Source organism: Actinotalea caeni, assembly GCF_009733795.1.
GTDB lineage: Bacteria > Actinomycetota > Actinomycetes > Actinomycetales > Beutenbergiaceae > Pseudactinotalea > Pseudactinotalea caeni.
Genome location: NZ_WNXX01000006.1, coordinates 55794 through 167846 on the forward strand (window position 1 = coordinate 55794; position 112053 = coordinate 167846).

108 protein-coding genes and 3 tRNA genes (2 of these 111 running past the window's edge) are annotated in these 112053 nt (G+C 73.9%); 59 read left to right on the forward strand and 52 right to left on the reverse strand.

The genetic code is table 11. The annotated features are described in order from the left end of the window. The 3 genes in view from GPA02_RS07120 to GPA02_RS07130 are tightly spaced (at most 11 nt apart) and all read left to right on the forward strand, a layout consistent with a single transcriptional unit that may run on beyond the window. A protein-coding gene (locus GPA02_RS07120) for a TldD/PmbA family protein (protein ID WP_156199224.1) crosses the window boundary here: on the forward strand, positions 1-523 show its end. Its footprint begins 914 nt before the window's first position; 523 of the gene's 1437 nt are visible here — the last part of the coding sequence; its start codon lies beyond the left edge, outside the window; the stop codon is at positions 521-523. Then, positions 520-1887, forward strand: coding sequence for a metallopeptidase TldD-related protein (locus tag GPA02_RS07125; RefSeq protein WP_156199225.1), 1368 nt, complete (start codon positions 520-522; stop codon positions 1885-1887). The genes GPA02_RS07120 and GPA02_RS07125 overlap by 4 nt, the downstream gene beginning before the upstream one ends. 11 nt (positions 1888-1898) lie before the next feature. Continuing rightward, the gene (locus GPA02_RS07130; RefSeq protein ID WP_156199226.1) at positions 1899-2678 is read left to right on the forward strand and encodes an endonuclease/exonuclease/phosphatase family protein; all 780 of its coding nucleotides are present in this window, start codon (positions 1899-1901) and stop codon (positions 2676-2678) included. On the opposite strand, the gene GPA02_RS07135 is transcribed toward GPA02_RS07130, so the two are convergent. The 5 genes from GPA02_RS07135 to GPA02_RS07155 all read right to left on the reverse strand — a co-directional run bounded on the left by GPA02_RS07135 (position 2675) and on the right by GPA02_RS07155 (position 7616). After that, positions 2675-3781 carry a methyltransferase domain-containing protein gene (locus tag GPA02_RS07135; RefSeq protein ID WP_156199227.1) on the reverse strand — a complete coding sequence of 369 codons (1107 nt, stop codon included), beginning with the start codon at positions 3779-3781 and terminating at the stop codon, positions 2675-2677. The genes GPA02_RS07130 and GPA02_RS07135 overlap by 4 nt on opposite strands. 56 nt (positions 3782-3837) lie before the next feature. Then, positions 3838-5034: a glycine C-acetyltransferase gene (locus GPA02_RS07140; protein WP_156199228.1), complete on the reverse strand. Its 1197-nt coding sequence runs from the start codon at positions 5032-5034 to the stop codon at positions 3838-3840. Between the two features lie 34 nt (positions 5035-5068). Beyond that, positions 5069-6130 carry an L-threonine 3-dehydrogenase gene (tdh, locus tag GPA02_RS07145; protein WP_156199229.1) on the reverse strand — a complete coding sequence of 354 codons (1062 nt, stop codon included), beginning with the start codon at positions 6128-6130 and terminating at the stop codon, positions 5069-5071. Between the two features lie 90 nt (positions 6131-6220). Beyond that, complete coding sequence (locus tag GPA02_RS07150) at positions 6221-7156, reverse strand: L-lactate dehydrogenase (RefSeq protein ID WP_156199230.1); 936 nt, start codon at positions 7154-7156, stop codon at positions 6221-6223. Between the two features lie 70 nt (positions 7157-7226). Continuing rightward, entirely contained in the window at positions 7227-7616 is a 390-nt protein-coding gene (locus tag GPA02_RS07155; RefSeq protein WP_156199231.1) for a VOC family protein, read from the reverse strand. Between the two features lie 77 nt (positions 7617-7693). Between GPA02_RS07155 and GPA02_RS07160 the strand changes: the two genes are divergently transcribed. Together GPA02_RS07160 and GPA02_RS07165 are read left to right on the forward strand one after the other, a co-directional pair. Further along, positions 7694-8095 carry a VOC family protein gene (locus tag GPA02_RS07160; protein WP_156199232.1) on the forward strand — a complete coding sequence of 134 codons (402 nt, stop codon included), beginning with the start codon at positions 7694-7696 and terminating at the stop codon, positions 8093-8095. A 52-nt stretch (positions 8096-8147) separates the two neighbouring features. After that, entirely contained in the window at positions 8148-9581 is a 1434-nt protein-coding gene (locus GPA02_RS07165) for an amidase (RefSeq protein WP_156199233.1), read from the forward strand. A gap of 10 nt (positions 9582-9591) precedes the next feature. Here GPA02_RS07165 and GPA02_RS07170 read toward each other — a convergent pair whose 3' ends face one another. The 9 genes from GPA02_RS07170 to GPA02_RS07210 form a co-directional block, all read right to left on the reverse strand. Continuing rightward, positions 9592-9972, reverse strand: coding sequence for a DUF1304 domain-containing protein (locus GPA02_RS07170; RefSeq protein WP_156199234.1), 381 nt, complete (start codon positions 9970-9972; stop codon positions 9592-9594). A gap of 56 nt (positions 9973-10028) precedes the next feature. Next, on the reverse strand, positions 10029-10526 hold the full coding sequence (gene ybaK, locus GPA02_RS07175) for a Cys-tRNA(Pro) deacylase (RefSeq protein WP_156199235.1): 498 nt from the start codon (positions 10524-10526) through the stop codon (positions 10029-10031). Then, on the reverse strand, positions 10526-11401 hold the full coding sequence (locus GPA02_RS07180; RefSeq protein WP_156199236.1) for an LppM family (lipo)protein: 876 nt from the start codon (positions 11399-11401) through the stop codon (positions 10526-10528). Before GPA02_RS07180 ends, ybaK begins: the two co-directional genes overlap by 1 nt. 437 nt (positions 11402-11838) lie before the next feature. Further along, positions 11839-13683, reverse strand: a complete 1845-nt coding sequence (locus GPA02_RS07185; protein WP_156199237.1) for an ABC transporter ATP-binding protein — start codon at positions 13681-13683, stop codon at positions 11839-11841. Between the two features lie 70 nt (positions 13684-13753). Continuing rightward, positions 13754-13981 (reverse strand): helix-turn-helix domain-containing protein, encoded by a 228-nt coding sequence (locus GPA02_RS07190; RefSeq protein ID WP_156199238.1) that lies wholly within the window; start codon positions 13979-13981, stop codon positions 13754-13756. 152 nt (positions 13982-14133) lie between these two features. After that, on the reverse strand, positions 14134-16662 hold the full coding sequence (locus GPA02_RS07195; RefSeq protein WP_156199239.1) for a glycoside hydrolase family 65 protein: 2529 nt from the start codon (positions 16660-16662) through the stop codon (positions 14134-14136). Between the two features lie 7 nt (positions 16663-16669). Continuing rightward, positions 16670-17440, reverse strand: coding sequence for an HAD family hydrolase (locus tag GPA02_RS07200; RefSeq protein WP_156199240.1), 771 nt, complete (start codon positions 17438-17440; stop codon positions 16670-16672). Between the two features lie 40 nt (positions 17441-17480). Beyond that, on the reverse strand, positions 17481-18941 hold the full coding sequence (locus GPA02_RS07205; protein ID WP_240133934.1) for an amidohydrolase: 1461 nt from the start codon (positions 18939-18941) through the stop codon (positions 17481-17483). Positions 18942-18950: 9 nt separating this feature from the next. Continuing rightward, the gene (locus GPA02_RS07210) at positions 18951-19865 is read right to left on the reverse strand and encodes a LysR family transcriptional regulator (RefSeq protein ID WP_156199241.1); all 915 of its coding nucleotides are present in this window, start codon (positions 19863-19865) and stop codon (positions 18951-18953) included. Positions 19866-19956: 91 nt separating this feature from the next. On the opposite strand from GPA02_RS07210, the gene GPA02_RS07215 reads away from it, so the two are divergent. Then, the gene (locus tag GPA02_RS07215) at positions 19957-20868 is read left to right on the forward strand and encodes a DMT family transporter (protein ID WP_156199242.1); all 912 of its coding nucleotides are present in this window, start codon (positions 19957-19959) and stop codon (positions 20866-20868) included. A gap of 45 nt (positions 20869-20913) precedes the next feature. Here GPA02_RS07215 and GPA02_RS07220 read toward each other — a convergent pair whose 3' ends face one another. Further along, on the reverse strand, positions 20914-21093 hold the full coding sequence (locus GPA02_RS07220; protein ID WP_156199243.1) for an antitoxin: 180 nt from the start codon (positions 21091-21093) through the stop codon (positions 20914-20916). Between the two features lie 212 nt (positions 21094-21305). Between GPA02_RS07220 and clpB the strand changes: the two genes are divergently transcribed. Then, positions 21306-23933 carry an ATP-dependent chaperone ClpB gene (gene clpB / locus GPA02_RS07225; RefSeq protein WP_156199244.1) on the forward strand — a complete coding sequence of 876 codons (2628 nt, stop codon included), beginning with the start codon at positions 21306-21308 and terminating at the stop codon, positions 23931-23933. 83 nt (positions 23934-24016) lie between these two features. Here the strand turns inward: clpB and GPA02_RS07230 are convergent, their stop codons facing one another. Together GPA02_RS07230 and GPA02_RS07235 are read right to left on the reverse strand one after the other, a co-directional pair. Further along, complete coding sequence (locus tag GPA02_RS07230) at positions 24017-24940, reverse strand: septum formation family protein (RefSeq protein WP_156199245.1); 924 nt, start codon at positions 24938-24940, stop codon at positions 24017-24019. A 13-nt stretch (positions 24941-24953) separates the two neighbouring features. Beyond that, positions 24954-26084 carry a DUF4190 domain-containing protein gene (locus GPA02_RS07235; RefSeq protein ID WP_156199246.1) on the reverse strand — a complete coding sequence of 377 codons (1131 nt, stop codon included), beginning with the start codon at positions 26082-26084 and terminating at the stop codon, positions 24954-24956. Between the two features lie 285 nt (positions 26085-26369). On the opposite strand from GPA02_RS07235, the gene GPA02_RS07240 reads away from it, so the two are divergent. From GPA02_RS07240 to fbaA, 7 genes are all read left to right on the forward strand, one after another. Then, a complete protein-coding gene (locus tag GPA02_RS07240) occupies positions 26370-28190 on the forward strand; it encodes a metallophosphoesterase family protein (RefSeq protein ID WP_156199247.1) in 1821 nt (606 codons plus the stop codon). 119 nt (positions 28191-28309) lie between these two features. Beyond that, positions 28310-28891 carry an orotate phosphoribosyltransferase gene (pyrE, locus tag GPA02_RS07245; protein WP_156199248.1) on the forward strand — a complete coding sequence of 194 codons (582 nt, stop codon included), beginning with the start codon at positions 28310-28312 and terminating at the stop codon, positions 28889-28891. An 81-nt stretch (positions 28892-28972) separates the two neighbouring features. Then, the gene (locus GPA02_RS07250) at positions 28973-29764 is read left to right on the forward strand and encodes a LemA family protein (RefSeq protein ID WP_156199249.1); all 792 of its coding nucleotides are present in this window, start codon (positions 28973-28975) and stop codon (positions 29762-29764) included. A gap of 10 nt (positions 29765-29774) precedes the next feature. Further along, a complete protein-coding gene (locus GPA02_RS07255) occupies positions 29775-30230 on the forward strand; it encodes a hypothetical protein (protein ID WP_156199250.1) in 456 nt (151 codons plus the stop codon). 209 nt (positions 30231-30439) lie between these two features. Next, on the forward strand, positions 30440-30958 hold the full coding sequence (locus GPA02_RS07260; protein ID WP_156199251.1) for a hypothetical protein: 519 nt from the start codon (positions 30440-30442) through the stop codon (positions 30956-30958). After that, on the forward strand, positions 30955-31560 hold the full coding sequence (locus tag GPA02_RS07265) for a TrmH family RNA methyltransferase (RefSeq protein WP_156199252.1): 606 nt from the start codon (positions 30955-30957) through the stop codon (positions 31558-31560). Before GPA02_RS07260 ends, GPA02_RS07265 begins: the two co-directional genes overlap by 4 nt. Positions 31561-31808: 248 nt before the next feature. After that, complete coding sequence (gene fbaA, locus GPA02_RS07270) at positions 31809-32828, forward strand: class II fructose-bisphosphate aldolase (protein ID WP_156199253.1); 1020 nt, start codon at positions 31809-31811, stop codon at positions 32826-32828. Between the two features lie 74 nt (positions 32829-32902). On the opposite strand, the gene GPA02_RS07275 is transcribed toward fbaA, so the two are convergent. Next, positions 32903-33343 (reverse strand): DoxX family protein, encoded by a 441-nt coding sequence (locus tag GPA02_RS07275; RefSeq protein ID WP_156199254.1) that lies wholly within the window; start codon positions 33341-33343, stop codon positions 32903-32905. A gap of 84 nt (positions 33344-33427) precedes the next feature. Between GPA02_RS07275 and GPA02_RS07280 the strand changes: the two genes are divergently transcribed. The 6 genes from GPA02_RS07280 (at position 33428) to GPA02_RS07305 (ending at position 37987) form a co-directional block, all read left to right on the forward strand. Beyond that, positions 33428-33979, forward strand: coding sequence for a TetR/AcrR family transcriptional regulator (locus tag GPA02_RS07280; protein ID WP_156199255.1), 552 nt, complete (start codon positions 33428-33430; stop codon positions 33977-33979). A 74-nt stretch (positions 33980-34053) separates the two neighbouring features. Continuing rightward, the gene (locus GPA02_RS07285) at positions 34054-34464 is read left to right on the forward strand and encodes a DUF3151 domain-containing protein (protein WP_156199256.1); all 411 of its coding nucleotides are present in this window, start codon (positions 34054-34056) and stop codon (positions 34462-34464) included. Positions 34465-34598: 134 nt separating this feature from the next. After that, entirely contained in the window at positions 34599-35885 is a 1287-nt protein-coding gene (locus GPA02_RS07290; RefSeq protein ID WP_156199257.1) for an adenylosuccinate synthase, read from the forward strand. 38 nt (positions 35886-35923) lie between these two features. Beyond that, on the forward strand, positions 35924-36568 hold the full coding sequence (locus GPA02_RS07295) for a LysE family translocator (RefSeq protein WP_156199258.1): 645 nt from the start codon (positions 35924-35926) through the stop codon (positions 36566-36568). A gap of 114 nt (positions 36569-36682) precedes the next feature. Continuing rightward, positions 36683-36874, forward strand: coding sequence for a hypothetical protein (locus GPA02_RS07300; protein WP_156199259.1), 192 nt, complete (start codon positions 36683-36685; stop codon positions 36872-36874). Positions 36875-36886: 12 nt separating this feature from the next. Further along, complete coding sequence (locus GPA02_RS07305; RefSeq protein ID WP_156199260.1) at positions 36887-37987, forward strand: hypothetical protein; 1101 nt, start codon at positions 36887-36889, stop codon at positions 37985-37987. 1 nt (position 37988) lies between these two features. Here the strand turns inward: GPA02_RS07305 and GPA02_RS07310 are convergent, their stop codons facing one another. Further along, positions 37989-38642, reverse strand: a complete 654-nt coding sequence (locus GPA02_RS07310) for a DsbA family oxidoreductase (RefSeq protein WP_156199261.1) — start codon at positions 38640-38642, stop codon at positions 37989-37991. Positions 38643-38716: 74 nt separating this feature from the next. Between GPA02_RS07310 and GPA02_RS07315 the strand changes: the two genes are divergently transcribed. Further along, positions 38717-39142, forward strand: coding sequence for a PPOX class F420-dependent oxidoreductase (locus tag GPA02_RS07315; RefSeq protein ID WP_156199262.1), 426 nt, complete (start codon positions 38717-38719; stop codon positions 39140-39142). Here GPA02_RS07315 and GPA02_RS07320 read toward each other — a convergent pair. After that, a complete protein-coding gene (locus tag GPA02_RS07320; protein WP_156199263.1) occupies positions 39127-40593 on the reverse strand; it encodes an XRE family transcriptional regulator in 1467 nt (488 codons plus the stop codon). The genes GPA02_RS07315 and GPA02_RS07320 overlap by 16 nt on opposite strands. Positions 40594-40670: 77 nt before the next feature. Here GPA02_RS07320 and aceA point away from each other — a divergent pair, with 77 nt between their 5' ends. Genes aceA through purD form a run of 3 tightly spaced genes read left to right on the forward strand, consistent with a single transcriptional unit; the run spans position 40671 to position 44834 of the window. Beyond that, a complete protein-coding gene (aceA, locus tag GPA02_RS07325; protein WP_156199264.1) occupies positions 40671-42014 on the forward strand; it encodes an isocitrate lyase in 1344 nt (447 codons plus the stop codon). Then, entirely contained in the window at positions 42014-43555 is a 1542-nt protein-coding gene (locus GPA02_RS07330; RefSeq protein WP_156199265.1) for a malate synthase, read from the forward strand. The genes aceA and GPA02_RS07330 overlap by 1 nt, the downstream gene beginning before the upstream one ends. Before the next feature lie 25 nt (positions 43556-43580). Beyond that, positions 43581-44834 carry a phosphoribosylamine--glycine ligase gene (gene purD, locus GPA02_RS07335; RefSeq protein WP_156199266.1) on the forward strand — a complete coding sequence of 418 codons (1254 nt, stop codon included), beginning with the start codon at positions 43581-43583 and terminating at the stop codon, positions 44832-44834. Between the two features lie 31 nt (positions 44835-44865). On the opposite strand, the gene GPA02_RS07340 is transcribed toward purD, so the two are convergent. Together GPA02_RS07340 and GPA02_RS07345 are read right to left on the reverse strand one after the other, a co-directional pair. After that, a complete protein-coding gene (locus tag GPA02_RS07340; protein WP_156199267.1) occupies positions 44866-45807 on the reverse strand; it encodes a GNAT family N-acetyltransferase in 942 nt (313 codons plus the stop codon). A 399-nt stretch (positions 45808-46206) separates the two neighbouring features. After that, positions 46207-47220: a helix-turn-helix domain-containing protein gene (locus GPA02_RS07345; RefSeq protein ID WP_156199268.1), complete on the reverse strand. Its 1014-nt coding sequence runs from the start codon at positions 47218-47220 to the stop codon at positions 46207-46209. Positions 47221-47306: 86 nt separating this feature from the next. Here GPA02_RS07345 and GPA02_RS07350 point away from each other — a divergent pair, with 86 nt between their 5' ends. Further along, positions 47307-47513 (forward strand): hypothetical protein, encoded by a 207-nt coding sequence (locus tag GPA02_RS07350; protein ID WP_156199269.1) that lies wholly within the window; start codon positions 47307-47309, stop codon positions 47511-47513. A 69-nt stretch (positions 47514-47582) separates the two neighbouring features. On the opposite strand, the gene GPA02_RS07355 is transcribed toward GPA02_RS07350, so the two are convergent. The 6 genes from GPA02_RS07355 to GPA02_RS07380 all read right to left on the reverse strand — a co-directional run bounded on the left by GPA02_RS07355 (position 47583) and on the right by GPA02_RS07380 (position 54021). Beyond that, the gene (locus tag GPA02_RS07355; RefSeq protein WP_240133936.1) at positions 47583-48491 is read right to left on the reverse strand and encodes a carbohydrate ABC transporter permease; all 909 of its coding nucleotides are present in this window, start codon (positions 48489-48491) and stop codon (positions 47583-47585) included. Next, positions 48488-49534: a carbohydrate ABC transporter permease gene (locus GPA02_RS07360; RefSeq protein WP_240133937.1), complete on the reverse strand. Its 1047-nt coding sequence runs from the start codon at positions 49532-49534 to the stop codon at positions 48488-48490. The genes GPA02_RS07355 and GPA02_RS07360 overlap by 4 nt, the downstream gene beginning before the upstream one ends. Positions 49535-49599: 65 nt before the next feature. Next, the gene (locus GPA02_RS07365) at positions 49600-50988 is read right to left on the reverse strand and encodes an ABC transporter substrate-binding protein (RefSeq protein WP_156199271.1); all 1389 of its coding nucleotides are present in this window, start codon (positions 50986-50988) and stop codon (positions 49600-49602) included. 211 nt (positions 50989-51199) lie between these two features. Then, on the reverse strand, positions 51200-52630 hold the full coding sequence (locus GPA02_RS07370; RefSeq protein ID WP_156199272.1) for an AAA family ATPase: 1431 nt from the start codon (positions 52628-52630) through the stop codon (positions 51200-51202). 22 nt (positions 52631-52652) lie between these two features. Continuing rightward, positions 52653-53777 (reverse strand): TNT domain-containing protein, encoded by a 1125-nt coding sequence (locus GPA02_RS07375; RefSeq protein WP_156199273.1) that lies wholly within the window; start codon positions 53775-53777, stop codon positions 52653-52655. A 61-nt stretch (positions 53778-53838) separates the two neighbouring features. Continuing rightward, positions 53839-54021, reverse strand: a complete 183-nt coding sequence (locus GPA02_RS07380; protein ID WP_156199274.1) for a YegP family protein — start codon at positions 54019-54021, stop codon at positions 53839-53841. 101 nt (positions 54022-54122) lie between these two features. Here GPA02_RS07380 and GPA02_RS07385 point away from each other — a divergent pair, with 101 nt between their 5' ends. The 5 genes from GPA02_RS07385 (at position 54123) to GPA02_RS07405 (ending at position 57629) form a co-directional block, all read left to right on the forward strand. After that, positions 54123-55010, forward strand: coding sequence for a phosphoribosylaminoimidazolesuccinocarboxamide synthase (locus GPA02_RS07385; RefSeq protein WP_156199275.1), 888 nt, complete (start codon positions 54123-54125; stop codon positions 55008-55010). 111 nt (positions 55011-55121) lie between these two features. Continuing rightward, positions 55122-55379 (forward strand): phosphoribosylformylglycinamidine synthase subunit PurS, encoded by a 258-nt coding sequence (gene purS / locus GPA02_RS07390; protein WP_156199276.1) that lies wholly within the window; start codon positions 55122-55124, stop codon positions 55377-55379. Then, positions 55376-56056 carry a phosphoribosylformylglycinamidine synthase subunit PurQ gene (purQ, locus tag GPA02_RS07395; RefSeq protein ID WP_156199277.1) on the forward strand — a complete coding sequence of 227 codons (681 nt, stop codon included), beginning with the start codon at positions 55376-55378 and terminating at the stop codon, positions 56054-56056. The genes purS and purQ overlap by 4 nt, the downstream gene beginning before the upstream one ends. Positions 56057-56112: 56 nt before the next feature. Next, positions 56113-56535 carry a ribonuclease HI gene (gene rnhA / locus GPA02_RS07400; protein ID WP_156199366.1) on the forward strand — a complete coding sequence of 141 codons (423 nt, stop codon included), beginning with the start codon at positions 56113-56115 and terminating at the stop codon, positions 56533-56535. Next, complete coding sequence (locus GPA02_RS07405; RefSeq protein WP_156199278.1) at positions 56532-57629, forward strand: hypothetical protein; 1098 nt, start codon at positions 56532-56534, stop codon at positions 57627-57629. Before rnhA ends, GPA02_RS07405 begins: the two co-directional genes overlap by 4 nt. Position 57630: 1 nt before the next feature. Here the strand turns inward: GPA02_RS07405 and GPA02_RS07410 are convergent, their stop codons facing one another. The 6 genes from GPA02_RS07410 to GPA02_RS07435 all read right to left on the reverse strand — a co-directional run bounded on the left by GPA02_RS07410 (position 57631) and on the right by GPA02_RS07435 (position 63191). Beyond that, positions 57631-57972, reverse strand: coding sequence for an ArsR/SmtB family transcription factor (locus tag GPA02_RS07410; RefSeq protein ID WP_156199279.1), 342 nt, complete (start codon positions 57970-57972; stop codon positions 57631-57633). Continuing rightward, complete coding sequence (locus GPA02_RS07415; protein WP_156199280.1) at positions 57969-58895, reverse strand: SRPBCC domain-containing protein; 927 nt, start codon at positions 58893-58895, stop codon at positions 57969-57971. The genes GPA02_RS07410 and GPA02_RS07415 overlap by 4 nt, the downstream gene beginning before the upstream one ends. A gap of 99 nt (positions 58896-58994) precedes the next feature. After that, complete coding sequence (locus GPA02_RS07420; protein ID WP_156199281.1) at positions 58995-59537, reverse strand: HEAT repeat domain-containing protein; 543 nt, start codon at positions 59535-59537, stop codon at positions 58995-58997. 60 nt (positions 59538-59597) lie between these two features. Beyond that, entirely contained in the window at positions 59598-60485 is an 888-nt protein-coding gene (locus tag GPA02_RS07425) for a MaoC/PaaZ C-terminal domain-containing protein (RefSeq protein WP_156199282.1), read from the reverse strand. Then, the gene (locus GPA02_RS07430; protein WP_156199283.1) at positions 60482-61831 is read right to left on the reverse strand and encodes a 3-oxoacyl-ACP reductase; all 1350 of its coding nucleotides are present in this window, start codon (positions 61829-61831) and stop codon (positions 60482-60484) included. Before GPA02_RS07430 ends, GPA02_RS07425 begins: the two co-directional genes overlap by 4 nt. Before the next feature lie 40 nt (positions 61832-61871). Continuing rightward, positions 61872-63191 carry an acetyl-CoA C-acetyltransferase gene (locus tag GPA02_RS07435; protein ID WP_156199284.1) on the reverse strand — a complete coding sequence of 440 codons (1320 nt, stop codon included), beginning with the start codon at positions 63189-63191 and terminating at the stop codon, positions 61872-61874. An 89-nt stretch (positions 63192-63280) separates the two neighbouring features. On the opposite strand from GPA02_RS07435, the gene GPA02_RS07440 reads away from it, so the two are divergent. The 4 genes from GPA02_RS07440 to GPA02_RS07455 all read left to right on the forward strand — a co-directional run bounded on the left by GPA02_RS07440 (position 63281) and on the right by GPA02_RS07455 (position 67883). Then, positions 63281-63931: a TetR/AcrR family transcriptional regulator gene (locus tag GPA02_RS07440; protein WP_156199285.1), complete on the forward strand. Its 651-nt coding sequence runs from the start codon at positions 63281-63283 to the stop codon at positions 63929-63931. Then, positions 63928-66003: an acyl-CoA dehydrogenase family protein gene (locus GPA02_RS07445; RefSeq protein WP_156199286.1), complete on the forward strand. Its 2076-nt coding sequence runs from the start codon at positions 63928-63930 to the stop codon at positions 66001-66003. Before GPA02_RS07440 ends, GPA02_RS07445 begins: the two co-directional genes overlap by 4 nt. A gap of 73 nt (positions 66004-66076) precedes the next feature. After that, positions 66077-66664: a TetR/AcrR family transcriptional regulator gene (locus GPA02_RS07450; RefSeq protein WP_193567840.1), complete on the forward strand. Its 588-nt coding sequence runs from the start codon at positions 66077-66079 to the stop codon at positions 66662-66664. A 49-nt stretch (positions 66665-66713) separates the two neighbouring features. Then, on the forward strand, positions 66714-67883 hold the full coding sequence (locus GPA02_RS07455; protein ID WP_420809356.1) for a pyridoxal phosphate-dependent aminotransferase: 1170 nt from the start codon (positions 66714-66716) through the stop codon (positions 67881-67883). A 46-nt stretch (positions 67884-67929) separates the two neighbouring features. Here GPA02_RS07455 and GPA02_RS07460 read toward each other — a convergent pair whose 3' ends face one another. After that, positions 67930-68115 carry a DUF1918 domain-containing protein gene (locus GPA02_RS07460; RefSeq protein WP_156199287.1) on the reverse strand — a complete coding sequence of 62 codons (186 nt, stop codon included), beginning with the start codon at positions 68113-68115 and terminating at the stop codon, positions 67930-67932. Positions 68116-68256: 141 nt separating this feature from the next. On the opposite strand from GPA02_RS07460, the gene GPA02_RS07465 reads away from it, so the two are divergent. Next, a complete protein-coding gene (locus GPA02_RS07465) occupies positions 68257-69057 on the forward strand; it encodes an HAD-IIA family hydrolase (RefSeq protein ID WP_156199288.1) in 801 nt (266 codons plus the stop codon). A gap of 19 nt (positions 69058-69076) precedes the next feature. Here GPA02_RS07465 and GPA02_RS07470 read toward each other — a convergent pair whose 3' ends face one another. Continuing rightward, a complete protein-coding gene (locus GPA02_RS07470; protein WP_156199289.1) occupies positions 69077-70981 on the reverse strand; it encodes a beta-propeller domain-containing protein in 1905 nt (634 codons plus the stop codon). A gap of 151 nt (positions 70982-71132) precedes the next feature. Here GPA02_RS07470 and purL point away from each other — a divergent pair, with 151 nt between their 5' ends. The 4 genes from purL to rsgA all read left to right on the forward strand — a co-directional run bounded on the left by purL (position 71133) and on the right by rsgA (position 77419). After that, positions 71133-73472, forward strand: coding sequence for a phosphoribosylformylglycinamidine synthase subunit PurL (gene purL / locus GPA02_RS07475; RefSeq protein ID WP_240133938.1), 2340 nt, complete (start codon positions 71133-71135; stop codon positions 73470-73472). Between the two features lie 526 nt (positions 73473-73998). Further along, positions 73999-75030 (forward strand): type IV toxin-antitoxin system AbiEi family antitoxin, encoded by a 1032-nt coding sequence (locus GPA02_RS07480; RefSeq protein WP_156199291.1) that lies wholly within the window; start codon positions 73999-74001, stop codon positions 75028-75030. A 334-nt stretch (positions 75031-75364) separates the two neighbouring features. Then, entirely contained in the window at positions 75365-76348 is a 984-nt protein-coding gene (locus GPA02_RS07485; RefSeq protein ID WP_156199292.1) for a Rossmann-fold NAD(P)-binding domain-containing protein, read from the forward strand. A 69-nt stretch (positions 76349-76417) separates the two neighbouring features. Continuing rightward, positions 76418-77419, forward strand: coding sequence for a ribosome small subunit-dependent GTPase A (gene rsgA, locus GPA02_RS07490; protein WP_156199369.1), 1002 nt, complete (start codon positions 76418-76420; stop codon positions 77417-77419). A 13-nt stretch (positions 77420-77432) separates the two neighbouring features. Here rsgA and GPA02_RS07495 read toward each other — a convergent pair whose 3' ends face one another. Continuing rightward, positions 77433-77849, reverse strand: coding sequence for a GNAT family N-acetyltransferase (locus tag GPA02_RS07495; protein ID WP_338027514.1), 417 nt, complete (start codon positions 77847-77849; stop codon positions 77433-77435). 13 nt (positions 77850-77862) lie between these two features. Continuing rightward, on the reverse strand, positions 77863-78645 hold the full coding sequence (locus GPA02_RS07500) for an alpha/beta hydrolase family protein (RefSeq protein ID WP_240133939.1): 783 nt from the start codon (positions 78643-78645) through the stop codon (positions 77863-77865). A gap of 153 nt (positions 78646-78798) precedes the next feature. On the opposite strand from GPA02_RS07500, the gene GPA02_RS07505 reads away from it, so the two are divergent. Beyond that, a complete protein-coding gene (locus tag GPA02_RS07505; protein WP_162457721.1) occupies positions 78799-83826 on the forward strand; it encodes an ExeM/NucH family extracellular endonuclease in 5028 nt (1675 codons plus the stop codon). A 208-nt stretch (positions 83827-84034) separates the two neighbouring features. Here the strand turns inward: GPA02_RS07505 and GPA02_RS07510 are convergent, their stop codons facing one another. Both GPA02_RS07510 and treS read right to left on the reverse strand, forming a co-directional pair. After that, positions 84035-85519, reverse strand: coding sequence for a maltokinase N-terminal cap-like domain-containing protein (locus GPA02_RS07510; protein WP_156199295.1), 1485 nt, complete (start codon positions 85517-85519; stop codon positions 84035-84037). Continuing rightward, a complete protein-coding gene (treS, locus tag GPA02_RS07515) occupies positions 85516-87243 on the reverse strand; it encodes a maltose alpha-D-glucosyltransferase (RefSeq protein WP_204986532.1) in 1728 nt (575 codons plus the stop codon). Before treS ends, GPA02_RS07510 begins: the two co-directional genes overlap by 4 nt. Positions 87244-87345: 102 nt before the next feature. On the opposite strand from treS, the gene GPA02_RS07520 reads away from it, so the two are divergent. The 5 genes from GPA02_RS07520 to purM all read left to right on the forward strand — a co-directional run bounded on the left by GPA02_RS07520 (position 87346) and on the right by purM (position 92491). Next, positions 87346-87702 carry a sterol carrier family protein gene (locus GPA02_RS07520; RefSeq protein ID WP_156199297.1) on the forward strand — a complete coding sequence of 119 codons (357 nt, stop codon included), beginning with the start codon at positions 87346-87348 and terminating at the stop codon, positions 87700-87702. 10 nt (positions 87703-87712) lie between these two features. Continuing rightward, a complete protein-coding gene (locus tag GPA02_RS07525) occupies positions 87713-88273 on the forward strand; it encodes a hypothetical protein (protein ID WP_156199298.1) in 561 nt (186 codons plus the stop codon). Next, positions 88273-89721, forward strand: coding sequence for an RNB domain-containing ribonuclease (locus tag GPA02_RS07530; RefSeq protein ID WP_156199299.1), 1449 nt, complete (start codon positions 88273-88275; stop codon positions 89719-89721). The genes GPA02_RS07525 and GPA02_RS07530 overlap by 1 nt, the downstream gene beginning before the upstream one ends. A gap of 72 nt (positions 89722-89793) precedes the next feature. Then, positions 89794-91335: an amidophosphoribosyltransferase gene (purF, locus tag GPA02_RS07535; RefSeq protein WP_156199300.1), complete on the forward strand. Its 1542-nt coding sequence runs from the start codon at positions 89794-89796 to the stop codon at positions 91333-91335. Between the two features lie 43 nt (positions 91336-91378). Continuing rightward, complete coding sequence (gene purM, locus GPA02_RS07540; RefSeq protein ID WP_156199301.1) at positions 91379-92491, forward strand: phosphoribosylformylglycinamidine cyclo-ligase; 1113 nt, start codon at positions 91379-91381, stop codon at positions 92489-92491. Between the two features lie 105 nt (positions 92492-92596). Here the strand turns inward: purM and GPA02_RS07545 are convergent, their stop codons facing one another. From GPA02_RS07545 to GPA02_RS07555, 3 genes are all read right to left on the reverse strand, one after another. After that, a complete protein-coding gene (locus tag GPA02_RS07545) occupies positions 92597-92785 on the reverse strand; it encodes a DUF3073 domain-containing protein (RefSeq protein WP_156199302.1) in 189 nt (62 codons plus the stop codon). A 178-nt stretch (positions 92786-92963) separates the two neighbouring features. Next, positions 92964-93230, reverse strand: a complete 267-nt coding sequence (locus GPA02_RS07550; protein ID WP_156199303.1) for a DUF3618 domain-containing protein — start codon at positions 93228-93230, stop codon at positions 92964-92966. Beyond that, on the reverse strand, positions 93227-93628 hold the full coding sequence (locus GPA02_RS07555; RefSeq protein WP_240133940.1) for a phage holin family protein: 402 nt from the start codon (positions 93626-93628) through the stop codon (positions 93227-93229). The genes GPA02_RS07550 and GPA02_RS07555 overlap by 4 nt, the downstream gene beginning before the upstream one ends. A 333-nt stretch (positions 93629-93961) precedes the next feature. Between GPA02_RS07555 and GPA02_RS07560 the strand changes: the two genes are divergently transcribed. From GPA02_RS07560 to GPA02_RS07570, 3 genes are read left to right on the forward strand one after another with little or no spacing between them, the layout of a single operon-like run. Next, a complete protein-coding gene (locus tag GPA02_RS07560; protein ID WP_156199304.1) occupies positions 93962-95020 on the forward strand; it encodes an acyltransferase in 1059 nt (352 codons plus the stop codon). Positions 95021-95043: 23 nt separating this feature from the next. Beyond that, a complete protein-coding gene (locus tag GPA02_RS07565) occupies positions 95044-95511 on the forward strand; it encodes a helix-turn-helix domain-containing protein (protein WP_156199305.1) in 468 nt (155 codons plus the stop codon). A gap of 9 nt (positions 95512-95520) precedes the next feature. Beyond that, positions 95521-95988 carry a VOC family protein gene (locus tag GPA02_RS07570; RefSeq protein WP_156199306.1) on the forward strand — a complete coding sequence of 156 codons (468 nt, stop codon included), beginning with the start codon at positions 95521-95523 and terminating at the stop codon, positions 95986-95988. Here GPA02_RS07570 and GPA02_RS07575 read toward each other — a convergent pair. The 7 genes from GPA02_RS07575 to GPA02_RS07605 all read right to left on the reverse strand — a co-directional run bounded on the left by GPA02_RS07575 (position 95985) and on the right by GPA02_RS07605 (position 99526). Then, on the reverse strand, positions 95985-97445 hold the full coding sequence (locus GPA02_RS07575) for a UDP-N-acetylmuramoyl-L-alanyl-D-glutamate--2,6-diaminopimelate ligase (protein ID WP_156199307.1): 1461 nt from the start codon (positions 97443-97445) through the stop codon (positions 95985-95987). The genes GPA02_RS07570 and GPA02_RS07575 overlap by 4 nt on opposite strands. Before the next feature lie 27 nt (positions 97446-97472). After that, a complete protein-coding gene (locus GPA02_RS07580; protein WP_156199308.1) occupies positions 97473-98132 on the reverse strand; it encodes a DUF5701 family protein in 660 nt (219 codons plus the stop codon). A 66-nt stretch (positions 98133-98198) separates the two neighbouring features. Next, the gene (locus GPA02_RS07585; RefSeq protein WP_156199309.1) at positions 98199-98654 is read right to left on the reverse strand and encodes a hypothetical protein; all 456 of its coding nucleotides are present in this window, start codon (positions 98652-98654) and stop codon (positions 98199-98201) included. Then, on the reverse strand, positions 98647-99132 hold the full coding sequence (locus GPA02_RS07590) for a hypothetical protein (RefSeq protein ID WP_156199310.1): 486 nt from the start codon (positions 99130-99132) through the stop codon (positions 98647-98649). The genes GPA02_RS07585 and GPA02_RS07590 overlap by 8 nt, the downstream gene beginning before the upstream one ends. A 97-nt stretch (positions 99133-99229) precedes the next feature. Then, positions 99230-99302: transfer RNA gene (locus GPA02_RS07595), tRNA-Phe, on the reverse strand. A 50-nt stretch (positions 99303-99352) separates the two neighbouring features. Then, positions 99353-99426: transfer RNA gene (locus GPA02_RS07600), tRNA-Asp, on the reverse strand. 27 nt (positions 99427-99453) lie between these two features. Then, positions 99454-99526 (reverse strand) — tRNA-Glu (locus GPA02_RS07605). A 167-nt stretch (positions 99527-99693) separates the two neighbouring features. Between GPA02_RS07605 and GPA02_RS07610 the strand changes: the two genes are divergently transcribed. The 6 genes from GPA02_RS07610 to nagB all read left to right on the forward strand — a co-directional run bounded on the left by GPA02_RS07610 (position 99694) and on the right by nagB (position 103459). Continuing rightward, the gene (locus GPA02_RS07610; protein ID WP_156199372.1) at positions 99694-100044 is read left to right on the forward strand and encodes a metallopeptidase family protein; all 351 of its coding nucleotides are present in this window, start codon (positions 99694-99696) and stop codon (positions 100042-100044) included. Positions 100045-100082: 38 nt separating this feature from the next. Next, complete coding sequence (gene msrB / locus GPA02_RS07615; RefSeq protein WP_156199311.1) at positions 100083-100481, forward strand: peptide-methionine (R)-S-oxide reductase MsrB; 399 nt, start codon at positions 100083-100085, stop codon at positions 100479-100481. Further along, complete coding sequence (locus GPA02_RS07620) at positions 100478-101236, forward strand: endonuclease/exonuclease/phosphatase family protein (protein ID WP_156199312.1); 759 nt, start codon at positions 100478-100480, stop codon at positions 101234-101236. The genes msrB and GPA02_RS07620 overlap by 4 nt, the downstream gene beginning before the upstream one ends. Further along, entirely contained in the window at positions 101233-102144 is a 912-nt protein-coding gene (locus GPA02_RS07625; RefSeq protein ID WP_240133941.1) for an EamA family transporter, read from the forward strand. Before GPA02_RS07620 ends, GPA02_RS07625 begins: the two co-directional genes overlap by 4 nt. A gap of 121 nt (positions 102145-102265) precedes the next feature. Continuing rightward, positions 102266-102550: a GlsB/YeaQ/YmgE family stress response membrane protein gene (locus GPA02_RS07630; protein WP_156199313.1), complete on the forward strand. Its 285-nt coding sequence runs from the start codon at positions 102266-102268 to the stop codon at positions 102548-102550. 123 nt (positions 102551-102673) lie between these two features. Continuing rightward, positions 102674-103459: a glucosamine-6-phosphate deaminase gene (gene nagB / locus GPA02_RS07635; protein ID WP_156199314.1), complete on the forward strand. Its 786-nt coding sequence runs from the start codon at positions 102674-102676 to the stop codon at positions 103457-103459. Between the two features lie 70 nt (positions 103460-103529). Here nagB and GPA02_RS07640 read toward each other — a convergent pair whose 3' ends face one another. Both GPA02_RS07640 and GPA02_RS07645 read right to left on the reverse strand, forming a co-directional pair. Then, complete coding sequence (locus GPA02_RS07640; RefSeq protein WP_156199315.1) at positions 103530-104369, reverse strand: fumarylacetoacetate hydrolase family protein; 840 nt, start codon at positions 104367-104369, stop codon at positions 103530-103532. Between the two features lie 328 nt (positions 104370-104697). Continuing rightward, the gene (locus GPA02_RS07645; protein ID WP_156199316.1) at positions 104698-105714 is read right to left on the reverse strand and encodes a LacI family DNA-binding transcriptional regulator; all 1017 of its coding nucleotides are present in this window, start codon (positions 105712-105714) and stop codon (positions 104698-104700) included. A gap of 187 nt (positions 105715-105901) precedes the next feature. On the opposite strand from GPA02_RS07645, the gene GPA02_RS07650 reads away from it, so the two are divergent. From GPA02_RS07650 to GPA02_RS07670, 5 genes are all read left to right on the forward strand, one after another. After that, positions 105902-108277, forward strand: a complete 2376-nt coding sequence (locus GPA02_RS07650) for a beta-xylosidase/alpha-l-arabinosidase (RefSeq protein ID WP_156199317.1) — start codon at positions 105902-105904, stop codon at positions 108275-108277. A gap of 2 nt (positions 108278-108279) precedes the next feature. Then, positions 108280-109254: an ABC transporter permease gene (locus GPA02_RS07655; RefSeq protein WP_156199374.1), complete on the forward strand. Its 975-nt coding sequence runs from the start codon at positions 108280-108282 to the stop codon at positions 109252-109254. Next, complete coding sequence (locus tag GPA02_RS07660; protein WP_414635367.1) at positions 109248-110183, forward strand: carbohydrate ABC transporter permease; 936 nt, start codon at positions 109248-109250, stop codon at positions 110181-110183. Before GPA02_RS07655 ends, GPA02_RS07660 begins: the two co-directional genes overlap by 7 nt. Before the next feature lie 69 nt (positions 110184-110252). After that, positions 110253-111920 carry an ABC transporter substrate-binding protein gene (locus tag GPA02_RS07665; protein ID WP_156199319.1) on the forward strand — a complete coding sequence of 556 codons (1668 nt, stop codon included), beginning with the start codon at positions 110253-110255 and terminating at the stop codon, positions 111918-111920. A gap of 66 nt (positions 111921-111986) precedes the next feature. Continuing rightward, positions 111987-112053, forward strand: the start of a protein-coding gene (locus GPA02_RS07670) for a YesL family protein (protein WP_156199320.1). It continues 656 nt past the right edge of the window; 67 of the gene's 723 nt are visible here — the first part of the coding sequence; its start codon is at positions 111987-111989; its stop codon lies beyond the right edge, outside the window.

Below are 112053 nucleotides of genomic sequence, written 5' to 3' on the forward strand. Positions count from 1 at the left end.
CGGGTACGACGACGAGGGCACCCCCGCCGCGAAGCGGATGGCGGTCGACGCCGGCACCTGGGTGGGCGTGCTCGCCGGGCGCGACTCGGCCGCCCTCGCGGGCCTCGACTACGCCGGCAGCGTCCGCTCCGACGGCTGGCGACGGCTGCCGATGGTCCGCATGACCAACGTGGGCCTCGAGCCCGGGCCGCACACCCTGGAGGAGATCGTCGCGGCGACCGACGACGGCATCTACATGGAGACCAACCGCTCCTGGTCGATCGACGACCGCCGGCTCAACTTCCAGTTCGGCTGCGAGATCGCCTACGAGATCAAGAACGGGAAGCGGGGCCGCATGCTCAAGAACCCCACCTACACCGGCATCGGGCCGCGGTTCTGGCAGTCGATGGACATGCTCTCCTCGGAGATCGTGCCGTGGGGCCTCGGCAACTGCGGCAAGGGGCAGCCGGGCCAGGTCGGGCACACCGCTCACCCCGCGGCGCCCGCCCGGTTCCGCGACGTGCGGGTGGGGGTGCGGGCATGAGCGCGATCGCCGACGCCGCGGCACGCGCCGTCGAGGCGGTGACCGACCGGCTCCCCGGGGCCGAGGTCGTCGTCGAGGTCGAGCGCGCCGAGGACCATCTCACGCGGTTCGCGGACTCCGCGATCCACCAGAACGTCGCCGACGACACCTGGTCGGTCGGCGTGACGGCGCACCACGAGGGCCGCACCCTCACGGTCACCTCCGACCTCGCCGGCGCCGGCGACGGGGAGTCGCTCACGGCGCTCGCCGAGCGGCTGGTGTCGTCGCTGCCGCTCGCCCCGCGCGACCCGCGCTGGCCCGGCGTCGCGGAGCGCGCCGAGGTCCCGGCACCCGCCGAGCAGCCCGGCACCTCGCCGGTCGAGCGGGCCGACGCCGTCGCGGCGTTCGTCGACGGCGCGGGCGGGCTGCCCGCGTTCGGGTACGTCCGCACCGAGCGCGCACACGTCGCGGTCGCCACGAGCGGCGGCCAGCTCGCGACGATGCTCACGTGCGCCACCGCGATCGACGGCATCGCGAGCCTCGACGGGGTCGACGGCGTCTTCCGCCGCCGCGCGCACACGCTCGCCGAGCTCGACCCCCACGCCGCCGGTGCGCTCGCCGCCGCCAAGGCGCGGGCGGCCCAGGACGCCGTCGAGCTGGAGCCGGGGCGCTACGAGGTGGTGCTGGAGCCGACCGCGGCCGCCAACATCGTCTCGACGCTCGCGCTGTACGGGTTCAACGGGCGCATGGCGCTCGACGGCGCGTCGTTCGTCGAGGTGGGCGCCGAGCAGCTCGACCCGGCGATCACCGTGGTCGACGACGCTCCCGGATGGGGCGTCACGATCGACGGCGAGGGCACACCGACGCAGCGTCACGTGCTCGTCGACGCCGGCCGCAGCACGATGCTCGCGCACGACCGACGTACCGCTGCCGAGGCGGGCGCCCGGTCCACCGGGCACGGCTTCGGCATCGGCATGCCGGTGCCGGCGCACACCCGCATCGAGGCCGGTCCGCAGGCGCCCGCCCCCGCGGCGGCGCCGGCGCACGTCAACCCCGCCGCGGCGCCGCTGCTGCCGGGGGCCGGTGCGTCCTCGCGCGCGCTGCTGGTCTCCGACTTCTGGTACACCCGCGTGCTCGACCCCCGCCAGGTGACGGTGACCGGGCTGACGCGCAACGGCGTCTGGCTGGTCGAGGGCGGTGAGATCGTGGGCGCGGTCGCCAACGTCCGGTTCACGCAGTCCTACCCCGGCGCGCTCGCGCCGGGTCAGGTGCTGGGTGTCGGGCCCGTCGCGGTGACCGACCCGAGCTCGTGGTCGGCGACCGCCTACGGCGCGCCCGCGCTGCACCTCGCGTCGTGGAACGTCACGGGCAACGCCTCCGGCTGAGGGCGCGCGCCGTGACGTCGCTGATGTTCTGGAACCTCTGGACCGTCTCGCACGAGCTCCGGGCCGGGGACGAGACCCGTTGGCGGCAGCAGGTCGCCGTCGTGCGGCGGCACGCGCCCGACGTCCTGTGCGTCACCGAGGGGTGGGGCTGGGACCTCGACGACCGCGCGCTCTTCGAGCGCGCGAAGGCCGACCTGGGCTACCCGCACGGCGTCCTCCACGAGGCCAAGACGGGCTGCCACATGGCGGTCCTCTGGCGCGCCGGGATCACGCTGCTCGCCGAGCACCACCAGCCGCACGCCGAGTCCTGGTGGCACGGCTACTACCGGGTGGTCCTCGAGGTGCCGGACCAGCCGCGACCGCTCGCCGTGGTCGGCACCCACCTCAACCCGTTCGACCCGACGCTGCGCCGCATCGAGTCGTCGTGGCTGCGGGTCGCGCTGCCCGCGTCCGACCACGGGGTGCTGGTCATGGACGCCAACACCGTCGCACCGGGCGACCCCGAGCCCGAGCCGGGGCCCTCGACGCACCAGCTCGGCAGCGAGACCGCCGACCGCACCCCGCTGGCCGCGCTGGCGGCCGCGGGGCTGGTCGACGTCGGCGCCGCGCTCGGCGACCGCAGCCCGACCACCGGTCACCTCGTCAGCGACGAGCGCGGCGTCGTCGACCGCGCGATGCGGCTCGACCAGGCGTGGGTGACACCGTCGGTGCAGGTGCGCGGGTACGCCGTCGTGCGCGACCCGGAGACCGAGACCGCCTCCGACCACCGGCCGATCCTGCTGGAGCTCTAGACGCCGGACCGTTCCAGCAGCACCAGCACCTCGGCGTGGTGGTTCTGCGGGAACATGTCGAACAGCTGCGCGCGCACGGGCCGCAGGCTCGGCATCGCCGCGAGGTCGCGCGCGAGCGTGCTCGGGTTGCAGCTGGAGTACAGCACCAGCCGGGCCGCCGAGGCCTCCAACCGCGGTGCGAGCGCGCCGATGCCCCGCCGCGGCGGGTTGACGACGACGAGGTCGGCGCCGAGGTCGCCGGCCGCCGTCGCGTCGCCCACCTCGAACCGCGCGGTGCTGCCGCGCCGCCGCGCGGCGAGCCGCGCGCCGTCGACCGCCTCGGCGCTGGTCTCGACGCCGACGACCTCGCGCCCCGGGCGGGCGAGGTGCAGCGCGAACCCGCCGACGCCGCAGTAGAGGTCGGTCACCGAGCCCGGTGCGGCGTCGTCCACCCACGCGGCGGCGGTGCGGTACAGCCCGGCGGCGACGGCGCTGTTGGTCTGGAAGAAGCCGCCCGGCCGCAGCAGCAGGTCGACGTCGTTCATCCGCATCGTGAGCAGCTGGTTCTCGGTGAGCGGGACCTCCTCGCGGCCCTCGGTCAGCGCCGCGTGCTGGGGCAGCAGGTTCGCCGAGACCACGACGGCGTGCGGCAGCCGCTCCCGCAGCCACGGCAGGTGCTTGCGCAGCCGCGGCAGCGCCTCGGTCGAGCGCAGCACGAACCGCACCATCAGCTCCCCGGCGGGCGAGGCCGTCACCAGCACGTGCTTGAGCTCGCCGCGGCGCTCGGGCACCGAGTACGGCGTCAGCCGTGCGCGCGTGACCAGCTCGCGCAGCACCGGCAGCGCCGCCGCCACCGGGGCCTCGTGCAGCGGGCAGCCGACGAGGTCGACGCCCAGCCCCGCGCCGTCGAGGATCCCCAGCGAGGGGGCCTCGACCGTGCCCGCGACGACCATCTTCGCCTTGTTGCGGAACCCCGCCTCCGCGCTGCGGAACGGCTCCTCCCACGCGGTCGGCCCGACGGCGTCCCGCGCCACCGCCTGCTTGCTCACCAGCTGCTGGGGGTAGCCGATCTCCAGCAGCGTGCACGAGCGGCACCTGCCGGCCGCGTAGTAGGAGCAGTCCATCGGCCCCCAGCCTCGCACGCCCGGGGGCCGACGGACGGCACCGCCGGCGCCCGGGCTCAGCCGAGGCTGCGGCGTGCCTCCACGAACGCCGCCACGCAGGCCTCGACGTCCTCGCTCGTGTGCGCGGCCGAGAGCTGCACCCGGATCCGCGCCTTGCCGCGCGGCACCACCGGGTAGGAGAACGCGGTGACGAAGACGCCGAGGTCGAGCATCCGCGCCGCGACGTCCACGGCGAGCACCGCGTCGCCGAACATCACCGGCACGATCGCGTGCTCGCCGTCGAGCAGGTCGAAGCCCTCCTCGGTCATCCGGCGACGGAACAGCGCGGCGTTGGCGAACAGCCGCTCGCGCAGCTCGCCGGCGCCCGTGACCAGGTCGAGCGCGGTGAGGGTGGCGGCGACGATCGCGGGCGCGACCGAGTTCGAGAACAGGTAGGGGCGGCCGCGCTGGCGCAGCAGGTCGACGATCTCCCGGCGGCCGCTCACGTACCCGCCCGAGGCGCCGCCCAGCGCCTTGCCGAACGTGCCGGTCCAGATGTCGACGCGGTCGGTGACGCCGAAGTGCTCCGGGGTGCCGGCACCGGTGGCGCCCATGAACCCGACGGCGTGGGAGTCGTCGACCATGACGAGCGCGCCGTGCTCCTCGGCCGCGTCGCAGATCTCCGGCAGCGGCGCGAGGTAGCCGTCCATCGAGAACACGCCGTCGGTGACGACGACGACGCGGCGGGCGCCGCCGTCGCGCGCCGCGCGCAGCTGGGCACGGAGGTCGTCGACGTCGCGGTTGCGGTAGCGGAACCGCGCCGCCTTGCTGAGCCGGACGCCGTCGATGATCGAGGCGTGGTTGAGCTCGTCGGAGACGATCGCGTCCCCGGCGCCGAACAGCGGCTCGAACACCGCGCCGTTGGCGTCGAAGCACGAGGAGAACAGGATCGTGGCCTCGGTGCCGAGGAACACCGACAGCCGCCGCTCCAGCTCCAGGTGGGTGTCCTGGGTGCCGCAGATGAACCGCACCGACGCCATCCCGAAGCCCCGCTCGTCCAGCGCCCGCTTGGCGGCGGCGACCAGGTCGGGGTGGTCGGCCAGGCCCAGGTAGTTGTTGGCGCAGAAGTTGAGCACCTCGCGCTGCGGCTGCCCCGCCAGCGCCGCCTGGATGCGCGCGCCCTGCGGCGTCGTGATCTCGCGCTCGGGCTTCTCCAGGCCGGAGGAGCGGATCTCGGCCAGCTCGGCGGCGAGGTCGTCCTTGATCGCGTACATGGGGCCTCCTCGGGCGTGGGCGGTGGTGCGGCGGCTACAGGCGGGTCCAGTCGAGCACGACCTTGCCGCTGCTGGCGCTGCCGGTGAGCTCGAAGGCGCGCCGCCAGTCCCGGGCCGGCAGCACGTCGGTGATGACGCCGGTGATCGCCTCCCGCAGCCGGGGGCTGCTGGAGATCATCGCGGTCATGGCGTTCCAGGTCTCGAACATCTCGCGGCCGTAGATGCCCTGCAGCGTGAGCATGTGCGTGACGACGACGGCCCAGTCGATGTCGATCGGGGCGCTCGGCAGCCCCAGCAGCGCGATCCGGCCGCCGTGGTTCATGTTGCGGATCACCTCGGGCAGCGCGCTCGGGTGACCCGACATCTCCAGCGCGACGTCGAAGCCCTCCTTGAGCCCGAGCTCGCGCTGGGCGTCGGCGATCGTCTGGGCGCTGACGTCGAGCGCGAGGTCGACGGCGCCCATCCTCTCGGCCAGGTCGAGCCGAGGGCGCGACACGTCGGTGATCGCGACGTAGCGCGCGCCCGCGTGGCGAACCACCGCCGCGGCCATGAGGCCGATCGGGCCCGCGCCGGTGATGAGCACGTCCTCGCCGATCACCGGGAACTTCAGCGCGGTGTGCACCGCGTTGCCGAACGGGTCGAAGATCGCGCCGAGCTCGGGGGAGACCAAGGAGGTGTCGCCGTCGTGCCCGTGCACCCACACGTTCTCCTGCGGGATGACCACCCGCTCGGCGAACGCGCCGTCGCGGTTGACGCCGACCCCGCTGGTGTGGATGCACATGTGACGCCGCCCGGCGCGGCAGTTGCGGCAGATGCCGCACACGACGTGACCCTCGCCGGAGACCCGGTCGCCGACGCGGACGTCGCGCACGTCGCTCCCGACGGCGACGACCTCGCCGTAGAACTCGTGGCCGGGCACGACCGGCGGGCTCAGCGTCGCCGCCGCCCACGCGTCCCAGCGCTCGATGTGCAGGTCTGTGCCGCAGATGCCGGTCGTGAGGACCTGCACGGTGACGTCGGTCGGCCCCGCGGCGGGCTCGGGGACCTCGGTGAGCTCGAGGCCCGGGTGCGGCCCGGTCTTGAGGAGCGCCTTCACGGGGTCGACGCTACCCGGTCCGTCCGAGTGGTGAGACACGCGGGCGGCGCCGGTCCACGCGCGACGCGGGTCTCGCCGTCGACCGGGTGCTCAGAAGCCGAGGTCGCGTGCGACGCGCCGGATCTCCTCGGCGCTCGCGCGCAGGCCCGCGACCTCCGCCTCGGTCATCGGCACGTCGAGGCGGCGCTCGATGCCGCTGCGGCCGACCACCGACGGTACCGACAGGCAGACGTCGTCGATGCCGTGGTAGCCCTCGAGCATCGAGGAGACCGGCAGCACGCTGTGCTCGTCGCGCAGCACCGCCTCGATGATCCGGCTCCCGGAGACGCCGATCGCGTAGTTGGTGGCGCCCTTGCCGCTGATGATCTCGTAGGCGGCGTGCACGACGTCGTGCGCCATCCGGTCGCGCTCCTCGGCCGGCACGAGGTCGGTCACCGGGACGGCGCCGACGGTCGCGGTGCTCCAGAGCGGGATCTCGCTGTCGCCGTGCTCGCCGACGATGTAGGCGTGCACGTTCTGCACCGCCACACCGCAGCGGGAGGCGAGCAGGCCGCGCAGCCGCGCGGTGTCGAGCACGGTCCCGGAGCCGAACAGCCGCTCCGGCGCCGCGCCGGTGAGCTTCTGGGCGACGTAGGTGATGACGTCGACCGGGTTCGTCACCATGACGATGATCGCCTCGGGCGCGACCTCGACCAGCTGCGGCATCAGGGTCCGCATGAGGTTCGTCGTCGAGGCGGCGAGGTCCAGCCGGGTCTGGCCGGGCTGCTGCTTGGCCCCGGCGGTCACGGCGATGATGTCGGCGTCCGCGCAGGCCTGGATGTCGTCGGAGCCCTCGACGTGCGCGGCCGGCACGAACTGCAGCCCCTGCCGCAGGTCGAGCGCCTCGGCACGCACCTTCGCCGCGTCGATGTCGTAGAGCACCACCGAGCGCGCGAGGCCCTGCATGAGGCTCGCGTAGGCGAGCGTGGACCCGACCGACCCGGCGCCGACGACGGCCAGCTTCGTTCCCGTGCTGCTCTCGATCACCGGTCCATGCTGTCAGCCGCGCGCCGTCCGTGTCGCGTGCTCGGCGCGACGACCTGCGGTCGTCGTGCCGTCAGGGCCAGGTGGTCGCGTGACGGTCGAAGTCCTCGCCGGTCTGCACCGGCACCACGCAGAACACGTGACCGCCCGGGTCCTGGAGGATCGCGTAGGACTCGTGGCGTTCCACGACCTCCGCGCCCAGGCCGACGACGCGCGCGATCTCGGCGTCGACGTCGTCGGTCTCGATGTCCAGGTGCACGCGCGGTGCGGTGCCGGACCCGGTGCGCTGCAGCGCGAGCTGGACACCGCCCTCGAAGGGGCGCAGCTCCTCGTAGGGGTGCTCCGCCGTCGCGCGCTTCTCCTGCCGTGGGGTGCCCTGCGCCGCGGCCCAGAAGTCCGCGGCTGCGTCGAACCGCTCGGCCGGGTGGTCGATGAGGACGACGCCGATCCTGCTCCGATGCATGCCCGCCACGCTAGGCGGGCGGGCGGCCGTCGGCAATCCCGTTGCGTCGCGGGTGCGGGTCCGCGAAGACTGCCGTGATGACCTCGCGCATCTCGCACACGAGCATCGACTGCCGCAACGCCTACGAGCTGTCGGAGTGGTGGCGGCAGCTGCTGGACTACGTCGACGTGGCGGACGACCCGAACGAGCCGGGCCACGAGGAGTGCATGATCCTCGCTCGCGACGGCAGCCACCACGTGCTGTTCATCGAGGTGCCCGAGGCCAAGACGGTCAAGAACCGCCTGCACTTCGACCTGCGCCCCACGGACCGCACCCAGCAGGAGGAGGTCGACCGGCTGGTCGGCGTCGGCGCCACCGTGCTCGCCGACTGCCGCGGCCAGTACGGCCCGGGCACCGGCTGGGTGACGATGGCCGACCCGGAGGGCAACGAGTTCTGCGTGCTCCGGGGCGACGGCGAGCTCGCGGCGACACCGGGCTGACCGCCGCCGCCGGGACGGCGGCCGCGCCGGCTCGCCGCCTAGGGTGGTCGGCGTGACCGAGATCCACGAGCTCAGCGCACGCGCCCTCGCCGGCGCGATCCGGTCCGGCGAGACCACCCCGCAGGAGGTGCTCGCCCACACGCTCGAGCGGGCCGAACGGCTCGGGCCGGGGGTCGGCGCGTTCGCGCGGCTGACCCCCGACCTCGCTCGTCGGCAGGCCGACGACGCGGCCGCCCGGCTCGCCGACGGCGACCCCGCGCCCCTGCTGGGCGTGCCGCTGCCGATCAAGGACCTCACCATGGTCGCCGGGGTCGAGATGACGGCCGGCAGCGCCGCGATGCGGGGCTTCGTGCCGGAGGTCGACGACGGCGTCGTCACCCGGCTGCGGGAGGCCGGCACGGTCATGCTCGGCAAGACCTCGACGCCGGAGCTCGGGCTGCCGCCCTACACCGAGCCGGACATCGGCCCGCCCGCCCGCAGCCCGTGGGACCCGACCCGGTCGGCCGGCGGCTCGTCCGGGGGAGCGGCGGCCGCCGTGGCGGCGGGGATCGTCCCGGTCGCGCACGGCAGCGACGGCGGCGGTTCGATCCGCATCCCGGCGGCGGCGTGCGGGCTGGTCGGCCTCAAGCCGAGCCGGGGCCGCATCAGCACCGGCCCGTACGGCGTCGACGGCGCGGCGCTCGCCACCCACGGCGTGCTCACCCGCGACGTCCGCGACACCGCGCTCGCGCTCGACGTGCTCGCGCAGGGGTGGCCGGGCGACGACCGGGTGCTGCCGCCCCCGGCCGCCGGGTCGTTCCTGGCGGCCGCCGACGCCGACGTGACGCCGCTGCGGGTCGGGGTGCTGACGACCCCGATCATCACGCCGGACGCGCCCGTGCACGCCGAGGCGCTGGCCGCCGTCGAGCGGGCGGTCGGGCTGCTCGCGGCGATGGGGCACGAGGTCACCGAGGTGCCGCCGCCGTTCCCGGCGGAGAAGTGGCTGCCGTTCCTCGACGTGTGGTCGGTGATGGCGGCGAGCGCGCCGCTTCCGCCGGAGGTCGAGCCGCTGCTGGTGCCGTTGACGCGGTGGATGCGCGAGCGCGGCCGCGGCGTGGCCGCGGTGACCTACGCCGACGCGATCGCCGCGGGGCAGCGGCTGCAGCGCGAAGCGGCGCAGACCTGGGCGGGCGTCGACGTCGTCCTCAGCCCCACGCTCGCCCAGCCGGCGCCGCGCATCGGCGAGATGCGCGACGACGACGACCCCGAGGCCGACTTCTGGGCGCAGTGCGCGTTCACGCCGTGGACCTCGACCTGGAACATCCTCGGCGCCCCGGCGATCTCGCTGCCGCTCCACCACGCCCCCGCGGAGCAGGGCGGCCCGGTGCTGCCGTGGGGCGTCATGCTCGGCGCCCGCACCGGCCGCGAGGACCTGCTCCTCGGCCTCGCCGCCGCCCTCGAGGCCGCCGCGCCCTGGCCGCTGGTGCCGGGGAGCGGGGTGAGCTGAGGACGGCTGCTCAGAGCGTCGACGCCGCCAGCGCGAGGAGCGCGAGCAGCGGCAGCGTGCCCTGCACGGCGGCGGGGCGGACCTTGGTCCGGTCGGTGACCACGAGCACGAGCGCGGCGGCGAGCATCGAGCCGGTGCCCGCGCACAGCAGCGCCACCGACACCGGCCGGCTCGAGCCGGCCGCGACGATCCCGGCGATCGTCACCAGCGCGAGGAACAGGTTGTAGAAGCCCTGGTTGAGCGCGAGCTGCTTCGTCGCACGCGCCTGCTCGGCCGACAGCCCGAAGACGCGGCGGGTCGCCGGTGCCTCCCACCGCAGCGACTCCAGCACCCAGATGTAGACGTGCAGCAGCGCGGCGAGCCCGGCGAGCGCGAGTGCGACGGCGACCATGCGGGCATCCTCCTCCGGCGCGGCGCCGTCGGCCAGGAATCGATGGGTCGGCCCGGTCAGCGGGCGATCGTGGCGAGCACACCGCCGGTGACGGCGAGCAGGTCCTCGGGCGCGAGCTCGAGGTCGAGCCCGCGACGGCCGCCGGAGACGAGCACGGTCTCGTGGGCCGCGGCGGCGTCGTCGAGCACGGTCGGCAGCCTGCGCTTCTGTCCGATCGGACTGATGCCGCCGACCACGTAGCCGGTCAGTCGCTCCGCCGCCCGCGGCTCGGCCATGCCTGCGCGCTTGGCACCCAGCGCGGCGGCGATCGCCTTGAGGTCGAGCTGCCGGTCGACCGGCACGATCCCGACCGCGCACCCGCCCGGCCCGCCCTCGAGGTCGACGAGCAGCGTCTTGAAGACCCGCCCCGGCTCGACCCCCAGCGCCTCGGCGGCCTCCATCCCGTACGACGCGGCGGCGGGGTCGTGCTCGTAGGCGTGCAGCACGTAGCGCACGTCCGCGGCGTCGAGCGCGACGGTGGCCGGTGTGCCACCGCCGCCGTGACGGCGTGCCATCAGCGGCGCCTCCCGCGCGGTGCCCCGCCACGGCCGGCGGGGCGTCCCTTGCCGCGGCGCTCGTCCTTGGCGGCGGCGAGCATGTCGTCGAGCTTCGACGTCGAGCCGCCGCGTGCCGCGGCCTGCCGGGCGCGGAAGCCGCCGTCGGCGGGTGACCGGTCTTGGGCGGGCCGTCGGCGGCTCAGCCGCCACGCGACGACGGCGCCGATGCCTGCCACGACGACGAGCACGAGCAGCGGCACCGGCACCCGCGACCACCACGGCACCGGACCCACGGAGGAGACCGCGAGCATCGTCGGGTCGGTGCTCTCGTCGAGCTCCCAGGTCACGGTGCGCCCCTCGAGGCGGCCGTCGTGCTCGATCACGTCCTCGGGCATCGTCACCGACAGCCGCACGGTCCACGGCGGCCGCTCGGCGTCGGGGTCCTGGTCCTCGCCCGCGCCCAGCACGGACAGGTCGCCGCGCAGCACGTAGCTGTCGCCCTCGCGCGTGATCGTGAGCGCGCCGTCGCTCGCGTCGGCCAGACGGTCGGCGGGGACGTCGTCGAGCGTCAGCGTGACGCCGGTGAAGCCGTCCTCGGCGAAGGGCTCCCCGGTGACGCCGTCGCCGGCGTTGGTGGCGAGCTCCTCGACGATCACGTCGCCCAGGCGGGCCGGGTCCTGGCCCTGCGAGACCGCCCACTCGTCGGAGACCGCCACCAGCACGGTGCCGGAGACGGTGCCCGCCGCGTCCCCGGCCGTCCCGTGGAGCGTGAGGTCGCCGTCGACGCGCACGCAGCCCGCGAGCACCAGCAGCCCCAGGACGGCGGCCAGCACCAGTCGTGCCGCCCGCCCCGCGGGGCGCGCGCCGGGCCCGTGCGTCCTGTGCTCGCTCACCCGAGCACCTTACGCACCCACCCCACCCCCGGTTTCAACCCACTTCTGCCCCCCGGGGGGAACCCGTCCTCGCGAGCGGCAACGAACTCGTACGTCCGCGCCCAGCTCGTACGGTGCACGCTACGAGCTCGGCACGTCGCTACGAGCTCGCGAGCTGTGAGGAGCAGCAAGAGATGCTGGATAGCGCGGTGCGGGTGGGCAGGGCAGGGGCGGAGGTGGGTTGAAACCTCGTGCGGGGGCAAGACTGGGTTGAAACCGGGTTGGGCGCCCAACTCGTACAGCCGCGCCCACCTCGTACGGTGCACGCTACGAGTTTGGTACGGCGCTACGAGTTCGCCGGCTGGCGGCTGGCGGCTGGGGGCTGGCGTCCGGCGTCCGGCGTCCGGCGTCCGGCGTTCGGCGTCGTGACGGTCGCGGGGTGCGCGTCGCCGAGCCCGCTACTCCGTGGTGAGGAGCTGGTGGTGGGCGAGCTCGCGGTACAGCGGCGAGGAGTCGAGGAGCTCGGTGTGCGTGCCGGTCGCGACCACGCGGCCGCCGTCGAGCACGACGATCTGGTCGCTGTCCACGACGGTCGAGAGCCGGTGCGCGATCACCAGCAGGGTGCGGCCGGTCGCGACCTCGTCGATCGCGGCGCGGAGCTGGGCCTCGTTGCGGCTGTCGAGGCTCGAGGTGGACTCGTCGAGCAGCAGCAGCGCGGGGGCCGCGAGCAGCGCCCGCGCGATCGCGAGCCGCTGCCGCTCGCCGCCCGAGAGCATGACGCCGTGCTCGCCCACCGGGGCGTCGAGGCCGAGCGGGGAGCGCGTGAGCACCTCGGCGAGGTTCGCCCGCTCGAGGACGGCGCGCATCTCCGCCTCGGTGGCGTCCGGCGCCCCGAGCCGGAGGTTGTCGGCGAGGGAGCCCGCGAGCACCGGGGCGTCCTGCTCGACGTAGCCGATGCCGGCACGCAGCTGCGCGCGGGGGATCTCCCGGAGGTCGACGCCGTCGGCCAGCACCCGACCCGCGACCGGGTCGTAGAACCGCTCGACCAGGGCGAAGACCGTCGACTTGCCCGCTCCCGACGGCCCGACCAGCGCGGTGCGGGACCCGCGGGGGACGGTGAACGTGACGTCGTCGAGCACGTCCGGGGCGCCGTCCTCGGTCGTCGGGTACCGGAAGGACACACCCTCGAAGGCGACCGCCGCCGCGTCCTGGCGGCGCGGCGCGGTGCCGACGACGTCGCCGTCGGTCTCGATCGGCAGCCGCACCACCTCCTGGATGCGGCCGAGCGCCCCGAGCGCCTGGCTGGTCGCCGACATCGCCCCGATCATCTGGCCGAGCGGCATGACGAGCAGGAACAGGAACATGAGGAAGCCGACCAGCTCCGAGATCGACAGCGACCCCGCCGCCACGCGCGCGCCGCCGACGCCGAGCACGACGAGGAACGCCAGCTGCAGCGCCACGCCCGCGATCGGCACGACCATCGCCGACACCCGCGCCACCTTGAGGCCCGCCTGGTAGGCGCCCTCGGTGCGCTCGTCGAGGACGGTGATCTCACGGTCGGTGGCGTTGGCGGCCCGGATGGTCCGCACGCCGGAGATCGCGCGCTCCAGTGACGCCGACAGCGCCCCGACCTGCTCCTGCGCCTGCGCGCTCGCGCGGGTGAGCATCGGCATCACCGCACCGGCGGCGCCGATCGCGAGGACGACGACGCCCAGCGTCAGCCCGAACAGCAGCGGGTCGATGACGATCATCGCCACGACGGCGCCCACGAAGGTCAGCAGCCCGCCGACCGACTCGACCAGCCCTTGCGTGAGCACGGAACGCAGCAGCGTGGTGTCGCTGCCGACCCGGCTCACCAGGTCACCCGTGCGACGGGTGTCGAACGCGGCCACCGGCAGGTGCAGGATCCGTGCCACCAGCCTGCGCCGGCTCAGCCGGACCACCTGCTCGCCGAGCACCTGCAGCAGGAAGTGCTGCACCCCGGCGACGAGCGCGTCGGCGACGACGAGCGCGACGAGCAGCCACGGCAGCCAGCCGAGCGGGTTCGTGGTCTGCACCCGGTCGATGAGCTGCTGGACGAGCAGCGGCTGGGCGAGGCTGGTCGCGGCGCCGACGACCGACAGCAGCACCGCGGCGGTGATGAGCGTGCGGTTGACCGCGAGGTAGGGGAGCAGCTCGCGCAGCGACGCGCGCGGGCCGTCGTCGGCGGTGCGACGGCCGCCGAAGAGGCCGCGGGGGCGGCGGCCGGCCGGCGACGGCACGGTCGTGGAGGTGTCGGTCTGCGGTGCGGTCGAGGTGCTCATGTGCGGTCAGCCGTTCGTGCGTGGGTTGCGGTGGTGGGCCGGGGGTGCGGGGCGCTCCCGGTGTCGCCCCTCACCGTCGGCCGTACTTCTTGTGCACGGCCTGCTTGGAGATGTCGAGCGCGCTCGCGATCTGCTGCCACGAGTGGCCCTGCTGGCGGGCGTGCCGGACCAGCTCGGCCTCGCGTCGCTCGATCGCCGCGAGCTGGTGCCGTCGCTGCTTGGTCAGCTCGATGAGCTCTCCGATCACCTCGGCGGCCCCCTCGCCGCCGCCAGCCTCACCCACTGCTGTCCTGGTCATGTCGTCAATGTAGGTTGACGCGACCGCAGTGTCAACCATGATTGACGTTCGCCTCGGCCTCGCGCCTCCTGCCGAGCTCGCAGCACGGTGCGCGCTCGGCCGGCCGCGCCCGGGGACCGGTCACAGCCGTGCCGGTGCAGCTGGGCGGCTCGTCAAGCCGAACCGTTGCGCGCGGCGGCGGCCTTCTTGCGACGGTCCGGGTCGGGGACGCCGGCGGTGTAGACCATGTGGTGCTCCTCGCTCGACCCGATGAGCGGCATGCTGCCGAGCGTGCGCGTGATGACCGGGCCCTGGTCGGCCAGCGGCACCACCACCGGCTCCCCGGCGCTCACCTCGTAGGACGTGCCGCGCACCGCGAGCGGCGCCGGGTCGCCCTCGACGAGCGTGAACGTGATCCGCTCCCGCTCCAGCAGCACCCGCAGCCGCGACCCGCGGTACTGCAGCGGGAACTCGATCGAGGTCCACGTGACCGGCAGCCGCGGGTCGAACGTGAGGTCGCCGTCGTAGTCCCGCATGCCCGCGAAGCCGTACACCAGCGCGCTCCAGACGCCGCCGGTCGAGGCGACGTGGACGCCGTCGGAGGCGTTGCCGTGCAGGTTCGCGAGGTCGACGTACAGGCCGGCGTAGAAGTAGCGCAGCGCGAGGTCGGCGTAGCCGACCTCGGCCGCCACGATCGCCTGCACCACGGCCGACAGCGTCGAGTCGCCGGTCGTGATCGGGTCGTAGTACTCGAAGTCCGCGCGCTTGTCCTCGAGCGTGAACTCGTCGCCGTGCAGGAACAGCGCCGCGATGACGTCCGCCTGCTTGATGACCTGGAACCGGTAGATGACCAGCGGGTGGTAGTGCAGCAGCAGCGGGCGCTTCTCCATGGGCGTCGCCGCCAGATCCCACACCTCCCGCTCGAGGAAGTGCTGGTCCTGCGGGTGGACCTTCAGCCCCTCGTCGTAGGGGATGTACATGTTCTCCGCGCAGCGGGCCCACTCCGCGATCTCCGCCTCCTCGAGCTCGAGGTGGCGCACGAGGCGCTCGTAGGCGTCGGGCCGCTGCTCCCGCACCCGGCGGCACCACCATGCGGCCTGGCGCAGGTTGTCACGCGCCATCACGTTGGTGAAGAGGTTGTTGTTGACGACGGTGTTGTACTCGTCGGGGCCGGTGACGCCGTGGATGTGGAACCTCGGGTCGTCGCGGCCCAGCCAGAACCCGAGGTCCTCCCACATGCGGGCGGTCTCGACGAGGATCTCGATGCCCTCGCGGACCATGAAGTCCTCGTCGCCGGTGGCGTTGACGTACTTGCACAGCGCGAAGGCGATGTCGGCGTTGATGTGGTACTGCGCCGTGCCGGCCGCGTAGTAGGCGGACGCCTCCTCGCCGGAGATGGTGCGCCACGGGAACAGCGCCCCGGTCTGGGACAGCTCGCGGGCGCGGCGCCGCGCCGCCGGCAGCATCTGGTGCCGGAACCTCAGCGCGCCGCGTGCCACCCACGGCGAGGTGTAGGTGAGGAACGGCAGCACGTAGATCTCGGAGTCCCAGAAGTAGTGGCCCTCGTAGCCCGATCCCGAGACCCCCTTCGCGGCGATGCCCGCGGTCTCGACCCGCAGCGAGGCGTGCGCCACCTGCAGCAGGTTCCACCGGATCGCCTGCTGCACGGCCGGGTGGCCGGCGACGACGACGTCGGAGGTCTCCCAGAACCGCTCCATGTGGCGGCGCTGCGAGGCGAAGCACTCCTCGACGCCGTCCTCGCGGACCCGGTCCAGGGTGCGGCGGCAGCGGTCGACGAGCTCGCGGGTGGGCACCCCGCGCGAGCTGTGGTACGCCGCGACCTTGGTGATGCGGATCGGCTTCCCCTGCTCGGCGCGCACCCGGTAGACCTTCTTCGCGAGGTCGTCCTCGGCGTGCGTGAGCTCCTCGTAGGTGTTCTCGGTCTCGATGGTGTGGTCGACGCCGACGGCGAGCGTCATGCGGGAGTTCTTGCAGCGCCAGCTCAGCACCATGCGCCGGTCGCCGGCCCAGTGGCTCTGCGGCACCAGCACCCGCTCGGTGAGCGCGCTCGCCTTGCGCGGGTCGAACGTGGCGTTGCCGTCGACGCCGGCGCCCAGCGACTGCGTCGCGTACTCGTCGAGACCGTCCTGCCGGTTGAGCAGCTGGGAGGAGATCGCGACCGGTGCGTCGCCGTCGAGCATCGTGACGTCGAAGGTCATGACGGCGAGGTGGCGGTGCTCGAGCGACGTCATCCGGCGCGACTCCACCCGCACCCGCTTGCCCGCGGCCGTGCGCCAGATCAGCGACCGGCGCAGCACGCCGTCGCGGTAGTCGAGCGTGCGCTCGTACTCCTCCAGGTCGGCGACGCTCAGCAGCAGCGGCTCGTCGTCGACGTAGAGCTTGATCGTCTTGACGTCGGGGGCGTTGACGATCGTCTGGCCCGTGCGCGCGAACCCGAACGCCTCCTCGGCGTGCCGGATCTGCCAGGTCTCGTGGAACCCGTTGACGAACGTGCCGTGCGCGTGGGTCTCGCGCCCCTCCTCGGGGTTGCCGCGCATGCCGAGGTACCCGTTGCCGACGGCGAACAGGGTCTCGGTGACGCCCAGGTCGTCCGCGGAGTACCAGGTCTCGCGCAGCGCCCACTCGTCGATGGGGTAGCGGGTCCGGTCGAGGGGGTCCTCGTCGCCGCCGCGTGCGTGCATCTCGTCCTCAGCTCTCGGTGGTCCGGGTGGTCCCGGTGGGATCGGTCGACGGCGTGGTGGCCCGGTCGGGCACCAGCTCGGCCAGGTCGGTCACGACGAGGTCGGCGCCGCCGGCGGTCAGGGCGTCCGCACCGGCTCCGCGGTCGACGCCGACCACGAGGCCGAAGCCGCCGTCCCGCCCGGCCTGCACGCCCGAGATCGCGTCCTCGAGCACGACCGACCGTGCGGGCACGGTGCCGAGCAGCTCGGCGGCGCGCACGAAGGTCTCCGGTGACGGCTTGCCGGCAAGGCCCTCGGCCGCGGCGACGGACCCGTCGACGACGACGGTGAACCGGTCCGCCAGCCCGGCGGCCGCCAGCACCGCGGGTGCGTTGCGCGAGGAGGAGACGACGGCGACGGCGACACCCAGCGGCGCCAGCGCGTCCAGCAGCGCCACCGACCCGGGGTAGGGCCGCACGCCCTCGGTCTCGAGGATCTGCGCGAAGACGGCGTTCTTGCGGTTGCCCAGCCCGCACACGGTCTCGGCGTCGGCCGGGTCGCTCGGGTCGCCCTCGGGCAGCACGATGCCGCGCGAGGCGAGGAACGCACGCACCCCGTCGTAGCGGGGCTTGCCGTCGACGTGATCGAAGTAGTCGCGGCTCGTGTAGGGCGGCTGGTCGCCGCGCTGCGCCAGGTAGGCGTTGAACATCGCGTCCCACGCGTGCATGTGCACGTCCGCGGTCGGCGTCAGCACGCCGTCGAGATCGAACAGCGCGGCGTCGAAGTCGTCCCAGTTCACGGTGACGAGACTACGAGCGCGGGCAAGGTCCACCGCACCCTCACAGCGTCGCGTGCGTCACGTTCCCGGCGCAGATCGTGGCGGCGACGCCGATGCCGGGCAGCCGGGCGGCGTCGAGCGCCAGCGGGTCGTCGTCGAGCAGCACGAGATCCGCGGGCGCCCCGGGGGCCACGCCCGTCACGCCGCCCCACGACGAGCGCAGCGCGAGGGTGACGTCGATGCGCTGCTCGGGGTGCCAGGCGGGTCGCTCGTCACCGGTGCGCAGCACGGCCGCGGCGATCGTCAGCCACGGGTCGAGCGGGGCGACCGGGGCGTCGGAGCCCAGCCGCAGCTCGACGCCCGCGCGGGCCATGTCCGCATAGGCGTACGCGCGGTCGGTCCGCCCGCGCCACAGCACCTCCGCGACGTCGCGGTCGTCGACGAGGTGCCGCGGCTGCACGCTGGCGGCCAGCCCGAGGGCCGCCATCCGCGCGACGTCCTCGGGCGTGGCGAGCTGCGCGTGCTCGACCGTGCCGCGTGCGCCGGAGCGCTCGAACGCGTCGAGCACCTGGGTGAGGGCGGCGTCGCCGATCGCGTGGATCGCGGCGTCGATGCCGCCGGTCGCCGCGCGTGTCATCGCCGCGGTGAGCGTCGCGTCGTCGATGTTCATCGCGCCGACGCTGCCGTCGGGGAACGGGTGGCGGCAGTGCGCGGTGCCGGTGTTGAGCGAGCCGTCGGCGATCACCTTGAACGGGCCCATCGTCACCAGCGGCCCCGCGCCGGGCACCGGGTCGCCGGTGCGCAGACCGGCCGCGAGCGCGTCGTCGAGGTGGTCCAGCCAGACCCCCGCGCGCACCCGGTGCGCAGCGAAGCCGGCGGCCACCCGCCGTCGCCACGCGGCGTGGGTGTCGTGCGGGTCGAGGTCGACGATCCCCACCACGCCGCGCGCGGCCGCGCGGCGCCCGGCCTCGACGACCCAGCGGTCCCGGGTGGCGTCGTCGGCGGTGCCGATGGTGGGCATGACGGCGAACCACGCCGCCTCGGTGACCCAGCCGTCGTCGTCGGCGTCGGCCGCCAGGCCGTACCGCGCGAGCGCGGCGCCGTTCATGACGGCGGAGTGGGAGTCGCCCGAGAGCAGGGCCACGGGGACGTCGAAGCGGTCGAGGTCGGCGCGCACCGGCCGGGTGGGCCAGCCGGCGCACCAGAGGCCGGTCGCGACCACCTCCTCGCCGGGCCGCTCGGCGAGCCGGGCGGCGACGGCCTCGAGGCACGCGGCCACGGTGCCCGCGTGGCGGAGGTCGAGGCGGTGGCCGACGGCGGCCCAGTCGGTCGGGTGCACGTGCTGGTCCCACAGCCCGGGCATCAGCCAGCGGCCGTCGGCCGCCAGGTCCGCAGCCTCACCGCCGGACGGGCGGGTGCTCGCGGGCCGGACGTCGACGACGACGCCCTCGGTCGTCGCGACGTCGACCGGGTCGCCACCGCCCCCGACGAGCCGCGCACCACGGATGAGCAGGTCGGCCACCGCGCGAGCCTACGACGCCGCGCGCTCGTGGTCGGCCCGCGCGGCGCAGGCCAGCAGCAGCTCGCGAGCGCGCTCGACGCCGGGGTGGCCGCGCAGCGCGCGCCGCGCGCAGAGCACGATCGTCCGCGTCGGCGTGGGCGCGGAGATCGGCACGACCACGACGTCGGGCGGCACGTTCCGCACGCCCAGCTCCGGCAGCACGGTCACGCCGGTGCCGGTGCCCACGAAGGCGAGCGCGGAGGCGTAGTCGTGGGTCTCGATCGCGAACCGGGGCACGACGCCGGCCGCCCGGCACGCCTCGAGCAGCGCGGCGCGGCACGGGCCGCGTGTGACGTCGTTGTCGATCCACCGCTCGTCCTGCAGGTCGGTGAGCGCGACGTGGGCGCGACGGGCGAACGGGTGGTCGGCGTGGACGGCGACGACGTAGGGCTCGGTCAGCAGGTGCGTCACGTCGTACCGGGCGGGGTCGGGCGGCTCACCGCCCGGCTGCAGCACGAGGATCTCCAGGTCGGGCTCCGCGGCGGTGTCGGAGGCGAGCTCGGACAGCCGCAGCTGCCACGACAGCCCGGGCAGCTCCTCGGTGAGGCGCGCGATGACACCGGGCACCCAGGCGTGGCCCGCCGAGGCGAAGTAGCGCAGCGTCAGCGACCCCGTGCGGCCCTCGCGCAGGTCGCGCGCCAGGCGTTCGAGCGACGCCAGGCCGCCGAGCACACCCGCGGACTCGGCGGCGAGCCGCAGCCCGGCCGGGGTGGCGACGACGCCGCGCCCGCGACGCTCCAGGAGCGTCAGCCCGGTCTCGCGCTGCAGCGCCGCGACGTGCTGGCTCACCGCGGACGGCGTGTAGCCGAGAGCCGCGGCCGCGGCCTGCATCGACCCGGTGTCCACGACGGCGCGGAACACCTTGAGGCGCGTGACGTCGAGCATGCCAGCAGGCTAACCGACGCATCAGTGATACTGAAGCGAACATGACAAGTCATCGCTTGTGCTGAACGGTCCTGCCCGGGAGGATCGACGCATGACGAGCGCGACCGCCCCGGTGGCCACGAGCGCCCCGGCCACCGACGCGCCGCGCTGGCTGCCGGCCGCGGTGCTGACGGTGCTGGTGCTGTGGGCCTCGGCCTTCATCGCGATCCGCGCGGTCGCCGACGGCCTGGAGCCGGGGCCGCTCGCGCTGGGACGGCTGCTCGTCGGCACGGTCGTGCTCGCACCGCTCGCGCTGCGGCGCCGGCTGCGGCTGCCGCGCGGTCGCGGGCTCGCGCTCGTCGCGGTGTACGGCGTGCTCTGGTTCGCGGGCTACACGGTCGTCCTCAACGCGGCCGAGCACCACCTGGACGCGGGCACCGCCGCGATGCTCGTCAACGTCGCCCCGTTGCTGGTCGCGGCGGTGGCCGGGCTCGCGCTCCGCGAGGGCTACCCGCGCGCCCTGCTCGTCGGCCTCGCCGTCGGCTTCGGCGGCGTCGTCCTCATCGCGGTCTCGACGAGCAGCGGCGGCACGAGCCCGCTCGGCATCGGGCTCGGCCTGCTCGCTGCGGTGCTGTACGCGGCGGGCGTGCTCACGCAGAAGGCGGCGCTGCGCACGGTGGGCGCCGTCACCGCGACCTGGCTGGGGTGCCTCGTGGGCGCGCTCGTGCTGCTGCCGTACGCGCCGCAGCTGGTGGCGCAGGCCGGCGAGGCCAGCGCGGGCGCGCTCGGCGCCGTCGTCTACCTCGGCGCGTTCCCCACCGCGGTCGCGTTCCTGCTCTGGGCGGCGGTGCTGCGCCGGGCGGGGGCGGGTCGCACGGCCTCCGCCACGCTCGCGGTCCCCGCGATCGTCGTCGTGATGTCGTGGGCGCTGCTGGGCGAGGTGCCCGGCCTCCTGACGATGGTCGGCGGTGCGCTCGCGCTGCTCGGCGTCGCGATCAGCCGGCGGGCGCCGCGCCGGCCATGACGAAGGCCGGCCCGCGGCGGGACCGGCCTTCGGGTGCGGAGCGGCTCAGGCGCGCTCGTCGCCGACCTTGCCGTCGAGGAAGTCGCGGCCCTGCTGCACCTTGTCGGCGTGCTGGCCGCCCGTCTTCTCGTCGATGAAGCCGGCCGCCTTGTCGAGCGCGTCGTCGGTCTGCTTCTCGTCCTTGAGGACGTCGTTCACCTTGTCCTTGAACGCGTCGAACCCCATGCTGCTCTCCCCAACCTCGGTGCGGCCGGCGTGCCGGCCCGGACGCCGTCAGTCTTGCACCGCGTCTCGTGCGACGAGGTGCCTTTCGTCCCGGGTGTCGAGGGCGCCCGACGGGGCATGATGGATACCGGGACCAAGGTTGAGCGGAATAGACTCAACTCTCGCGCAGTTGCTCCAGGTGGACATCACACGCACGACATCCGGAGGTCTGGTTGGACAGCAAGCTCACGACGAAGTCGCAGGAGGCGATGGCGGCGGCCCTGCAGGCCGCAGCGGCTGCGGGCAACCCGCAGCTCGAGCCGGCGCACCTGCTCGCTGCGCTGCTCGCGCAGCAGGGAGGCGTGGCGAACGCGCTCCTCGACGGCGTCGGTGTCGACCGGCGGTCGATGGGCCAGCACGTGCAGGGAGCGCTGGCGGCGCTGCCGTCGGCGTCCGGCGCGAGCGTGAGCCAGCCGTCGGCCTCGAGGGGCACGCTCGGCGTGCTCAACGCCGCAGGCCAGGAGGCCTCCGCGCTGGGTGACGAGTACGTCTCCACCGAGCACCTGCTGCTCGGGCTCGCGAAGGACGCCGGTGCGGCCGGCCAGATCCTGCGGGCCGCGGGCGCCGACCGCGAGACGCTCCTCGAGCGGCTGCCGGCGGTGCGCGGCGCGGGCAAGGTCACCTCGCCCGACCCCGAGGGCACCTTCCAGGCGCTGGAGAAGTACGGCACCGACCTCACCGCCCGCGCCCGCGACGGCAAGATCGACCCGGTCATCGGCCGGGACGACGAGATCCGGCGCGTCGTGCAGGTGCTGTCGCGGCGCACGAAGAACAACCCGGTGCTGATCGGCGAGCCGGGCGTGGGCAAGACCGCCGTCGTCGAGGGGCTGGCGCAGCGCGTCGTCGACGGCGACGTGCCCGAGTCCCTCGCGGGCAAGCGGCTGATCGCGCTCGACCTGGGCGCGATGGTCGCGGGCGCCAAGTACCGCGGCGAGTTCGAGGAGCGCCTCAAGGCGGTGCTCGACGAGATCAAGGGCTCCGACGGCGAGATCATCACCTTCATCGACGAGCTGCACACCGTCGTCGGCGCGGGCGCCGGTGGCGACTCCGCGATGGACGCCGGCAACATGCTCAAGCCGATGCTGGCGCGCGGCGAGCTGCGGATGATCGGTGCCACGACGCTGGACGAGTACCGCGAGCACATCGAGAAGGACCCGGCGCTGGAGCGGCGCTTCCAGCAGGTCTACGTCGGCGAGCCCTCGGTCGAGGACACCGTCGCGATCCTGCGCGGCATCGCCCCGAAGTACGAGGCGCACCACAACGTCACGATCTCCGACGGCGCGCTCGTCGCGGCGGCGACGCTGTCCGACCGCTACATCACCGGCCGGCAGCTGCCCGACAAGGCGATCGACCTGGTCGACGAGGCCGCGTCGCGGCTGCGGATGGAGCTGGACTCCTCGCCGGTCGAGATCGACCAGCTGCGGCGCGAGGTGGACCGGCTCAAGATGGAGGAGGCCTACCTCTCCGAGAGCGGCACCGACGAGCCCGGTTCCCAGCAGCGGCTGGAGAAGCTGCGCGCCGACCTGGCCGACCGCACCGAGGAGCTGACCGCGCTGACCGCCCGCTGGGAGGCCGAGCGCGCCGGGCTCAACCAGATCGGTGAGGCCCGCAAGCGGCTCGACATGCTGCGCACCGAGGCGGACAAGGCCCAGCGCGAGGGCGACCTCGAGAAGGCCTCGCGGATCCTGTACGGCGAGATCCCCGCCGTCGAGCGCGAGATCGCCGAGGCCGAGCGCGCCGAGGCGGAGGCCGGCAGCGGGTCGCGGCCGGCGCCGATGGTCGCCGAGTACGTCGGGCCGGAGGAGGTCGCCGAGGTGGTCGCGGCCTGGACGGGCATCCCGACCGGGCGGCTGCTGCAGGGCGAGACCGAGAAGCTCCTGCACATGGAGGACGTCATCGGCCGCCGCCTGATCGGTCAGACGAACGCCGTGCGTGCTGTCTCCGACGCCGTGCGGCGCTCGCGGGCAGGGGTCGCCGACCCCGACCGGCCGATGGGGTCGTTCCTGTTCCTCGGCCCCACCGGCGTCGGCAAGACCGAGCTCGCCAAGTCGCTCGCGGACTTCCTGTTCGACGACGAGCGCGCGATCGTGCGCATCGACATGAGCGAGTACTCCGAGAAGCACTCGGTCGCGCGGCTCGTCGGTGCTCCGCCCGGCTACGTCGGGTACGAGGAGGGCGGCCAGCTGACCGAGGCGGTGCGGCGTCGGCCCTACTCGGTGGTGCTGCTCGACGAGGTCGAGAAGGCCCACCCCGAGGTCTTCGACATCCTGCTGCAGGTGCTCGACGACGGCCGACTCACCGACGGCCAGGGTCGCACGGTCGACTTCCGCAACGTCATCCTCGTGCTGACGTCGAACCTCGGCTCGCACTTCCTCGTCGACGCCTCGATGGACGGCGACGCCAAGAACGAGGCGGTCATGAACCTCGTGCGGGCCTCGTTCAAGCCGGAGTTCCTCAACCGGCTCGACGAGATCGTGCTGTTCGACCCGCTGAGCATCACCGAGCTCGGCAGCATCGTCGACCTGCAGGTCGCGCGGCTGGCGGACCGGCTGTCGGACCGGCGGCTCGAGCTCGAGGTCACCCCGGCCGCGCGCGAGTGGCTGGCGCTGGAGGGCTACGACCCCAGCTACGGCGCCCGCCCGCTGCGGCGGCTCATCCAGCGCGAGATCGGCGACAAGCTCGCCCGGCTGCTGCTCGCCGGCGAGGTGGCCGACGGCGGTCGCATCCTCGTCGACAGGCCCGAGGACCTGGACACCCCGGGCCTGGTGGTGCGGCCCGCCGAGACGGTGCAGCCCGCCTGAGCCACCGCGCACCCGAGCCCACGCACGCGAACGGCCCCACCCGAGACCGGGTGGGGCCGTTCGCTCGTCAGGCGTGGGCGGCGTCAGCCGACCGTGATGTCGCCCTCCACGAAGCTGCCGGTGAAGGTGGCGCCGTCGATGGCCACCATCAGGCACGTGTACTTGCGGTCGCCGAAGTCCCAGGTGTTCTGGGTCGGCCACATGTTGTAGTAGGTGACGTTCGTGCCGTCGATCATCGCGAAGAACTCCTCCACGGCGTCCTCGCAGAACGCGCCGGACTCCTCCTGGAGGACGTCCTCACCGGGGAAGTCGTCGTAGTCGGCCGTGTCCTCGGCGACGATCTCCACCTCGTGCGCGGTGCCGCAGTCGACCTTCTGCATGACGCCGTTCTCCTCGTAGTAGGAGAGCGAGAGGATGCAGTCACCGGGCACCACCTCGGTGTCCGCGATCTCGACGGGCTCGTCGCCCGTGTCGTCGGTCGGCTCGTCCGTGGGCTCGTCCGTGGGCTCGTCGGTCGGCGTGTCGACGGTCGTCGGGTCTGCGGTCGGGTCGTCGCCGCCACCGCTCGTGAGGGCGCGGATGGCGAAGAAGATGCCGACGATGACCAGCACGCCGACGATGACCCCGATGACGATCGGGACGGCGCTCTTCTTGGGCTTCGGGGCGCCGGGGCCGCCGTAACCGCCTCCGAACTGCTGCCCGTAGCCCGGCTGCGAGCTCTGACCGAAGCCCGGCGCCTGACCGGGCTGGCCCGGCTGGCCGTACGCGGGCTGCTGGGGCTGGCCGTAGCCGGGCTGGGAGCCCTGCCCGAAGCTGGGCTGCTGGGGCTGCTGCGGCTGGCCGTAGCCCGGCTGGGAGCCCTGCCCGAAGCTGGGCTGCTGCGGCGGCTGCTGGCCGTAGCCCGGCTGCTGCTGCGGCGGCTGCTGACCGTAGCCCGGCTGCTGGGGCTGGCCCGGCTGCTGTGGGTTCTGGGGGTCCTGACCGGACGGGTTCCATGGCGTGCTCATCTGATCCCCTTTCCTAGCTGTTGACGAGATCGACGTGAAGGGGGCCCGCATCGCCACGGAGCAGGCAGACCACCTGGGTGTTCCCCTGTTCCCAGCCCGCAGCTGACGGAACCAGGTACCAGGGAACGATAGACGCATCACCGTCGTCGACCTCGGCGACGTCGGTGGTGCACGTGGAGACCGCCTGGTCGGCGAGCGCCGCGTCGCCCGGGAAGTCCCCCGAGAGATCGTGCAGCGTCACCACCTGGGCGATGTGCTCCTCGGCGCACGGCACCAGCCGCACCTCGCCGACCTGCTGCGCAGGCGGGAGGGTGGCGATGCAGTTGCCGACGGCAAGGTTGGCGGCGGCGATCGTGCGGGCCTCGGCGACGTCGCCCTCCTGGGGTCGCTCGAGCGCGCGGTCGATCGTGCCGTTCATCGTCAGCGCGGTGCCGACCAGCGCCCAGACGACGGTGAACAGCGCGCCGAGCGCCACACCGGTCCAGGCCAGCCCCATGCTGCGGCGGCGCGTGCGCCGCACGCGACCGCGCGCGAGCAGCCCGAGGACGATGCCCACCGGGCCGAGCGGCGACGTCGCGACGCCCGCGACCGCGAGCGGCTCGAGCGGCTGCCGCGGCGCGACCGGGAACGTGAACTGCCCGTACCCGCCCTGCGGCTGCTGGGGCTCGGGCCGGACGCCGTACATGCTCCTGCCCGTCGGTACCGGGGCCGGCTGCTGCTGCGTCGGGGGAGCGGGCGGCACCGGCGGCACCCCGGGCTGCCCCTGCGGCGCCGGCTGGCCGCCGGTGCCGGGCTGCGCCCAGCCGTGCTGCTGCCACTGCTCGGTCGCGGCCTGGGTCGGAGCGCCGGGGCCGGGTGCGCCGGGGCCCGGCCACGGCCCGGTCGAGGCGGGCTGCTGCCAACCCTGCGCAGCTGCCTGCTGCCAGCCCTGAGGGTTCGTGGGCTGCTGCCAGCCGCCGTCGGGGTGGGGCTGCTGCCACTGCTGGTCGGGCGCGGGCCACTGCGGCGCCTCGGCGACCGGCTCCTGCGAGGCCGGCGCGGCCGTCTCGGGCACGCCGGGGGAGGTCGCTGCCTCGTCGTCGTCGGGGCCGGCCCCGGGCGCGACGGGGCCAGGCCCCGAGCTCGCTTCCGGCGGCTGACCCATGTGCGAAACCCTAGCGGCCACGGTGCGGACGGCGTCGAGGCGACCGGGGCCAGAGGTACCCATGCGCGCCGGCATCGCCGCCGCGTGACGTCGTCGGGCGGCCGGTGCCGAGGACGGCCGAACCGGCACGGGCGTCGGAGCACGCCGCTAGCGTCGGGAAACCGGCCCTCCGACGGCGGCACGCCCGACCGGCGTCACCGCCCGGGCCGCCGGCCCGCCGTGACCCGGCGTGCTGCACCGGCGCAGCCGGTGCGTCCCTCGCTCCCCGACGACCAGAGGACGACCATGACCGAGACACGCCTCCCCGACGTCCGGATCAGCCGCCGCGCGGTGCTCGGCGGCTTGACGACCGCCGCCGTGGTGCCCGCCGCGCTGGCCTCGCTGCCGGCCGCGCCGGCCGCGGCCCACGGCATGCGCGACCTGCGCGTGCTGCCCTACCTGCAGAACCCGTCCAGCACCTCGATGACCGTGGCCTGGGTCAGCTACGCCGAGGTGCCCGGCACCCTCACGGTCACCGGGCCGGGGCTGCGGGGCCGCGCGCGGTGGACCAGCACGCCCGAGCCGATGCCGGTCCTCGGCTACACCGACGCCGAGCGCGCCGAGCAGATCCCCGGCCTCGAGGACGGCTCCTGGTTGCTGCCCGACGGCAACGTCAAGCACGTCGTCGAGGTGACCGGGCTGCGCGCCGACTCGCACTACACCTACGTCGTCGAGCAGGGGCGCGACAGCTATCGCGGGTCGTTCCGCACCGCTCCCACCGCGTCGGACTGGAAGCGCATCACCTTCATCGCGATGTCCGACCACGAGACCGAGCCGCGCGGCCGGGTCACCCGGCGCGAGTGGGCGCCCGGCGAGGTGGCCGGGCTGCCCCGCCCCGACGCCGTCCCCGGCTCGCCGTGGGACCTCGCCTTCGGCATCACGACGCTGGCGGGCCAGCAGGTGCTGTGCTACCCGCTCACCGAGGACGAGGGGTACCGCGCCAACCTCGCCGTCGCCGACAAGAGCCGCCCCGACTTCTTCCTGTTCCCGGGCGACCTCGTGCAGGGCGGTGGCTACCAGCCGGGCTGGGACGAGTGGTTCGGGTACAACGCCGGCCCCGAGGGCGACCGGCTCGGACGCACGCCCGTGCTGCCCGCCCTCGGCAACTGGGAGAGCTTCGGCGGCAACGTCAACGGCGGCTACGGGTCGCCGGAGGACCGCTCGATCGTCGTCCGCTCCCGGGCGAAGTACCACGCCTACTTCGACGGCCCGGACAACGGCACCCCCGAGCACCGCGACAACTACTACCGGATCGACTACGGCCCGGTCACCGTCATCACGCTCGACTCCAACAACGGCGAGCCCGACGACGACACCGAGAACTACGAGGGCGACCAGGCCGTCGGTCGCGAGTACCGCGGGCCCGGCACCGACACGCAGAACAACTTCACGGCCGCGGAGTACGCCGCCGCGGGCGGCACCGACCTGTCGGACTTCAACCCCGGCAGCACGCAGTGGAGCTGGTGCGAGGAGCAGCTGCGCGACGCCCGCAGCAAGGGCCAGATCATCTTCATGCAGTGGCACCACTCGCCCTTCAGCAGCGGCGAGCACGGCCTGCCGATGTACCACGCCGACACCTCGGGGCAGGGCGGCACCCCGATGCGGCAGTACCACGAGCTGGCCGAGCGGTACGGCGTCGCGGCGATCATCTGCGGTCACAGCGAGCTGTTCGAGCGCAGCTTCGTCGACACCGACGGCGACGGCGTCGGCGTGCACTACTACGACGTCGGTGTCGCCGGTGACGGGCTGCGCGGCGAGCGCCGGGTCGCCGGCCCCGACTCCGAGCGGCTCGGCTACAACCCGTACCGGCAGTGGACCGCCGACCGGGACGAGCCCGAGGTCTGGGAGGACGTCGACGGCGTCCGCGTGCTGACCGCAGGCGGCAAGCACTACGGCCACCTGCACGTCGAGGTCACGCGCCGCAAGGACGGCGCGCGGGTGACGCTCACGCCCGTCCACGTGTTCCCCGTCGTGGACAAGCACTACCGCGTGCGGCGCACCGAGCGCCGCACATACGGCGACGTCGTCGAGCTCGAGATCGGCCCGGACGGTCGCGTCCGGGCCTGACGGCGTCCCGCGCCGGCGCCCGAGCGGCCCGGCGCCGTGGACGGTCAACCCCGTCCGCGGCGCCGGACCGCGGCCGCCCGGCGGCGCGCAGCGGCGCCCGGGCGCTCTACCCTGGCGCGGTGACGACCCCGACCGAGCCCACGCCCAAGGACCGCCTCGCCCAGCTGATCAGCGAGCTCGCCGTCGTGCACGGCCGCGTGACGCTGTCCAGCGGCCGCGAGGCCGACTACTACGTCGACATGCGCCGCCTCACGCTGCACCACGAGGGCGCGCCGCTCATCGGGCACCTCATGCTCGACATGCTCGAGGAGCACGGCATGGGCGTCGGCGAGATCGACGCCGTCGGCGGGCCCACGATGGGTGCCGACCCGGTCGTGTGCGCCATCCAGCACGCGGCCGCGAGCCGCGGTCTGGACCTCGACGCGTTCCTCGTGCGCAAGGAGGCCAAGGGTCACGGCATGCGCCGCCAGGTGGAGGGCCCCGACATCGCCGGGCGTCGCGTCGTGATCGTGGAGGACACGACGACCACGGGTGGCAGCCCCATGCTCGCCGTCGAGGCGGCGCGCGCCGTCGGCGCCGAGGTGCTGGGCGTCGCGACGATCCTCGACCGCGAGACCGAGGCCACCGAGGTGTTCGCGAGGGCAGAACTGCCCTACGTCTCGCTGCTCTCCAGCAGCGACCTGGGTCTGGGCCGCCAGTAGCATCGAGGACGTCGGGCGGTCCCGCCCGGTTGCCGTGACCCTCGAGGCCCTGCCTCGACCGTCTTCGCGAAGGAGGGCCGCATGGAGACCGGAGTCGTCATCCTCGTCGCCGTCGGCGTCCTCGTCCTCATCATCCTGATCTGGGCGATCTCGACCTACAACGGCTTCGTCCGTCTGCGCAACCTCGTGCAGGAGGCGTGGCGCCAGATCGACGTCGAGCTGCACCGCCGCTACGACCTCATCCCGAACCTCATCGAGACCGTCAAGGGTTTCGCCGCGCACGAGCGCGCGGTGTTCGACGAGGTGACCCGCGCCCGGGCCGCCGCCGCCACGCCGGGGTCCAGCCCCGCTGAGCAGGCCCGCCAGGAGGACGCGCTGAGCGGCGCCCTCACCCGGCTCTTCGCGGTCGCCGAGGCCTACCCGCAGCTGCGGTCGGTCGAGAGCTTCGTGGCTCTCCAGAACGAGCTCACCAACACCGAGGACCGCATCGCGGCCGGCCGGCGGTTCTACAACGCCAACGTCCGCGAGCTCAACACCCGCGTCGAGACGTTCCCGCCGAACATCATCGCCGGCATGTTCAACTTCACGCGCGCCGAGTACTTCGAGAGCAACGACCCGGTCGTGCGCGCGGCGCCGCAGGTCTCGTTCCAGGACACCAGCGGCCAGGTGGGCAGCTACGGCACCCCGCCGCCCCCGCAGCCGCACGTGACCGACGCGCCCGGGCCGAGCCACGGCGGTCAGCCGGGCGGCTTCCCGCCCGGTCAGGGCGGCGGCCAGCCCGGCGGGTTCCAGCCCGGTCAGGGCGGCGGCCAGCCCGGCGGGTTCCAGCCCGGTCAGGGCGGCGGCCAGCCCGGCTACCCGCCCCAGGGCTGAGCAGGCGCGCATGACGTCGACGACGCGGGGCGCCGGCGGGCGCCGCCGCGTCGTCGTGCGCGACGTCGAAGTACGCACCCGGCCCGCTGCCCGGATGGCAGGCGTGCCGCTGGTGCTGGCAGGCGTCGCCGCGGGCCAGACGGGGCTCCTCAGCCGGCCGGTCGGGCTCGTGCTGACCGCGGCCGCGGCGGTGCTCGCCCTCGTGGTCGCCGTCGTGCGCAGCCGTGCGTGCGTCGAGATCCACCGCGACGTCCTGCGCTACCGGGTGCTCTGGCAGCTGCGCGAGGTCCCGGTCTCCGAGGTCGGGTTCCCCGAGCAGCGTCGCCGCACCATCGACGACCTGCTCGTCGTCCGCGTCGCCGGCCGACGCCCGATCCGACTGTCGTCCACCCTGTGGGAGCCCGATGCCATGGAGCAGCTCGCGCGCGAGCTGACGCTGCGCGGCTCCGCCGCGCGTCGCGCGTGACGGCCCGGCCGCCGCGCGCCGGTCGGCCCGACGGCGCCTCACCACCCGGAGACGAGGGGTACCGGGCACCCTCGCCCTACGCGGTCACCAGGGGTCTCGGGCGCGCGCCCCGGCAGCGGCCCGACCGCCGTGCGCGACGCCGGCCGCGCCCGCTGCCGGCGTGGCGACGTCGTCTCGCTCGCGGTGGCGACCTCGAGATCCGACCCGGCGTGCGCGGTGCCGTGGTCCTGCTCGTGGTCGGCCTGGTCGTGGCGGTCGTGCTCGCGCTCGCCGCCCAGCCGCGCGCCACGGTCCTCCTCGGCCTCGCGATGCTGCCGGCGGCACTGGTGTGGGCGGCGCACGCGCTCGTGGGGCGCGTCCGGCTCGACGGCGACGCCCTGCACGTGCGCACGCTCGTCCGCCGGCTCGTCGTGCCGCTCGAGGAGCTCGACACGCCCGTGCTCACCCGCAGCCAGATCGGCACCCATCTGCACCTGCGCCGTCACGGCGGGCGGCACGTGGCCACGCTGTCGTCGACCGGATGGGGTGCAGCGCGGGTCGAGCTGCTCGCCGAACGGCTGGCAGCGGTGCCGCTGGCGTTGCGCCCGGGCCCCGTGCTCGAGATGCGCTACCCCGGCAGCCTGTCGTGGTGGGGACGCCACCCGCTGCTGGCGCGCGTCGTGGCACGGGTGGGCTTCGTGGCGGTGCTGACGCTCGCTGCGCTCGCGGTCGGGGAGGCGCTGCGGTGACCGGCGTCGACGGGCCCGGCGTGGGCCCGCACCCGCAGCCCTGGCCGGACGACGAGCGCCTCGACCCCGAGCTGCTCGCGCACGGCGACCACCGCAACGTCGCCGACCGCTACCGCTACTGGACCGTCGAGGCGATCGTCGCCGACCTCGACTCCCGGCGCCACCCGCTGCACGTCGCGATCGAGAACTGGGGCCGCGACTTCAACATCGGGTCGGTCGTGCGCACCGCCAACGCGTTCAACGTCGCCGGTGTGCACGTGATCGGGCGGCGGCGCTGGAACCGGCGCGGCGCGATGGTCACCGACCGCTACCTGCACGTCCACCACCACGACGACGTCGAGGCCTTCGCCGCCTGGGCTGCCGGCGAGGGCCTGCCGGTGCTCGGCATCGACAACGTGCCGGGGTCGGTGCCGCTCGAGCACCGGCCGCTGCCCCGCGCGTGCGCGCTGCTCTTCGGCGAGGAGTCGACCGGGCTGACGCCGGCCGCGCAGGCGGCCTGCGAGGCGGTCCTGCACATCACCCAGCACGGCTCGACCCGGTCGATCAACGCCGGCGCGGCGGCCGCCGTCGCCATGTGGGCCTGGGCGATCCAGCACACCTAGCTGCCCGCCCGACCGCTGTCGACCCGCTCTCGCCCCCACGTGCGGTCTCGACCCACTTCTGCCGGCGTCTCGAGGTGCGAGAGCGCGCCGGGCGCCGGATCGTCCACGTCGCGGGAAGGGGGCGGACGTGGGTCGGAAGCAGTGACCCGGGTCACGGCCGACGCCCACCTGGTGGGTGCGGGACGCAGGTCCCGGGTGGGCGGTGCCAGACTGGTGCCGACATCCCGCCGTCTGTCACGGAGACATCGATGCCCATCGCAACCCCTGAGGCCTACGCCGACATGCTCGACCGGGCGAAGGCCGGCTCCTTCGCCTACCCCGCCATCAACATCACCTCGTCGCAGACGATCACCGCGGCCCTGCAGGGCTTCGCGGAGGCCGAGAGCGACGGCATCCTGCAGGTGTCGGTCGGCGGCGGCGAGTACGCCTCCGGCTCGACCATCAAGGACCGCGTCACCGGCACGCTCGCGCTCGCCGCGTACGCGCACGAGGTCGCCAAGAACTACCCGGTGCAGATCGCGCTGCACACCGACCACTGCGTCAAGAGCAACCTCGACTCGTGGGTCCGCCCGCTGCTGGCCATCGAGGCCGAGCAGGTCAAGAACGGCGGCCTGCCCACCTTCCAGTCGCACATGTACGACGGCTCCGACGTGCCGCTGGAGGAGAACCTCCAGATCGCCGCCGAGCTGCTCGAGCTCTCGCAGGCCGCGCGCACGATCCTCGAGATCGAGGTCGGCGTCGTCGGTGGCGAGGAGGACGGCCACGAGGCCGAGATCAACGAGAAGCTCTACACGACCGTCGAGGACGGTCTCGCCACCGTCGAGGCGCTCGGCGCCGGCGAGAAGGGCCGCTACCTGACCGCGCTGACCTTCGGCAACGTGCACGGCGTGTACAAGCCCGGCGCCGTCAAGCTGCGCCCGGAGATCCTCAAGCAGATCCAGGACGAGGTCGGCGCCAAGATCGGCAAGGAGAAGCCGTTCGACCTGGTCTTCCACGGCGGCTCCGGCTCGACCGCGCAGGAGATCTCCGACGCCGTCGACTACGGCGTCATCAAGATGAACATCGACACCGACACCCAGTACGCGTTCACGCGCCCGGTGGCCGGCCACATGTTCACCAACTACGACGGCGTCCTCAAGATCGACGGCGAGGTGGGCAACAAGAAGGCCTACGACCCGCGCGCCTGGGGCAAGCTCGCGGAGGCCGGCATGGCCGCCCGCGTCGTCGAGGCCTGCCAGCAGCTGCGCTCGGCCGGCAACAAGGGCTGACGCCCACCGGCACCGCACCGCTCACGACGGCGGCCCTCACCTGCTGAGGGCCGCCGTCGTCGTCCCCGGGATCCTCACGCGAGCGCGACGAGCCCGGCCGCGGCGACGAACAGCACCTGCATGAGCGCTCGCGGCAGCAGCGGCGTGCGTGGCGCCGCGGGGTGCGTGACGCCGCGCGCGGCGCGGACGTTGGCCGGGAACATCACGAGGAGCAGCGCGGCCAGGCAGACGGCCGCCGCCACCCGCGTCGCCGGCACGAGCAGCCCGACGGCGCCCGCCACCTCCAGCACCCCGGTCGCCGTGACCAGCAGGTCGGGGCGGGGGAGCGACGGCGGCACGATCGCGATCAGCCCGTCGCGGCGGGGCTGGGTCCAGTGCGCCGAGGCGGTCAGCAGGAACATCGCCGCGAGGCCGACCGCGACGGCGTCGGGCCAGGTCGCCACGTAGCCGACGCCGAGGGCGCCGACACCGCGGGCGAGGAGGGTCACGAGCAGCAGGGTGAGCAGCGGAGCCATGGGCGTTCCAATCTAGACAGTGACTAGATTATGCCCGCTCCGTGGACAACTAGTCAATGCCTAGATCGGAGGTAGGGTCGTGCCATGGCGGGCACCTACCACCACGGCGACCTCCGCGCGCACGTCCTCGCGGCGGCCGCGGCCGAGATCGCCCGCAGCGGCCCCGACGGCGTCTCGCTCCGCGCCCTCGCCCGCGACGCGGGCGTCAGCCACGGCGCGCCCGCGCACCACTTCGGCGACCGGCGTGGGCTGTTCACGGCGCTCGCGGCCGAGGGGTTCGGGCTGCTGGCCGACGCGCTCGCGACGTCGGTCGCGGCGGGCGACTTCGCGCGCACCGCGGTCGACTACGTCACCTTCGCCGTCGAGCACCCCGGCCACTACGCGGTGATGTTCCGCGCCGACCTGATCGACCCCGAGGACTCGGAGCTGCAGCGCCAGGAGGGTCGTGCCCGCGACGCGCTGCGCGACGGCGTCGCGACGCTGCCGCCCGAGCGGCTGGCCGTCCCGGCCGAGCAGGCCCGCCAAGCGGCGTGGGCGCTCGTGCACGGGATCGCCTCGCTGCACCTCGACGGCGCGCTGCCGCGGACCGACCCCGCCGACCTCGCCCGGGCGGCGGCCCGCCAGCTGTTCGGGTGACCGCGCGCGGGTCGCCGGTGGGCCGCGACCGGCCCGGCGCGCCCCCGCCGCCGCCGGCGGTCCACAATGGGTGCGTGACGAACCTCCTCGGCCCTGAGCCCACCCTGCTGCCCGACGACCACCCGGACGTCCCCGCCCGCGCGGCGCTCGACGCCGGGGAGAGCCTGCGCGACGTCGCCGCCCGGTTCCCCGCCGCGTCCTACGCGTGGGGGCGGCTGGCGCAGGAGGCGCTCGCGGCGGGCGAGCCGGTCGCGGCCTACGCGTTCGCGCGCACCGGCTACCACCGCGGTCTCGACGCGCTGCGGCGCGCGGGCTGGCGCGGCGCCGGTCCGGTGCCGGCCGCGCACGTGCCGAACCAGGGGTTCCTCGTCAGCCTGCTCGCGCTCGGTGCCGCCGCCGAGGCGATCGGCGAGGACGAGGAGGCGGTGCGCTGCCGCACGTTCGCCCAGGACTGCGACCCGGCCGCGGCCGAGCTGCTGGGCTGACCGGGCCGACCGGCCACCGGCCTGCGGGCCCACGGGTCTGCAGGGCCGGACAGGGGTAGCACCGGCGCACGACGTGCGTCGCAGTCGATAGTGTGGCGTCCCGGACGCGGGCGCCGATGGAAAGGGCAGTGGTCATGCCGGCAGTAGTGGTGCTCGGAGCGCAGTGGGGCGACGAGGGCAAGGGCAAGGCGACCGACCAGCTCGGCTCGCGCGTGGACTACGTCGTCAAGTTCAACGGCGGCAACAACGCCGGTCACACGGTGGTCGTCGGCGACGAGAAGTACGCGCTGCACCTGCTGCCCTCGGGCATCCTCTCGCCCGGGTGCGTCCCGGTCATCGGCAACGGCGTCGTCGTCGACCTCGAGGTGCTGTTCCAGGAGATCGAGGGCCTGGAGGCGCGCGGCGTCGACACCTCCCGGCTGCTGGTGTCCAGCTCGGCGCACGTGATCCCCTCCTACAACCGCACGCTCGACAAGGTCACCGAGCGGTTCCTCGGCAAGCGTCAGATCGGCACCACCGGCCGCGGCATCGGCCCGACCTACGCCGACAAGATGAACCGCGTCGGCATCCGCATCTCCGACCTCTTCGACGAGGGCGTGCTGCGCGACAAGGTCGAGGGCGCCCTCACCCAGAAGAACCAGATCCTCACGAAGATCTACAACCGCCGCGGCGCCGACGTCGACGCGGTCGTCGCCGAGCTGCGCTCCTACGCCGACCGCGTCGCGCCGATGGTCGCCGACACCGGACTGGTGCTCAACCGTGCGCTCGACGAGGGCAAGACGGTCGTCTTCGAGGCCGGGCAGGCGACGATGCTCGACGTCGACCACGGCACCTACCCGTTCGTCACCTCCTCCTCGGCGACCGCGGGCGGCGCCGTCACCGGCTCCGGCATCGGGCCCACCCGCATCGACCGCGTCGTGGGAGTCATCAAGGCCTACACGACTCGCGTCGGCGAGGGCCCGTTCCCCACCGAGCTGCACGACGACGTCGGCGAGCGGCTGCGCAAGACCGGCGGCGAGTACGGCGTCACCACCGGCCGGCCCCGCCGCTGCGGCTGGTACGACGCCGTCGTCGCCCGCTACGCCGGTCGCGTCAACGGCCTCACCGACCTCGTGCTCACCAAGCTCGACGTGCTCACCGGCTTCGAGAAGGTCCCGGTGTGCGTCGCCTACGACGTCGACGGCGTCCGGCACGACGAGATGCCGATCGACCAGACCGCGTTCGGCAAGGCGACGCCGATCTACGAGGAGCTCGACGGCTGGTGGGAGGACATCTCCCAGGTGCGCAGCTGGGACGAGCTCCCGGTCAACGCGCGCCGCTACGTCGAGGCGCTCGAGGAGATGAGCGGCACCCGGATCTCATCAGTCGGTGTGGGCCCCGACCGGGAGGCGACGATCGTCCGGCACGACCTGCTCGGCTGACCTTCCCGGCGTCCGACGGCGGCGCTAGCGTGGCGGACGTGCCACCCGCCGACGCGATGCTCGCCTTCTTCGTCACGGCCGTCGTCATCATCGTCGTGCCCGGCCCGAGCGTGCTGTTCGTCGTGGGCCGGGCGCTCGCGCACGGCCGCAGCGCCGCGCTCGCCAGCGTGGTCGGCAACGCGATCGGCTGCGTCGTCGTGCTGGTGCTGGTCGCGCTCGGGCTGGGTGCGGTCGTGCAGTCCTCGCAGCTGGCCTTCACGGCGCTCAAGGTCGTCGGTGCGCTGTACCTGGTGTGGCTCGGCGTGCAGGCGATCCGGCACCGCGACGCGCTCGACCCGGGCGCGCTCGCGCAGGCGGGCGAGACGGGGCCGCTGTCCCCGGTGCAGGCGGGTCGGCAGGGCCTGGTGGTCGGGCTGACCAACCCGAAGGTGTACGTGATGTTCGCGGCCCTGCTGCCGCAGTTCGTCGCGCCCGAGGCCGGCTCCGTGCGCGTGCAGATCCTCGTGCTCGGCGCGGTCATGGTGCTGTTCGGGCTGGTCTCCGACGGCGTGTGGGCCGTCGCCGCCGCCCGGCTGCGGGCGGTGCTCACCCGGACGCCCCGCCGCAGCCGCGCCGTCATCGCGACCGGTGGCGCCACGATGATCGGGCTCGGCGCCTGGCTCGCGGTGGGCGAGCGGGCCTGAGCAGACGGCGACCGCGCGGCCGGCCCGCGGGCCGGACACGCCGCCTCGCGTCCGCGGCGGGGGCGCGCGCGGCGGTTACCGTGAGTCGACCCCTGACCCGTCTGGAGCCACGTCATGTCCACTGGAGTCGTCGCCCTGCTGCTGGGCATCGGCATGGTGCTCGCGCTGCGCTCGAAGATGACCGGCCTCGGGGTGTTCCTCGGTGTCATCTTCGGGTTCGTGCTCGCGCTCACGCCGCTCGGCGGGCCCGTCAACGATGCCCTGAACGCTCTCGGGGAAGCGATCGCGGTCCTCGTCACCGAGTAGCGCGCCCCTCCCATGACCGGTCGCGCCGCAGCCGTCCGGAACCGACTGCTGGTCGCCGTCGCCGCGATCCTGCTGGCGTGGCTGTTCGGCTGGACCTCCGACGAGGGCCTCGTCGCCCTGCTGGTCGCTCTCGTGGCGCTGGCGCTTGCCGCCGTGCAGGCGTGGTGCGGCGGGCTCGGGGTGGTGTCCCAGTGGCTCCTGCGGTACCGGCACAGCGGCATCGGGGTGCGCGCCCTCGGCGACATCATCGGCGAGCACCACGACGACATGGTGCGCGCCGGGCTCGTCGTGCCGCGACCGCGCAGGTTCCACCAGGCCTGGGTGTCCTGGCGCCGCCGGCGGCCGCCGCGGCCGCTGCCGGACCTGGTGCCGCGGCTGCGGCACCGCCCGGTCGACGGCGGCATCCTCGTCAGCCTCGAGGCCGTCCGCGCGGGCATGTCGCAGGACGACATCGTGCGCGCGGTGCCGCGGCTGCGCTCGGCCTGGGGCGTCGACGTCATCCGGGCGCGACCGCTGCCGGGCGGCCGCGTCGTCGACCTCTGGATCCCGCTGACCGACGAGGCGCGGGCGGACGCCGAGCACGACGACGCCGACGGGCTGGGCGATCTCGACGACCTCGGCGACCTCGACGACCTCGCACCGACCTCGCCGCGGGTGGGTCGCGACCGGCCCGCGGTGCGGCGACCGGCCACCCGGGACCCGCAGCGTCGCCTGCCGCCGATCTCGCCGGCCCGGCCGCCGGACGCGCCGACGATCGTCGTCGCGGGCCGCGGCGAGCGGCAGCCACGTCGCGAGCCGGACGCCCCGCCGCGCTTCCAGCCTCGGCTGGAGCCCGACGAGCGGGGCCGCTACGAGCTGACCGTGCTGCCGCCCGACGCCGCGCGCACGTTCGAGCCGCGGCCGCTCGAGGACCCGCGCAGCGTCGAGGCCTCGCCGCGCACGGACGAGATCCCGGTCGTCGAGGCGCCGACCAGCCTCCCCGCACGGGTGCCGCCCCCGCCGCAGACCAGCCGGCGGCCCGAGCTCAACGGCGGCGACCGGGTCAACCCGACCGACGTCGACGAGAGGCACCTGCGGCTCGGACCCCACTGGCGGGTGGGCAAGGAGCGCTGACTCAGGCCGGGGCGCGCTCGCCCCAGGCGCGTGCGAGCACGTCCGTGAAGAGCTCGGTCGGCTGCGCGCCGGAGATCCCGTAGCGGGAGTCGACGACGAAGAACGGCACCCCCGTCGCGCCGTAGGCCCGCGCCTGCGCGACGTCGGCTGCGACGGCGGCGGCGAGCTCGTCGCCCTCGAGGACCTCGGCGACGCGCTGCGCGTCGATGCCGACGGCGGCGCCCAGCTCGGCGAGCACGGCGTGGTCGGCGATGTCGCGCCCCTCGACGAAGTACGCGGACAGCAGCCGCTCCTCGAGGTCGCCCTGCGCACCCGGGGCGCCCTCGGCGCGGGCGAGGTGCAGCAGCCGGTGCGCGTCGCGGCTGCTCGTGTGCAGCGCCCGGGTCTGGTCGAGGACGAGACCCTCGCCGCGGGCGATCTCGTCGACCTGGGCGATCATGCGCAGGCCGGCCTCCTCGCCGCCGCCGTAGCGGCGGCCGAGCATCTGGGGGACGGTCTCGGTCCCGTGCCGTGGCGCGTCGGGGTCGAGCTCGAAGGAGTGCCACACGACCTCGACCTCGTCGCGGTGCTCGAAGGACGCGAGCGCGGACTCCAGGCGACGCTTGCCGATGTAGCACCACGGGCACACGACGTCGGCCCAGATGTCGATCCTCATGCCTGCGCCAACAGCGGGTGCGGTGCCGGTGTTCCCGCGGGAATGAGCCGCCGCGGCGCGCGGTTCGCACGGGCATGACCGCACCTGCCGAGCCCGCGCTCCTCGACGTCGTCGCCCGCCACCACCTCGGGGTCCTCGCCACCCTCAAGCGCGACGGCCGGCCGCAGCTGTCCGACGTCACGTACGTCTTCGACCCGCAGGCGCGCACGATCCGGGTGTCGGTCACCGACACGCGCGCCAAGACCCGCAACATCCGCCGCGACCCCCGGGTCAGCCTGCACGTGCGACCGCAAGGGTGGGGCTACGCCGTCGTCGAGGGCGCCGGGCGGCTCAGCGAGGTGACCCGCGCCGTCGACGACGCGACCGCCGAGGAGCTCGTGCGGCTGTACCGCGACATCCGCGGTGAGCACCCCGACTGGGACGAGTACCGCGCGGCGATGGTCGAGCAGGAGCGGCTGGTCCTCACGATCGACGTCGAGCGCGTCTACGGCGCGCTCTGAGGGGCCCGCTCGGGCGGCGGGGTGCGCGGCGCGTGGGCGTCGAGGAACGCGTAGACCTCGGCGTCGTCGACCCCGGGGAACCGGCCGGACGGCAGCGCGCCGAAGATATGGGTGTGGACCTTGGCGCTCGGCCACGCCGCGTCCGACCAGCGGCGTGCCAGCCGCGGGTCCGGCTGCTTGCAGCAGGTCGGGTCCGGGCAGCGTGACACCGAGCGGTTCGTCGTCTCGCGGCCGCGGAACCAGCGCGACTCGACGTACGGGACGCCGATCGTGATCGAGAAGTCGCCGTCGGTGCCCGAGCCGGTCTGCGCCGAGCACCAGTAGGTGCCGGTGACCGTGTCGGTGTAGCAGTGGAACTCCCCGACGAGGTCGTCGACGTCGAACACCGCGCGCGAGGTCCAGTGCCGGCACACGGTCTGGCCCTCGATCGCGCCGGTGACGTCCTGCGGGAAGGCCACGCCGTCGTTCTCGTACCCCTTGAGCAGGGTGCCGTCGCGCGTGACGCGTGCGAAGTGGCAGCGGATGCCCAGGTGCGAGGTCGCGAGGTTCGTGAACCGGTGGGCGGCGCTCTCGTGGGTGACGCCGAACGCGTCGCGGAAGTCCTCGATCGCGAGGTCCCGGTTCTTCTTCGCCTCGCTCAGCAGCTCGACGGCGGTGCGCTCGGGCATGAGGCACGCCGCCGCGAAGTACGTGATCTCCAGGCGCTGCCGCAGGAAGTCGAGGTAGGTCGCCGGCTGCGCGTGCCCGAGCACGCGGTGCGCGACCGCCTGCAGTGCGAGCGAGCGCAGCCCGTGCCCGCCCGGTATCGAGGCCGGCGGCAGGTAGATGCGCCGGTTCTCCAGGTCGGTGACCGAGCGCGCCGAGCTCGGCAGGTCGCGCGCGTGGTGCAGCGTGAAGCCGAGCCGTTCGACGATCGCCTCGACCATCCGGTGCGTGAGCGGCCCGCCGCGGTAGCCGACGGGCTCCAGCACCTCGGCGGCCGCGCGCTCGACGTCGGGCAGGTGGTTGTCGACGGCGCGCATCTCGTTGCGCAGCCGCGTGTTCGCCCGCCGTGCCTCCTCGGGGGTGGCGCTGGCCTCGCTGGCGCGCCGGGCGAGCTCGCCGTGCAGCCCGACCAGCGCCTCGAGCACCTCGAGCGGGAGCTTGCGGCTCGTGCGGACCTCGGGCAGCCGGAGCTCGCGGTAGAGCGGGCCGCGCTGCGCCTCGGCGAGAGCGATCTCGAGCTCGTCGCGGCGGCTGGGCGGCTCGGCGGAGAGCAGCGCGGCGACCTCGACGCCGAGCGCCTGCGCGATCGCCTGCAGCAGGCCCAGACGCGGCTCGCGCTTGCCGTTCTCGATCAGCGACAGCTGCGAGGGCGCGGCGCCGACCTGGGCGCCCAGGTGCTCGAGGGTCAGACCGGCAGCGGTGCGCAGGTGGCGGATCTGCCGTCCGACGGCGAGCGGGGTGGTCATCGCTTCACGCTAGCGAAAGATCGGCCGATCTTTCCGGCGATCAGAGATGGAATGTGGCTTGCGCTGCAGCGACAGTGATGCCACCGGCACCGCCGGGCGAAAGGAGCACTGCCGTGACCACCACCACCGACCGCCCCACCGCGACGACCACCCGCCTCGACCCCGCCGACGACCTGCGTCGCCGCTGGGCCACCGAGGAGCGCTGGGCCGGCGTCCGACGCAGCTACAGCGCCGAGGACGTCGTCCGGCTGCGGGGCCGCGTCGTCGAGGAGCACACGCTCGCCCGCCGTGGCGCCGAGCGCCTCTGGGAGCTCATGGGCACCCGGCCGTACGTCAACGCGCTCGGCGCGCTGACCGGTGGCCAGGCCGTGCAGATGGTCAAGGCCGGACTCGAGGCGATCTACCTCTCCGGGTGGCAGGTGGCCGCCGACGCGAACCTCGCCGGCCAGACCTACCCGGACCAGAGCCTCTACCCGGCGAACTCGGTGCCCGCCGTCGTCCGCCGCATCAACAACGCGCTGCTGCGGGCCGACCAGATCTCGTGGTCCGAGACCGGCGACCCGGGGGTCGAGATGCTGGCGCCGATCGTCGCCGACGCCGAGGCCGGCTTCGGCGGCCCGCTCAACGCGTTCGAGCTGATGAAGGCCATGATCGCGGCCGGCGCCGCGGGCGTGCACTTCGAGGACCAGCTCGCGAGCGAGAAGAAGTGCGGGCACATGGGCGGCAAGGTGCTCGTCCCCACCGCGCAGCACGTCCGCACCCTCAACGCGGCCCGGCTCGCGGCTGACGTCCTCGACGTGCCGTCCGTCGTCATCGCCCGCACCGACGCGCTCGGCGCGAACCTGCTCACGACCGACGTCGACGAGCGAGACGCCCGGTTCACGACCGGCGAGCGCACGGCCGAGGGCTTCTACCGGGTCACGCCCGGCCCCGAGGCCGCCATCGCCCGTGGGCTCGCGTACGCGCCCTACTGCGACCTCATCTGGGTCGAGACCAGCACCCCCGACCTAGGCTTCGCGCGCCGGTTCGCCGAGGCGATCCATGCCGAGCACCCCGGCAAGCGGCTCGCCTACAACTGCTCACCCAGCTTCAACTGGGCGGCGGCGCTCGAGCGCGAGGTCATCGCCCGCTTCCAGCGCGAGCTCGGTGCGATGGGCTACGCGTTCCAGTTCATCACGCTGGCCGGTTTCCACGCCCTCAACCACTCGATGTTCGAGCTCGCGCACGGCTACGCCCGCACCGGGATGACCGCCTACGTCGCGCTCCAGCAGGCCGAGCTCGCGGCCGCAGAGCGCGGCTACACCGCCGCGCGCCACCAGGCCGAGGTCGGCACGGGCTACTTCGACCAGGTCGCGACGGCGCTCAACCCGACGTCGGACACCCTCGCCCTCGTGGGCAGCACCGAGCAGGAGCAGTTCTGATGACCGCGACCCTCGTCCCTCCCACCACCGCGACGGCGCCCGCGCCGCCGCGGCCGGACCTGCTCGAGCCGGCGGCGCTCGCCGTCGTCGAGCGGCTGCACCGCACCTTCGAGGACCGGCGCCGGGCCGTGCTCGCCGAGACGGACCGCCGTCGCGCGGCCGGCCCGCCGCAGCCCGAGCTCGACCCGAGCCCGGTCGCGCTCGATCCCGACTGGCAGGTCGCCCCGCCGCCGGCGGCGCTGCGCCGCCGGCACGTCGAGCTCACCTCGCCGCTGACCCGCCGCTACGCGACCAGCGCGATGCGCTCCGGCGCCGACGTCTGGCTCGCCGACCTCGAGGACTCGCTCTCGCCGACCTGGGACAACGTGCGGGAGGCGCACGAGGTGCTGGCCGACGTCGTCGACGGGCGGATCGCGCCCGACGAGGGCACGCCCGCCCCGACGCTCATGGTGCGGCCGCGGGCGCTGCACCTGCACGAGCGTCACCTGCAGGTCGACGGCGAGCCGGTCGCGGCCTCGTTCGCCGACGTCGGGCTGCTGGTGCACCACCACGGTCGCACGCTCGCGGCGCGCGGGCTCGGGCCGTTCCTCTACCTGCCGAAGATCTCCTCGGTCGCCGAGGCGGAGCTCTGGCGCGACGTGCTGGAGCACCTCGAGCGGGAGGTGGGGCTGCCCACCGCGACGATCCGCACCACGGTGCTCATCGAGACGCTGCCCGCCGCGCTGCGGATGGAGGAGATCCTCCACGTGCTGCGCGACCGGGCCGCGGGCCTCAACGCGGGCCGCTGGGACTACCTGTTCTCCGTCCTGAAGGAGGTCCCCGACGCCCCGCTGCCCGACCGGCACGAGGTGACGATGACGTCGTCGTTCATGCGCGCGTTCACCGAGCGGCTCGTCGCCACCTGTCACCGCCGCGGCACCCACGCGATCGCCGGGCCGGCCTCGGTGCTGCCGCGCGGTGCGGGCTGGCGCGCCGCAGGGCTCGCGCTCGCCCGGGTCCGTGCCGACGCCGACACGTTCGCGCAGGACGGCTTCGACGGCTCCTGGGTGGCGCACCCGGACCTGGTCTCGACCGTCCGCGGCGTGTACCGGGCCGTCGCGTGCGGCCGCGACCACCAGATCGGGCGCACCCGCCCCGACCGCATCGACGACGTCGAGCTGCTCGACTTCGCCTCCGCGGGCGGCGCGCGCACGATCGAGGGCCTGCGCGCCAACGTGCGGGCGTGCCTGCGCTACCTCGCGTCGTGGCTGACCGGCACCGGTGCGATCGCGGTCGACGGCGAGATGGAGGACGCCGCGACCGCCGAGATCGCCCGCATGCAGGTGCGGCAGTGGCTGCGGCAGCGCACCGTGCTCGACGAGGGCATCCAGGTGACGCCCGCGCTCGTGCACCGGGTGCTGGCGGACGAGCGGCAGCGGGCCGAGAGCGGCGGCGACGTGCCGCTCGCGCGGCTGGGCGACGCCGTCGCGCTCGTGCTCGAGCTGGTCGAGGGCGCCGACGTGGAGTTCCTCACCGAGGTGGCCTACCCGCGGCTGGGGTGACAGCGGCTCGATAGGGTCGGGGTCCGTGAGGATCCTCGTCATCGGTTCCGGCGCGCGCGAGCACGCCATCGCCCGGGCTCTGGCCCTCGACCCGGCGACCTCCGCGGTCGTCGTCGCCCCCGGCAACCCCGGCACCGCGACGCTGCCGGGCGCGGAGAACGCCGCCGTCGACCCGCTCGACCCGGCGGCGGTGACCGCGCTGGCGCAGCGGCTCGAGGCCGACCTCGTCGTCGTCGGGCCGGAGGCGCCGCTGGTCGCGGGGGTGGCCGACGCCGTGCGCGCGGCTGGCATCCCGGTGTTCGGCCCGGACGCCGCCGCGGCGCGGCTCGAGGGGTCGAAGGCGTTCGCCAAGGACGTCATGGCCGCCGCCGCGGTGCCGACCGCGATGGCGCACGTGTGCTCCTCGCTCGCCGAGGTCGAGGCCGCGCTCGACGCGTTCGGGGCGCCCTACGTCGTCAAGGACGACGGGCTCGCCGCCGGCAAGGGCGTCGTCGTGACCGACGACCGCGCCGCCGCGCTCGCGCACGCGGCGAGCTGCCTGGAGCACGCCCAGGTCGTCGTCGAGGAGTACCTCGACGGCCCCGAGGTCTCGCTGTTCTGCCTGTCCGACGGCGAGACGGTCGTCCCGCTCGCGCCCGCGCAGGACTACAAGCGGCTGCTCGACGACGACGCCGGTCCCAACACCGGCGGCATGGGCGCCTACTCGCCGCTGACCTGGGCGCCGGCCGGGCTCACGGACGAGGTCGTCGAGCGGGTCGCGCTGCCCGCGGTGCGGGAGCTCGCCCGCCGCGGCACCCCGTTCGTCGGGCTGCTCTACTGCGGGCTGGCGCTCACCTCGCGGGGGCTGCGCGTCGTCGAGTTCAACGCACGCTTCGGCGACCCCGAGACGCAGGTGGTCCTGGCCCGGTTGCGGTCCTCGCTCGCGACCGCGCTGCACGCGGCGGCGACCGGTGCGCTCGCGAGCCTGCCGCCGCTGCGCTGGTCCGACGAGGCCGCCGTCACCGTCGTCGTCTCCGCGCACGGCTACCCCGAGGCGCCGCGCAAGGGCGACCCGATCACCGGCGTCGAGGCAGCCGAGGCGCTCGACGGCGTGCACGTGCTGCACGCGGGCACCGCGGCCGACGACGCTGGCCGGCTGGTGACCGCGGGCGGCCGCGTGCTCTCGGTCGTCGGGACCGGTGCCGACGTCGCCGCCGCGCGGGCCGCCGCCTACGCGGGCGTCGCCGAGATCGCGATCGACGGCGCGCACCACCGCACGGACATCGCCGCCGGCCGCTGACGGCGCCCCCGCCGCGGCGGTCGTCAGGTGGTCAGGTGGTCGCGACGCGCTTGGTGAACGTCGCCACCGTGCGGACCGGGCGGAACCCGGCCGAGGCGTAGAGACCGCCCGCGCCGGTCGGGTTGTCGGAGTCGACCGAGAGGTCGACGACGTCGTAGCGGCCGGACGCCGCGGCGTCCGCGACCGTGGTCACGAGAGCGGCGCGCCCCAGCCCCTGGCCGCGCGCCTCGGGCCGCGTGCCGACGAGGCTGATGTAGAGCTCCCGCTCGACCCACTGGCCGCACAGCACGTACGCGAGCACGACGCCGTCGTCGACGAGCACGCGCGAGTCGGCGGCGCGGAACGAGCGTGCCGAGACCATCTCGTCCCACGCCTCGCGGGTGCGGGCCGTCGAGCCCCAGTGCCCCGCGAACGCCTCGTTGTGCGCGAGCCGGGTCGCCTCGGACACGTCGTCGCCGAACGGCCGGATGCGGGGGTCGGGGACGGCGGCGACGGCGGGTCCGGGCAGCGGACGCGCCATGTCGGTGAACCAGCGGGCGGGTGCGTAGCCGGCGTCGGTGAGGAGCGGGCGCGCGTCGCTGCCCTCCTTGCCGCCGGAGGCGCGCATCAGCAGCGGCGCACCCGGGTGGCGCTCGCGGGCGACCGCGAGCGCGCGCGGCTCCATGCGGGCCAGCAGCGCGGTGCCGATGCCGCGCCCGCGCCAGTCCGGGTGGACGCCGCCGGTGAGGTCGGCGCGCGCCTCGCCGTCGGCGGTGAGCTGCAGGCTGACGCGCAGCTGGCCGAAGGCGACCATCACCTCGCCGTCCCACACCGCCCAGGAGTCCTGCGCGGCGTCGAACCCGTGCTCCTCGAGCTCCTCGGCGAGGTCCTCGGCGTCGTAGTACTCGTCGGTGTCGTCGACCTTCGCGAGCAGGTTGGTGAGGTCGGCCCACTGCGGCGTCGTCTCGGCGGTGAGCGCGGTCCAGGTCAGCACCGCGCCATCCTCCCCGCCCCGCCCGCTCCCCGCCACCGCAATACCCCGCACCCCACCCCCACTTTCACCGCACTTTGCAACAGCCCCCACTTTCACCGCACTTTGGAGCAGTCCTACTTCACCGCACTTCCTGCCGCGGCCCGGTTTCACCGCACTTCCTGCTGCCTCTGCCGGATGGTGGTCAGGCGGGTCTGCCCCTGGCGGCCGCCGACAGGAGCCTGGACGCGGTCGTCGCAGCACGACGGCGAGGTGAGACGGCGCCGCTGTCGCACCCGAGCCGGACGGTGCCATCGGCAGAAGTGCGGTGAAGCCAAGGGGCGGCAGAAAGTGCGGTGTAAGCGGAGCCTGTTGCAAAGTGCGGTGAAACCGCAGGGTGTTGCACAGTGCGGTGAAAGTGGGTCAGGCGGGCGCTGTGGTTGTGGTGGGGGTGGGGGTGGGGGTGGGGGTGGGGATCGGGGCCTGGGTGGGGGAGAAGGCGCGGCGGTAGCGCTGGGGTGAGGTGCCGAGGACGGTCTGGAAGTGGGCGCGGAGGACGGCGGCGGAGCCGAAGCCGACCTCGCGGGCGATCGTCTCGACCGAGGAGTCGGTGGCCTCCAGCAGCTCGCGGGCGCGGAGCACGCGCTGCTGCAGCAGCCACTTGTGGGGCGTCGTGCCGGTCTCGGCGACGAAGCGGCGCGCGAAGGTGCGCTCGGACATCAGCGCCCGCTTGGCGAGCGTGGGGACCGTGTGGGGCTCGTGGAGAGTCGCGAGCACCTCGTCCAGCAGCGGCTGCAGGCTCTCGGCCTGGCACTCCGGCACCGGGGTCGCGACGTACTGGCGCTGGCCGCCGTCGCGCTGCGGCGGCACCACCATGCGGCGCGCGATCGTCGTCGCCACCGAGGCGCCGTGCTCCCGGCGCACCAGGTGCAGGCAGGCGTCGATCCCGGCGCTCGTGCCCGCGCTGGTGATGAGGCTGCCGTTGTCGACGAACAGCACGTCCATCGTGACGTCGACCTGCGGGAACCGCTCCTTGAACTGCTGCAGGTAGCGCCAGTGCGTCGTCGCGCGCTTGCCGTCGAGCAGGCCGGTCGCGGCGAGCACGAACGAGCCGCTGCAGATCGACAGGACCGTCGCGCCGCGTGCGTGCGCCTCGCGGACGACGTCGAGCAGCTCGTCGGGGTAGTCCTCACGGATGCCGGACGCCGGCAGCACGACCAGGTCGGCCGTCGCCGCCTCGGACCAGTCGTGCGTCGGCAGGAAGCCCCCGCCCGTCATCACCTGCACCGGCTGCCCCGCGACGGGGCCGGCGCTGATGAACTCGAAGTCGGGGACGCCTTCCTCGGTGCGGTCCATGCCGAACACCTCGGACGCGACCGCGTGCTCGAAGGGCGCCATCGGCTCGGTCAGGAGGGCGACCACCCGCTGCAGTGCCATGCACCCACCGTACGTGGCAGGAATCCTGCGTGCAATGGCATCTCGGCCACTCGTGGCAGAAACCGTGCGAGCGCAGGATGGATGCCATGGACATCCTGCTGATCGCCCTCGTGATCCTCGGCCTGATCTACCTGCTGCACCGCGACGACGAGACGGTGCTGATGGTCCCCTACACGCTGGTCGACCGCGACGTCGAGCGCGTGCAGGCCGACCTCCGCGCCGGCGCCGACCGGCTCGCCCGCGACGCCTACCCCAGCGCCGTGCTCAGCGACGCCTGGGAGCGCCGCGCATGACACCCGCCCACCACGCACGACGGCGGCCGGTCACCACGAGGGTGACCGGCCGCCGTCGCGTCGGGCGGCTCAGCCCTTGACGGCCCCCGACGTGAGACCGCGGACGAAGAACCGCTGCAGGAACACGAACACCACGATCGGCAGCGCCATCGAGATGAAGGCGCCGGCCGTCAGCAGCTCCGCGCCCTGACCCTGGGTGCCGAGCAGCTGCTGCAGCTGCACGATCACCGTCGCGTTGGTCGGGAGCAGGAACAGCTTGGCGATCAGCAGGTCGTTCCAGACCCAGAGGAACTGCAGCGTCGCGAACGCCGCCATCGCCGGGATCGACATCGGCGCCACCAGTCGCCAGAACGTCTGGTAGTGGCTGGCGCCGTCGATCTTGGCCGACTCCACGACCGAGTACGGCAGCGTCGCCATGTAGTTGCGCAGCGTGTAGAGGCACAGCGGCATGCCGAACCCGGTGTGCAGCAGCCAGATCGCCACGAACTGCCCGGAGATGCCGATCCCGTAGGGGCCGAGCAGGTACAGCATCGGCTGCAGGGCGACCTGGATCGGCACCACCATGACGGCGACGATCACCACGAACAGGATCTCCTTGCCGGGGAACTCCATGAACGTGAAGGCGTAGGCCGCGAACGCGGCGAACATGATCGGCAGGATCGTCGCGGGGATCGACACCACGAGGGTGTTGAGGAACCCCATCGCCATGTTCGAGCCCTCGAGCACGCCCGCGTAGTTGTCGAGCGTCCAGCCCTGCTCGACCGGGTTGAACAGCGCGGTCCACCAGCCCGAGGTGGAGACCGCCTCGCGGCTGCGGAACGAGCTGACCAGCAGGCCCAGGGTCGGCACCGACCACAGGAAGGCCAGCACGACCATCACGATGATCGAGGTCCAGCTCCGGGGCCGGCCGTCCTTCATGTACGACGGCTGCCGCTTGGACTTCTTCGCGACCCGGGGGGCGTCGGCGACGGCGCTCATCGGCCCTGCTCCTTCCGGAAGTGGCGCACCTGGTAGATGAGGATCGGCGTCACCAGGATCAGCAGGATCACGACGATCGCCGAGGCGCGTCCCGCGCGGCCCTGCGTGAACAGCTCCTGGAAGAACATCAGCGCGATCACGTTGGTGCGGTAGTTGCCGTTCGTGAGCACGTAGACGATGTCGAAGACCTTCAGCACCAGGATCACGACCGTGATGAAGACCGTGATGATCGTGCCCTTGATCTGCGGGATGATCACCTTGAAGAAGACCTGACGCTCGTTGGCGCCGTCGATCCGGGCGGCCTCCAGGGTCTCGTCCGGCACGGCCTTGATCGCGCCGGAGAGCAGCACCATCGCGAACCCGGACTGCATCCAGATGAGGATGAGCATCATCAGCAGCGAGTTGAGCCGCGCGGTGTCCTGCTGGATCCAGTCGATCGAGGTCCCGAGGATCGCGTTGAGGATGCCGATGTTGGGGTTGGCGCTGTAGATCAGCACGCCCCAGATCGTCGAGGCACCGACGAACGAGACCGCCATCGGCAGGAAGATCAGGCTCTTGGCGACGTTCTCGCCCTTGGCGGAGAGCCGGTCGGCGAACAGCGCCACCGCGATGCCGATGACCACCGTCAGCGCCGGCACGATGATCAGCCACAGCGCGTTGTTCGTCAGCGCCAGCCAGAACGCGGAGTCGGCGAAGATCGACCGGTAGTTGTCGAGGCCGACGTATCTGGTGCTGTCGTTGTTGGCGAAGCTGTAGTTGATCGTCTGGATCGTCGGGTACAGCAGCATCAGCCCGATGAGCCCGAACGCCGGCAGCACGAACGCGTAGGGGATCAGCCCCTGCGACAACCGCTGCGGCAGCGACTCGATCGTGACGTTGATGAAGTAGAACAGCAGCGCGGCCCCGCCGAGCCCGGCGACCATGCCGACCAGCGCCATGAGGACGCGGTTGTGGAAGTACCACCCGGGGTAGTACGCCAGCGACAGGAACACGTTGGCGGTCAGCCACGCGACCACGCACACCCCGAGGATCCCCACGAGCATCCGCAGGGGTCGAGCGGGTGAACCACCTCGCCTGACGGTGGTCGGAGGTGTCTGGGCGACGGCGGTCATGACTCCGACTCGTCCTCGGCCTCGTCGTCGGTGGGCCACGTCCGCTCGATCTCGGCCGTGACCTCCTCCGCCGTCTTGTCGCCGCGCAGCCACTCGACCATGCCGGTCCAGAAGGTGCCGCCGCCGACGGCGTTGGGCATGAGGTCGGAGCCGTCGAACCGGAACACGTCCGCCGCGGCGACGATCTCCGCCGTCTGGCGGGTGATCTCGTCCGCGTACTGGCTGGCGTCGAAGGTCGTGTGCGGGGACAGCCAGCCGCCGGCCGACGCCCACTCGCCGCCGAACTGGTCGGAGGTGATGAACTCCATGACGGCGATCGCGTCGGGGTCGTTGCCGTTCATCAGTGCCGCGATGTCACCGCCGCCCATGATCGGCTGGCCGTCGTACTCGGAGTCCGCGGCCCGCGGGAACACGAACAGCCCGACCTGGTTGTCGAGGTCGGCCTGCACGTCGTCGGGCAGGAAGCCCGTGACGAAGTTGCCCTGCCGCTCCAGCATGCACTTCGGCGGGTCGTCGAACGCCGGGAGCATCGCGTCGCTGAACGGTGTCGAGAGCACCCCGGACGGGCCGCCGAGCACGTTGCCCTCGGTCTGCAGCAGCTCGCCGTAGGCGTCGAAGGCGGCGACGACGCGCTCGTCGTCGAACGGGATCTCGTGCGAGGTCCACTGGTCGTACACGTCCGGCCCCCAGAGCCGGAGCATGTACTCCTCGATCCAGTCGGTGCCGACCCAGCCGGTCGCCTGGTCCGAGCCCCAGCCCATGCACCAGGGTGTGATGCCGTCGGCCTTGATCTCCTCGGCCACCGCGTCGAGCTCGTCGAGGTCCGCCGGCTCGGTGTTGTAGCCGCCGGCCTCGTACGCCTCGGCCGGGTACCAGACGATCGACTTGACCGCCATCCGCATCGGCGCGCCGTACACGCGGCCGTTCATGCGGGCCGACTCCAGGAAGCCCGGCACCAGCGTGCGGTCGAGCGCGTCGAAGTCGAGGTAGGTGTCGATCGGCTGGATGTAGCCGTCCTCGGCGAGCTCGAGCAGACCGCCCGGCTGCGGGAAGATCGCGATGTCCGGGGCCTGGCCGGAGTTGGTGCGGAGCCGGATCGTGTTCGTGAAGTCCTGGTCGGCCGTGTACTGGATCGTGATGCCGCTCTCGGCCTCGAACTCCTCCAGCGACGCGAGGAAGCCTTCCTGCTCCTGGCCTCCGAACGCGCCCAGGATCGTCACGACGCCGTCGCCGTCGGCCTCGGCGTTGTCGGCGATGCCCTCGCCACCGCCGCCGGGTGCGCCACCGCCGCCCTGGTTCGGGTTGTTCAGACAGCCGGTCAGGATCATCGCCCCGGCTGTGGCGGTGCACGCCAGCGCCACCAGGCGCCGCCTGAGTCCTCGCATCGCGACTCCCTCGTCCGTGTGTGCGAAAGGGGTCGCCGACAGCCACCCCCCGATCGGCACGGTACAACCGGACAACTACCGGTGTGGGGGAGTACCGGGGCCGCCGGGCGCTGTTATCGAACTGAGACCTCGCCGGGCGCAGTGCTCGACGGCGTCTCGCCGGTGCCCGAGGTGCCCGACGGCGCCCGGTCGCCCGGTGGTCGAGCGCGCGCTAGGCGTACCCTCCGCCGGACTCCGCCCAGTCGCCGCCGCCGAGCAGGGCGCGGGTGATCGCGGAGGAGTCGGCGGTCATCTCGGCGAGCGCGTCGCGCAGGTGCTGGTCGCCGAGCTCCTCCTCGGCGACCGCGGCGAGCAGCACCGCCCGCCGCACCAGCTCCTTGGCGAACGAGGCGGTGGTGCCGTCGGAGTCGCGCGCGACCTCGTCGAGCACGTCGGCGCTGAACGGCAGCCCGCGCCCGTAGAGCGCGAGCAGCGCGCGCCGGGCCGCCCGGTCGGGCCGCGGGATCTCGACCGCCAGGTCGACGCGGCCGGGACGCTGGGCGAGCGCCGGCTCGAGCACGTCGACGCGGTTGGTGGTGAGCAGGAACGTGACGTCGGAGTCGGAGGCGAGGCCGTCGAGGGCGTCCAGCACCTCGAACAGCAGCGGCGAGGAGTGGAAGTGGTCGCGCTGCTCGGCGACGAGGTCGCAGTCCTCGAGCACGACGATCGCGGGCTGCAGCGCCCGTGCGGTCTGGGTCGCGAGCGAGACGAGCTGCAGCGCCATCCCGGAGAGCATGATGACCGTCGCGTCCTCGGCCATGCCGAGCAGGTGCCGGACCGTCAGCGTCTTGCCGGTGCCGGGCGGGCCGAACAGCAGCACGCCGCGCTTGAGGTGCTGGCCGGCGCTCGCGAGCCGGTCCCGGTGCGCGCCGATGCCGAGCACGTGCCGCTCGATCCGGGCGAGCGTGCCGGCGGGCAGCACGATGTCGGAGGCGGCGACCTGCGGTCGCGGCTGGAACGTCACCTGCCCCTGGCTCGGCATCCCCAGGCTCGCCTCGAACTCCGAGCCGCCGAACGTGACGACCTGGCCCCGCAGCACGCTGTGGGCGTTCATCAGCTCGTGCACACGGCCGAGCAGCGCGGCGGCCACGCCGTCGGCGGCCGCGATGACCTCCAGCCGCGGCGTCGCGCCGTACTGCGGCCGCGCACCGCGGATCGCGACCGCGACCGGGTGCTCGGCGCCGTCGTGCCGCCACCGCAGCAGGTAGATGCCGAAGGAGACGGCGGAGCGCTCGCTGTCTGGACCGGTCGCGACCTTCGCGTAGTCGACCGGCCCGACCGGCAGCTCGACGTAGGTGGTGTTGAGCATCTCCGACAGGCTCGAGTGCCAGCGCTGCTCGCCGCCGCCCACCCCGATCAGCTCGGCGCCGTCGGTCTCGCGCGCGACCAGCTCCAGCGCGAGGTCGACGTCGGCGAACCGGAACGGGCTGACCTCGTCGGTCAGTACCGGCAGCGCGGAGGGGTCCTCGCCGAGATGGGCGCCGAGCCGCTCGACCAGGCGCTGCCGGTCGCCCAGCCGCTCGCGGGCCGCGTACCCGCTCGCGGCCTCGGCGAGCCGGCCGAACTGGGACAGGAACCGGCCGAGGTCGTCGGGTGCGCTCACGGTGAGATCCAACACCACGCCGTCAAGGGACGACGTCGACGACGGCCAGCACCTGGTCCCGGACCAGGTCGCGCACCGCGTGACCGCCCTCGACGTGGAAGCGGATGCCGCCGCCGGGCTGCCCGAACCACGGCGCGACGATCTCGGCCTGCACCTCGACCGGCCGCAGCGCCACGAAGGTGACGACCCGGGCGCCGGGCGCGTTCGCCGTCGGCGGCAGCGACCGCATCTCCCAGGGCGTGCCCCAGGCGAAGAAGTACAGGCCGTCGAGGCCGCCGAGGCGGTCGTAGGGGACGCCGGTCGCGAGGTTGGTGATGAGCCCGCCCTGGCCGACGTTGCGCAGCCGGTCCGCGAGGTGCTGGTAGGACTCCTGCGCCTGCGCGGCGCGGGCGGCGACCTCGTGCGAGGTGAGCCGCACCGGCGCAGGCAGCGGCGCCGTCAGGTACTGCCACACCGCGAAGCAGGCGTCCCGCTCGCTGCGGAACTCGCCGAGCAGGTGGTGCTGGCCGTAGTCGGTGATGCGCAGCGCCAGGTGGGCGGGGGAGTAGCGCACCACCTCGAGCGCGCCCTCGAACGCGGGCCCGGCCGGCTCGCCCGGGAGCACGACGGCGGCCCGCGGCACCCCGAGCCCGTCGAGGGCCGCGCGCAGCTCGGCCACCGCCTCGCCCTCGACGGCGTCCGGCGCGAGCCAGTCCGGCAGGTGCGCGCGGTCGCGGGGGTGCCGTCGGAGATCGGCGAGCCAGCGCTCCTCCGACGGGACCGGCGGTGCGGGTGGTGCCCCGTCCGGCCCGGCGGCGGGCGTCTCGAGCATCGACAGCCCCGGCGCGTCCCAGTCGGGCCGGCGGTCGTAGTTCGGCATCAGCACGACCTCGCCACCGTCGAGGACGGCACGCGCGGAGAACCACGCCCCGGTCGTCGGGGTCGCCATCTGGGTGCGCAGCCCGGCGAACGCCGCCACCGCGGCGTCCGGCAGCAGCACCCGGCGGGGACCGTCCGGCTCGAACCGGAACGCGCGCCCGCTGTGCTGCGTGCCCGTCTGCGACCACTCGGCCTCGACGCGCACCGGCGGCTCGCCCGCGAGCGCGGCCAGCGCGTCGCGCAGCGCGCGCAGCAGGCCGGGGTCCGGCGCGGGGGCGGCCTGCTGCATGGTGGCTCAGGCTAGCCGCAGCGGCCCGGCCCGCGGGGCGGCGGGCGGTGCGAGGTCGGCGTCAGCCCTCGATCTCGACGACCGGCGCGTCCGGGGCGTTCCTCTTGATCGACTCGATGCCGTTCTGTGCCGCGCTCTTGCTCTCGTAGGCCTCGCCGGTGGCGATGACCTGGCCGTTGCCCGCCTTGAGGCGGAAGCGCCACTTGCCCGCCCTGTCCTTGTACAGCTCGAGCTTGCCCGCCATCGCGCGTCTCCCGAGTCCGTGAGGGTCCGTGCCGGGGAGCAGAGGGGCGGCGACGTGCCCGCGGGGGCGGAACGGTGCCGTGGCCCTGGAAGGATGCAGCCATGGCTGCTGAGATCCCAGGCTGGACGCACGTCTACTCGGGCAAGGTCCGTGACCTGTACGAACCCGCGGGGCCGGAGGCCGGTCACCCCGGCGACGTCGTGCTGGTGGTCGCGAGCGACCGCATCAGCGCCTACGACCACGTGCTCCCGACGCCGATCCCGGACAAGGGCGCGGTGCTCACGGCACTGAGCCTGTGGTGGTTCGAGACGCTGGGCGTGCCGCACCACGTGGTCTCGACCGACGTGCCGGACGCGGTCGCCGGCCGGGCGATGGTCTGCCGCCGGCTGGCGATGTTCCCGATCGAGTGCGTCGCGCGCGGCTACCTCACCGGCTCCGGGCTGGTCGAGTACCGCGAGAGCGGCGAGGTGTGCGGTGTCCCGCTCCCCGACGGGCTGGAGGACGGCAGCCGGCTGCCGCGGCCGATCTTCACCCCGGCACGCAAGGCGGACCTCGGCGAGCACGACGAGAACATCACGTTCGAGAAGGCGGCGGCCGCCGTCGGCGAGGACGACGCGACCCGGCTGCGCGACCTCACGCTCGAGCTCTACACGCGCGCCGCGGAGATCGCGCTGGAGCGCGGCGTCATCCTCGCCGACACGAAGTTCGAGTTCGGGCGCGTGCCCGGCACCGACGAGATCGTGCTGGGCGACGAGGTGCTGACGCCGGACTCCTCGCGCTACTGGCCGGCCGACCAGTGGCAGCCCGGGCGCCCGCAGCCCAGCTTCGACAAGCAGTTCGTGCGCGACTGGCTGACGTCGCCGGCATCGGGGTGGGACCGGCACGGCGACGTCCCGCCGCCGCCGCTCCCGGACGACGTCGTCGAGCGCACCCGTGCGCGCTACGTCGAGGCCTACGAGCGGCTGACCGGGCGCACCTTCGCGTCCTGACGCCCGGCGCACGGCCGCGGGGCGGGCGCCCGGCCGGCGCGGCACGGAGCGTGTCGCACGCGCGGATAGGCTGGGCCCTGCCCAGGTGCCGTCAGTCAGGAGTTGCCAGCCGTGGCCACAGTGATCGTCGAGGTCATGCCGAAACCGGAGATCCTGGACCCCCAGGGCAAGGCGGTCGCCGGTGCGCTGCCGCGGCTCGGGTTCACCGGGTTCGCGTCGGTGCGGCAGGGCAAGCGCTTCGAGCTCGAGGTCGAGGGCGAGGTCACCGAGGAGGTGCTCGAGCAGGCCCGGCGCGCCGCGGCGGAGGTGCTGAGCAACCCCGTGATCGAGGACGTCGTGTCCGTGCACGTGCTCGGGGAGCAGGCGTGACCGCCCGCATCGGCGTCGTCACGTTCCCAGGGTCGCTCGACGACCGCGACGCCGCCCGTGCCGTCCGGCTCGCCGGCGCCGAGCCGGTGCGGTTGTGGCACGCCGACGACGACCTCGCCGGCGTCGACGCGGTCGTGCTGCCCGGCGGGTTCTCCTACGGCGACTACCTGCGCGCCGGCGCGATCTCCCGCTTCGCGCCGGTGATGGGTGCCGTCGTCGACGCCGCGAACGGCGGCATGCCGGTGCTCGGCATCTGCAACGGCTTCCAGATCCTGTGCGAGTCGCACCTGCTCGCTGGCGCGATGGTCAAGAACGACCACCTGCACTTCGTGTGCCGCGACCAGACGCTGCGCGTGGAGAACGCGAGCACCGCCTGGACGAACGCGTTCGAGGCGGGCGAGGAGATCGTCATCCCGCTGAAGAACCAGGACGGCCAGTTCATCGCCGACGAGCGCACCCTCGACGAGCTCGAGGGCGAGGGCCGGGTGGTCTTCCGCTACACCGGGGTCAACCCCAACGGCTCGCGCCGCGACATCGCCGGCATCACCAACGCCCGCGGCAACGTCGTCGGTCTGATGCCGCACCCCGAGCACGCGACCGAGCCCGGCTTCGGTCCCGGCACCGACGGGCTGCGGTTCTTCACCTCGGCGATCACCGCGGCGCTCGCCACCGCGTGACCACGACCCAGCCGGGCGCGCCGGCGGCCGGGGGCGACGCCGTCGACCACGTCGAGATGTGGACCGACGGCGCCTGCAAGGGCAACCCCGGCCCGGGCGGCTGGGGCGTGCTGATCCGGTGGGACGGTGTCGTCAAGGAGCTCTACGGCGGCGAGGCCAGCACGACCAACAACCGCATGGAGCTGATGGCGGTCATCGAGGGCCTGCGCGCCCTCAAGCGCCCGTGCGCGGTGCGGCTGCACGTGGACTCGGTCTACGTCATGAACGGCATGCAGTCGTGGATCCACGGCTGGAAGCGCAACGGCTGGCGCACCGCGGGCAAGAAGCCGGTGAAGAACGCCGAGCTGTGGCGCGAGCTCGACACCGAGGTGAGCCGCCACAGCATCACCTGGGTATGGGTCAAGGGGCACGCGGGCGACCCCGGCAACGAGCGCGCCGACGAGCTCGCGAACCTCGGGGTGGCGTCGGTCCGGTCATGACCGGACGGCGGGCGCGTGCAGGGGGTCTGCTCGCGCTCGCGCTGCTCGCGGGCCTGCTCGGGTGCGGCCGCCCGGAGCCCGAGCTCGCCTGGTCGCGCGTCGAGGTGCCCGACGGCGTGACGCCGCTGCTCCTGGTCGCGGTCGCCGACGACCTGCTCGTCGCCGGGGCGGCCGAGGACCTGCCGACCCCGCGCGTGCTGCGGCTCGACGGGGACGGCGGCCTGGACCCGGTGCCGGTGACCGCGGACAGCTACTACGGGGTGCGCGCGCTGTGGTTCGACGCCGCGGTCCGGGGCGAGGAGGTCGTCGCGATCGGGCGGCAGTCGGGAGGCGCGCACGGCAACCCGCGGTGGACGACCTGGGAGGGCGGCGCGGCGGGCGTGGTCGAGCAGCCCGAGCAGCCGCTGTCGGTGTTCGGCGGCTGGGGCGCCGGCGGCCTGGCCGGGATCACGCTCACGGCCGACGGCCCGGTGATCGTCGGCACCCGCACCGGCGAGGTGCCCGGGCTCGACATCCGGCTGTGGCTGCCGGACGGCGACGACTGGGTCGAGCAGCCCTCGGCCGGCACCGCGCTCGCGGCCAGCGACGACGTGCGCCCGGTCGCGACCGATGTCGTCGTCGACGGCGACGCCCTGCTGATCACGGGGCTCGTGCAGTCCGACGACGGCCGGGTGGCCGCGGCCGTGTGGCGTGCGCCCGGGCCGGCCGGGCCGTGGCAGCGCGTCGACCTCCCCGCCGAGGGGCGCGTGGTGTCTGCGCAGGACGCGCTGTGCGACGCCGGCCGCTGCCTCGTGGTCGGTCGTGCCGACGGCGCGGTCGCGGCCTGGTGGGTCGAGGGCGCCGAGGTCTCGCCCACGACGCTCCCGGAGGTGCCGCCGGGCCGGACGACCGACGACGTGCCGGCGCCGGTGCTGTGGCAGGGCACGTTCGCCGTCGTGCTCCCGGACGGCGAGGACGGCCTGGTCGCGGTGTCCGAGGACGACGGCTGGCGCACGCTGCCCGGTCCGCCGGGCCGGCCGGTGGCGGCCGCGGCCGCCCACGGGGCGCTGCACGTCGTCACCGAGGACGGCGGTGTGTGGTCGGCGCAGCGGTGACTCAGCGCGCGGTGCCCGCCTCGGCCTCGGCGATCGCCTTGAGGCGCTCCAGGCGAGCGTCCCAGCCGCGCCCGATCGCGTCCAGCTGCTGCGCCAGCAGGCTCAGCCGGGCGCCGATCGCGCGGTAGCGCAGCTGCTTGCCGGCCCGCTCGGGCTCCACGAGCCCGGCCGCGGCCAGCACGCCGAGGTGGCGCGCGATCGCCTGCCGGCTGACGGGCAGCCGCTCGGCGAGCTCGCTGGCCGAGAGCGCCTCGGTGCCGACGAGCTGGAGCACCTGCCAGCGGGTGTCGTCGGCGAGCGCGCCGCACACCTCGACCACCCCGGGCGCGGGCGACGCGCTCATCGCGCCCGCCCCTCGACGTGCGCGACGAGGGCGTCGAGCACGGCGTCCCAGCCGCCGGTGTTCTGCTCCATCGCGGCGCGACGCTCGGCCGCGGGCGTGCGGTCGAACCCGCTCTCGACGACGGTCACCAGCGTCGCCTCGCCGGCCTCGACGAGGTCGAACCGGACGTGCGTGCTGCGCGGTCCGGGCTCGGTCTCGCCGAGGTCGCCCCAGGTGAACGTGAACAGGCTGGGCTCCTCGACGCGTTCGAGCAGCACCGGGAACAGGCCGTGCCCGACCAGCTCGAAGGTGCCGAGCGAGCCCGGGCGGACGCCGTCGGGGAAGGACGCGGGGTGCCCCCACCACGCCTCGATCGCGGCCGGGGTGGTGAGGGCGCGCCACACGGTCGGGCGGTCGGCACCGACGAGCACGGTCCGGGTGATCGTGCCGGCGTCGAGGTCGGCGACGGCGCCGCCGCCACGGCGCAGCGTCGTCACGTGCGCGACGAGCTCGTCGAGCTCGCGCTCCCAGCCCTCGGCGTGGTCGGCCATCGCGGCGCGGTGGGCGGCGACGTCGCCGCGCAAGGTGTCGAACCCGGTCTCGACGACGGTGAGCTGCGTGCCGTCGCCGTCCGGGGTCAGCGTGAAGGTGGCGGTGGTGGCGTTGTCCGGGCGGAGCTCCTCGCCGGGCGTGCCCCAGGTGAACGCGAACCGGTGCGGGGGCTCGTGGACGTCGACGCGGACCGGGTGGTCGCCGGCGTCGGTCCAGCCGAACGTGCCGGTGGCGCCGGCGTGGACGCCGTCGGGGAAGGTCGCGCTCTGACCGAACCACTGCGCGATCTGGTCGGGGGAGGTGAGGACCGCCCACACGAGCGACGGCGGCGCGTCGATGCGCAGCGTGCGGCTGACGGTGGCGGTGTCCAGGTCGACCTGCGAGGTGGTCATGACGGCTCCGATCTGCAACTGATATGTTGCATCAAGGTAACGCCCCACGGGCGCTCGCGCAACCCCTGTGTTGCAGATCGTTCGGCGACGTCGACGCGATCAGAGGTCGAGGCGCTCCGACAACCGCGCGAGCGCGCGCCGAGCGGCCTCGGCGACCGCGGCGTCGGGGTCGTCGAGCGCGTCGTGCACCGGCCCCAGGTGCTCGTGCTCGCCGACCGCGCCGATGGCGCGTGCGGCTGCAGCGCGCACGCGCGGGACGTCGTCGCCGAGCAGCGGGAGCAGCGCCTCCGCGGCGGCGCCGACCTCGCGCACGGCCACGACCGCCGCGCTCGTCTCGCGGACGCGCCAGTGCGCATCGTGCAGGCCTGCGACGAGCGCGCGCTGGGCGGCCAGGCCGGCCTCGCAGCCCTCGCACCACACGTACCGCATCGCGCGCGCCGCCCACGAGCGCGGCAGCCAGCGGACGTCGGACTCCCGGACCAGCCGGGCGCCACCGGGTCCGCCGAGCAGGTCGAGGTCGATCTCGACGTCGTCGGGGTCGCGGCCGCCGAGCAGCGCGGCGCACAGACCCAGCACCGTCTCCTCGCCGTACCGGGCGCACGCCTGCGCGACCCAGTCCCTCGGGTGTCCCCGCGCGGCCATGCGGCCATGATGGCGCGGCGGGCGCCGCGTGGTGCCGGTTGCCGCCCGCCCGGCGACGGGTCAGAGCGGGGTGACGGCCCCGGTGAGGTACCGCTTGCCGCTGCGGGCGTCCCAGCCGGCGTAGTCGTGCCCGCCCGTGGCGCGCGCACCCAGGCCGAACGTCACGGTCCCCGGCAGCAGCACCGGCTTGCCGAACTCCACGGTCCAGCGGAACGCGTCGCCACGCGCCACGCCGACCGTCGCGAGCGCCCGCGCGGCCGTGTACATGCCGTGCGCGATCGCGCGGGGGAAGCCGAACAGCTTCGCGCCCAGCGCGCTGGTGTGGATCGGGTTGCGGTCGCCCGAGACGGCGGCGTAGCGGCGCCCGACGTCGGGGCGCAGCCGCCACTGGCCGGCCACGGGCGGCAGCGCCGGCACGTCGCGCTCGCCGGGCTCGGCCGCGGCGGCGCCCGCGACCGTCCTGCCCTTGGCGAGGTAGGTGCTGACGCCGCGCCACACCGTCTCGCCGTCGCGGTCCACCTCGGTGACGAGGTCGACCTGGGTACCGGCGCGGTGCAGCCTCAGGTCCTCGGCCCAGGCCCGCACGGCCAGGCGGTCGCCCAGGCGCAGGGGTGCCCGCTGCTCGACGTCGTTCGCCAGGTGGACCATGCCGAGCAGCGGCAGCGGGAAGTCGGCGCGCGCCATCACCGCGACCGCGACCGGGAAAGCCAGCACGTGCACGTAGCCGGCCGGCAGCACGTCGGTGCCGGGCTCGCCCAGCAGGTGCTGGTACTCCGCGAGCTGGTCGCGGTCGGCTGCGACGTCGTCGACGGCGTAGCGCACCGCGGGCAGCGTCGTCGGCTGCCGGGTGGTCATCACGGTCTGCGCCATCCGGCCCAGCGCCTGCGCGTAGAGCGAGCCGAGCGTCGGCACCTCCGCCAGCCGGACCTCGCGCATCTCGGCGGTCATCGGCCCACCATGTTCTGGCCGCACACGCGCAGCACCTGGCCGTTGACGCCGGCCGCCTGCGGCGAGGCGAGGAACGAGATCGCCTCCGCGACGTCGACCGGCTGGCCGCCCTGCTGCAGCGAGTTCAGCCGGCGCGCGACCTGCCGCGTGACGGCGGGGATGCGCGCGGTCATCTCGGTCTCGATGAACCCGGGCGCGACGGCGTTCGCGGTGCCGCCCGCGCGGGCGAGCCGCGGCGCGAGCGCCTGCGTGGCGCCGATGACGGCGGCCTTGCTGTACCCGTAGTTGGTCTGACCGCGGTTGCCCGCGATGCCCGACGTCGACGCGAGCGAGACGATCCGCAGCCCGTCGGGCGCCAGGTCCTCGGCGGCGAGCAACGCCTCGTTCATCCGCAGCTGCGCCGCGATGTTAACCGCGATCACCGAGTCCCAGCGCTCGGGCGTCATGTTCGCGAGCAGCTTGTCCCGCGTGATGCCGGCGTTGTGCACGACGAGGTCGAGACGACCGAAGCGGGCACGGGCGACCTCGATCACCCGCTCGGCGGCGTCGTCGGCCGTGATGTCGAGCTGCAGCGCGACGCCGCGCACCTCGTTCATGACGGCGCTCAGCGAGTCGCCGGCCGCCGGCACGTCGACGCCGATCACGCGCGCCCCGTCGCGCGTGAGGACGCGGGCGATCGCCGCCCCGATGCCGCGCGCGGCACCGGTCACGACGGCGACCCGGCCCTCGAGCGGGCGGGTCCAGTCCTGCGGCGCGGCACCCGCGCCGTCGACGGGGAGCAGCTGGCCGTCCACGAACGCGCTGCGCGCGGAGAGGAAGAACCGCAGCGCACCGAGCACGGCGGGCACCTCGAGCGCGACGCCGTCGGCGACGACGAGACCGTTCGCGGTGGCGCCCGCGCGGAGCTCCTTGCCGAGCGAGCGGGTCAGGCCCTCGACGCCGGCGCGGGCGGCCGCGACGGCCGGATCGTCCTCGGCGGACGCCGCGCGCGACAGCGTGACGACGCGGCCGCTGGGCGCGAGGTCGCGCAGCATCCCGGCGGTCGCCAGCACGCGCTGGCTCGCCTGGGTCGGGTCGACGATGTCGGTGAGCACGAGCACGATCGCGCCCACCCTGGTGCCCACGGCGACCGTGCGTCGCACGTCGAGGTCCCAGGCGAGCAGCCCGGTAGCGACCGCGTCGGCGTCCGGCCCCTCGCCGACGACGACGACGGGTCCGGGGACCAGCGGGTCGTCGACGCGGCGGGGGTCGGTGCGGCGCAGCCGCGCCGGGCGTGGCAGCCCCAGCTTCTTCGCGATCTGTTTGGTGAACCCGGAGTTGACGAGCTCGAGATAGGTGTCGTTCATGGCGCCCTTGGGGTCGACGGTGCGGGGGAACGGTCGGTGCTCAGGCCTCGAGGATCATCGCGACGGCCTGGCCGCCCGCCGCGCAGACCGAGATGAGGCCGCGCACGGGCGCGCCGTCGGCCGCGCTCGCCTTGCGCTCGGCGAGCAGCTTGGCGAGGGTGCCGACGATCCGGGCGCCGGTGGCGGCGAACGGGTGCCCGGCCGCGAGCGAGGAGCCGACGACGTTGAGACGGGCAGGGTCGACCTGGCCGATCGCCGGGAGCCCGACCTTGCGGCGCGACCAGTCGTCGTCCGCCCACGCGGCGGTGGTCGTGAGCACGGTCGAGGCGAACGCCTCGTGGATCTCGACGAACGCGAAGTCGTCGAGGCCGAGGCCGGTGCGCGCGAGCAGGCGCGGCACGGCGTAGGCGCCGGCCATGAGGAGGCCGTCCTCGCCGCGCACGAAGTCGACCGCGGCCGCTTCGGCGTCGACGACGTGCGCGAGCACCGGCAGGCCGCGCTCGGCCGCCCACTCGTCGGAGGCGAGCAGGACCGCGGCGGCGCCGTCGGACAGCGGGGTCGAGTTGCCGGCGGTCATGCTCGGCGACTCGCCCTTGAGCCCGAACACCGGCTTGAGCTTCGCGAGCTTCTCCGCGGAGGTGTCGGGGCGCAGCGCCTCGTCGCGGGTGAGGCCGCGGTAGGGCGTCATGAGGTCGTCGAAGAACCCGCGCTCGTAGGCTGCTGCGAGGTTGTGGTGGCTCGCGAGCGCCACCGCGTCCTGCGCCTCGCGCGTGATGCCCCACTCGCGCGTGGTCAGCGCCTGGTGCTCGCCCATCGACAGCCCCGTGCGGGGCTCGGCGGTGTCCGGTGCCACGGGCACGAGGTCACCCGGGCGCAGCCCGGCGAGCAGCTGCAGCCGCTGCGGGACGGTCTTGGCCCGGGAGAGCTTGAGCAGCGTGCGGCGCAGCCGGTCGCTGACGACGATCGGTGCGTCGGAGGTGGAGTCGACGCCCGCGGCGATGCCGGACTCGATCTGGCCGAGGGCGATCTTGTTCGCGACGTCCCACGTGGCCTCGAGGCTCGTGGCGCACGCTCGCTGCAGGTCCGCGGCGGGTGTCTGGGGCGAGAGGCTGGCACCGAGCACGGCCTCGCGGGTCAGGTTGAAGTCGCGCGAGTGCTTGAGCACCGCACCGGCCATGACGTCGCCCAGGCGCTCGCCGGCCAGCCCGTGGCGGGCGACGAGACCGGACAGGGCCGCCGTCAGCATGTCGAGGTTGGAGGCCGCGGCGTAGGCGCCGCCGGCCTTGCCGAACGGGATCCGGTTGGCGCCGACGACGGCGGCGCGGCGGGTGGTGGACGCGGGCTTGCTGGGCTTGGGCATTCGGACCTCACCTGTCGGGGTCGGCTGGGCCGACGGCCGCGGCCGCCGTCAAACTGTCTAGAACCTACAGTACCTGATACTGTGAGTTCGTGACCTCGGACACACCCGATCTCCTCGGCGACGCGGACGGGCGGTCGACGCGCTGGGACGCGCACCGCCAGCGGCGCCGCGCCCAGCTGTGCACCGCCGCGCGCAAGGCGGTGCACCGGCTCGGTCCCGACCTGTCGATGGACGAGATGGCCGCCGCGATGGGCACGAGCAAGTCGATCGTCTACCGCTACTTCACCGACAAGTCCGGCCTGCAGGCCGCCGTCGGCCAGGCCGTGCTCGACGAGATCGCCGACGCGCTCGCGCAGGCCTCGCGGCAGCAGGGTCCGGCGCAGGACCGCATGCGCGCCATGATCGAGATCTACGTCAGCACGCTCGCGCAGTCGCCCAACGTCTACCGCTTCGTCATCGCCCAGCAGGGCGCCTCGATGTCGAGCTTCCTCTCCACGGTCGCCGAGGCGGTCGCGGTGCCGCTGCGCGAGATCCTCGGCGACGCCGACCCCGACGGTCGGCTCGCCGCGCTATGGGCCAACGGGATGGTCGGCTTCGTGCGCGGCGCGAGCGAGGACTGGATCGACACACCACCCGCCCACAGGCTCAGCACGACCGAGATGGTCGAGCTGCTCGCCGGCTGGCTGTGGCGCGGGGCCACAGCCGTCTCCCGCATCCGGACCACAGGAGCCACCTCATGACCAGCACCACCGCCACGCCGGACACCGCCGTCGAGCCGCGTGTCGACCGCGACGTCGTCAACGCCGCCCTCGACGGTCGCTGGGCGGAGCTGCGGCGCCAGAGCCGTGACCTGTTCCTCGACCCCGACCTGCGGCGCGAGCCCGGGCTGAGCATGGAGGAGCACCGTGAGCGCGTGCTGGGCCAGCTGCGCAAGATGGTCGAGCTGGGCGCCGTGCAGCGGGCCTTCCCCGAGAGCGTCGGCGGCCAGAACGACCACGGCGGCAGCCTCGCACGCTTCGAGGAGGTCGCCGTCGGCGACCCGTCGCTGCAGATCAAGGCGGGCGTCCAGTGGGGACTGTTCGCCTCCGCGATCATGCACCTCGGCACCGAGCACCACCACCGCACCTTCCTGCCCGGCGCCGTCGACCTCAGCGTGCCCGGCGCGTTCGCGATGACTGAGATCGGGCACGGCTCCGACGTCGCCTCGATCGGGACGACCGCGACGTACGACCCCGAGACCGAGGAGTTCGTCCTCCACACCCCGTTCCGCGCGGCGTGGAAGGACTACCTCGGCAACGCGGCGCTGCACGGCGTCGCGGCGGTCGTCTTCGCGCAGCTGATCACCCAGGGCGTCAACCACGGCGTGCACGCGTTCTACACGCCGATCCGCGAGGTCGGCCCGGACGGTCGCGCGGGTGCGCTGCTGCCCGGCGTCGCCAGCGAGGACGACGGCCTCAAGGGCGGCCTCAACGGCATCGACAACGGTCGGCTCGCCTTCGACCACGTGCGGATCCCCCGGACCAACCTGCTCAACAAGTACGGCGACGTCGCCCCGGACGGCACCTACTCCTCGCCGATCGCGAGCCCCGGACGCCGCTTCTTCACGATGCTCGGCACGCTGGTGCAGGGTCGGGTCTCGCTGTCCGGCGCCGCGGCCGTCGTCTCCAAGATGGCGCTCGCGACCGCGATCCGGTACGGCTCCGAGCGGCGCCAGTTCACCGCGGCCGACCCGCACACCGAGGTCACGCTGCTCGACTACCAGCGCCACCAGCGCCGGCTGCTGCCGCTGCTCGCGCGCACCTACGCGGCGCAGTTCATGCACAACGACCTGCTGCAGCGGTTCCACCAGGTGTTCGCCGGCGAGACCGACACCGACGCCGACCGCGAGGACCTCGAGACACTGGCCGCCGCGTCCAAGCCGCTGGCCACCTGGCTGGCGCTGGAGACCGTGCAGGAGTGCCGCGAGGCTTGCGGCGGGGCCGGCTTCATGGCCGAGAACAAGCTGACCGGCTGGCACAGCGACCTCGACGTCTACACGACCTTCGAGGGTGACAACAACGTGCTGCTGCAGCTGGTCGGCAAGCGGCTGCTGACCGACTACGGCCGCTCGATCGCGCGCATGGACGTCGCCGGCACCGTGCGCTACGTCGCCGACCGCGCCGTCGACATGACGATGCACCGCACCCCGCTGCGCCGCGCCGCGCAGTCGATCGCCGACTTCGGCTCCGCGGCCCGCTCCGCCCTGGAGATCCGCGACCCCGCCGTGCAGCGCGAGCTGCTCGAGGAGCGCGTGGAGTCGATGGTCGCCGAGATCGCCGAGCGGCTCCGGCCGGCCCGGACCGCCTCGCCCGAGGAGGCCGCGCGCCTGTTCAACGAGAACCAGAACGACCTCATCGAGGCGGCGCGCGCGCACGGCGACCTGCTGCAGTGGGAGGCGTTCACCGAGGCCCTCGCCACGATCAAGGACGCCGACACCCGCCGCGTGCTCACCTGGCTGCGCGACCTGTTCGGGCTGGTCACCATCGAGCGCAACCTCGCCTGGTACCTCATCCACGGCCGTATCTCGAACCAGCGCGCGCGCACCGTGACCTCCTACGTCAACCGGCTGCTGACGCGCCTGCGGCCGCACGCCCTCGACCTCGTCGAGGCCTTCGGCTACTCGCCCGAGCACATCGGCGCGACGATCGGCACCGGCGTCGAGGCGCAGCGGCAGGAGGAGGCGCGCGCCTACTACCGCCGGCTGCGCGCCAGCGGCGAGGAGCCGGTGAGCGAGAAGGCGTTGCGCGACGCCGAGAAGGCCGCCTCCCGCTGACGCCAGGCCTCTCGGTCCCGCTGTCGCGCGCATCGGCCTGCCCGCCGCGCCGCCCGGCCACTAGCCTGTGGACATGGCGGCGCGGGGGGCCTACCGCAAGGGCATCGAGAAGCGTGAGGAGATCCTCCGCCTCGCCCTCGAGGTCCTCGCGCGCGAGGGGTACCGCGGCACGACGGTCCGGGACCTCGCCGACGCCGTCGGGCTGAGCCAGACCGGGCTGCTGCACTACTTCGGCAGCAAGGACGAGCTGCTGACCGCGGTGCTGCGCCGTCGCGACGAGATCGACAGCGAGGACGAGGAGGGGCTGTCGGTCGCCGAGCGCCTCATCCGGACGCTGCGCCACAACGCGACCGTGCCGGGCCTCGTGATGCTCTACGCCCAGCTCTCGGTCGAGGCGGCGGCGCCCGAGCACCCCGCCCACGAGTACTTCCAGGAGCGGTTCGCCACCCTGCGGCGCGAGATCGCCGACCTGATCCGTGCCGGCCAGGGCGACGGCAGCATGCCCGCGACGCTCGACCCCGAGCGCACCGCCACGATGGCGCTCGCGCTCTCCGACGGCCTGCAGGTGCAGTGGCTCTACGAGCCCGGCCTCGACATGGCCGCGCACGTCGAGCACCTGTGGGAGCTGATCGTCGCCTCGGCGCCCGGCGCGACGTCCTGACGGCGTCCGGCCGGCACCGCGCGACGCACCGGGCTGGGAGGATCGGAGGGTGCCGACCCGACCCAGCGCCCGCGCCCAGGTGCCGCCGTTCCAGGTGATGACCGTGCTCGACGAGGTCGAGCGGATGCGTGCCGCCGGGCGCGACGTGGTGTCGCTGTGCGCGGGCGAGCCGTCCGGCGGCGCGCCCGCCGCGGTGCACGAGCGCGCCGCCGAGCTGCACGGCGACCGGGCCGCGCTCGGCTACAGCCCGGCGCTGGGGATCACGCCGCTGCGGGAGGCGATCGCCGGGCACTACCGGCGCTGGTACGGCCTCGAGGTGGCGGCCGACGACGTCGCCGTGACCACCGGGTCCTCGGGCGCCTTCGTGCTGGCGTTCCTCGCGGCGTTCTCGCCCGGCGACCGCGTCGGGCTCACCCGCCCCGGCTACCCGGCGTACCGCAACACGCTCGCCGCGCTGGGCTGCGAGGTCGTCGAGATCGCGGTCGGGCCGACCACCGGCTTCCAGCCGACGCCCGCGCTGCTGGAGGCCGCGGGGCCGCTCGCGGGGCTGGTGCTCGCCTCGCCCGCGAACCCGACCGGGTCGATGACGTCGCGCGCCGAGCTGACCGCGCTCGCCACCTGGTGCGCCGAGCACGGCACCCTGCTCGTGTCCGACGAGATCTACCACGGCCTCGCCTACGCCCCCGAGGACGCCCCCGGCACGTGCGCGTGGGAGATCGACCGGGACAACGCCGTCGTGGTCTCGTCGTTCTCGAAGTACTGGGGGATGACCGGGTGGCGGCTCGGCTGGGCGCTGCTGCCGCCGGCGCTGCGGGGATCGGTCGACGCGCTCGCCGGCAACCTCGCGCTGTGCCCGCCGGTGCCCGCGCAGCACGCCGCGCTCGCGGCCTTCGAGGAGCGCTCCTACGACGAGGCGCAGCAGCGGCTCGCCGCGCTCGCCGCGGCCCGCGAGGTCGCGCTCGACGGCGCCCGTCGGCTCGGGTGGGGACCCGTCGCACCCGCCGACGGCGCGTTCTACCTCTACGCGGGCGTCCCGCTCGGCGAGCACCCCGACTCGGTGTCGTGGTGCCGTGCGCTGCTCGCGCAGCAGGGCGTCGCGCTCGTGCCGGGCGTCGACTTCGACGCGGTCGACGGCGTGGCGTTCGTGCGGCTGTCGTTCGCCGCCGGTGCCGACGCGGTCGCCGAGGCGTTCCGGCGGATCGAGGCGTTCCAGGGCTGAGCGGTCCCGCCCGCGCCGCGCGGGCGGGACCGGGACCCGGTGAGGGTCAGGCGGGGGTCAGGACGCGGCAGTCGGTGCCCGGGTAGGTCAGGCCCTCGTGGCCGTCGTCCCAGCGCACCAGGTACGGCGGCTCGCCGTCGCGGCCACGCACCTCGAGGATCTCGCCCTCGCGGCGCGGCTCGGTGACCTTGCGACCCTCGACGACGATCCGGTCGCCCACCTTCGCGCGCATGCCATCACCTCCTTCGCGGTGCTGACGTCACCCGGTGGACAGCATTATCGGCCTTCGCGCCGCGCGGCGGGCGCGGTCGGCGGAGGGGTGCCCTGCGGACCCCGAGGTGGTGACGTCGGCGGGCCTCGGTAGCCTGGCGCGGTGCCCCCGGCCAGCTACGACGCCTACGTCTTCGACCTCGACGGCACCATCTACCTCGGCGAGCACGCCCTGCCGGGCGCGGTCGAGACCATCGCGGAGCTGCGCCGTCGCGGCGCGGTGGTGAGGTTCATCTCGAACAACGTCACCCGCTCGCCCGAGCAGTACGTCACCAAGCTGCGCGACCTCGTCATCGCGACCGACCTGAGCGAGGTCGTCACGCCGACCGTCACGACCGTGCGGTGGCTGCTCGCGCACGCCCCGGACGCCGTCGTCTTCCCGATCGCGCCGCCGCCGGTGGTGGCGGCGCTGACCGAGGCGGGGATCGCCGTCGGGCAGGACCCCGAGCGCATCGACGTCGTGCTCGCCTCCTACGACCGCACGTTCGACTACGCCAAGCTGCAGATCGCCTTCGACGCGATCTGGTTCCACCGGCGCGCCCGGCTGATGAGCACCAACCCGGACCGGTTCTGCCCCTACCCGGGCGGCCGGGGCGAACCGGACGCCGCCGCCGTCGTCGCGGCGATCGAGGCGAGCACCGGCACGACGTGCGAGCGGACCTTCGGCAAGCCCGACCCGGTCGTGCTCGAGCTCGCGCTCGCCGGCGTCGACGTCGCGCCCGACCAGGTCGTCATGGTCGGCGACCGGCTGGCCACCGACATCGCGATGGGCGCCGCGGCCGGCACCGCGACCGCGCTCGTGCTCACGGGGGACTCCACGGCCGCCGAGGCCGCCGCGCTGCCGCCGGAGCAGCGACCCACCTACGTGCTCGACGGCGTCGGGGGCCTCCTCGACGCGGTCTGAGGTCGGAGCAGCCGCGGTTTCACAGGACCGCGACCGGGCCGCCCTCCAGCGTCGTCAGGTCGAACCGGAACAGGTCGGTCCAGCCGACCGCCCACAGGTCCTCGCCCGCGACCAGCACCCGGATCACGCCGCCCGCCCACGGGTCGCCCTGCCCGGTCGTGTCGACGCGGGGACCCTCGGTGATCGTGCCGTCGGCGACGTCGACGGTGACGAGCCCGACCCGCGGGCCCTTGGCGTCGAGGTCCTCGGCGTCCCAGTCGTAGGTCTCGGCCGGCAGGTACACCCGGCCGTCCCAGAGCAGGAACGCCCGGTGGTCCCACTCGGCCGCCGAGCCGGTGTCGGGCCAGCCGAGCTGGCCGACGCGCTCGGGCGCCGTCACGTCGGAGACGTCGAACAGCGAGACCTGCAGGCCCGTGGTGCGACCGTCGTCGGTCGCGTCCTGGCCGACGCCGAGCAGCAGGTCGTCGCCGAGGGGGTGCAGGTACGCGGAGTAGCCGGGGATCTTCAGCTCGCCGACCGCGACCGGGTGCGCGGGGTCGCTGGTGTCGAGGAGGTACAGCGGGTCGGTCTGCCGGAACGTCACGACGGCCGCCAGGTCCGGGCCCAGGTAGCGCACCGCGTAGATCTGCTCGGTGAGCCCCAGCCCGTCGACGCGACCGACCTCGGCGAGGTCGTCGCCGTCCTCGCGCAGGATCACCAGCGACGACGAGGTCGGGTCGCCCGAGGACGGCGGGGTGAGCGTCGTCGCGACCCGCACGACGCCGTCGGCCTCGTCGATCGAGAACTGGTCGAGCAGCCAGCCGTCGACCCGACCGGAGGCCACGTAGCGGGTGGCGTCGGGGTCGCTGATGTCGAACGTGTGCAGGTCGGTGTGGCTCGTCGAGGCGTCGGACCCGCCGTCGCTCGACCACGACCACCACGGGCTGGTCGCGACCACGACCCGCTCGGTCGAGGCGTAGACGGTGCCGCCCGCGGCGAGCACCCCGGCGGCCGAGGACGGCGTGGCGTCGCCGTCGACCGGCAGCGTGACGACCGAGACGGTCGAGAAGCCGCTCACCTCCGACGGCGTCCCGATCGCCGTGCAGTCGAGCAGCAGCTCGGGCGTGCCGCCGGTGCCGGCGGCGTCGACCGGCTGCCGGTGCGGCAGCCAGTCGTCGATCGTCGACTCCTCGACGACGCGGCGGTTCGCCTCGAGCGCGTCGGCCTCGGCCGCCATCGAGCCGTCCTCGGGGTAGCTGAACACCAGCCCCGCGGGGGCGCTCGTCAGCACCAGCCGCACGGTGCCGTCGATCAGCCGGGCCGAGCTGTAGGTGCCCTCGACCCGCGTGGTCCCGACCACCTGCGGGTCGGCGGGGTCGGCGAGGTCGACCCGGACGATCGAGGTGCGCTCGCTGCCGGTGCCGTGCGGGCCGTAGCCGTACCACTGCGTCGCGAGCACGACCAGCCGGTCGCCGTCGAGCAGCAGCTCGGCGCTGCCCTCCTCCAGACCCGGCACGTCGACGGTGGCGAGCACCTCCGCCGTCGCGACGTCGACGACGCGGACCCGGCCGCTGACCGAGGTGACGATCACCTCGCCGTTGGTCTTGACGACGTCGGCCTCGTCGACGCCCTCCACCTGGTTGTTGGTGCCCGAGTGGCTCGACCCGTCGGCGCCGCCGGCGGCGGTCGTCTCGGCGCCACCCGCGGAGTCCTCGACAGCGAACGGCATCGGCCATCCGGCCCAGCCGTCGAGACCCCACGCGGTCACCCGCTCGGCGGCCTCGGCCTTGAGGTGCGCGAGCAGGTCGTCGCAGGAGCCGAACGTCTCCAGACCGACCGGCCCCGGCCCGGCGGCCTGCGGCGGGCCGAACTGGGTGGTGCACGCCGTGGCGAGCAGCAGCGAGCCGAGCGCCGCGGCGGCGAGGGTAGGACGGGTCGCTCTCATGACCGACCTGTGTCGGCCGGGGCGGCGCCGTTGCGGCCGTGACCCGATCGTGACCCAGGCCCGGCGGCGGACGGGGGCGGGCGGCGGCGTCCAGGGGCTCCGCGGCTGGGTAGATTGGCCACGCCTGCCCGCGCTCGAAGGAACACACCACGTGACGACCACCGCTGCCGCCGACACCGTCGAGAACGCCGCCGCGACCCCGGACCTGGAGCAGCCGTACCGGGAGCTGGGGCTCAAGGACGACGAGTACGCGCGCATCCGCGAGATCCTCGGGCGCCGGCCCACCAACGCCGAGCTCGCGATGTACTCGGTGATGTGGTCGGAGCACTGCTCCTACAAGTCGTCGAAGAAGCACCTGTCGCAGTTCGGCGAGAAGACCACCGAGGAGATGCGGCGGCACCTGCTGGTCGGCATCGGGCAGAACGCGGGCGTCGTCGACATCGGCGACGGCTGGGCGGTGACGTTCAAGGTCGAGTCGCACAACCACCCGAGCTTCGTCGAGCCCTACCAGGGCGCCGCGACCGGCGTCGGCGGCATCGTGCGCGACATCATCTCGATGGGCGCGCGCCCGGTGGCGGTGATGGACCAGCTGCGATTCGGCGCGATCGACCACCCGGACACCGCGCGCGTCGTGCACGGCGTCGTCTCCGGGATCGGTGGCTACGGCAACTGCCTCGGGCTGCCGAACATCGGCGGCGAGACCGAGTTCGACCCCTCCTACCAGCGCAACCCGCTCGTCAACGCCCTCTGCGTCGGGGTGCTGCGGCACGACGACATCCACCTCGCCAACGCCTCCGGCACCGGCAACAAGGTGGTGCTGTTCGGCGCCCGCACCGGCGGCGACGGCATCGGCGGCGCCTCGATCCTGGCGTCGGAGACCTTCGACGACGCCAAGCCCACCAAGCGCCCCAGCGTGCAGGTCGGCGACCCGTTCATGGAGAAGGTGCTCATCGAGTGCTGCCTCGAGCTGTACGCGGCGGGCGTCGTCGAGGGCATCCAGGACCTCGGGGCCGCGGGCATCTCCTGCGCTACCTCGGAGCTGGCGAGCAACGGCGACGGCGGCATGCACGTCGACCTCGAGAAGGTGCTGCTGCGCGACCCCACGCTGACCGCAGGCGAGATCCTCATGTCGGAGTCGCAGGAACGCATGATGGCGGTCGTCGCGCCCGACAAGCTGGAGGAGTTCCTCGCGATCACCGGCCGCTGGGACGTCGAGACCACCGTCATCGGCGAGGTCACCGGCACCGGCCGGCTGACGATCGACCACCACGGCCAGCGCATCGTCGACGTCGACCCGCGCACGGTCGCGCACGACGGCCCGGTCTACGACCGGCCCTACGCGGTGCCGGCGTGGCAGGAGTCGCTCAACGCCGACGCCGCCGAGGCGCTGCCGCGCGCGACGTCGGCAGACGAGCTGCGCGGTCAGGTGCTCGCGCTCGTCGGGTCGCCGAACCTCGCCAGCAAGTCGTGGGTCACCGACCAGTACGACCGCTACGTGCAGGGCAACACCGCGCTCGCGCAGCCCGACGACGCGGGCGTGGTCCGCGTCGACGAGAGCACCGGGCTCGGGGTCGCGATCTCGACCGACGCGAACGGCCGCTTCAGCAAGCTCGACCCGTACGTCGGCGCGCAGCTCGCGCTCGCCGAGGCCTACCGCAACGTCGCGACCGTCGGCGCCCGCCCGCTCGCGGTCACCGACTGCCTCAACATGGGCTCGCCCGAGGACCCGGACGCGATGTGGCAGCTGGTGCAGACGATCACCGGGCTGGCCGACGCGTGCGCCGAGCTCGGGGTGCCGGTGACCGGCGGCAACGTGTCGCTGTACAACTCGACGCTCGCGGGCGAGGTCGGCGTCGGGCACATCGACGCCTCGATCCACCCCACCCCGGTCGTCGGCGTCCTCGGGGTCGTCGACGACGTCGCGACCGTCAACCCGTCCGGCTGGCGCGCCGAGGGGCTGGGCCTGTACCTGCTCGGCACCACGCGCGAGGAGCTGTCCGGGTCGGTCTGGGCCGGCGTCGTGCACGACCACCTCGGCGGCCGCCCGCCGGTGGCGGACCTCGCCGCCGAGCGGAGGCTGGCCGAGGTGCTGGGTCAGGCGACCCGCGACGGCCTGCTCGCCGCCTCGCACGACCTGTCCGCGGGTGGGCTGGTGCAGACGCTCGTCGACGGCGTGCTGCGGTTCGGCACCGGCGCGAGCGTCACGCTCACCGAGCTGTGCCTGCGCGACGGCGTCGACGCCACGACCGCCCTGTTCAGCGAGTCCGGCGGCCGGGTCCTCGTCGCGGTGCCGGCCGAGGCGGTCGACCGCCTCACCGCCCTGGCCGAGGAGCACGGCGTCCCGCTGCTCCGGGTGGGCACGACGGGCGGCGACACCCTCGACGTCACGGTCCCCTCGCCGTCGGGCGCCCCCGAGGCCGCGACCCTCTCGCTCCCGCTCGCCGAGCTCCGCGAGACCAGCGAGGCCACCCTCCCCGCCCACTTCGCGTAACCGCCCCCGGCGCGCCACGGGCGGCAGTCCCGCGCGGCCACGGGCGGCAGGCCCACCCGCGACGCGTGCGGCCTGTCTACCCAAGGCGCGCGGGCCAGCAGCCCACTCCACCCGTCGGCCAACTCGTACATGGGTGCCCAGCTCGTACGGTGCACGGTACGAGCCGGGCACGGCGGTACGAGTTGGCGCGGGATGTGCGGCGGCTGGGTCGCGGTGGCGGGCCCGTCCGTTCTCGCACCCCTCTCGCGCACCCGCACCTTGCCGCCGCGCCCGCGCCCGCACCCCGCCCCCGCGCCGCCCCCCATCCCGTCCTCGCGAGCAAACTCGTACCTGGGTGCCGAACTCGTAGCGTGCACCGTACGAGCTCGGCACCCAGGTACGAGTTGGCGTTCGGGGACGGCGAGGGTGTGGCTGTGGCTGGTGCCCGGTGTGGGTGTCTGTCCACAGGTACGGCGTCGTGCGTTCTTGTCCACAGCAGGTGGTGGCGGGCTGCGCGGTGCCGGGGCGGCGTGACCACTCTGGTGGGGTGACACCCACTCCGCCCCCAGTCCTCACCACCCGCGAGCACGGGTTCGCCGCGCTGCGGCCGGCGATCCGCTCTGGGGAGCTGACGCGGCTGCGGCGCGGGGCCTACGTCTGGCGGGCCGCCGAGCGTGAGCCGTGGCAGGAGCGGCAGGACGCCATCCTCGCTCGCTGCGCCGCCGTCGCCGCGCGCTTCACGACGCGATACGCCTTCAGCCACGAGACGGCGGCGCTCCTGCACGGCTGGCCCGTCACCACGCTCGACGACCGGATCCGCGTCACCCAGACCGTCAACCCTGGCGGCAGCAGCACGCCCGACGTGCTCAGGCACGTCCGCGCCGACCTGCCCGACGGCGACCTCACCACCGTCGCTGGGCTGCTGGTCACGACGCCGGATCGCACCGTGCTGGACTGCGCCCGGTACCTCCCGCCCGACCGCGGCCTGGTGGTGGTCGACGGCGCGCTGCGGAGCCTGGCACGGATGTCGCCGCACCGTCGCGCGGAGTCGGAGGCGCGGCAGGAGGCGACCCGCTCCCGGTTGCTCGGACAGCTCGCGACGATCGGACCGGCGCGCGGCACCGCGCGTGCCCGTGCCGTGCTCGCCGTCGCCACCGGGTTCGCGGCGACGCCGCCGGAGAGCCGGTTGCGATGGGCGGCCCTCGCGGCAGGTCTGCCGGAGCCGGTCGCGCAGCTCCCGATCGAGATCGGGAGCCGGCTCTTCTTCGCCGACCTCGCCTGGGTGGGGGACGACGGCGGCTGGTTGCTCGTCGTCGAGTTCGACGGCGCCGTCAAGTACATCGGTGACGAGACCGACCCGGCGCAGGCGGCCCGCGTCGTCGCGGCGGAGAAGGAGCGCGAAGACCTCATCCGCCGGCACGCGGCGCCGCTCGTACGGTTCGAGCGGTTCACGACCGCGGACCTGAGCGACCCCACCGCGGTCGCTCGCCGTCTCCGCGCGGCGCTCCCCGGCCCTGTCCGGCTGAGCCCGCGACCGGCGCTGCGTCCCTCACCGACCCGACGAGCTCGTAGCTGGTGACCGAACTCGGCGCGTGCACCGTACGAGTTCGGTACGCGGGTACGAGTTCGCTGCCCGGGGCGCGGGGGCGCGGGGCGCGGGGCGCGGGGCGCGGCGTGGGGCGAGGGGCCGACGCCTCACCCTCACGCGTCGCCGCGAACTCGTAGCGCCGTGCCGAACTCGGCGCGTGCACCGTACGAGTTCGGCACCCGGGTACGAGTTCGCTGCCGGGGGATCGCGACGGGCGCCGGGGGGATCGCGACGGGCGCCGGGGGAGGGCGTGGGGGTGGTGGGGCCGCCGCACCCGCGGGGCTGGGGTGCGGTCGTCGCAGCCACCACGTGGCAGGGTGGGTGGATGGACGTGCTGCTGCTCGGTGGGACCGGATGGCTCGGTGGCGAGGTGGCGCGCGCCGCGGTGGCGCGGGGGCACGCGGTCACCGCGCTGACGCGCGGCGCGGGGGTGCCCGACGGCGTCGCCCACGTCCGCGGGGACCGCACCGAGGACGGTGCGTACGACGCGGTCGCGGGTCGGGACTGGGACCTCGTGCTCGACGTCGTGCACCAGCCGGGGCTGGTGCGCTCCGCGGTGCAGGCGCTCGGGGATCGCGCCCGGCGCTGGGTGTACGTCTCCTCCGGCTCGGTCTACCGCGCCACCGACGACCCGGCCGGCGACGAGACCGACCCGCTGCACGACCCGTTGACCTCCGACCACGCCGGGCCGGAGGACTACGCCGGCGCCAAGGTGGCGTGCGAGAACCTCGTGCTCGAGGCGCTCGGCGACCGCGCCGTCGTCGCCCGCGCCGGGCTGATCGGCGGTCGTGGCGACCGGTCCGACCGCTTCGGCTACTACCCTGCCGCGTTCGCGCGGGCCGGCAGCGAGGCCGTGCTGCTGCCCGCCGTCGGGGAGACGACCGTCCAGACCGTGAGCGCCGCCGACCTCGCCGCCTGGCTCGTCGCCGCCGGGGAGGGCGACGCCAGCGGCGTCTACGACACCTACGGCGAGCCGATCGCCTTCGCCGACCTCGTCGCGCTCGCGCGTGCCGCGGCCGGCCACCAGGGTCCCGTGCACGAGGCCGACCCGGACTGGCTCGTCGCGCACGGCGTCGGCTACTTCATGGGGCCGCGCTCGCTGCCGTTCTGGCTCCCGGCCGGGCACGAGCTCACCGTCACCCGCCCCTCCGCGCGCGCTCGCGCCGCAGGGCTGAGCTGGCGCCCCTACCGGCGGCTGGTCGACGAGGCGCTCACCGACGAGCGCACGCTCGGGTTCGACCGCGAGCGCCGCGCCGGTCTCACCCGCGCCGAGGAGCTCGAGCTGCTGGCCGCGCTCGCGGGCGACTGACCCGCCCGTCGCCCGTCACCCAGGGGTAATCGCCTTGCCGGGCTGCCTACCGTTCTTGGCGTGACATCGATGTGGCGCGTCTCGCGCGTCGACAAGGGCGTCGTCAGGCTGGTTCCCGACGGCGACGTCGACGCGCCCGACGGCGGCACGACCGTCGCCACCGCCCGGGACGGGACCCTGCCGATGACCGTCGGCGACCCCGTGGTCCCGGCGGTCGGGGACCGCGTGGTGCTGGACGGCGACCGCGCGCTGGTCACGCCCCGCACCTCCGAGCTGGTGCGCGACACCGTCGGCAAGACCTCGCTCGTGCAGGTGATCGCCGCCAATGTCGACGTCGTCGTCGTGGTCGAGCACCTCGAGCCCGAGCCCGCCCTCGGCCGGCTGGAGCGCATGGTGACGATCGCCTGGCGCGCCGAGGCGACACCGCTGATCGTGCTCACCAAGTCCGACCTCGTCGACGACACCGACCACTGGGTCGCGCAGGCGCGTGCCGTCGCTCCCGGGGTCGACGTCGTCGCCGTGTCCGCGACCACCGGCGAGGGCCTCGACGCCCTCCACGCCGCGCTGGGGGAGGCCCGCACGCTCGTGCTCGTCGGCCCCTCGGGCGCCGGCAAGTCCACGCTCGTCAACGCGCTCGCGGGCCACGAGGTCATGAGGACGGGCGACGTCCGTGGCGACGGCCGCGGCATGCACACCACCACCCACCGCGAGCTCGTCCGGCTGCCGGGCGGCCGGTGGCTCATCGACACGCCGGGTGTCCGCTCGGTCGGGCTGGTCGCGACCGAGGAGTCGGTCGCGGCGACGTTCGCCGACGTCGAGGAGCTCGCGCAAAGCTGCCGGTTCCGGGACTGCACCCACACGACCGAGCCGGGCTGCGCCGTCGTCGCCGCGGTCGAGGCGGGCGAGCTGCCGGAGCGGCGGCTGGAGTCCTGGCACACGCTGCGCCGCGAGGCGGCGCGGCAGGCGATGCGCGCCGACGCGCGCCTCGCCGCGGCCCGCACCCGGCAGGCGAAGACGTTCTCGCGGACCGTGCGGGCGATGAAGGCCGCCGGCCAGATCCACAGCCGCTGACGGCGCCGCCGCCTCAGCCGAGCCGCACGAACGCCCGCAGCGGCCCGCCCTCGACCTCGTCGGCCCGCTCGAGGCCGCACGCCCGGTAGAACGCGTGCACGTGCGGCTCGTCCTCGGTCAGCAGCACCACCTGGCGCACCGTGAGCCGGTCGAGCAGCCGCGTGAGCAGCGCCCGGCCGATGCCCGCGTGCTGCCGGTCGGGGCGCACCAGCACGTCCTGGACGTACCCGATCGTCTCGCCGTCGCCGACGGCGCGCGCGAGGCCGACGAGCACGTCGCCGTCGTGCGCGCTCACCCAGCAGCGCGACCCGGCGAGCGCGCGCACCAGCCGGTCCGGGTCGCGCGTGTAGGCCGTCCAGCCGACCGAGCCGTAGAGGTCGAGGAGGTCCTCGCGGCCGATCGGTGCGTCGTCTCGCAGGTCGATGCTCACGCCACCCACCGTGTCATGCCGGCAGGTGGTCCAGCCAGTGCAGCGTCGCCGCCCAGGCCGGCCCGTCGGGGTCGATGACGGCGTAGTGGTCGCCTCCGGCCTCGACGACCTCGACGGCGTCACCCGCCGCACGTGCCCGCGCGACGAAGTCGTGGGTCTGGCTCATCGGCACGTCGTCGTCGGCGTCGGCGTGCACGCACAGCACCGGCACGCCCAGCGGCAGGGATGCCGTCGGGTCGGCGACCTCGTACCGCTCGGGCACCTGCTCGGCGGTGCCGCCGAGGAAGCGCTCGACGGCGCCGCCGCCGAGCCCCTCGTGGGCCGCCCGGCGCAGGTCGAGCACGCCCGCCTGGGCGACGACGGCGTCGACCCGCACGCGTGGCCGGGCGCCCGGCGCGCCGTCGGGCAGCCGCGGCCGGGCCGCGAGCCACGCGGCGAGCTGACCACCGGCCGAGTGGCCGACCGCCACGACCGGCCCGACGTCGAGCCCGGTGAGGAGGTCGACCGCCGCCGCCACGTCCTCGAGCGTGGCCGGGTAGCCGCCGTCGTGGCCGACCCGCCGGTACTCGACCACCAGGGTCGCCCAGCCGCGCGCCTGCAGGCTCGGCGCCAGCGGCCGTGCGTACTCCGCGCCGTAGGCGGCCTTCCAGAAGCCGCCGTGCACCAGCACGGCGACCGGTGCCGGCCCGTCGGGAGGCACCGTGAGCTCGGCCCACTGGTCGGGGTGGTCGCCGTAGCGGAGCAGCCTGGTCCGCGCCGCGCCCGCGTGGCCCGTGATGCCGCCGTCGGAGGTCACCGGCGTGCCCCGTGGGGGTGCGGCGACAGGTAAGCGCATCCCTCGCGCGGGCGTCTCATGTCGGACATCCAATCGTCGCCCACGTGTCATCGACCTCCGCTACCGTGCCTGGGCATCCCGTGTCCTGGATCACACCCCCGAAGGGCCGCTCCCATGTCTACAAGACTGTCCTCAGCACGCCGACGAGGACGACTCCTCGCCGCGACCACCGCGCTGTCCGTCGCCGGGTTCGGCCTCGCCTCCCCGGCGCTCGCCGACACCGAGGCGCCCGAGGAGACCGCGTCGCAGAGCGACGCCGCTGCGGTCGCCACCACCTCCGAGCCGGCCGCGGACGACGACGTCCAGCCGCTGGTCGTCACCGACGGCGACATCTTCATCAGCGAGATCCACTACGACAACGCCGGCACCGACGAGGGCGAGGCGATCGAGGTCGAGGCGCCCGTCGGCACCGATCTGACGGGATGGACGCTGGTCCTCTACAACGGCAGCAACGGCGCCAGCTACGACACCGACCCGCTGCCGACACCGGTCGGCGACGCGGGTGTCGTCGTAGTCGAGTACCCCGCGAACGGGATCCAGAACGGGGCGCCCGACGGCGTCGCGCTCGTCGACGACGCGGGCACCGTCGTCGAGCTCCTCTCCTACGAGGGCACCTTCACCGCGACCAACGGCCCGGCGGCCGGGCTGACCAGCACCGACATCGGCGTCATGCAGAGCGGCAGCGGTCCGGTGGGCGAGTCGCTGCAGCGGGTCGACGGCACCTGGACCGGCCCGGCCCCCGCGAGCTTCGGGACGCGCAACACAGCGGGCGATGACCCCGACCCGGACCCTGACCCCGACCCCGACCCCGAGACCGTCACGATCGCCGAGATCCAGGGCTCCGGTGCCGAGTCGCCGCTGGCGGGCCAGACCGTGACGACGACCGGCGTGGTCACCGCCGTCTACCCGACCGGCGGCTTCAACGGCTACTACATCCAGACCGCGGGCACGGGCGGCGACGAGGACCCGAGCACCCGCACCACCTCCGACGGCCTCTTCGTGTTCTCGAGCGCGACCGTCGGCAGCGTGTCGATCGGTGACCACGTCCAGGTCACCGGTGTGGTCTCGGAGTACAACGGGCTCACCGAGCTGACCGTCGCAGCGGGCGGGCTCACGCAGCTCACCGAGCCGTTCGACCCGGTCGAGCCGATCACGGACTTCGTGCTCCCGGCCACCGACGCCGAGCGCGAGCCCTTCGAGGGCATGCTCGTGCTGCCCGCCGACCGCTACGTCGTGTCCGACACCTACGCGCTGGGCGGCTTCGGGACGACGGCGTTCGGGTCGATCGGCCTCGGCCTCGACGGCCCGCTGGTCCAGGAGACCGAGCTGGCGCTGCCCGGCACGGCGGAGTTCGACGCCGTCGCCGCCGACAACGCGGCCCGTGCCGTCACGCTCGACGACGGCCAGTCGGCCCGGACCCCGACCTCGGCGAGCGTCCCGTACCTCACCGGCAACCCGGACGTCCGCACGGGCGCCGAGCTGTCGTTCGCCGCACCCGTCGTCGTCGACTACCGGTTCCAGTGGAACTTCCAGCCGACCTCGCCGGTCACGGGCGACGGCTCCGACGTCGTCACGGTCGCCGGCGGCAACACGCAGGACGCGAACGCCACGCCGGCGGACGTCGGCGGCGACCTGACGGTCGCGAGCTTCAACGTGCTCAACTACTTCACGACGCTCGGCACCGACCTGCCCGGCTGCACGGCCTACACCGACCGGGACGGCAACCCGATCACGGTCTCGGGCGGCTGCGACGCCCGCGGCGCGTGGGACGAGGAGAACCTGCAGCGGCAGCAGGACAAGATCGTCGCTGCCATCAACGGGCTCGGCGCCGACGTCGTCGGCCTCGAGGAGATCGAGAACTCCGCGAAGTTCGGCAAGGACCGCGACACCGCGCTCGCCGCGCTGGTCGACGCCCTCAACGCCGACGCGGGCGCGGGCACCTGGGCGTACGCGCCGTCGCCGGCCACGCTGCCGGACCTCGCCGAGCAGGACGTCATCCGCAACGCCTTCATCTACCGGCCCGCGAGCGTGAGCCTGGCGGGCGAGTCGGTGGTGCTGGTGGGTGACAGCGTCTTCGACAACGCGCGCGAGCCGCTCGCGCAGGTGTTCACGTCGGTGGCCAACCCGGACTACTCGTTCCTCGCGGTCACCAACCACTTCAAGAGCAAGAGCGGTGACTGCGGCGACCTGCCGGAGGGCTGCTTCGACGCCGATCGGGTCGCGCAGGCCGAGTCGCTGACGGCGTTCGCGCAGGCGACCGCCGACGCCGCCGGTGTCGAGGACGTCCTGCTGCTCGGCGACTTCAACTCCTACACCGCCGAGAACCCGGCGGTCGCGATCGAGGAGGCCGGCTACACCAACGTCAACAGCGCGCTCGCGCAGGAGACGACGTACGTCTTCGACGGCAAGGTCGGTTCGCTCGACCACGTGTTCGCCAACGACGCGGCGATGGAGCGGGTCACCGGTGCCGACGTCTGGCGGATCAACGCCGACGAGTCGGTGCTGGCGGAGTACTCGCGCTGGAACTACTTCGCGAGCGAGCACGTGCAGCTCGGCACCCAGTACCGGGCGTCGGACCACAACCCGATCCTCGTGGGGCTGGACGTGCCCGCGACGGCGGGGGAGACGCTGATCGACATCCTGTCGATCAACGACTTCCACGGTCGCATCCAGGCCGACGGTCAGTCGGCCGGTGCGGCGGTGCTCGCGTGCGCCGTCGACACCTACCGCGACGCCAACCCGAACACGATCCTCGTGTCGGCCGGTGACAACATCGGCGCCTCGACCTTCGTGTCCGCGGTCGCGCAGGACCAGCCGACGATCGACGTGCTCAACGCGATCGGGCTGGACGTCTCGGCGTTCGGCAACCACGAGTTCGACAAGGGCCAGGAGGACGTGAACGACCGCGTCCTGCCGGCCGTCGACTGGCCGTACCTCGCGGCGAACATCTACGACGAGGCGGGCGACCCGGTCTACGACCAGTACGCCGTCGTCGACGCCGGAGGTGTCGCGGTCGGGTTCATCGGCGCGATGACGGAGGAGCTGCCCACGCTGGTCTCCCCGGCCGGCATCGAGGGTCTCGTCATCGGTGACATGACCGAGGCGGTCAACGCCGTCGCGGCCGACCTCACCGACGGCGACGCCGCCAACGGCGAGGCCGACGTGCTGGTCGTGCTCGTCCACGACGGCGCGCCGTCGCCGGACCTGTCGTCGGCCGACGGGACGCCCTACGGCGACCTGATCGCCAACGTCGACGACGACGTCTCGGCCATCATCTCCGGGCACACCCACCAGCCGTACGCGGTGCAGGTCGGCGAGGTGTGGGTGACCCAGACCGGTCAGTACGGCGAGCAGCTGGGGCACCTGCAGATCCAGGTGGGCGAGGACGGCGAGCCGACGGTGACGCTGGCGGAGAACGTCGACCTCGTGACCGCCGACGGGCCGATCTGCGAGGGCGACCCCGACGTGCAGGCGATCGTCGACGCGGCCGTCGAGGAGGCCGAGGAGCTCGGCCGGGTGCCGGTGGGCGAGGTCACCGACGACCTGCGGCGGGCGGTCCAGAGCGACGGCACCGAGAACCGCGGGGGCGAGTCGACGATCGGCAACTTCGTCGCCGACGTCCAGCTGTGGGCCGGGCAGCAGTCCGGCGCGCAGATCGCCTTCATGAACCCCGGCGGCATCCGGCAGGACATCCTGTACGCCGCCGCCGGCGACGAGGGCGACGGCGTCGTGACCTACCAGGAGGCGGCGATCGTGCAGCCGTTCGCCAACACCCTGGTGGCGATGGACCTCACCGGCGAGCAGATCTTCCAGGTGCTGGAGCAGCAGTGGCAGCCCGCGGGCGCGTCACGGCCGTTCCTGCGGCTCGGGGTCTCCGAGGGCTTCCAGTACGTGTACGACCCGGACGCCCCTGCGGGTGAGCGGATCGTCTCGGCCACCCTCAACGGGGACCCGGTGACGGCCGACGAGACCTACCGGGTGATCGTGAACTCGTTCCTCGCCAGCGGCGGCGACGCGTTCGCGGCGTTCACGGGCGGGGTCAACGTGGCCGACACCGGGCGCGTCGACCTCGACGCGATGGTCGACTACTTCGCCGCCCGCACCGAGCCGGTGAGCCCGGACCTGGAGCAGCGAGCGATTGGTGTCTCGTGGGTCAGCGACCCGACGGCGCCGTTCGCGCCGGGTGACGAGATCGCGCTCGACCTCTCGTCGCTGGCGTTCAGCAACGACGAGCCCAAGCCGACCGAGGTCACCGCGACCCTGGGCGGTGTCGAGCTCGGCAGCTACGCCGTCGACACCTCGATCGTCGACACGACCGACGAGGCCGGCCGGGCCTCCGTGGTCGCGACCGTGCCCGACGGGCTCGGCGGCGAGGTCGAGCTGGTCGTCAGCGACGACGTCAACGGCGTCGTCTACACGACCACGCTCGTCGTCGAGGACGAGGCGCCGGACACCACGCGGCCGGAGACCACCCTGGTGGCGCCGACCTCGGCCGGGCCGTTCCGGACGCTGACGATCCAGGTGGACGCCACCGACGACGTCGGACTGGCTCGGATCGTGGCGAACGTCTACAGCGGCTCCACCCTGGTCCGCAGCACGCAGACCGCGGTGGACGGCGCCACGGCGGCGACGCACACGGCGACCGTCAGCGGTCTGCCGGACGGCGTCTACACGATCCGGTACAACGCCCACGACCTGGCGGGCAACGTGTCGCGGACGCAGACGTTCGACGTGACGATCGACGTGACGCGGCCGACGGTCACGCTGGTGTCCCCGACGTCGTCGGGCCCGTTCCAGCAGCTGTCGATCCAGGTCGACGCCGCGGACGCGAACGGGCTGGCCCGGATCGTGGCGAACGTCTATCAGGGCAGCACGCTCGTGCGGAGCACGCAGACCGCGGCGAACGGCGCCACGGCGGCGACGCACACCGCGACCGTGGAGCTGCCGGACGGCAGCTACACGATCCGGTACAACGCCCACGACCTCGCGGGCAACGTCTCGGCGACCGGCACGTTCGACGTCACCGTCGACACCACGCCGGAGCCCGAGCCCGAGCCCGACCCGTGGGAGCCGTGGCGGGAGTTCGCCCGGTGGCTGTGGAGCCTCCTCAAGCTGCTGTTCCCGTGGTGGCCGTGGCCGTGAGGTGAGGCGACGCCGGGCCTGAGCCGCTGAGCGGCTCGGGCCCGGCCCGGCGGACGGGCGGGTGGCGCGAGCCCCCGCCCGTCCGGCGTCTCCGGCCGCGATCGCGCCGGCAGCAGGGCGCGGCGGGGCCGTCGGCGACCTCGTGACGACCGCCGCCGTCGCGACGACGGCCGACGGCGCGGTGACGACCCCGGCGCGCCGTCGCCGGCTACAGCGCCGCGAGGGCGGCGAGCGGGATCCGCAGCCAGCCGGGCCGGTTGCGCGCCTCGTAGACCGCCTCGTACACGGCCTTGTCCGCGACGTAGGCCGCGAGCAGCGCCTGCTCGTCGGCGGTGAGGTCGCGGTCGCCGGTGTAGCCGGCGAGGAAGGCGGTGGCGTTGCGCTGCGCCCACGCGACCGCTCGGTCGCGCCGGTGCTCGCCCTCCTCCGGGTCGAGGCTGGGGGTCGCGAGCACGACCGCGTGCGCGGCGTAGTCGAAGGAGCGGAGCATGCCGGCGACGTCGCGCCACGGGGAGTCGGGCTCGCGCCGGTCGGCGAGCGGCTTGGCCGGCTCGCCCTCGAAGTCGACGATCTTCCAGTTGACGACCGTGCGCAGCGTCTGACCGAGGTGCAGGTCGCCGTGGACGCGCTGCACGAGCGCTCCCGGCAGCCGGGCGAGCGCCGCGTAGGTGGCGGTCAGCCGGTCGGTGTGCTCCGCGAGCTCCGGCACGACGGCGGTCGCGTCCCGCAGCCGGTCCGTCATCGTGCGCGCGAGCGCGCCGAGCGCGTCGGTGTCGCGCCGCCCGGTCGGGAAGTGGTGTCGCAGCGCCTCGTGCACGTCGGCGAGCGAGGCGCCGAGACGGTACGCCTCGTCGGCGAAGTCGCCGCCCGCCTCGTCGGCGGGCAGCTCGCCGTCGGCGGACGCCTCGGCGTCGGCCAGCAGCCCCCGCACCGACGCGAGCGCGAGCTCGAACCCGTCGGAGGCGGTCTTGAGGAACTGCTGCAGCATCGCCAGCTGCAGCGGGCCCTCGTCCGAAGGCACCTCGAGCCACCCGTACAGCGCCGCGACGTGCTCCGACCCGGCCCGGGTGAGCGCGTCGTGGATCTCGACGTCCGGGTTGACGCCGGGCGTCACCTTGCGGAACACCTTCATGAGCGCGTCGTCGCCGAACATCACCGACGAGTTGGACTGCTCGCCCGAGAAGGGCGTCGAGGTCGCGTCGACGGCGAGCTCGTGCCCGGCGAGCCGGTGGAAGAGCAGCGGGTCGCCGGCCGCACCGCCGCGGTCCTCGCCGGCGCTGTCGCCGTCGTCGGGCTCGGCCGCCGCGAACGCCGCCAGCCACACGGCCATCGCCTCCCGGTCGTGGACCGCGTCGTAGGCGTGCACCCAGTGCTCGGTGCCGTCGGTGCCGTCGGTGCCGGGGCCCTCGTCGTGCCAGCTGATGAACGCGTGGCTGAGCCGTTCCTGCGGGTGCTCGTACAGCGCGAGCGGCAGCTGGTAGAGCTCGTGCGCCGGCTCCGCGCCGTCGTCGTAGCGGACCTCGACGAGGTCGACGACGACGCGCGGCTCGGGCGGGCCGCCCGGGATCTCACCGAGGCGCGTGACGCCGGTGACGGTGAACTCGCGCCCCTTGCCGCCGAACCAGCGGGCCGCGGCGAGGTGGGCGGGCAGGGTGTCGACGGGCAGCGGGCTCGTCGAGCCGGGCGTCGTCATGCGTGTGCCTCCGCGGGGTCGATGGTCAGACGGAACCAGTAGAACCCGTACGAGCCGAGCGTGAGCAGGTAGGGCAGCTCGCCGATCTTCGGGAACGGCACGCCGCCCACGAGCTCGACGGGGACCCGCCCCTCCCACTGGCGCAGGTCGAGCTCGACCGGCTGCGGGAACCGCGAGAGGTTGTTGACGCACAGGATGACGTCGTCCGTCGGGTGACCGTCCTCGCCGTCGTGGCGCAGCTCGCGCACGTAGGACAGCACGGAGGGGTTGGACCCGCCGAGGTCGGTGAAGGTGCCGAGCCCGAAGGCGGGGTGGCTCTTGCGGATGTGGATCATCCGCCGCGTCCAGTGCAGCAGCGACGACGGGTTCTCCGTCTGCGCCTCGACGTTGACGCTCTGGTAGCCGTACACCGGGTCCTGGATGACCGGCAGGTGCAGCCGGCCCGGTGTCACGCGCGAGAAGCCGCCGTTGCGGTCGCTGGTCCACTGCATCGGCGTGCGGACGCCGTCGCGGTCGCCGAGCCAGATGTTGTCGCCCATCCCGATCTCGTCGCCGTAGTAGAGCACCGGCGACCCGGGCAGCGACAGCAGCAGCGCGTGGAACAGCTCCATCCGGTTGATGTCGTTGTCGAGCAGCGGCGCGAGCCGGCGGCGGATGCCGATGTTGGCCTTCATGCGGGGGTCCTTGGCGTACTCCGCCCACATGTAGTCACGGTCCTCGTCGGTGACCATCTCGAGCGTCAGCTCGTCGTGGTTGCGCAGGAAGATGCCCCACTGGCAGCCGCTGGGGATCTCCGGCGTCTGCGCCATGATCTCCGAGATCGGGTAGCGCGACTCGCGCCGCACCGACATGAACAGGCGCGGCATGACGGGGAAGTGGAACGCCATGTGGCACTCGTCGCCGCCGACCTCGGGGTCGCCGAAGTACTCGACGACGTCGGCCGGCCACTGGTTGGCCTCGCACAGCAGCACCGTGCCCGGGTACTTCTCGTCGACGAAGCGCCGCACCTTCTTGAGGATCTCGTGCGTCTCGGGGAGGTTCTCGCCGTTGGTGCCCTCGCGCTCGACCAGGTAGGGCACGGCGTCGAGCCGGAACCCGTCCAGGCCCATCGCGAGCCAGAAGTCCATCGCCTCGAGCATCGCCTCGAGCACGGCGGGGTTGTCGAAGTTGAGGTCGGGCTGGTGGGAGAAGAAGCGGTGCCAGTAGTACTGCTGCCGCACCGGGTCCCACGTCCAGTTCGACGGCTCGGTGTCGACGAAGATGATCCGCGCCTCGGAGTACAGCTCGTCGGTGTCGGACCACACGTAGAAGTCGCCGTAGGGCCCGTCGGGGTCGGAGCGGGACGCCTGGAACCAGGGGTGCTGGTCCGACGTGTGGTTCATGACGAAGTCGATGATCACGCGGATGCCGCGCTCGTGCGCCGCGGCGACGAACTCGCGGAAGTCCTCGACCGTGCCGATGTCGGGGAGGATCGCGGTGTAGTCGGAGACGTCGTAGCCGCCGTCACGCAGCGGCGAGGCGAAGAACGGCGGCACCCACAGGCAGTCGACGCCGAGCCACGCCAGGTAGTCGAGCTTGGAGGTCAGGCCCTTGAAGTCACCGGTGCCGTTGCCGTCGGAGTCGTAGAAGGCCCGGACGAGGACCTCGTAGAACACGGCGGTCTTGAACCACGCCGTCTCCCCGCTCGGGTTCAGCAGCTCGCCGGAGGGCCGCGCAGGTCGCAGGTCGGTCACCGACCCACCTTCCCGCCTTCGCACAGGCGTCGCAACCGATCCGGGGACCCTCGCGTGACGGCGACCGCCGCGGGCGTCGGTAGATTTCCCGGCATGGCACGACGGCGGATCTCACGCGCCCAGGGCGAGGCCGCCCTGGCCGCCTGGCGCGCGGGCGAGGCCGACCGGCCGACCGCCGTGCGCGCGGTCCGGTACCTGCTGGAGGAGCTGGCCGAGCGCGCGCCCGGGCACTCGGTCGAGGTGCGCGTGCCGCCCGCGGGCGTGGTGCAGGTGATCGAGGGGCCGCGGCACACGCGCGGCACCCCGCCCGGCGTCGTCGAGACCTCGATGGAGACGTGGCTGCGGCTCGGCACCGGTGCGCTCACCTGGGACGCGGCGGTCGCGGCGGGCGAGGTGTCGGCCTCGGGGCTGCGCGCCGACCTGTCCGACCTGCTGCCGCTCGTGGGCTAACGTCGCGGGGGTGAGCACGCTGGAGCGAGGAGACGACCCGGGCGAGCCGCACGACGACGGCGGTGCACCGACCTCCGCCGGCGCTGCCGACCAGCCCGACGCCGTGACGGCGCCCGAGCAGGCGGCCGCGAGCGGTGCCGACGCCGAGGCCGAGCCCGCCGCACCCGGCACCGCCGACGACGGCGCGAGCACGCTCGAGCGCAGCGAGGACTTCGACGGCCCGCGCGCCGAGGCCGGCGAGCCCGACGGGTCCGACGGGTCCGACGGGTCCGGCACGTCCGGCGAGCCCGTCGACGCGCTGGACGCACCCGAGATCAGGGTCGACCGCACGCGGGTGCGCCGTGCACCGCGCTACGGGCGGTTCGCGCTCGTCGGCGGGGTGCTGGGGATCGTCGTCGCCTTCCTGCTCACGCCGCTCGCCCGGTTCGAGAACCTCGACGTGCCCTGGCACTTCGACCCGTGGGGCCTGGCGCTGGTGATGGCCGCGATCCTCGCGCCGGTCGGCATCCTGCTCGGCTGCGTCGTCGCGCTCGTGGCCGACCGCCGCTCCCGCCGCGGGATGCGTCCCTGATGCCGGTCCGCAGCCTCACGCTCGCCGGCGACGCCGTCGCCGACGTCGCGCCCGCGCTCGAGCGGCTGCGCGAGGAGCTGGACGTCCCGGGCGAGTTCCCGCCCGCTGCGCTCGCGGAGGCTCACGAGGCGGCGGCCGCGCCGCCCGCGCACCCGGTCGACGCGACCGACGTCGAACTGGTGACGATCGACCCGCCCGACGCCATGGACCTGGACCAGGCGCTGCACCTGCAGCGCGCCGGCTCCGGCTACCTCGTGCAGTACGCGATCGCCGACCCGGCGTCCTTCGTCGCCCCGGGCGGCGACCTCGACCGCGCCGTCCACGAGCGCGGCATGACGTTCTACGGGCCGGACGGCCGGATCGGGCTGCACCCGGACGTGCTCGCCGAGGACGCCGCGAGCCTGCTGCCCGACCAGGTGCGGGCCGCCTGCCTGTGGCGGATCCGGCTGGACGCCGACGGCGAGATCACCGACGTCGAGGTCGTCCGCGCCCAGGTCCGCAGCCGCGCCAAGCTGAGCTACGAGCAGGTGCAGCGGCACCTCGACGGCGAGGCCGGCGGCGCGGTGCCGCCGATGCTGGAGCTGCTCCGCGACGTCGGCACCCTGCGCCAGGAGCGTGAGGCCGACCGCGGCGGCGCGTCGCTGCCGATCCCCGAGCAGGAGGTCGCCGAGGAGGACGGCCGCTACCAGCTGCGCTACCGCGCGGCGCTCGACGTCGAGGAGTGGAACGCCCAGGTCTCGCTGCTGACCGGCATCGCGGCGGCGCGGCTGATGCGCGACAAGCGGGCGGGTGTGCTCCGTACCCTGCCCGAGGCGGACCCGCGCGACGTGAAGCGGCTGCGCCGCGCCGCGTCCGGGCTCGGGATCGAGTGGCCCTCCGACGAGCCGTACGGGCGGATGCTGCGTCGCCTGGACGCCTCCCGACCCGCGCACGCCGCGTTCCTGGAGGAGGCCACGACGCTGTTCCGTGGCGCGGGCTACCTCACCTTCGACGGCGAGCTGCCGCCGTCGTCCCCCCACGGCGCCATCGGCGCCGAGTACGCCCACGTGACCGCCCCGCTGCGGCGACTGGTCGACCGGTACGGGCTCGAGATCTGCCTGGCGGCGAGCGCCGGGACCGACGTGCCGGACTGGGTGCGCGAGGCGCTGCCGGCGCTGCCGAAGACGATGAGCACGGCCGGTCAGCGCAGCGGCGCCTACGAGCGCGAGTGCGTGAACCTCGTGGAGGCCGTGCTGCTGGCGCCCCGCGTCGGGGAGGCGTTCCCCGGCGTCGTCGTCGAGGTCGACGAGCGCGACGAGGACCGGCCGCCGAAGGGCACGGTCGTCGTTCCCGAGCCCGCGGTGCGGGCCACGGTCACCGGCGAGGCCCTGCCGCTGGGCGAGGTCACGTCCGTCACGCTGGCCGAGGCCGACCCCGAGACCCGGCGGGTCGCGTTCACCCACCCCTGAGGCACCACCCGCCGCGATCGTGACACCGGCACCGGTGCACCTGTGCGCGGGCGGGTGTGGGACGATGGGGACGTGGCGCGCGGCGACGGACGACTGACGCACGAGTTCGATCCTCACGACAAGGGCCCGCAGGACGAGTGCGGCGTCTTCGGTGTCTGGGCACCCGGTGAGGAGGTCGCCAAGCTCACCTACTTCGGGCTCTACGCGCTGCAGCACCGCGGCCAGGAGTCGGCGGGCATCGCGACGTCCAACGGCAAGCAGATCCTCGTCTACAAGGACATGGGGCTCGTCTCCCAGGTCTTCGACGACATGGCGCTGTCCTCGCTCACCGGGCACATCGCGCTCGGGCACGTGCGCTACTCCACGACCGGCGCCAGCACCTGGGAGAACGCGCAGCCCACCCTGGGCCCCACGGCCGAGGGCACGATCGCGCTCGGCCACAACGGCAACCTCACCAACACCGCCGAGCTCGTGCGGCTGGTCGAGGAGCGCTACGGCCCCCGCACGCGCGACGACCTCGTGGACCGCTGCGCGACCGACACCTTCGTGCTGACCGCGCTGCTCTCGGGCGACCCCGACCACACGCTCGAGGCCACCGCGCTCGAGGTGCTGCCCCGCGTGCAGGGCGCCTTCTCGCTCGCGTTCATCTCCGAGGACACCCTCTACGCCGCCCGCGACCCGCACGGCATCCGGCCGCTCGTGCTCGGCCGCCTGGAGCGCGGCTGGGTCGTCGCGTCGGAGACCGCGGCCCTCGACATCATCGGCGCCTCGTTCGTGCGCGAGGTCGAGCCGGGCGAGCTGATCGCGATCGACGCCGACGGCCTGCGCAGCCGGCGCTTCGCCGAGCCGCAGCCCAAGGGGTGCGTGTTCGAGTACGTCTACCTCGCCCGGCCCGACACCACGATCGCGGGCCGCAGCGTCCACGCCGCCCGGGTGGCGATGGGTCGTGCGCTCGCGCGCGAGCACCCGGTCGAGGCCGACCTCGTCATCCCCACGCCGGAGTCCGGCACCCCGGCGGCGATCGGCTACGCCACCGAGTCGGGCATCCCGTTCGCGCAGGGGCTGACGAAGAACGCCTACGTCGGCCGCACGTTCATCCAGCCCTCGCAGACGATCCGCCAGCTCGGCATCCGGCTCAAGCTGAACCCGCTGCGCGAGGTCATCCGCGGCAAGCGGCTGGTCGTCGTCGACGACTCGATCGTGCGCGGCAACACCCAGCGGGCGCTGGTGCGGATGCTGCGCGAGGCGGGCGCCGCCGAGGTGCACGTGCGGATCTCCTCGCCGCCGGTCACGTGGCCGTGCTTCTACGGCATCGACTTCGCCACCCGCGCCGAGCTGATCGCGAACGGGCTCACGGTCGCCGAGGTCGGTGCGTCCCTGGGCGCGGACTCGCTCGGCTACATCTCGCTCGAGGGCATGATCGAGGCCACCGAGCAGCCCGCCTCGCAGCTGTGCGCCGCGTGCTTCACCGGCTCCTACCCGGTGCCGATCGCCGACCACGCGGTCGCCGCGGGCCTGCGCGAGCAGGACGAGCTGCCGCTGGGGGCGCCGGAGGACGGCCTGTCGAGCATCACCGTCGGGGCCGGTGGCTCCGGCGCGCTGCGCCACCCGTGACGACCTGCGCCGCCCAGCGGGTCGCCGACACCGAGGAGCACGCATGAGCGAGCCGATCACCTATGCCGACGCCGGCGTGGACACCAAGGCGGGCGACCTCGCCGTCGAGCTGATGAAGGACGCCGTGCGCGCCACCCACGGCAGCACGGTGCTCGGTGGCTTCGGCGGGTTCGCCGGCATGGTCGACGCCTCGGCGCTGCGGGACATGCGCCGGCCGCTGCTCGCCACCTCGACCGACGGCGTCGGCACCAAGGTCGCGATCGCGCAGGCGCTCGACGTCCACGACACGATCGGCCACGACCTCGTGGGGATGGTCGTCGACGACATCGTCGTGGTCGGTGCGCGGCCGCTGCTCATGACCGACTACATCGCGTGCGGCAAGGTCGTGCCCGAGCGGATCGCCGCGATCGTGCGCGGCATCGCGGAGGCCTGCGCGCTCGCCGGCGTGCCGCTGGTCGGCGGCGAGACCGCCGAGCACCCCGGGCTGCTCGGCGAGCACGAGTACGACGTGGCGGGCGCGTGCACCGGTGTCGTGGAGGCCGACGACGTGCTCGGCCCCGACCGTGTGCGGGAGGGCGACGTGCTCGTCGCGCTCGCGAGCTCCGGCCTGCACTCCAACGGCTACTCGCTCGTGCGGCGGGTGGTCGAGCACGCCGGCTGGGCCCTCGACCGGCACGTGCCCGAGCTGGGCCGGACGCTGGGGGAGGAGCTGCTCGAGCCCACCCGTGTCTACGCCGCGGACTGCCTCGCGCTCGCCGCCGACCCGGCGTGCGACGTGCACGCCTACACCCACGTGACCGGTGGCGGGCTCGCCGCCAACCTGGCGCGCGTGCTGCCGGCCGGGACGGTCGCCGACGTGGACCGTGGCTCGTGGGTCGTGCCGCCGGTCTTCGACCTCGTGCGCGAGCTGGGCTCGGTGCCGTGGTCGGACCTCGAGCACACGCTCAACCTGGGCGTGGGCATGGTCGCGGTCGTCGGCGCAGACGGCGCGGACGCGACCCTGCGACGGGCCGCCGAGATGGGCCTGTCGCCCTGGGTGCTCGGCGAGGTGCGCGGTGCCGCGACCACGACGACCGCCGACGGCGACGTCGTCAGCGGCACCAAGGGCGTCGACGGCGGCGCGGTCCGCCTGACCGGCGCCTACCGGCGTGGCTGAGCGACCCGACGTGGGTGATCAGCGCCGCCGTGGGTGAGGTACCCGGTCGAGGGGGCCGACGTCGTCGACGTCCTCGGTGCCGCGACCACGTCGCTGCCGCAGGAGCTACCGACCGCTGGCCTCGCGCCAGTCGTCGTCGTCCTCGTCCTGGGCAGGAGGAATCTCCCAGCGGTCGTCCGAGCCGCCGCTCGCAGCGAGCTCGCGCTCGAGAGCGCTGAGATCGGTCTGCGGGCTGTAGTACTTGAGCTGCCGAGCGACCTTGGTCTGCTTGGCCTTCTGACGGCCGCGCCCCATGGCGTGACCCCCTCCGCTTGGGCCGAGCCGTACACCGTCGCAGACGTAGTACGGCCGGAATGATCAGTGTGTCGTGGTGCCAGCCTACCCCGTCGCCGCGCTGTGTCTCACGTCGAGGCGTCCGGGCCGAGGACTCGGCCTGCCCGGATGGCGAGACGGGCGGGGTCCGGCGGGTGGTTCAGCGGCTGCGACGCAGGATCGCGATGCCGACGAGCCCGGCGATCGCTGCGAGCGCGCCGCCGGCGATCTGCACGGCTCGAGGCTCGCCGGCGCGCACGTCCTCGACGAACGCGCGGCCCTTGTCCGCTGCCGCCTGCGCCTGCCGGCGGGGGTCGAGCCGGTCGGAGATCTCGTCGACGGTGCGCGTCAGCTCCTCGCGGGTGCGACGGAGGTCGGCCTCGATCTCGGCGGCCGAGCGCTTGGGCTGCTGCTGATCCGTGCTCACTGGGACACCCCTGCCTTGAACGCGTCGATGTCGCGCTGGATGCTCTCCTTGGGCTGCGGCGTCGGGCCCTTGCTCAGCATGGTCTTGCCGACCAGCGCGGCGACGGCCGCGACCACGAGCACGACGCCGGCGACGATCAGCGCGGCCGCCCAGCCGGGCAGCGCGAGGTCGAGCGCGAGGTACAGCGCGTGCAGCAGCCAGCCCAGCCCGAACAGCCCGAACACGCCGGCGACCGCGAGCAGCGCGGCACCCGCGCCCACGGCCTTGCCCTTCTCGGCGAGCTGGGCCTGCGCGAGCTGGATCTCGTCGCGGACCAACGTCGACATCGTCTCGGTCATCCGTCCGACCAGCTGGCCCAGCGAGGGCTCGCCCCCTGGGCGTGGGGTCGTCTCGGTCACCGTGTCCACCCCTCTCCACGCGGCACCCTGGACCGGTGCGCCACGTCACGACACTACCGTGACGCGCGCTCCGGCACGCAGTCGCGCCGGGGCATCCGTGCAGGTCGCGCGACGGCGCGGCGCGCACCCGTCACCGCGCCCGTCACCGCGCTGGTCGCCCCGCCGAGCTCGTAGCCGCGTGCCGATCTCGTAGCCCCGTGCCGAGCTCGTACCGTGCACCGTACGAGCCGGGTACGCAGGTACGAGCTCGCTCGGCGGGGCGGCCTCGCGGATGGTGGCGGAGGGTGCCCAGCCGGTGCGGCGACGCCCCGACGGCTGGTTAGCGTGGGTACGATGACCACCGACGAGCAGGCGAGCCCGACGGCGTGGCTGACCTGGCTGCGCGCCGTCGCGATCCTCGCCGTGGTGACGATCCACGCGACCGCCTCGACCGCTGCGGCCGACGGTGCCTGGGAGCGCCCGGTCGGCCGGTTCGCGGTCGTCCTCGACATGGCGATCCACTTCGCCGTCCCGGTCTTCGTGCTGGTGAGCGGCGCGCTCAACCTCGACCCCGACCGGTACCGCGGGGCCGCCGACTTCCTGCGGCGCCGGGCGCTGCGGCTCGTGCCGGCGGTGGTGTTCTGGCACCTCTGGTACGTGGGGGTGCGGTGGGTGCGCGGCGACGAGCTGGAGCCCGTCGACCTCCTCAGCCGCGTGGTCAACGGGGAGCTGTTCACGCAGCTGTACTTCTTCTGGATCGTGCTCGGGCTGTCGGCGATCACGCCGCTGCTGATGCTGCTCGTGCGCCGGTGGGGTCGGCCCGGCGTCGCGGTGCTGGGCGTGCTCGCCCTCGGTGCGACCGTCACGGCCGCCGGGCTGCGCGCGCCGACGGGCGCGGTCGAGAACGCGGTGCTGTGGTGGCTGCCGTACCTGGGGTACTACCTGCTCGGGTGGGTGCTGCGCGAGGTCAGGCTGCGCGGCGTCGCGCTGGCGCTGCTCGGCGTCGTGACGGTCTCGCTCGCTGCCCTGCTGCCGTGGCAGTGGGGGTCGGGCGAGTCGCCGTCGTGGCTGACGGAGGCGGCGCCGGTGAACTACTACGGCGCGGGGATGGCGCTGTACTCGATCGCCGTCTTCGTGCTGGCGCACGGGCTGCTGGCGCCTGATGGCGTGCTGCGCGGGCTCCTCCGGCCGCCCGCGATGACCGTGGCCGACGAGGTGGGTGGCGCCACGATGGGCATCTTCGGGTTCCACATGACCGTGCTGACGGCGCTGCAGATCACCGGGTTCCTCCACGGCGACGACCCCGCGCCCGACCTCGGTACGCTGCTGGCCCGGATCGTGCTCGCGATCGGGGTGACCTGCGCCGTCGTGCTGCCGCTGCGCCGGGTACCGGTGGTGCGCGCCGTCCTGTGAGCGGGCGTCCCTAGACTCACGGTGTGACCACGCGAGCGCACGACGACGTGCTCGTGCACCTGCGGGCGGCGCGCGACCACGCGGACCGCCACTTCGCCGAGCCGCTCGACCTCGCCCAGCTGGCCGCGGTCGCCCGGCTCAGCCGGTTCCACTTCCAGCGCCTGTTCACGGCGACCTACGGGCTCAGCCCGGCCGCGTACCTGTCCCAGCGGCGCATCGAGCGCGCCCAGGACCTGCTGCGCGCCACGAACCTCACCGTCACCGAGGTGTGCCACGCCGTCGGCTTCAGCAGCCTGGGCTCGTTCAGCACGCGCTTCCGCGAGGTCGTGGGGGAGTCGCCGAGCGCCTTCCAGGCTCGCTACGCGGCCACGGGCGCCCCCCGCATCCCGGGGTGCTACGTGTTCATGTGGGGGCTGGCCGAGACCGCTCGGTCCGGGGCCACGACGAGCACCGCAAACCAGGAGAAGCGCACGGCCGCGCGGCGTCCCTAGCGTGGTCGCATGATCACCAACGTCTCCCTCGTCAGCGTGTGGGTGAAGGATCAGGACGCCTCGCTCGCCTTCTACACCGACGTCCTCGGCTTCGAGGTCGGCGACGACATCCAGCTCGCGGAGGACTTCCGCTGGCTGACCGTCGTCCATCCCCGCCAGCCCGAGCTCCACCTGCACCTCACGACCCCCGGTCCGCCGCTGTCGGAGGAGCTGCAGCAGCAGATCCGGCGCGCCCTCGACGCCGGCGGCATGCCCGGCGTGGGGCTGAACGTCGACGACTGCCGCGCCACCTGCGCCGAGCTCGAGGCGAAGGGCGTCACCGTGCTGCAGCCGCCCGCGGAGCGGCCCTACGGCGTCGAGGCGCTGATCCGGGACAACTCGGGCAACTGGATCGTCATGGTCGAGCCGCGCGCGTTCGACGCCGACGCCCTCACCCGGGAGGACATCGAGTCGCCGGAGCCCGTGCAGCAGCGCTAGTGGCGCAGCCGCAGCGCTTCGCGGGCCTCGGCGACCTCGTCCCACGGGATCGTCTCGGTGTCACGCTCGAGCGTGTCCTCGGGCCCCTTGCCGGCGAGCACCACGGTGTCGCCGGCACGGGCGTGCCCGACGGCGTGCCGGATCGCCTCGCGCCGGTCGCCGATGCTCGTGGTCGTGCCCGGCCCGGCGGCGCCGCGCTCCATCTCGGCGAGGATCTCGGCGAGCGGGGTGTCGCGGTGGTCCTCCTCGGTGAACACCGCGTGGTCGGCGAGCCGGGAGGCGACCTCGCCGAGCGGTGCACGCTTCGACGGGTCGCGCGGGCCGCCCGCGGACCCGATGACCACCCACAGCTCGCCCTCGGTGGTGGCGCGCACGGTCGCGAGCGCCTTCTCCAGGCTGGGCGGGGTGTGGGCGAAGTCGACGATGACGCGCGGGTCGTCCGGGCGGCCCGGCACCAGCTCCATGCGGCCGGGCACACCGGCGAAGGTGCGCAGACCGGTGAGCAGGTGCTCCGCCGTCGCCCCCAGCCGCTGCGCGGCCGCCATCGCGGCGAGCGCGTTGGCGACGTTGAACCGGCCGATCATCGGCAGCCAGGCGTCGAGCCGGCCGAGCGGGCTGTCGACGGCGAACGCCAGGCCGTCGGCGCGCTCCTCGACGTCGTGCGCGACCCAGGCGGCGTCGCGGCCCTCGGCGGAGTACTCGGTCTCCTCGGGGGCGATCCCGCGCAGCCGGGCGGTCCACGGGTCGTCGGCGTTGAGGACCGCGAACGGCGAGCGCTGCACGAGGCGCGCCTTGTCGGCGAAGTAGTTCTCGACGGTGCCGTGGAAGTCGAGGTGCTCCTGCGTGAGGTGCGTCCAGACGGCGACGTCCCAGTCGACCGCGCGCACCCGGTCCATCGCGAGCGCGTGGCTGCTCGCCTCGAGCACGACGGCGTGACCGCCGGTGGCGACCACCTCGCCGAGCACGCGCTGCACCTCCGGCGCCTCCGGAGTGGTGAAGTGGGCGGGGAAGTGGCGCAGCGCGCCGTCCGGCAGCTCGTAGCCGACGGTCGAGAGCAGCCCGGTGCCCAGCCCCGCGGCGCGCAGCAGGTGCCGGGTGAGCCAGCTGGTGGTGGTCTTGCCGTCGGTCCCGGTGACCCCGACGACGCGCAGCGCGCGGCTGGGGTGGCCGGCGAGCGCGGCGGCGCCGTCGGCGAGCGCCGCGCGGGCGCCGCGGACGGCGAGGTAGGGGACCGGGCAGGCGACGCCGTCGGGCAGGCCCTCCCCGATGACGGCGACCGCGCCGCGGTCGACCGCCTCCGCGAGGAAGCGGTGACCGTCGGCGCGGGCGCCGCGGATCGCCACGAACGCCGAGCCGGGTCGCGCCCAACCGGCGTTGTGGGTGATGGCGGCGACCTCGACGTCGGGAAGCGACGTCGAGGTCGCACCGATCACCTGGGCGAGGTCGTGCAGCAGCATGGGCTCATGCTGCCACCGGCGCGGGGGTCACACCGACCGCGCGCCGGCCGAGGCGGACCCCAGCCAGGTGTGCGGGTTGCGGTCCCAGCACCAGCCGAGCTTGGGGGCCCGGTCGGAGATCCAGATCGCGGGGACCTTCTGACCCGTGCGCCGCGACGCGAGCAGCGAGAAGCACTTGTTCTTGCGCAGCATGTCGGGGCGCTGGGTGACGAGCGCGATGCCCTCGGCGATCGTCAGCGGGGTGCGGCCGCGGCCGGTGATCGTCGTGAGCGCCGACTCGGGCGTGACGTTCGTGAGCTCGGTCCCGGTGTCGATGTCGGTGAGCAGGTACACCGGCGCCTCCGGGATCTCCACGCCCGCGATCGGGGCGTAGGAGGCGAGCTCGTCGTCGGGGATCATCAGCGCCGCCGGACGGTCGTCCTTCGTCATGAGCAGCGCCGTCTCGCGCAGCGGCGCGGTCCGGGGCACGACCACGAACGGCACGTGGTCCTCCTCGGCGACCGTGCTCGGCCCGCAGGGCAGCCGCGCGGCGAGCCTGCCGACGGCGTCGGTCAGCTCGGCCTCGGACATCCCCATGAGCGCGGGGTAGCCGAGCCGGAGCAGGGTCTCCAGCTGGCGGTCGAGCTCGGCGGTGCTGCTGCGGTCGATCGTGGTGTCGGGGGCGGTGGGCTGGGCGGTACGTGGCACGAGGGCTCCCTCCGGTCGGTGCGGCAGGTGGTCAACGGGCGAGCCGGGCCGCGTGTTCCCGCGGCGTCAGCCCAGGGTGAGCAGGACGCCGAGCGCGACGGCGCCGGCGAGCCAGGCCGCGTACCGCCGCCAGGTGGGTCGGCCGGCGGTGACCGCCGCGCCGAGGCCCGCGGCCACGAGGCCGGGGACCGCCCCCACCGCGCCGATCGCCATGTTCCACGTGAGCACGCCCAGCGCGAGGCTGGTGCCCACCGCTGCGAGCAGCAGGTGCACACCGAGCGGCATCTCGCGGTCGGCGAGCGAGCCCGCGACCAGCACGAGCAGCGTCGAGAGGACCGCCGCGACCGCCGCCAGCCCGAGGAGCTGGCCCACGGCGCTCCCGCCGCCGACGCCGAGCAGACCCGAGAACGCGGCGACCAGCAGCAGGGCACCGAACCAGCAGCGCGCGCAGGTGCGGAGCGTGCGACGCCAGTCGAAGCCGTCGGCGACGGCCGGGCGCGGCCGGACGCCGGCGTCAGCCACGGCCCTCGAGCCCGGCCCAGGCCCCGCCGACGGCGAGCACGCCGAGCGCCAGGACGCCGATGCGACCCCACCGCGTGTCACGGTTGCGTGCGAGCACCGCGACGCCCGCCGCGAGCGCGGCCCCGACGCCGTAGACGAGCGCCCAGCCGAGGTCGCCGGTGAGCACGAGGGTCCAGCCGCCCAGCGCGAGCGCGGCCACGAGCGCGTGCACCCACGGCGGCGGCTCGGCGCGCTGCGCGCCTGCGGCCGCAGCGGTCACCACGACCGCGACGACGGCGGGCAGCACGAGGAAGATGAGCACCGAGTACCCCGCGAACGCCAGCGGGTGCAGACCGGCCCCCGCCGCCACCAGCACCCGGGCGAGCGCGAACGCGAGCGCGACGGCGCACCAGCACCACACGCTCAGCACCAGGGTCGGCCGCAGCCAGGGCGGGACGGGGCGCCCGGCTCGGGGCGCGGGGGCCGCCGTCTCGCTCATGGGGTCACGGTACCGACGCCCGCACCGGCGGGCACGATCGGACCGGGCCCCGGGTACGACGACGGCCCCCGGGACGATGTCCCGAGGGCCGTGACGGTGGCTCCGACCGGCGTCGATCCGGTGACCTTTCGATTTTCAGTCGAACGCTCTACCAACTGAGCTACAGAGCCGTGGCGGCGGTTCGCCGTCGAACTGGGTGGCCTTCCGGCGAACCGTTCCGCGACCCCGACCGGACTTGAACCGGCGGCCTCCGCCGTGACAGGGCGGCGCTCTAACCAACTGAGCTACGGGGCCAAGCACTTCACATTCTGCACGAGTTCGCACCCCCAACGGGATTCGAACCCGTGCTACCGCCGTGAAAGGGCGGGGTCCTAGGCCGCTAGACGATGGGGGCTTCCCGAGCGCCCGTGACGTGCCAGACGCCCCAGAACCTGGACGAGCATAAGGGAGTGGCGGGTCCCGGAGCAAACCGGCGCGGTGTGGCACGGGCCACGTCGCCGGGCGGGCCCGCACACGCGCGCCCGGCCGGGCCGGCGGGTGGAGACTGGAGCCGTGATCGAGATGTCGCGGGAGGCGTTCGAGGAGGCGGTCGCGGACGCGCTCGACCTCATCCCGCCCGAGCTCGCGGTGCACATCGACAACGTGGTGGTGCTCGTCGAGGACGAGCCCTCGCCCGACGCCGACGACCCGGACCTGCTCGGCCTCTACGAGGGCACCCCGCTCACCGAGCGCGGCGAGTGGTGGGCGGCGGGGTCGCTGCCCGACCGGATCACGATCTTCCGGAACCCGACGCTGCGGATGTGCGACTCCCGCGACGAGGTGGTCGAGGAGGTCGCCGTCACGGTCATCCACGAGGTCGCGCACCACTTCGGGATCGACGACGAGCGGCTCCACGAGCTCGGCTGGGCCTGACGCCGGTTCCCCGGCCCGACGGGGCGATACTGGGGGGCATGGACAAGGTCATCAAGACCGAGCAGGAGTGGCGCGCCGAGCTCGACCCGATGGAGTACGCGGTGCTGCGCGAGGCCGCGACCGAGCGGCCGTACACCGGTGAGCTCCTCGGCGAGACCCGCACCGGGATCTTCTCCTGCCGCGCGTGCGGGGCCGAGCTGTTCCGCAGCGAGACGAAGTTCGAGAGCCACTGCGGCTGGCCGAGCTTCTACCAGCCGCAGGAGGGCGACGCCGTCGAGCTCGTCGAGGACCGCTCGCACGGCATGATCCGCACCGAGGTGCGCTGCGCGCGCTGCGGCTCCCACCTGGGCCACCTGTTCGACGACGCGCCGCAGACCCCGACCGGCGACCGGTACTGCATCAACTCGGTCGCGCTGCGCTTCGCCCCCGAAGGATGACGAGGGTCCTCACCCTCAACCTCCAGCACGGGCTGTCGCGGTCGGGTCGGCCGACCAACGCCGAGGAGCTGGGTGCCGCGGTCGCCGGGCTGGGCGCCGACGTCGTCGCGCTGCAGGAGGTCGACCGCGGCCAGCCCCGCAGCGGCGGGGTCGACCAGGCCCGTGTGGTCGCCGACGCGCTCGGCCTGGAGCACGTCCGGTTCGCCGCCACCCTGGCCGGTGACGTGCGCCGTGCCAAGGTCTCGCCGGACCGGTGGGGCGCGCACGACGGCGCGGGCTACGGGCTGGCGCTCGCGTCGCGCTGGCCCGTGGTGTCGTGGTTCGTGCGGCCGCTGCCGAGGCTCCCGGTGCGCTACCCGGTGCTGCGCGAGGGGCGGCCCGCGCTGCGTGACGACGAGCGGCGCGGCGTGCTCGCGGCGGTGCTCGCGACCCCGTCGGGCCTGCTGAGCGTCGCGAGCGCGCACCTGTCGCTGCTCGCGCCTGTCGCGGCCGTGCAGGTGCGCGCGCTGCTGCGGTCGGTCGCGACGCTGTCGACCCCCGCGGTCGTCGCGGGTGACCTCGACCTCGACCCGTGGCTGCTCGGGCCGCTGGCCCGGGGCTGGCAGCTGCCGCAGGCGCCGACCTTCCCCGCCGCCGCACCGCGCCGCCAGCTCGACCACGTGCTCGTGCAGGGTGCGCCCGTCGTCGCCGTCGAGGCGCTCGACCTGCCGGTCTCCGACCACCGAGGGCTGCTCGTCACGCTGGACCGCCGGTGACGGCGCCTGTGGCCGACCCGACGGCGGCCCGCGGCCTTGCGCGGGTCCCGGCGCCGGCGCTGTTCATCACCTCCGGGATCTCGCAGTACTCGGGCGCCGCGATCGCGGTCGGGCTGTTCGCGCTCATGCCGCCGCACACCGTGGCGTGGCTGCGCGCGGTGGTGAGCGCGCTCCTGCTGCTCGTGCTGATGCGGCCGTGGCGCGCGCCGTGGACCCGCCGGACGCTGCGCCAGACGTCGCTGTTCGGCGTCGTGCTCGTCGTGATGAACATGCTGTTCTACGTCGCGATCCACTACCTGGCGCTGGGCGCCGTCGTCGCGATCGAGTTCGCCGGGCCGGCGCTGGTCGCGGCCTGGGGGAGCCGGTCGGTGCGCGGCCGCGTCGCGGCGGGCCTCGCCGCGGCAGGCGTCGCCGCGATCAGCCTCGTCGGGCTGCGCTGGGACCTGCACGACGACGTCGGTCCGCTCGTGCTGGGGCTGGTCTGCGCGGTCGCGGCGGGCGCCACCTGGGCCTGGTACATGGTGCTCGCCGGGCGGATCGCGGCCGTGCGCGACGGGCAGGCCTCGCTCGCGGTCGGCACGACCGTGGCCGCGGTCGTGCTGGCGCCGCTGGCGGCGCCGTGGGCGGGCCCGCTGCTGCGGTCCGAGGCGCCGGTGTGGCTCGCCGTCGTCGGTGTCGGCGTGCTGTCCTCGGTGATCCCGTACGCGCTGGACCAGGTGGCGATCCGGCGGCTGGGGACGGCGGCCTTCGCCCTGCTCAACGCGCTGCTGCCCGCCACCGCGACCGTCGTCGGGCTGGTCGCGCTGCGGCAGACGCCCACGCCGGGCGAGATCGTCGGGCTCGTCGCGATCAGCGTCGCCGTCGCGATGACACCGCGTCGCCGGGCGGTCGGGCCGGACGGCGGCTGAGCGGGCGCGGACTATAGCGCCTCGAAGACTAGCCGCGCTAGCCCCCTCACAAGATCTCCCCCTTCTGCCACTGTGGTGCTCAGAGGCACCTGCACGCCTCCGAACAGAGAAAGGTGGCTTCATGGAGCTCACGCTTGGCGGAATCATCGGCACGATCATCTTCGGCGCCGTCATCGGCATCCTGGCGCGGCTGATCAAGCCGGGCCGGCAGAACATCAGCATGGTCGCGACCGTCGTGATCGGCATCATCGGAGCGGTGGTCGGGTACTTCCTCGCCGCGCTCATCGGCGTCGAGGCGACCGACGGCATCGACTGGATCCGCTGGATCATCTCGATCGTCGTCGCGATCATCGTGCTCGGCATCTACCTCGGCATGTCGGGTCGCAAGGGTGGCACCAGGCCCTGACGCGGGCGCTGAGGCCTCGCCTCGCACCGACACCGACGGGCTCCCGGCACACGCCGGGAGCCCGTCGTCGTCCCCGACCCGCGCCGATTGGAAGCGGCTCGCCGTCGCTGACAGACTGAGCGCGTGGAGGTCATCATCACGCGCGATCCGGACGAGATCGCATCGATCGGGGCGGACGCGTTCTGCCACCTGCTCAACCGCAAGCCGGACGCCGTCCTCGGGCTCGCCACCGGCTCGTCTCCGCTCGCGATCTACGACGAGCTCGTGCGCCGTCACGAGGCGGGCACGGTCAGCTTCGCCCGGGCGCAGGCGTTCACGCTCGACGAGTACGTCGGGCTGCCGGCCGACCACCCGCAGCGGTACCGCAATGTCATCGCCACCGAGCTGACCGACCGCATCGACATCGACCCCGACCGCGTGCACGGCCCCGACGGGCTCGCCGAGGACATCCCCGCGGCCTGCGCGGCCTACGAGGAGGCCATCGCGGCCGCCGGCGGCGTCGACCTGCAGATCCTCGGCATCGGCACCGACGGCCACGTCGCGTTCAACGAGCCCGGCTCCTCGCTCGCGTCGCGCACGCGCATCAAGACCCTGACGGCGCAGACCCGCGCCGACAACGCGCGCTTCTTCGGCGACGACCCCGACGCCGTGCCGCGGCACTGCCTCACCCAGGGCCTCGCGACGATCATGGAGGCCAGGCACCTCCTGCTGGTCGCCACCGGCCGCGCGAAGAGCGAGGCCATCCACCACCTGGTCGAGGGCGCGGTCTCCGCGATGTGGCCGGCCACGATCCTGCAGCACCACCCCAAGGTCACGGTGCTCGTCGACGACGCTGCGGCGTCACGGCTCGCGCTGTCCGACTACTACCGCGAGACCTACGCGAACAAGCCGGCCTGGCAGCACTTCTGAGCCCGGGCCGGCGGCAGCGGCCGAGCCGGGCGCACGTCGTCACCGACGTGCGCCCGTGCGACGGGCTCGCTCAGACGATGCGCTGGCGCTGCGCGCCCAGACCCTCGATGCCCACCTCGACGACGTCGCCGACGGCGAGGTAGGGGAAACGACCCGACAGCGCGACGCCCTCGGGCGTGCCGGTGTTGATCAGGTCGCCCGGGTCGAGCACGAGGTACTGCGACAGGTGCCACACGATCGTGGCGACGTCGAAGATCAGGTCGGCGGTCGTCGAGTCCTGACGGGTCTCGCCGTTGACCGTCGACCACAGCCGCAGCGCGTTCGGGTCCGGCAGGTCGGACACAGGCACCAGTGCGGGGCCGAGCGGGTTGAAGGAGGGGCCGCACTTGCCCTTGCTCCACTGCCCGCCGGACTCCTCGAGCTGCCACGCGCGCTCGGACAGGTCCTGGCTGGTCACGAAGCCGGCGATGTGGTCCCACGCCTCCTCGGGCGAGGCGAGGTAGCTCGCGCGCCGGGAGATGACGACGCCGAGCTCGACCTCCCAGTCGAGCTTCGTCGAACCTGGCGGCATCGGCACGTCGTCGTTCGGGCCGACGACGGTGTTCGGGTGCTTGAAGAACAGCACCGGCACCTCGGGCGGCGCGCTGCCCGACTCCGCGGCGTGCGCCGCGTAGTTCATCCCGATGCACAGCACAGCGCCCGGGCGGGCGATCGGCGCACCGATGCGCATCTCGTCCGCGCCCTCGAGCACCGGCAGGCCGTCGAGCGCCTCGCGCACGCGGGTCAGGCCGTCGGCGGCCAGGAAGTCGCCGTCGATGTCATCGGTGAGCGGACGCAGGTCGCGCGTCACGCCGTCGTGGCGGACGGCGGGGATCTCCTCGCCGATCCCGCCCAGTCGCAGGAGCTCCATCGGTGTCCTCTCTCGGGTGCCGAGCCCGATGATGCAGCAACCGGCGTCAGCGATGGCGCGGCTGCCCGGATGGTAGGACGCGGGGCGTGGGGCCGCACGTCGGCGTCGCGCCGGTCGTCGTCGAGCCGCGCGGCGAGGACGAGTCACGACGGCGAGGACGAGCGGTGCGCCGCTCGCGATCGGCGGCCGGGCTCGTGCTCGTGCGGACAGCAGCGCCGGGTGTGGTGCATCGGGACCCGAGACGGTGCAGACTGGTCGGTGCGTCCCTCCCTTCGGCTGCCCCCGACCATGTCGAGGGGAGGGGCGTTCTTCGCGCCCGCGGTCGCCGTCAGCCGCCCGGCGGGGGTGCGGTCGAGGACCGCACCACGAGCTCGGTCATCAGCTCGATGCGCGTCGACTCGGGCTGCTCGCCGCGTGCGAGCGCGATGAGCATCTGGGCGGCGAGACCGGCCATCTCGCGCAGCGGCTGGTCGACCGTGGTGAGCGGCGGGTTGAGCCACTGGGTGATCGGCAGGTTGTCGTACCCGACGACCGAGAGGTCCTGCGGCACCCGCAGCCCGAGCTCGTGCGCGGCCCGGACGACGCCGAGCGCCTGCTGGTCGGAGCCCGCGAAGATCGCGGTGGGCCGGTCCGGGCGGTCGAGCAGCTCGCGCCCGTAGCGGTAGCCGCTGCCGGCGTCGAAGCCGCCCCAGCGAGTCAGCGCGGGGTCGTGCGACAGCCCCGCCTCGTCGTGCGCGCTGCGGTAGCCGTCGACGCGGGCGCGGCTGCACAGGATGTCCGGCGGGCCCGAGATCACCGCGATCCGGCGGTGGCCCAGCTCGATGAGGTGCCGGGTCGCCGTCAGGCCGCCGTTCCAGTTGTTCGAGCCGACCGTGGGCACGCCCGGCGGCTGCTCGCCCTGGGTGTCGACGACGCCGAACGGGATCGAGCGCGACCGGAGCTGGTGGCGCTGCCGCTCGTCGGGCGAGGCCAGCACCATGAGCACGCCGAGAGGGCGGCGCGCCATGACGTCGTCGATCCACTCGGTGGGCGGCCGGTGCGAGCCGCCGAGCTCGGAGAGCACCACCCCGATGCGGGCCGGGCCGCACACGAGCTCGACGCCGCGGATGATCTCCTGCGACCAGAGGTTGTTCGCTTGGTGGAACACGAGGTCGAGCAGCCGCGGGCGCGCGTTGGCCGAGGGGTCGACCGGTTTGCGGTAGTCGTGGCGCTCGAGCGCCTGCTCCACCCGCGTGCGGGTGCCGGGGGCGACGTCGGAGCGCCCGTTGAGCACCTTCGAGACCGTCGACACCGAGACGCCGACCTCCGCGGCGATCTCCGCGATCGTGGCCCGACCACGCGCCATGCGTACCACCCTTCTCGAAAGTGTCGGCCAGCATAGCGGCCCCGGGCGCGTGGCACATGACCGACGCTTCGTAGCGTTCTGCCAGGTGGGCGGCTCTTGACGGCGGGCGGCCGCATCCCTACGGTGACGTGCTATCGAAGATATCGGAGCGGATATCGAAAGGTTCGACACGACGAGGTGGGGATGCATGTCCGACGCGGTCAGCGGTGCGACGTCCGACGCAGCGGAGGCGCACCTGCGGGGCCCCTGGAACGACGCGAAGCTGCCGCCCCAGGAGCGCGCCGCGGCCCTCGTCGCCACGATGACGCTGCCCGAGAAGGTCGGCCAGCTCGTGGGCCTGTGGGTCGGCGCGGACGCCTCGGGCGGTGACGTCGCCCCGTACCAGGGCGACATGACGCAGGACGGGCCTTCCTTCGCCGACGTCGTCGACGACGGCCTCGGGCAGCTGACGCGCCCCTTCGGGACCGCGCCGGTCGACCCCGAGCTCGGTGCGCGCTCGCTCGCCCGCGCGCAGCGCCAGGTGATGGCCGCGAACCGCTTCGGGATCCCTGCCCAGGTGCACGAGGAGTGCCTCGCCGGCTTCGCGGCGTGGGGTGCCACCGCCTACCCGGTGCCGCTGTCGTGGGGCGCGACGTTCGACACCGCGCTCGTCGAGCGGATGGCCGGCGAGATCGGCTCCTCGATGCGCTCGGTCGGGGTCCACCAGGGCCTGGCGCCGGTCGTCGACGTCGTCCGCGACCTCCGGTGGGGGCGGGTCGAGGAGACGATCGGCGAGGACCCCTACCTCGTCGGCGCGATCGGCGCCGCGTACGTGCGCGGGCTCGAGGGCAGCGGCGTCGTCGCGACCCTCAAGCACTTCGCCGGCTACTCCGGCTCCCTCGCGGGCCGCAACCACGCCCCGGTGTCGGCCGGGCCGCGCGAGATGGCCGACGTCTTCCACCCGCCGTTCCTCACCGCGCTCCGGGAGGGCGGTGCCCGGTCGGTCATGAACTCCTACGCCGCGGTCGACGGCGTCCCGGTGGCCGCGGACGAGCGTCTCCTCACCGACCTGCTGCGTGGGGAGTGGGGTTTCGAGGGCACGGTCGTCGCGGACTACTTCTCGGTGGCGTTCCTGCGCACCCTGCAGCGCGTGGCCGCGACCGACGGCGAGGCGGCGGCGCTCGCGCTGACGGCGGGCATCGACGTCGAGCTGCCCTCGGTCGCCGCGTACGGCGAGCCGCTGATCGAGGCGGTGCGGACGGGCCTGGTGCCCGAGGCCCTGGTCGACCGTGCGCTGCTGCGGGTGCTCACGCAGAAGGCGGAGCTCGGGCTGCTCGACGCGGACTGGGACCCCGAGGTCGAGGGCGCGCCGGACCTGGACCCGCCGGCACACCGCGACACCGCGCTCGCGCTGGCCCGCGAGGCCGTCGTGCTGCTCGCGAACGACGGCGCCGCGCTGCCGCTGGCGCCCTCGGCGCGGGTCGCGGTCGTGGGGCCGCTCGCCGACGACCCCTACGCGATGCTCGGCTGCTACTCCTTCCCCGCGCACGTCGGCATCCACCACCCGGACGCGGGCATGGGCATCGAGATCCCGACCGTGCTGGACGCGCTGCGGTCGGTGCACCCGGGCAGCGTCGTGCACGCGCGCGGCTGCGAGGTCTCCGCGCCCGGGCGCGACGGCTTCGCGGAGGCGGTGGAGGCGACCCGTGGCGCCGACGTCGCGGTCGTGGTCCTCGGCGACAAGGCCGGCCTGTTCGGCCGCGGCACCTCCGGCGAGGGCAACGACGCACCCGACCTGCGGCTGCCCGGTGAGCAGCAGGCGCTCGTCGAGGAGCTGGTCGGCACCGGTGTCCCGGTCGTCGTGCTGGTGGTCTCCGGCCGCCCGTACGCGCTCGGTGCGCTCACCGCGGCGGCGGCGCACGTGCAGGCGTTCTTCCCCGGCCAGCTCGGCGGGCGCGCGATCGCCGAGGTGCTCACAGGCGCCGTCAACCCCTCCGGCCACCTGCCGGTGTCGGTGCCGCGCGAGCCCGGCTCCCAGCCGGCGACGTACCTGGCGCCCACGCTCGCGCGTGCCACCGCGGTCTCCGACATCGACCCGACGCCGCTGTACCCCTTCGGGCACGGGCTCTCCTACGCCGAGCTCACGTGGGGCGAGGTGACCTGCGACGACGAGACCTGGCCGGTCGACGGCGAGGTGAGCGTCCGCCTCGACCTCACCAACGACGCCGACCGCGAGGTGGCCGACGTCGTGCAGCTCTACCTGCACGACCCGGTCGCCGAGGTCGCGCGGCCCGAGGTGGCGCTGCTCGGCTTCCAGCGGGTCACGCTCGCGCCGGGCGGGCGGGCGAGCGTCACGTTCCGGGTGCACGCGGACCTGACGTCCTTCACCGGCCGCGACGGCGCCCGCGTCGTCGAGCCCGGCGCCGTCGAGCTGCTGGTGGCCCGCTCCAGCGCCGACGTGCACCGCACGGTCGCGCTCGACCTCGTGGGCGAGCGTCGCCGGGTCGGGCCCGCGCGCACCCTGCTCGCCTCGGCCCTCGTCGAGGCGGGCGGCCGCACGACCGAGGAGGTGACCGTCGGATGAGCATGACGAAGGCTCGCGTGGCGGAGGTGGCGGTCGGCGGCGTCGAGCCGACGCCGGCGTCGCCGCCCGTCCGCACCAACACGTGGCGGCGCGCGCTGCGCCGGGACTGGCGGCTCTACTCCTTCCTCGTCGCCCCGGTGCTGTTCCTGCTGGTCTTCCGGTACCTGCCGATGGCGGGCAACGTAATCGCGTTCCGGCGGTTCCGGCCCGGCAGCTCGATCTTCGGCGACGAGTGGGTGGGCTTCTACTACTTCGAGGCCTTCATCAACAACCAGGCGTTCTGGTCGGTGTTCTGGAACACCGTCATCCTCGGCGCGCTGACGCTGCTCATCTGCTTCCCGCTGCCGATCGTGCTGGCGCTCATGCTCAACGAGCTCCGGTCGCGCCGGTTCAAGCGGGTGGTGCAGACCATCTCGTACCTGCCGCACTTCCTCTCGATCGTCATCGTCGCCGGCATCGTGTTCCAGCTGACCTCGCTCGACGGCACGATCAACCAGATCGTCCGGGCGGCCGGAGGCGACGCGATCCCCTTCATGCAGCTGCCGGAGTGGTTCCGCACCGTCTACGTCTCCTCCGAGGTGTGGCAGACGGTCGGCTGGGGCACGATCCTCTACCTCGCCGCGCTGACCACGATCGACGAGCAGCTGTACGAGGCCGCGCGGATCGACGGCGCCAACCGCTGGCAGCAGACGTGGCACATCACGCTGCCCGGCATCCGCCCGACGATGGTCGTGCTGCTGATCCTCAACATCGGGTCGTTCATGGCGGTCGGCTTCGAGAAGGTGCTGCTGCTGCAGAACCCGCTCATCTACTCGACCGGTGACGTCATCTCGACGTACCTGTACCGCGTCGGCATCCAGTCGGCGCAGTTCTCCTACGGCACCGCGATCGGTCTCTTCGAGGCCGTGATCGGGCTCGTCCTCGTCCTCTCCGCGAACGTCGTCTCGCGCCGACTGGTTGGAGCCTCGCTGTGGTGACCGATCTCGCCAAGACGCCGGACATCGTCGCCGTCCGCACCGCGGGCGGCACGGTCAAGGACAGCACCGGGTACCGGGTCTTCCGTGTCGTCAACGCGACCGTGCTGACCGTCATCTGCCTGGTGACGCTGTACCCGTTCGTCAACCTGGTCGCGAAGTCCTTCTCCTCCGAGGGCCAGATCGCGGCGGGCAACGTCAACCTGATCCCGCGCGGCTTCAACACCACGACCTTCCAGGCCGTGATGAGCGACCCGATGTTCTGGACCAACTACAAGAACACGGTCGTCTACACGGTGGTCGGCACCGTCATCGCGATGGCGATCACCAGCACCTACGCGTACGCGATCAGCCGCCCGTACCTCAAGGGCCGGATGTTCTTCATTGGGATCGCGGTCTTCACGATGTTCTTCGGCGGCGGCCTGATCCCGAACTACATCCTCGTCGCGAACTTCCTCGGCTGGCGCAACTCGATGTGGGCGGTCGTCGTCCCGGGGGCGCTGAGCATCTTCAACCTGCTCGTCATGAAGTCGTTCTTCGAGAACTTCCCGACCGAGCTCGAGGAGGCCGCGACGATCGACGGCCTGACGACGTACGGCGTCTTCGCCCGGATCGTGCTGCCGCTGTCCAAGGCGGTCATCGCGACGATGACGCTGTTCTACGCGGTCGGGCTGTGGAACTCCTGGTTCAGCGCGTTCCTGTACCTGGACGACAAGGACCTGTTCCCGGTCACGGTCTACCTGCGCAACCTCATCGCGGCGGCCACCGGGTCGCAGGAGGTGACCGGCGGCGCGGGCGCCGACGCGGTGCAGATCGGCGCCAACATCCAGGCGGTCACGATGCTGCTCACGGTCCTGCCCATCATCTGCCTCTACCCGTTCCTGCAGAGGTACTTCGTCTCGGGCGTGATGCTCGGCTCGGTCAAGGGCTGACCGTCGCCGCCTGCTGCGCGCCCCATCCAGACGTCGAACGACGGCGTCGACACCAGAAGGAGAGAAACCATGGCACTGACCCGCAGGCGCATGACGGGAGCGGCGGCACTCGCCGCGGCCGCCGTCGTGCTCACGGCATGCTCGTCCGGGGGTGACGGCGGCCAGGGCACCGACGGCCCCGACGGCTCCGCCGAGCCGGCCCTCATCGACGAGAGCCAGATGGTCGGCGCGATGGAGGACTACGACGTCGGCGTCACCTTCCAGGCGACCGAGCCGATCGACTTCTCGCTGCTGTACCGCGATCACCCGAACTACCCGGTGCAGGAGGACTGGTCGGTCTTCCAGCACCTGGAGGAGGACCAGGGCGTCACGTTCGACCTCACGGTCGTGCCGCTGGCGGACTGGGACCAGAAGAAGGCGCTGCTGGTCTCCGCCGGCGACGCGCCGGAGATCATCTCGGTCACCTACCCCGGCCAGGAGACCCAGTTCGTCAGCGGCGGTGCGCTGCTGCCGGTCTCGGACTACTTCGAGTACATGCCGAACTTCACCCAGAAGGTGCAGGACTGGGGGCTCGAGGCCGAGATCGAGACCCTCCGGCAGTCCGACGGCAAGATCTACATGCTGCCGGGCATCCGCGAGGTCCCCGACGTCCAGTACACCGTCGTCATCCGTGAGGACCTGTTCGAGAACGCGGGCATCACCGAGGACCCGGCCACGTGGGACGAGTTCGCCGAGCAGCTGGCCGCCGTCAAGGAGGCCAACCCGGAGCTGAGCTACGCGATGTCGGACCGCTGGACCGACACCACCACGCTCGGCTCGTTCCTCAACGTCATGGCGCCCACGTTCGGCACCAGCGCGGGCTGGGGCTACAGCAACACCTGGTACGACCACGACGCCGGTGAGTTCGTCTTCACCGGCGGGTCCGACGCCTACCGCGACCTGCTCACCTACGCCCACGGTCTCGTCGAGCAGGGTCTGCTCGACCCGGAGGTCACGCAGAGCGACGACCAGGCCGTGCAGAAGTTCGTCTCGGGCGACGCGGCCGCGATCTCCGGCAACACCCAGGTGATCGCCGAGTACCGCACCAAGCTCGCCGACGCCGGCGTGGACGCCCCGATCAGGCTCATCACGATCCCGGACGGGCCGTACGGCAGCTACCTCGCAGGCAGCCAGCTGTCGTCGGGTCTCATGCTGAGCAGCGAGGTGGCCGACAGCCCGAACCTGCTCGCGCTGCTGCAGCTCGTCGACTGGCTCTACTACTCCGACGAGGGCATCGAGTTCGCCCAGTGGGGTGTCGAGGGCGAGACCTACACCCGCGCCGAGGACGGCACGCGCACGCTGCTGGACGACATCGGCTGGAACGCGCTCAACCCCGACGCCGAGCGCAAGCTCAACACCGACTTCGGCTACAGCAACGGCGTGTTCCTGCTGGCCAACGGCTCCTCGCAGGAGCTGCTGCAGTCGGTGATGACCGAGGAGATCGCCACCTGGACCGAGGAGGTGCTCGCGAGCAAGGAGATCATGCCGGTGGCACCCGCGGCCCGGCTCGACGAGATGGAGCTGGAGACGACGTCGCTGCTGGACAGCCAGCTGCGTGACGCCGTGCAGGCCGCCACGGCCGCCTTCATCACCGGGCAGCGTCCGCTGAGCGACTGGGACGCCTACGTCGCGGAGATGGAGGGCCTCGGGGCCACCCAGCTCGTCGACACCTACAACGCGGCGCTGGCCCGCCAGTGACGCCCCGCCGCCGGCCGGGTGCCCCGTGCACCCGGCCGGTGGCCCGCTCCAGGGAGGCACGCGAGGATGACGGCCGTGGCACGCAGCGGTGAGGCACGGGGCGCGACGCCGGTCGGCCAGGTCGGGGAGGTCG

Excerpts from the sequence above, each read along its gene's own strand:
- GPA02_RS07545 (WP_156199302.1), bottom strand. The coding sequence starts at position 92,785 with ATGGGGCGCGGCCGTCAGAAGGCCAAGCAGACCAAGGTCGCTCGGCAG.
- GPA02_RS07170 (WP_156199234.1), bottom strand. The coding sequence starts at position 9,972 with ATGGTCGCCGTCGCACTCGCGCTCGCCGGGCTCGCCGCGCTGCTGCAC.
- GPA02_RS07300 (WP_156199259.1), top strand. The coding sequence starts at position 36,683 with ATGTCCACTGGAGTCGTCGCCCTGCTGCTGGGCATCGGCATGGTGCTC.
- GPA02_RS07410 (WP_156199279.1), bottom strand. The coding sequence starts at position 57,972 with ATGAGCGCGTCGCCCGCGCCCGGGGTGGTCGAGGTGTGCGGCGCGCTC.
- GPA02_RS07235 (WP_156199246.1), bottom strand. The coding sequence starts at position 26,084 with ATGGGTCAGCCGCCGGAAGCGAGCTCGGGGCCTGGCCCCGTCGCGCCC.
- GPA02_RS07250 (WP_156199249.1), top strand. The coding sequence starts at position 28,973 with ATGGAGACCGGAGTCGTCATCCTCGTCGCCGTCGGCGTCCTCGTCCTC.
- GPA02_RS07460 (WP_156199287.1), bottom strand. The coding sequence starts at position 68,115 with ATGCGCGCGAAGGTGGGCGACCGGATCGTCGTCGAGGGTCGCAAGGTC.
- GPA02_RS07575 (WP_156199307.1), bottom strand. The coding sequence starts at position 97,445 with ATGCTGCTGCACGACCTCGCCCAGGTGATCGGTGCGACCTCGACGTCG.
- rnhA (WP_156199366.1), top strand. The coding sequence starts at position 56,113 with ATGTGGACCGACGGCGCCTGCAAGGGCAACCCCGGCCCGGGCGGCTGG.
- GPA02_RS07655 (WP_156199374.1), top strand. The coding sequence starts at position 108,280 with ATGACGAAGGCTCGCGTGGCGGAGGTGGCGGTCGGCGGCGTCGAGCCG.
- GPA02_RS07375 (WP_156199273.1), bottom strand. The coding sequence starts at position 53,777 with ATGCAGCAGGCCGCCCCCGCGCCGGACCCCGGCCTGCTGCGCGCGCTG.
- GPA02_RS07650 (WP_156199317.1), top strand. The coding sequence starts at position 105,902 with ATGTCCGACGCGGTCAGCGGTGCGACGTCCGACGCAGCGGAGGCGCAC.
- GPA02_RS07610 (WP_156199372.1), top strand. The coding sequence starts at position 99,694 with ATGTCGCGGGAGGCGTTCGAGGAGGCGGTCGCGGACGCGCTCGACCTC.
- GPA02_RS07645 (WP_156199316.1), bottom strand. The coding sequence starts at position 105,714 with ATGGCGCGTGGTCGGGCCACGATCGCGGAGATCGCCGCGGAGGTCGGC.
- GPA02_RS07405 (WP_156199278.1), top strand. The coding sequence starts at position 56,532 with ATGACCGGACGGCGGGCGCGTGCAGGGGGTCTGCTCGCGCTCGCGCTG.
- GPA02_RS07445 (WP_156199286.1), top strand. The coding sequence starts at position 63,928 with ATGACCAGCACCACCGCCACGCCGGACACCGCCGTCGAGCCGCGTGTC.
- GPA02_RS07280 (WP_156199255.1), top strand. The coding sequence starts at position 33,428 with ATGGCGGGCACCTACCACCACGGCGACCTCCGCGCGCACGTCCTCGCG.
- fbaA (WP_156199253.1), top strand. The coding sequence starts at position 31,809 with ATGCCCATCGCAACCCCTGAGGCCTACGCCGACATGCTCGACCGGGCG.
- GPA02_RS07290 (WP_156199257.1), top strand. The coding sequence starts at position 34,599 with ATGCCGGCAGTAGTGGTGCTCGGAGCGCAGTGGGGCGACGAGGGCAAG.
- GPA02_RS07155 (WP_156199231.1), bottom strand. The coding sequence starts at position 7,616 with ATGCATCGGAGCAGGATCGGCGTCGTCCTCATCGACCACCCGGCCGAG.
- GPA02_RS07510 (WP_156199295.1), bottom strand. The coding sequence starts at position 85,519 with ATGACGACGCCCGGCTCGACGAGCCCGCTGCCCGTCGACACCCTGCCC.
- GPA02_RS07305 (WP_156199260.1), top strand. The coding sequence starts at position 36,887 with ATGACCGGTCGCGCCGCAGCCGTCCGGAACCGACTGCTGGTCGCCGTC.
- GPA02_RS07520 (WP_156199297.1), top strand. The coding sequence starts at position 87,346 with ATGGCACGACGGCGGATCTCACGCGCCCAGGGCGAGGCCGCCCTGGCC.
- msrB (WP_156199311.1), top strand. The coding sequence starts at position 100,083 with ATGGACAAGGTCATCAAGACCGAGCAGGAGTGGCGCGCCGAGCTCGAC.
- GPA02_RS07240 (WP_156199247.1), top strand. The coding sequence starts at position 26,370 with ATGACCGAGACACGCCTCCCCGACGTCCGGATCAGCCGCCGCGCGGTG.
- ybaK (WP_156199235.1), bottom strand. The coding sequence starts at position 10,526 with ATGGCACGCCGTCACGGCGGCGGTGGCACACCGGCCACCGTCGCGCTC.
- GPA02_RS07195 (WP_156199239.1), bottom strand. The coding sequence starts at position 16,662 with ATGCACGCACGCGGCGGCGACGAGGACCCCCTCGACCGGACCCGCTAC.
- GPA02_RS07190 (WP_156199238.1), bottom strand. The coding sequence starts at position 13,981 with ATGACCAGGACAGCAGTGGGTGAGGCTGGCGGCGGCGAGGGGGCCGCC.
- GPA02_RS07255 (WP_156199250.1), top strand. The coding sequence starts at position 29,775 with ATGACGTCGACGACGCGGGGCGCCGGCGGGCGCCGCCGCGTCGTCGTG.
- GPA02_RS07530 (WP_156199299.1), top strand. The coding sequence starts at position 88,273 with ATGCCGGTCCGCAGCCTCACGCTCGCCGGCGACGCCGTCGCCGACGTC.
- GPA02_RS07355 (WP_240133936.1), bottom strand. The coding sequence starts at position 48,491 with ATGAGCGCCGTCGCCGACGCCCCCCGGGTCGCGAAGAAGTCCAAGCGG.
- GPA02_RS07425 (WP_156199282.1), bottom strand. The coding sequence starts at position 60,485 with ATGACCGCCGAGATGCGCGAGGTCCGGCTGGCGGAGGTGCCGACGCTC.
- GPA02_RS07140 (WP_156199228.1), bottom strand. The coding sequence starts at position 5,034 with ATGTACGCGATCAAGGACGACCTCGCCGCCGAGCTGGCCGAGATCCGC.
- GPA02_RS07160 (WP_156199232.1), top strand. The coding sequence starts at position 7,694 with ATGACCTCGCGCATCTCGCACACGAGCATCGACTGCCGCAACGCCTAC.
- GPA02_RS07420 (WP_156199281.1), bottom strand. The coding sequence starts at position 59,537 with ATGGCCGCGCGGGGACACCCGAGGGACTGGGTCGCGCAGGCGTGCGCC.
- GPA02_RS07365 (WP_156199271.1), bottom strand. The coding sequence starts at position 50,988 with ATGCGAGGACTCAGGCGGCGCCTGGTGGCGCTGGCGTGCACCGCCACA.
- aceA (WP_156199264.1), top strand. The coding sequence starts at position 40,671 with ATGCCACCGGCACCGCCGGGCGAAAGGAGCACTGCCGTGACCACCACC.
- GPA02_RS07330 (WP_156199265.1), top strand. The coding sequence starts at position 42,014 with ATGACCGCGACCCTCGTCCCTCCCACCACCGCGACGGCGCCCGCGCCG.
- GPA02_RS07560 (WP_156199304.1), top strand. The coding sequence starts at position 93,962 with ATGACCACCGACGAGCAGGCGAGCCCGACGGCGTGGCTGACCTGGCTG.
- GPA02_RS07430 (WP_156199283.1), bottom strand. The coding sequence starts at position 61,831 with ATGAACGACACCTATCTCGAGCTCGTCAACTCCGGGTTCACCAAACAG.
- GPA02_RS07125 (WP_156199225.1), top strand. The coding sequence starts at position 520 with ATGAGCGCGATCGCCGACGCCGCGGCACGCGCCGTCGAGGCGGTGACC.
- GPA02_RS07505 (WP_162457721.1), top strand. The coding sequence starts at position 78,799 with ATGTCTACAAGACTGTCCTCAGCACGCCGACGAGGACGACTCCTCGCC.
- GPA02_RS07350 (WP_156199269.1), top strand. The coding sequence starts at position 47,307 with ATGGACATCCTGCTGATCGCCCTCGTGATCCTCGGCCTGATCTACCTG.
- GPA02_RS07230 (WP_156199245.1), bottom strand. The coding sequence starts at position 24,940 with ATGAGCACGCCATGGAACCCGTCCGGTCAGGACCCCCAGAACCCACAG.
- GPA02_RS07320 (WP_156199263.1), bottom strand. The coding sequence starts at position 40,593 with ATGACCACCCCGCTCGCCGTCGGACGGCAGATCCGCCACCTGCGCACC.
- GPA02_RS07590 (WP_156199310.1), bottom strand. The coding sequence starts at position 99,132 with ATGAGCGAGACGGCGGCCCCCGCGCCCCGAGCCGGGCGCCCCGTCCCG.
- GPA02_RS07470 (WP_156199289.1), bottom strand. The coding sequence starts at position 70,981 with ATGAGAGCGACCCGTCCTACCCTCGCCGCCGCGGCGCTCGGCTCGCTG.
- purM (WP_156199301.1), top strand. The coding sequence starts at position 91,379 with ATGAGCGAGCCGATCACCTATGCCGACGCCGGCGTGGACACCAAGGCG.
- GPA02_RS07310 (WP_156199261.1), bottom strand. The coding sequence starts at position 38,642 with ATGAGGATCGACATCTGGGCCGACGTCGTGTGCCCGTGGTGCTACATC.
- rsgA (WP_156199369.1), top strand. The coding sequence starts at position 76,418 with ATGTGGCGCGTCTCGCGCGTCGACAAGGGCGTCGTCAGGCTGGTTCCC.
- GPA02_RS07435 (WP_156199284.1), bottom strand. The coding sequence starts at position 63,191 with ATGCCCAAGCCCAGCAAGCCCGCGTCCACCACCCGCCGCGCCGCCGTC.
- GPA02_RS07315 (WP_156199262.1), top strand. The coding sequence starts at position 38,717 with ATGACCGCACCTGCCGAGCCCGCGCTCCTCGACGTCGTCGCCCGCCAC.
- GPA02_RS07620 (WP_156199312.1), top strand. The coding sequence starts at position 100,478 with ATGACGAGGGTCCTCACCCTCAACCTCCAGCACGGGCTGTCGCGGTCG.
- GPA02_RS07485 (WP_156199292.1), top strand. The coding sequence starts at position 75,365 with ATGGACGTGCTGCTGCTCGGTGGGACCGGATGGCTCGGTGGCGAGGTG.
- GPA02_RS07210 (WP_156199241.1), bottom strand. The coding sequence starts at position 19,865 with ATGCTCGACGTCACGCGCCTCAAGGTGTTCCGCGCCGTCGTGGACACC.
- GPA02_RS07630 (WP_156199313.1), top strand. The coding sequence starts at position 102,266 with ATGGAGCTCACGCTTGGCGGAATCATCGGCACGATCATCTTCGGCGCC.
- GPA02_RS07450 (WP_193567840.1), top strand. The coding sequence starts at position 66,077 with ATGGCGGCGCGGGGGGCCTACCGCAAGGGCATCGAGAAGCGTGAGGAG.
- GPA02_RS07570 (WP_156199306.1), top strand. The coding sequence starts at position 95,521 with ATGATCACCAACGTCTCCCTCGTCAGCGTGTGGGTGAAGGATCAGGAC.
- GPA02_RS07665 (WP_156199319.1), top strand. The coding sequence starts at position 110,253 with ATGGCACTGACCCGCAGGCGCATGACGGGAGCGGCGGCACTCGCCGCG.
- GPA02_RS07360 (WP_240133937.1), bottom strand. The coding sequence starts at position 49,534 with ATGCTCGTGGGGATCCTCGGGGTGTGCGTGGTCGCGTGGCTGACCGCC.
- GPA02_RS07380 (WP_156199274.1), bottom strand. The coding sequence starts at position 54,021 with ATGGCGGGCAAGCTCGAGCTGTACAAGGACAGGGCGGGCAAGTGGCGC.
- GPA02_RS07415 (WP_156199280.1), bottom strand. The coding sequence starts at position 58,895 with ATGACCACCTCGCAGGTCGACCTGGACACCGCCACCGTCAGCCGCACG.
- GPA02_RS07215 (WP_156199242.1), top strand. The coding sequence starts at position 19,957 with ATGACGAGCGCGACCGCCCCGGTGGCCACGAGCGCCCCGGCCACCGAC.
- GPA02_RS07220 (WP_156199243.1), bottom strand. The coding sequence starts at position 21,093 with ATGGGGTTCGACGCGTTCAAGGACAAGGTGAACGACGTCCTCAAGGAC.
- GPA02_RS07275 (WP_156199254.1), bottom strand. The coding sequence starts at position 33,343 with ATGGCTCCGCTGCTCACCCTGCTGCTCGTGACCCTCCTCGCCCGCGGT.
- GPA02_RS07640 (WP_156199315.1), bottom strand. The coding sequence starts at position 104,369 with ATGGAGCTCCTGCGACTGGGCGGGATCGGCGAGGAGATCCCCGCCGTC.
- GPA02_RS07185 (WP_156199237.1), bottom strand. The coding sequence starts at position 13,683 with ATGAGCACCTCGACCGCACCGCAGACCGACACCTCCACGACCGTGCCG.
- GPA02_RS07345 (WP_156199268.1), bottom strand. The coding sequence starts at position 47,220 with ATGGCACTGCAGCGGGTGGTCGCCCTCCTGACCGAGCCGATGGCGCCC.
- GPA02_RS07385 (WP_156199275.1), top strand. The coding sequence starts at position 54,123 with ATGGCTGCTGAGATCCCAGGCTGGACGCACGTCTACTCGGGCAAGGTC.
- GPA02_RS07135 (WP_156199227.1), bottom strand. The coding sequence starts at position 3,781 with ATGGACTGCTCCTACTACGCGGCCGGCAGGTGCCGCTCGTGCACGCTG.